The 115343-nt window shown below is 50.9% G+C and carries 95 protein-coding genes and 4 tRNA genes (2 of these 99 only partly in view); 69 read left to right on the top strand and 30 right to left on the bottom strand.

The features are described from left to right. The 5 genes from wrbA to purB all read right to left on the bottom strand — a co-directional run. A protein-coding gene (gene wrbA, locus INP77_RS01855; RefSeq protein WP_194746994.1) for an NAD(P)H:quinone oxidoreductase crosses the window boundary here: on the bottom strand, positions 1-514 show its 5' portion. Its footprint begins 77 nt before the window's first position; the window shows 514 of its 591 coding nt (coding positions 1-514); its start codon is at positions 512-514; its stop codon lies beyond the left edge, outside the window. Then, the gene (locus tag INP77_RS01850) at positions 511-1329 is read right to left on the bottom strand and encodes an NYN domain-containing protein (RefSeq protein WP_194746993.1); all 819 of its coding nucleotides are present in this window, start codon (positions 1327-1329) and stop codon (positions 511-513) included. Before INP77_RS01850 ends, wrbA begins: the two co-directional genes overlap by 4 nt. 15 nt (positions 1330-1344) lie before the next feature. Continuing rightward, positions 1345-4734 carry a translocation/assembly module TamB domain-containing protein gene (locus tag INP77_RS01845; protein ID WP_194746992.1) on the bottom strand — a complete coding sequence of 1130 codons (3390 nt, stop codon included), beginning with the start codon at positions 4732-4734 and terminating at the stop codon, positions 1345-1347. Beyond that, positions 4734-6578 (bottom strand): autotransporter assembly complex family protein, encoded by a 1845-nt coding sequence (locus INP77_RS01840; RefSeq protein WP_228518644.1) that lies wholly within the window; start codon positions 6576-6578, stop codon positions 4734-4736. The genes INP77_RS01845 and INP77_RS01840 overlap by 1 nt, the downstream gene beginning before the upstream one ends. A 102-nt stretch (positions 6579-6680) precedes the next feature. Beyond that, positions 6681-8054, bottom strand: a complete 1374-nt coding sequence (purB, locus tag INP77_RS01835) for an adenylosuccinate lyase (protein WP_194746991.1) — start codon at positions 8052-8054, stop codon at positions 6681-6683. Between the two features lie 194 nt (positions 8055-8248). Here purB and INP77_RS01830 point away from each other — a divergent pair, with 194 nt between their 5' ends. From INP77_RS01830 to INP77_RS01800, 7 genes are all read left to right on the top strand, one after another. After that, complete coding sequence (locus INP77_RS01830) at positions 8249-8920, top strand: transglutaminase-like cysteine peptidase (protein WP_194746990.1); 672 nt, start codon at positions 8249-8251, stop codon at positions 8918-8920. A 118-nt stretch (positions 8921-9038) separates the two neighbouring features. After that, positions 9039-10967: an EAL domain-containing protein gene (locus tag INP77_RS01825; RefSeq protein ID WP_194746989.1), complete on the top strand. Its 1929-nt coding sequence runs from the start codon at positions 9039-9041 to the stop codon at positions 10965-10967. A gap of 135 nt (positions 10968-11102) precedes the next feature. Further along, positions 11103-13247 carry a type I secretion system permease/ATPase gene (locus INP77_RS01820; protein WP_194746988.1) on the top strand — a complete coding sequence of 715 codons (2145 nt, stop codon included), beginning with the start codon at positions 11103-11105 and terminating at the stop codon, positions 13245-13247. Positions 13248-13249: 2 nt separating this feature from the next. Continuing rightward, entirely contained in the window at positions 13250-14662 is a 1413-nt protein-coding gene (locus tag INP77_RS01815) for an HlyD family type I secretion periplasmic adaptor subunit (protein ID WP_194746987.1), read from the top strand. A gap of 5 nt (positions 14663-14667) precedes the next feature. Beyond that, positions 14668-15342, top strand: a complete 675-nt coding sequence (locus INP77_RS01810) for a response regulator transcription factor (protein ID WP_194746986.1) — start codon at positions 14668-14670, stop codon at positions 15340-15342. Positions 15343-15562: 220 nt separating this feature from the next. Next, complete coding sequence (locus tag INP77_RS01805) at positions 15563-17371, top strand: TolC family outer membrane protein (protein WP_194746985.1); 1809 nt, start codon at positions 15563-15565, stop codon at positions 17369-17371. Positions 17372-17576: 205 nt separating this feature from the next. Continuing rightward, the gene (locus INP77_RS01800; protein ID WP_194746984.1) at positions 17577-24176 is read left to right on the top strand and encodes a retention module-containing protein; all 6600 of its coding nucleotides are present in this window, start codon (positions 17577-17579) and stop codon (positions 24174-24176) included. A gap of 132 nt (positions 24177-24308) precedes the next feature. Here the strand turns inward: INP77_RS01800 and INP77_RS01795 are convergent, their stop codons facing one another. The 6 genes from INP77_RS01795 to INP77_RS01770 all read right to left on the bottom strand — a co-directional run bounded on the left by INP77_RS01795 (position 24309) and on the right by INP77_RS01770 (position 31018). Then, positions 24309-25769 (bottom strand): bifunctional 2-methylcitrate dehydratase/aconitate hydratase, encoded by a 1461-nt coding sequence (locus INP77_RS01795; RefSeq protein WP_194746983.1) that lies wholly within the window; start codon positions 25767-25769, stop codon positions 24309-24311. Positions 25770-25864: 95 nt separating this feature from the next. Beyond that, a complete protein-coding gene (gene prpC, locus INP77_RS01790) occupies positions 25865-27040 on the bottom strand; it encodes a 2-methylcitrate synthase (protein WP_194746982.1) in 1176 nt (391 codons plus the stop codon). 32 nt (positions 27041-27072) lie between these two features. Beyond that, complete coding sequence (gene prpB, locus INP77_RS01785) at positions 27073-27951, bottom strand: methylisocitrate lyase (RefSeq protein WP_194746981.1); 879 nt, start codon at positions 27949-27951, stop codon at positions 27073-27075. Positions 27952-28067: 116 nt separating this feature from the next. After that, entirely contained in the window at positions 28068-29066 is a 999-nt protein-coding gene (locus INP77_RS01780) for a CoA ester lyase (protein ID WP_194746980.1), read from the bottom strand. Between the two features lie 2 nt (positions 29067-29068). Next, on the bottom strand, positions 29069-30127 hold the full coding sequence (locus tag INP77_RS01775) for a MaoC family dehydratase (protein ID WP_194746979.1): 1059 nt from the start codon (positions 30125-30127) through the stop codon (positions 29069-29071). 9 nt (positions 30128-30136) lie between these two features. Then, complete coding sequence (locus tag INP77_RS01770; protein ID WP_194746978.1) at positions 30137-31018, bottom strand: CoA ester lyase; 882 nt, start codon at positions 31016-31018, stop codon at positions 30137-30139. Between the two features lie 181 nt (positions 31019-31199). Between INP77_RS01770 and INP77_RS01765 the strand changes: the two genes are divergently transcribed. The 8 genes from INP77_RS01765 (at position 31200) to INP77_RS01730 (ending at position 38059) form a co-directional block, all read left to right on the top strand. Further along, the gene (locus INP77_RS01765) at positions 31200-31934 is read left to right on the top strand and encodes a GntR family transcriptional regulator (RefSeq protein ID WP_194746977.1); all 735 of its coding nucleotides are present in this window, start codon (positions 31200-31202) and stop codon (positions 31932-31934) included. Between the two features lie 192 nt (positions 31935-32126). Beyond that, positions 32127-33329: a malic enzyme-like NAD(P)-binding protein gene (locus tag INP77_RS01760; protein WP_194746976.1), complete on the top strand. Its 1203-nt coding sequence runs from the start codon at positions 32127-32129 to the stop codon at positions 33327-33329. A gap of 4 nt (positions 33330-33333) precedes the next feature. Next, positions 33334-33726, top strand: a complete 393-nt coding sequence (sdhC, locus tag INP77_RS01755; protein ID WP_194746975.1) for a succinate dehydrogenase, cytochrome b556 subunit — start codon at positions 33334-33336, stop codon at positions 33724-33726. Positions 33727-33732: 6 nt separating this feature from the next. Continuing rightward, positions 33733-34086, top strand: a complete 354-nt coding sequence (gene sdhD / locus INP77_RS01750) for a succinate dehydrogenase, hydrophobic membrane anchor protein (protein WP_194746974.1) — start codon at positions 33733-33735, stop codon at positions 34084-34086. Positions 34087-34096: 10 nt separating this feature from the next. Continuing rightward, the gene (gene sdhA / locus INP77_RS01745; RefSeq protein WP_194746973.1) at positions 34097-35884 is read left to right on the top strand and encodes a succinate dehydrogenase flavoprotein subunit; all 1788 of its coding nucleotides are present in this window, start codon (positions 34097-34099) and stop codon (positions 35882-35884) included. A 1-nt stretch (position 35885) separates the two neighbouring features. Further along, a complete protein-coding gene (locus tag INP77_RS01740; RefSeq protein ID WP_228518643.1) occupies positions 35886-36632 on the top strand; it encodes a succinate dehydrogenase iron-sulfur subunit in 747 nt (248 codons plus the stop codon). A 9-nt stretch (positions 36633-36641) separates the two neighbouring features. Next, positions 36642-36932 carry a succinate dehydrogenase assembly factor 2 gene (locus INP77_RS01735; protein ID WP_194746972.1) on the top strand — a complete coding sequence of 97 codons (291 nt, stop codon included), beginning with the start codon at positions 36642-36644 and terminating at the stop codon, positions 36930-36932. Further along, complete coding sequence (locus INP77_RS01730) at positions 36929-38059, top strand: CoA ester lyase (RefSeq protein ID WP_194746971.1); 1131 nt, start codon at positions 36929-36931, stop codon at positions 38057-38059. The genes INP77_RS01735 and INP77_RS01730 overlap by 4 nt, the downstream gene beginning before the upstream one ends. A gap of 59 nt (positions 38060-38118) precedes the next feature. On the opposite strand, the gene INP77_RS01725 is transcribed toward INP77_RS01730, so the two are convergent. Next, on the bottom strand, positions 38119-38286 hold the full coding sequence (locus tag INP77_RS01725) for a hypothetical protein (protein WP_194746970.1): 168 nt from the start codon (positions 38284-38286) through the stop codon (positions 38119-38121). Between INP77_RS01725 and INP77_RS01720 the strand changes: the two genes are divergently transcribed. The 5 genes from INP77_RS01720 (at position 38285) to INP77_RS01700 (ending at position 45886) form a co-directional block, all read left to right on the top strand. Next, entirely contained in the window at positions 38285-39934 is a 1650-nt protein-coding gene (locus tag INP77_RS01720) for an acyl-CoA synthetase (RefSeq protein WP_194746969.1), read from the top strand. The genes INP77_RS01725 and INP77_RS01720 overlap by 2 nt on opposite strands. Before the next feature lie 25 nt (positions 39935-39959). Then, on the top strand, positions 39960-41465 hold the full coding sequence (locus INP77_RS01715) for a fumarate hydratase (RefSeq protein WP_194746968.1): 1506 nt from the start codon (positions 39960-39962) through the stop codon (positions 41463-41465). Positions 41466-41579: 114 nt separating this feature from the next. Continuing rightward, a complete protein-coding gene (locus INP77_RS01710) occupies positions 41580-41876 on the top strand; it encodes a hypothetical protein (protein ID WP_194747507.1) in 297 nt (98 codons plus the stop codon). A gap of 205 nt (positions 41877-42081) precedes the next feature. Beyond that, a complete protein-coding gene (gene acnB / locus INP77_RS01705; RefSeq protein ID WP_194746967.1) occupies positions 42082-44661 on the top strand; it encodes a bifunctional aconitate hydratase 2/2-methylisocitrate dehydratase in 2580 nt (859 codons plus the stop codon). Between the two features lie 241 nt (positions 44662-44902). Then, on the top strand, positions 44903-45886 hold the full coding sequence (locus INP77_RS01700; RefSeq protein ID WP_194746966.1) for a crotonase/enoyl-CoA hydratase family protein: 984 nt from the start codon (positions 44903-44905) through the stop codon (positions 45884-45886). A gap of 41 nt (positions 45887-45927) precedes the next feature. Here the strand turns inward: INP77_RS01700 and INP77_RS01695 are convergent, their stop codons facing one another. Then, the gene (locus tag INP77_RS01695) at positions 45928-48120 is read right to left on the bottom strand and encodes an ATP-binding protein (protein WP_194746965.1); all 2193 of its coding nucleotides are present in this window, start codon (positions 48118-48120) and stop codon (positions 45928-45930) included. A 233-nt stretch (positions 48121-48353) separates the two neighbouring features. On the opposite strand from INP77_RS01695, the gene INP77_RS01690 reads away from it, so the two are divergent. Then, complete coding sequence (locus INP77_RS01690) at positions 48354-49469, top strand: DUF2914 domain-containing protein (protein ID WP_228518642.1); 1116 nt, start codon at positions 48354-48356, stop codon at positions 49467-49469. A gap of 90 nt (positions 49470-49559) precedes the next feature. On the opposite strand, the gene INP77_RS01685 is transcribed toward INP77_RS01690, so the two are convergent. Next, positions 49560-50396, bottom strand: a complete 837-nt coding sequence (locus INP77_RS01685) for a 23S rRNA (adenine(2030)-N(6))-methyltransferase RlmJ (protein ID WP_194746964.1) — start codon at positions 50394-50396, stop codon at positions 49560-49562. Between the two features lie 106 nt (positions 50397-50502). Here INP77_RS01685 and INP77_RS01680 point away from each other — a divergent pair, with 106 nt between their 5' ends. The 10 genes from INP77_RS01680 (at position 50503) to INP77_RS01635 (ending at position 55887) form a co-directional block, all read left to right on the top strand. Continuing rightward, entirely contained in the window at positions 50503-51234 is a 732-nt protein-coding gene (locus tag INP77_RS01680; RefSeq protein WP_194746963.1) for a cation diffusion facilitator family transporter, read from the top strand. 39 nt (positions 51235-51273) lie between these two features. Continuing rightward, entirely contained in the window at positions 51274-51453 is a 180-nt protein-coding gene (locus tag INP77_RS01675) for a 4-oxalocrotonate tautomerase family protein (RefSeq protein ID WP_018985002.1), read from the top strand. A gap of 186 nt (positions 51454-51639) precedes the next feature. Continuing rightward, a complete protein-coding gene (locus tag INP77_RS01670) occupies positions 51640-52050 on the top strand; it encodes a hypothetical protein (RefSeq protein ID WP_194746962.1) in 411 nt (136 codons plus the stop codon). Between the two features lie 77 nt (positions 52051-52127). Beyond that, on the top strand, positions 52128-52640 hold the full coding sequence (locus INP77_RS01665; protein ID WP_194746961.1) for a hypothetical protein: 513 nt from the start codon (positions 52128-52130) through the stop codon (positions 52638-52640). Positions 52641-52899: 259 nt separating this feature from the next. Further along, complete coding sequence (gene uvrC, locus INP77_RS01660) at positions 52900-54699, top strand: excinuclease ABC subunit UvrC (RefSeq protein ID WP_194746960.1); 1800 nt, start codon at positions 52900-52902, stop codon at positions 54697-54699. Between the two features lie 30 nt (positions 54700-54729). Beyond that, positions 54730-55311 (top strand): CDP-diacylglycerol--glycerol-3-phosphate 3-phosphatidyltransferase, encoded by a 582-nt coding sequence (pgsA, locus tag INP77_RS01655; RefSeq protein ID WP_194746959.1) that lies wholly within the window; start codon positions 54730-54732, stop codon positions 55309-55311. 106 nt (positions 55312-55417) lie between these two features. Continuing rightward, positions 55418-55493, top strand: a tRNA-Gly gene (locus INP77_RS01650). 61 nt (positions 55494-55554) lie between these two features. Then, a tRNA-Cys gene (locus INP77_RS01645) sits at positions 55555-55628 on the top strand. Positions 55629-55646: 18 nt separating this feature from the next. Beyond that, positions 55647-55722 (top strand) — tRNA-Gly (locus INP77_RS01640). A 78-nt stretch (positions 55723-55800) separates the two neighbouring features. Beyond that, a tRNA-Leu gene (locus INP77_RS01635) sits at positions 55801-55887 on the top strand. Positions 55888-56175: 288 nt separating this feature from the next. Here INP77_RS01635 and INP77_RS01630 read toward each other — a convergent pair. Together INP77_RS01630 and INP77_RS01625 are read right to left on the bottom strand one after the other, a co-directional pair. Beyond that, the gene (locus tag INP77_RS01630) at positions 56176-56634 is read right to left on the bottom strand and encodes a GNAT family N-acetyltransferase (protein ID WP_194746958.1); all 459 of its coding nucleotides are present in this window, start codon (positions 56632-56634) and stop codon (positions 56176-56178) included. Then, the gene (locus INP77_RS01625) at positions 56619-57272 is read right to left on the bottom strand and encodes an XRE family transcriptional regulator (RefSeq protein ID WP_194746957.1); all 654 of its coding nucleotides are present in this window, start codon (positions 57270-57272) and stop codon (positions 56619-56621) included. Before INP77_RS01625 ends, INP77_RS01630 begins: the two co-directional genes overlap by 16 nt. 349 nt (positions 57273-57621) lie before the next feature. Here INP77_RS01625 and INP77_RS01620 point away from each other — a divergent pair, with 349 nt between their 5' ends. From INP77_RS01620 to INP77_RS01550, 15 genes are all read left to right on the top strand, one after another. Further along, positions 57622-58863 (top strand): FAD-dependent oxidoreductase, encoded by a 1242-nt coding sequence (locus INP77_RS01620; protein WP_194746956.1) that lies wholly within the window; start codon positions 57622-57624, stop codon positions 58861-58863. 18 nt (positions 58864-58881) lie between these two features. After that, positions 58882-59142, top strand: a complete 261-nt coding sequence (locus INP77_RS01615; RefSeq protein WP_018987286.1) for a sarcosine oxidase subunit delta — start codon at positions 58882-58884, stop codon at positions 59140-59142. Between the two features lie 2 nt (positions 59143-59144). After that, positions 59145-62033, top strand: a complete 2889-nt coding sequence (locus tag INP77_RS15000) for a 2Fe-2S iron-sulfur cluster-binding protein (RefSeq protein ID WP_305076185.1) — start codon at positions 59145-59147, stop codon at positions 62031-62033. Between the two features lie 2 nt (positions 62034-62035). After that, complete coding sequence (locus INP77_RS01605; RefSeq protein ID WP_194746954.1) at positions 62036-62710, top strand: sarcosine oxidase subunit gamma; 675 nt, start codon at positions 62036-62038, stop codon at positions 62708-62710. 42 nt (positions 62711-62752) lie between these two features. Beyond that, positions 62753-64087, top strand: a complete 1335-nt coding sequence (gene glnT / locus INP77_RS01600) for a type III glutamate--ammonia ligase (protein WP_194746953.1) — start codon at positions 62753-62755, stop codon at positions 64085-64087. Positions 64088-64145: 58 nt separating this feature from the next. Next, a complete protein-coding gene (locus INP77_RS01595; RefSeq protein ID WP_194746952.1) occupies positions 64146-65042 on the top strand; it encodes a glutamine amidotransferase family protein in 897 nt (298 codons plus the stop codon). Continuing rightward, a complete protein-coding gene (locus tag INP77_RS01590; protein WP_194746951.1) occupies positions 65030-65722 on the top strand; it encodes a protein glxC in 693 nt (230 codons plus the stop codon). Before INP77_RS01595 ends, INP77_RS01590 begins: the two co-directional genes overlap by 13 nt. A gap of 2 nt (positions 65723-65724) precedes the next feature. Then, positions 65725-67062 (top strand): FMN-binding glutamate synthase family protein, encoded by a 1338-nt coding sequence (locus INP77_RS01585; RefSeq protein ID WP_194746950.1) that lies wholly within the window; start codon positions 65725-65727, stop codon positions 67060-67062. A gap of 259 nt (positions 67063-67321) precedes the next feature. Beyond that, positions 67322-67510, top strand: a complete 189-nt coding sequence (locus tag INP77_RS01580) for a hypothetical protein (RefSeq protein ID WP_194746949.1) — start codon at positions 67322-67324, stop codon at positions 67508-67510. A 2-nt stretch (positions 67511-67512) separates the two neighbouring features. After that, positions 67513-68292: a hypothetical protein gene (locus INP77_RS01575; RefSeq protein WP_194746948.1), complete on the top strand. Its 780-nt coding sequence runs from the start codon at positions 67513-67515 to the stop codon at positions 68290-68292. Positions 68293-68553: 261 nt separating this feature from the next. Beyond that, a complete protein-coding gene (locus INP77_RS01570; RefSeq protein WP_194746947.1) occupies positions 68554-69408 on the top strand; it encodes a YihY/virulence factor BrkB family protein in 855 nt (284 codons plus the stop codon). Positions 69409-69609: 201 nt separating this feature from the next. Further along, the gene (locus tag INP77_RS01565) at positions 69610-69858 is read left to right on the top strand and encodes a helix-turn-helix transcriptional regulator (protein ID WP_194746946.1); all 249 of its coding nucleotides are present in this window, start codon (positions 69610-69612) and stop codon (positions 69856-69858) included. Between the two features lie 351 nt (positions 69859-70209). Beyond that, complete coding sequence (locus INP77_RS01560) at positions 70210-79185, top strand: tetratricopeptide repeat protein (protein WP_194746945.1); 8976 nt, start codon at positions 70210-70212, stop codon at positions 79183-79185. A 9-nt stretch (positions 79186-79194) separates the two neighbouring features. After that, positions 79195-80406, top strand: coding sequence for a formyltransferase family protein (locus tag INP77_RS01555; RefSeq protein ID WP_194746944.1), 1212 nt, complete (start codon positions 79195-79197; stop codon positions 80404-80406). Positions 80407-80425: 19 nt separating this feature from the next. Beyond that, entirely contained in the window at positions 80426-80836 is a 411-nt protein-coding gene (locus INP77_RS01550) for an FdtA/QdtA family cupin domain-containing protein (protein ID WP_194746943.1), read from the top strand. Positions 80837-80968: 132 nt separating this feature from the next. Here the strand turns inward: INP77_RS01550 and INP77_RS01545 are convergent, their stop codons facing one another. Next, positions 80969-81820 (bottom strand): 2OG-Fe(II) oxygenase, encoded by an 852-nt coding sequence (locus tag INP77_RS01545; RefSeq protein WP_194746942.1) that lies wholly within the window; start codon positions 81818-81820, stop codon positions 80969-80971. Between the two features lie 413 nt (positions 81821-82233). Between INP77_RS01545 and INP77_RS01540 the strand changes: the two genes are divergently transcribed. From INP77_RS01540 to INP77_RS01495, 10 genes are all read left to right on the top strand, one after another. Further along, positions 82234-83037 (top strand): flagellin, encoded by an 804-nt coding sequence (locus INP77_RS01540; RefSeq protein WP_194746941.1) that lies wholly within the window; start codon positions 82234-82236, stop codon positions 83035-83037. Between the two features lie 245 nt (positions 83038-83282). Beyond that, on the top strand, positions 83283-84386 hold the full coding sequence (locus INP77_RS01535) for a DegT/DnrJ/EryC1/StrS aminotransferase family protein (RefSeq protein ID WP_194746940.1): 1104 nt from the start codon (positions 83283-83285) through the stop codon (positions 84384-84386). Between the two features lie 235 nt (positions 84387-84621). After that, positions 84622-85425, top strand: a complete 804-nt coding sequence (locus tag INP77_RS01530; protein WP_194746939.1) for a flagellin — start codon at positions 84622-84624, stop codon at positions 85423-85425. Positions 85426-86243: 818 nt separating this feature from the next. Continuing rightward, complete coding sequence (locus INP77_RS01525; RefSeq protein WP_194746938.1) at positions 86244-87044, top strand: flagellin; 801 nt, start codon at positions 86244-86246, stop codon at positions 87042-87044. 70 nt (positions 87045-87114) lie between these two features. Next, complete coding sequence (locus tag INP77_RS01520) at positions 87115-87465, top strand: flagellar protein FlaG (protein ID WP_313989278.1); 351 nt, start codon at positions 87115-87117, stop codon at positions 87463-87465. A 30-nt stretch (positions 87466-87495) separates the two neighbouring features. After that, positions 87496-89184: a flagellar filament capping protein FliD gene (fliD, locus tag INP77_RS01515; protein ID WP_194746936.1), complete on the top strand. Its 1689-nt coding sequence runs from the start codon at positions 87496-87498 to the stop codon at positions 89182-89184. Between the two features lie 24 nt (positions 89185-89208). Further along, the gene (gene fliS / locus INP77_RS01510) at positions 89209-89697 is read left to right on the top strand and encodes a flagellar export chaperone FliS (RefSeq protein ID WP_228518641.1); all 489 of its coding nucleotides are present in this window, start codon (positions 89209-89211) and stop codon (positions 89695-89697) included. 1 nt (position 89698) lies between these two features. Next, complete coding sequence (locus INP77_RS01505; RefSeq protein ID WP_194746935.1) at positions 89699-90031, top strand: flagellar protein FliT; 333 nt, start codon at positions 89699-89701, stop codon at positions 90029-90031. Then, complete coding sequence (locus tag INP77_RS01500) at positions 90032-91168, top strand: flagellar hook-length control protein FliK (protein WP_194746934.1); 1137 nt, start codon at positions 90032-90034, stop codon at positions 91166-91168. Then, on the top strand, positions 91155-91433 hold the full coding sequence (locus INP77_RS01495) for an EscU/YscU/HrcU family type III secretion system export apparatus switch protein (RefSeq protein WP_194746933.1): 279 nt from the start codon (positions 91155-91157) through the stop codon (positions 91431-91433). Before INP77_RS01500 ends, INP77_RS01495 begins: the two co-directional genes overlap by 14 nt. Before the next feature lie 73 nt (positions 91434-91506). Here INP77_RS01495 and INP77_RS01490 read toward each other — a convergent pair whose 3' ends face one another. After that, a complete protein-coding gene (locus INP77_RS01490) occupies positions 91507-93102 on the bottom strand; it encodes a tetratricopeptide repeat protein (RefSeq protein WP_194746932.1) in 1596 nt (531 codons plus the stop codon). Between the two features lie 64 nt (positions 93103-93166). Then, positions 93167-93532 carry a flagellar hook-basal body complex protein FliE gene (fliE, locus tag INP77_RS01485; RefSeq protein WP_194746931.1) on the bottom strand — a complete coding sequence of 122 codons (366 nt, stop codon included), beginning with the start codon at positions 93530-93532 and terminating at the stop codon, positions 93167-93169. A gap of 276 nt (positions 93533-93808) precedes the next feature. On the opposite strand from fliE, the gene fliF reads away from it, so the two are divergent. From fliF to fliR, 13 genes are all read left to right on the top strand, one after another. Next, complete coding sequence (gene fliF / locus INP77_RS01480; RefSeq protein ID WP_194746930.1) at positions 93809-95530, top strand: flagellar basal-body MS-ring/collar protein FliF; 1722 nt, start codon at positions 93809-93811, stop codon at positions 95528-95530. 3 nt (positions 95531-95533) lie between these two features. Further along, a complete protein-coding gene (gene fliG, locus INP77_RS01475) occupies positions 95534-96529 on the top strand; it encodes a flagellar motor switch protein FliG (protein ID WP_194746929.1) in 996 nt (331 codons plus the stop codon). 24 nt (positions 96530-96553) lie between these two features. Beyond that, positions 96554-97222, top strand: coding sequence for a flagellar assembly protein FliH (locus INP77_RS01470; protein ID WP_194746928.1), 669 nt, complete (start codon positions 96554-96556; stop codon positions 97220-97222). Between the two features lie 30 nt (positions 97223-97252). Then, positions 97253-98734 carry a flagellar protein export ATPase FliI gene (gene fliI / locus INP77_RS01465; RefSeq protein WP_228518640.1) on the top strand — a complete coding sequence of 494 codons (1482 nt, stop codon included), beginning with the start codon at positions 97253-97255 and terminating at the stop codon, positions 98732-98734. Between the two features lie 18 nt (positions 98735-98752). Further along, on the top strand, positions 98753-99199 hold the full coding sequence (gene fliJ, locus INP77_RS01460) for a flagellar export protein FliJ (protein ID WP_194746927.1): 447 nt from the start codon (positions 98753-98755) through the stop codon (positions 99197-99199). A gap of 18 nt (positions 99200-99217) precedes the next feature. After that, positions 99218-100612, top strand: a complete 1395-nt coding sequence (locus INP77_RS01455; RefSeq protein ID WP_194746926.1) for a flagellar hook-length control protein FliK — start codon at positions 99218-99220, stop codon at positions 100610-100612. Positions 100613-100762: 150 nt separating this feature from the next. After that, positions 100763-101377: a flagellar basal body-associated FliL family protein gene (locus tag INP77_RS01450; protein WP_194746925.1), complete on the top strand. Its 615-nt coding sequence runs from the start codon at positions 100763-100765 to the stop codon at positions 101375-101377. Positions 101378-101392: 15 nt separating this feature from the next. Further along, a complete protein-coding gene (fliM, locus tag INP77_RS01445; protein ID WP_194746924.1) occupies positions 101393-102397 on the top strand; it encodes a flagellar motor switch protein FliM in 1005 nt (334 codons plus the stop codon). Continuing rightward, positions 102397-102882 carry a flagellar motor switch protein FliN gene (gene fliN / locus INP77_RS01440; protein WP_228518639.1) on the top strand — a complete coding sequence of 162 codons (486 nt, stop codon included), beginning with the start codon at positions 102397-102399 and terminating at the stop codon, positions 102880-102882. The genes fliM and fliN overlap by 1 nt, the downstream gene beginning before the upstream one ends. A 21-nt stretch (positions 102883-102903) precedes the next feature. Continuing rightward, the gene (fliO, locus tag INP77_RS01435; RefSeq protein ID WP_228518638.1) at positions 102904-103425 is read left to right on the top strand and encodes a flagellar biosynthetic protein FliO; all 522 of its coding nucleotides are present in this window, start codon (positions 102904-102906) and stop codon (positions 103423-103425) included. Between the two features lie 111 nt (positions 103426-103536). After that, complete coding sequence (gene fliP, locus INP77_RS01430) at positions 103537-104301, top strand: flagellar type III secretion system pore protein FliP (RefSeq protein ID WP_255521171.1); 765 nt, start codon at positions 103537-103539, stop codon at positions 104299-104301. A gap of 23 nt (positions 104302-104324) precedes the next feature. Beyond that, positions 104325-104594: a flagellar biosynthesis protein FliQ gene (gene fliQ, locus INP77_RS01425; protein WP_194746923.1), complete on the top strand. Its 270-nt coding sequence runs from the start codon at positions 104325-104327 to the stop codon at positions 104592-104594. 18 nt (positions 104595-104612) lie between these two features. Next, positions 104613-105380: a flagellar biosynthetic protein FliR gene (gene fliR / locus INP77_RS01420; RefSeq protein ID WP_194746922.1), complete on the top strand. Its 768-nt coding sequence runs from the start codon at positions 104613-104615 to the stop codon at positions 105378-105380. 108 nt (positions 105381-105488) lie between these two features. On the opposite strand, the gene flgL is transcribed toward fliR, so the two are convergent. From flgL to flgB, 11 genes are all read right to left on the bottom strand, one after another. Beyond that, a complete protein-coding gene (gene flgL / locus INP77_RS01415) occupies positions 105489-106394 on the bottom strand; it encodes a flagellar hook-associated protein FlgL (RefSeq protein WP_194746921.1) in 906 nt (301 codons plus the stop codon). Between the two features lie 40 nt (positions 106395-106434). Continuing rightward, a complete protein-coding gene (flgK, locus tag INP77_RS01410; protein ID WP_194746920.1) occupies positions 106435-108078 on the bottom strand; it encodes a flagellar hook-associated protein FlgK in 1644 nt (547 codons plus the stop codon). Between the two features lie 102 nt (positions 108079-108180). Further along, positions 108181-109257 carry a flagellar assembly peptidoglycan hydrolase FlgJ gene (gene flgJ / locus INP77_RS01405; RefSeq protein WP_194746919.1) on the bottom strand — a complete coding sequence of 359 codons (1077 nt, stop codon included), beginning with the start codon at positions 109255-109257 and terminating at the stop codon, positions 108181-108183. 13 nt (positions 109258-109270) lie between these two features. Further along, complete coding sequence (locus INP77_RS01400; protein ID WP_194747497.1) at positions 109271-110356, bottom strand: flagellar basal body P-ring protein FlgI; 1086 nt, start codon at positions 110354-110356, stop codon at positions 109271-109273. Between the two features lie 87 nt (positions 110357-110443). Then, on the bottom strand, positions 110444-111094 hold the full coding sequence (locus INP77_RS01395; protein WP_194746918.1) for a flagellar basal body L-ring protein FlgH: 651 nt from the start codon (positions 111092-111094) through the stop codon (positions 110444-110446). 40 nt (positions 111095-111134) lie between these two features. After that, positions 111135-111917 carry a flagellar basal-body rod protein FlgG gene (gene flgG, locus INP77_RS01390; protein WP_194746917.1) on the bottom strand — a complete coding sequence of 261 codons (783 nt, stop codon included), beginning with the start codon at positions 111915-111917 and terminating at the stop codon, positions 111135-111137. A 53-nt stretch (positions 111918-111970) separates the two neighbouring features. Further along, the gene (flgF, locus tag INP77_RS01385; protein ID WP_194746916.1) at positions 111971-112714 is read right to left on the bottom strand and encodes a flagellar basal-body rod protein FlgF; all 744 of its coding nucleotides are present in this window, start codon (positions 112712-112714) and stop codon (positions 111971-111973) included. A 44-nt stretch (positions 112715-112758) separates the two neighbouring features. Beyond that, positions 112759-113997, bottom strand: coding sequence for a flagellar hook protein FlgE (gene flgE, locus INP77_RS01380; protein WP_194746915.1), 1239 nt, complete (start codon positions 113995-113997; stop codon positions 112759-112761). Positions 113998-114035: 38 nt separating this feature from the next. Beyond that, the gene (locus INP77_RS01375; protein ID WP_194746914.1) at positions 114036-114707 is read right to left on the bottom strand and encodes a flagellar hook assembly protein FlgD; all 672 of its coding nucleotides are present in this window, start codon (positions 114705-114707) and stop codon (positions 114036-114038) included. A 20-nt stretch (positions 114708-114727) separates the two neighbouring features. Further along, positions 114728-115135 carry a flagellar basal body rod protein FlgC gene (gene flgC, locus INP77_RS01370; protein ID WP_194746913.1) on the bottom strand — a complete coding sequence of 136 codons (408 nt, stop codon included), beginning with the start codon at positions 115133-115135 and terminating at the stop codon, positions 114728-114730. Positions 115136-115154: 19 nt separating this feature from the next. Further along, on the bottom strand, positions 115155-115343 hold the 3' end of the coding sequence (flgB, locus tag INP77_RS01365) for a flagellar basal body rod protein FlgB (protein ID WP_194746912.1). It continues 234 nt past the right edge of the window; the window shows 189 of its 423 coding nt (coding positions 235-423); its start codon lies beyond the right edge, outside the window; the stop codon is at positions 115155-115157.

Genomic DNA, 115343 nt, shown 5'->3' with positions numbered 1-115343 from the left:
GCTGATCATCCATCGCGCCGCCGATATGACTGGCACCATACGGGGTGCCACCGGTTTTAGTCGTCCCCAATTGCGGCTCGGAATATGGCAAGCCCATCAATAGCATGCCATGGTGCAGCAGCGGGATCATCATGGTCATCAAAGTCATTTCATTGCCGCCGTGCATGGAGCCACTGGAGGTGAACACGGCCGCCGGTTTGCCAATCAGCGCGCCTTTGAGCCAGAGCCCGGAGGTGCCATCGAGAAAATATTTCATTGGGGCAGCCATGTTGCCAAACCGTGTTGGGCTGCCGAGTGCCAGTCCGGCACATTCTTCGAGATCTTGCAGTGTGGCATAGGGCGCCCCACTGCTTGGGATCTCGGGCTCGGTGGCCTCACAGGTGGCCGAGATTTTGGGCACTGTGCGCAGCCGTGCCTTGGCACCGGGTACGCTCTCTACGCCGCGGGCAATCTGTTGTGCCAGCTCGCGCACGGCACCGCCTTGAGAGTAATAAAGAATCAGAATTTCTGTCATTTTTTTCGTTTGTCTTTAACGTGCTGCTTTTTGTGATCCAGCTCAAACAGCCCGATGGATTGAATCAACTCGCTAAATTTAGCATATCCATAGTTTCTGGAGTCAAACGCAGAATAGTTTTTAATCATATGTTTTTTGACCTCACTGAGGTTGGCAAAGCCATCATCTTCCGAAAGCGCTTCTATGGCGGATCGCGTCAGGGACACCAGCTTGGCATCCATGGCCAGTTGTTGTGAGGTTTTCTTGACGGTCGGGCTTAGCAACAACGGTTCAGCGGTTGCCGTTGCTTGCTTGCTCAGCGTATCTGCTTTGTCCGCAGTGCTCTTGTCCATGATCGCGGCTGATTCATCGGTATCGGCTTTTTTGTCTTGGGAAAGAATCTCGATAAACACAAAGCGGTTACAGGCGGCTCGCAATGATTCGGGCGTTTTGGCCTCACCAAAGCCATATACCGATTTGCCTGACTCACGGAAGCGGATCGCCAGCCTGGTAAAGTCACTGTCACTCGACACGATGCAGACGCCATCCAGCGGTGCGGTATACAGTAAATCCATCGCATCAATAATGAGGGCGCTGTCTGTGGCGTTTTTACCCTTGGTGTTGGCATATTGCTGCATGGGCTGGGCATGCTTGGGCAGCACTTCTTTCCAGCGGCTCAGTTGGTGTTGCGTCCAGTCACCATAAATGCGGCGGATGCTGGCATCACCAAATTTGGAAATTTCTTCAAACAGCGCATCAATGATGGGGATGACGTTAAACGTGTTGTCCGCATCAATCAGCACCGCTAATCTCGGGTTGGGTTTATCTGTATGCATGCGTCAGTCAGCCGTCTAGTCAAAACTAAAACCATAAAACACATCCAGTGCATTCTCTGAACCTGTCCTGGTTTCAATGGAAATGCGCTTGGTGAGTTGGTAGGTCAGTTTACCAACATTTAACAGGCCGACAATGCTTTTTTCATAGCCGACCACCAGATTGCGGTTAATGCGTTTGCCGACGCTGACGGCATAATTGGTCGGGCCACTGCCACGGACATCGATGCTGTCCAGCCCCACGGCTTGCGCCAACCGGGTTTGTAACGAGACCGAATCGCCTTGCGACAGCAGGGCGCCCGCCGCGACAGACAGCAGGGCGAGGTCGCTGCTGCCGACTTGTGACATGGGTTGGCCCAGCACCAGTAGCGCGACTTTGTTTTCATTGCTGGTTTCCGGTGTGGAGACCAGTTTCAGGCGCGGCGTTTGCAGGCTGCCATTAATCTGAATGCCAACCTTGGTAGTGTCCACTTGCCGGGTCGCCAGCACATCGAGACCGATATTGGGCAGTTTGCCACTAAAAATCAGCCGTCCAGTTTCAATATTCAGCGATTGGCCGTAGGCGAGATAGGTGCCGGTGAGGTCCAGTGTGCCTGTGGCGCTGAGTGCATCCAGCAGGCCGTTGAGTTGCAACTTGCCACTCAAGGCGGCATTCAGGCCCTGACCCCTGAGCATGAACTGTTCTGATTCCTTAAACGGAAGCACGGTAGGTTTATCGCCAAAATCCAGCGCAAATGATTGAAGCAATAGTTTGGAGGCCGTCTCCGTCCGAGCTTGCGGGGATTCAATCACGACATCCTCATCCAGCGTGGGTTTGTCCGCCTTGGGCAACTCAAACAAGCCTTTATGAATTTTGAGATTACCGCTGACCGTTGTTTGCTGGCTGTTCATACTGAGCTTGGTCTGGCCGCTTAATTGCACCCAGCGGTCTACCCGTGACAGCGCCTGTAGCTTGTCTAGCTGCAAGGCGGCATTGAGCTGCCAGTCTTCCTGATTAAACTGAAACACGCCAGTGCCATTCAGTTCACCGCTTTTGCCGGCAAAGTGCAATTGCTGGAGGTGTATCTGGTCTGTGGCAAGCGTGGCATTGAGCGAGCCTTGCTCCAGCCACAGGCCTTGAGATGGCACTTGTAACGATAATGCGCTGCCCTGCATGCTGCCTTGCAGGTTAGGTTGTGCAATGGTGCCATGGGCTGCCGCTTGAATGTTGAGTTGCCCGCCCATTTGTGTGTCTGGCAGCAGTTTATTGAGCCAGTTTAATTGCGGCAGATGCGCTTTGAGCATGGCCTGCAACGGCGCGGTTTTCTTGATCACCAGCCCGTCGGCGGTGGGGGTGACTTCTGTCGCCGCAGAAAATTGCAGGTCGATCACCCGTTGCGCGTCACCGTTGGATTGCAGCGTAGCTTGTAGCTGCATGCGGTCATTGCTGGCTTGCCAGTCTGCCTGCAATATTTGTATGCCTAGCGCTTGCCAGGCGTTGGCGGTGGTATCGAATATCTGCCAGTCACCGTCAGACCGCTCCAGATGCAAGGATCCGTTCAGGTGCTGGTCCAGGGCCAGTGACCATTGACCTGATAACCGCAGTGCGTCGGCGGGCAGTTCCTCCGCAGAGCCCTGGCCAAGCCAGCCAAGCAGCGCTTGCACTGGAAAGTGGTCTAGCGCGCCTTGTGTATGCAATGCAACGGCTTGTGCTGGCGCCTGCGTGCGCGCATTGGCCGCCTGGGGCGGGCGATAGTGCAGTGCTGTTACCTGCAATTGCCCGCCGGATTTGGCCTTTAGGATAAAGTCTCTGAGTTGAAAGCCCTGCTCAGGCTGCCAGGCCAGGGCTGCCGGTTTTTCAAGTTGAAACACTTTACCCGCCTGATCCTGTAATTGGGTGAGGGAGGCTTGCCAGCCCGGGTCTTGCAAACCGCTGTCCTGCCAATGGCCATTGAGCGCCAGCAGCAAGTTTCTTTGTCGTTGCGCATCGCTGTCAGTGACAGTGAGGGTGAGTTGGTGTTGGTCCAGATTGCCCTTCAGCTTGAGTTCGGCATCAATAGGTGGACTGTCCATGCCACGCGCATCTTGCTGCGACAGGCCTTGTAACTGAATCTGGTTGTCCAGCGTGGCCTGCGATTGATTGGAAAAGTGCCCGTCGACTTGCAGACCAGCCAGGGATAAACCTTTTGGCAGCTGCAATTTCGCGCCAGACAGATGATACGAGGTCGAAAAACTGCCCTCGCCTTGGGTAATGTCGCCTTGGCCTTGCAGCTTGCCGCTAAAGCCCGGCATCAACTGTGCCAGCGAGGCCAGATTGGCTTGCCAGATCAAGCGAGTTTGTTGCGTTGACCATGGATTGGCCTGGCTGAGTGGCTGGGTTTGGATGCTGAATGTATTCTGGTCCAGCTGCGCTTTTAGGTCCAGCAGGCTTAATACACTGCCACGCAATTGCGCTTGCCCTTTGAGGATGAGCGGCTGTTGTTGCAAACGGCTATTGCCTGCATCCACGGTGATATTGACCAGCCCTTGTTCGGTTAGGCTGCCATCGGCAACGATATTCAAATCCATGGCTCCGCCTAGCTGGGGATGCAGGTGTTTGGCTTGAAACTGTTGCAAGTGAAACGCGAGATGGCTTTGGCGCTGGTCGTCCAGGCCGATGGAGGCCTGCAACTGCACTGTATCCAGTATTTTCTGGTGCTTATTGATAGGATTTTTATTAATAGGATCTTTGGTCGTTGGCTCTGGGCTGGAGATATCAACCGGAATCAGCGCGAATGGCCGTGCCTCCGGTTGGTAATGATGATTAGCCGTCATTTCCAGTCGCGTCAAATTACCAGCCAGCGCCATGCGCAAATGATAGGGCAGGTCGCCTTGCGGTTGCTGAAGGTCCATCCAGCCGCTTAAATTGAATGGCGCTGCATTCTGCATCTTAAAATGGCTGCTGAGGTTGCCCCAGGGGCTGTGTGCCTGGCTGATATTAAATTGCAGGGCAGTATTGTCTGCATCCAGATCAAACTGGAGATGCGAAACCTGCGTGATGCTCTGGCCTTGAATAATGGTCAATTGTTCAATCTGTCCCAGATGCAGATAGAACGGCAAGGGGATGTGAATATGGGCAGGCAGGGGCGGCTGGGGCTGCGAGGTTGTCGGTGCTTGTTCGTTTGCCGGTTTGTAACGCAATGTGACCTGCTTGGCAGAAAACCGTGAGACGGTGAGTTTGCCCTGGGGCGTGACCGTCAGTTGCATATGCGAGTCTATGCCGGTCACGCTCAGTGTCGCATTCCCCAAATCGGTTTCAAACGAGGTCAGACTGGTGAGCACCAGAATATTGGCCGCCCACACGATTTGCGGCGTGATGATGATCGACAGGCAAAGCAGCAGCGCTATAAATTGTTTGAATAGTGACGACAGGTAGCGCAGGCGTGACATTAGAAATTCACTCCCAGGTTAAAATGCAGGCGGTATTCACCGGTCTCCTGACCACGGGCAATATCCACCCCGACCGGGCCAATCGGGCTACGCCAGCGGGCCCCCAGGCCATAGCCCAGTACAGGTTCGTAGTCTTTCCAGCTGTTGGCCGCATTGCCGAAATCGACAAACACGGCCGCGCCCCAAGAGGTGGTGAGCCATTGCACGATTTCACTGCTGCCCGTGAGCAGCACGCGGCCGCCTACAATGGCGTCTGCCTCTTTCACGCCTAAAGACTGAAAGGCATAGCCGCGCACCGACTGGTCGCCACCGGCGCGGAATAAATAAGTCGCTGGCACCCTGCCAGAGCCAGTAATACTGCCCACTTCAATGCGGCCCAGCCACTGGGTAGACTCCGTCAACGGGTAAAACGCCTGTAACCTGGCCTGCGATTGCAAAAAACGACCATCTGACAGTTTGTCTAATGGGGCCAGCTGGAATTGTGTATTGAAAATCCAGCCTTTAGTGGGTGCCAGCGCATTGTTGAGTCTGCGCATATTAAAGCCATAGGCGACGGTTGCGGCTTTATTAAACTGGGAATTTTCGCCATCTACGGTTAAAAATTCATAGAGCAGGTTGGCGCCGACAAATTGTTCTATGCTTGTCGGCTGGCCCCAATAGCGACGCACCCCATTTTGAATGGCGGTGGTGACCTGGCCTTCTACAGCGGTACGGATCAGGTTGTTTTGAATGCTGTCGCGATAGCCCTGCTCATCCGTCAGAAAGGTAATGTTGGAAGTCACGGCCTGTAAGCGTTGTTCAAGCCGTACGCTACTGTCCCACAATAGTCCGCGGTCAAACAGGTTGCGGTTGGTGTAATTGAATACTACTCTGGCCCCGGTATTGGTACTGGCGCCGGTGCCGATACGCATGGAATATTGCTCGAGTTCGGAGACCGTCACCGTGATGTCGGCAGACCGGTCCGGGTTGAGTTGATCGGTTTTGGCAATGACATCGACCGCTCTAAATTTGCCCGTGCTCATAAAACTGTTCTGTAAAGTGAGCAGATCCTCCTGGCGGTAGGGCGCCCCGCTTTTGAGTGTAATCAGCGGTCTGAGCAGGGATTCCGGGTAATGTTGCAAGCCCTGGATGAGCACGTGCCCCACCTTAACTGCCGGGCCAGAATCTACCGCGATTTCAATCACGACAGCCTGGGTTGCCGGATCGACCAGGGCTTGTGAGCGCGTCAGTTTTGCGTTGGGAAATTGATCCCTTAGCAAAGCGGCAAGGATATCGCGCTTGGCGCTGGTCCAGGCCGCTTGCGTAAAGATGCTGTTCACCGGTAAGGGCCAGCTTTTTTGCGCGGCCTCGAGTGTAGCCTGGTAGGCAGGCCGTTGCACTTCCCCAGAGATGCTGACGTTGACCTGCTTGACGGTGGCTGGTGGCGGCAACATGAGGTGGAATTCGGCTTGTGTCGCGTCTGGCCGGCGTAGGGTGGTTTGGGTCTTAAAGTAGCCTTCAGTGGCGAGCAAGTCGCTTATTTCCTGCGGGGTTTTCTGGATCAGCCGCTGCCACTCGCTCGCATTCATGCGCGGGTTGGACATCGCCTCATGAATGCTCAAGTGTTTTTGCAGCAACTCACGCAGCTTGGACTGCTGCGCCGGTAATGGATTGCCGCTGATAAAAAAACGCGTGCGGTAGCGATTGTCGGTTTGCACCTCAAACCATAAAGGCTCTTCGGCAATCGCTGGTAAAGCCGATAACAGCGGGATAAGAAGAAAAACGTATTTGATCAAGCCGCGCAAGCGTTTTTTCAGCAGGCACAGAGGGGTAATGAAGCAGAGCTGTATGAAACGGTGAAACAAGGAAATCTGCCCAGGCCGCCAGAGCGGCTGCGGGGCAGATGTCCTGAATGAAAATGGTTGAATGAAGTACGCTAAGAGTTCCCTGGTCAAATCAACGGCGATTTAAATATGTTTAACCAGTTGACTGGCCTTGCCGGTATAAGTTGCAGGGGTCATTGCCAGCAACGCCTGCTTGGCTTCGGCCGGGATAGGCAGCGTCTCGATAAAAGCATGCAGCGATTGTTTGTTAATGCCGCCTTTACCGCGTGTCAGCTCTTTGAGTTGCTCATAAGGATTTTCAATGCCATAACGGCGCATTACAGTTTGAATCGGCTCGGCCAGCACTTCCCAGCTATTGTCCAGGTCTTCCAGCAGGCGCTGCGGATTGATTTCCAGCTTATTCAGGCCGCGCAGGCAAGAGTCATACCCCAGTAGCGTATAACCAAAGGCCACGCCCATATTACGCAACACGGTAGAGTCGGTCAGGTCACGCTGCCAGCGTGAGATAGGCAGTTTCTCGGCCAGGTGACGCAAAATCGCGTTCGCAAGGCCCAGGTTGCCTTCAGAGTTTTCAAAGTCAATCGGGTTGACCTTGTGTGGCATGGTCGAGGAGCCGATTTCGCCCGCTTTGACTTTTTGCTTGAAATAGCCGACCGAGATATAGCCCCAGATGTCGCGGTTCAAGTCAATCAGGATGGTATTGATCCGTGCCAGCGTGTCGTAAATCTCAGCCATGTAATCATGCGGCTCGATCTGGATGGTCAGCGGGTTGTACGTCAGGCCCAGAGACTCGACAAAGCGTTTGGCAAAGCTTTCCCAGTCAAAATCAGGGTAGGCAGACAAATGTGCATTGAAGTTACCCACGGCGCCGTTGATCTTGCCCAAAATTTCGTTCGCTTGCAGTTGTTTCAACTGGCGTTGCAGGCGATAAACCACATTCGCCAGCTCTTTGCCCATGGTGGTAGGGCTGGCCGTTTGACCATGCGTACGGGACAACATCGGTTGCTCAGCCAGCGCTTGCGCCAACTCAGTCAGGCGGGCAATGACTGCCTGCAGGTTAGGCTGCATGACGGCTTCACGCGCAGATTTCAGCATCAGGGCGTGAGACAGGTTGTTGATGTCTTCTGAGGTACAGGCAAAATGGATAAATTCACTGGCTTTCTTGATTTCAGGATTGCCGTCAAACTTCTCTTTCAGCCAGTATTCCAGCGCTTTCACATCGTGATTGGTACGTACTTCGATGGCTTTGACCTGCATGGCATCCGCTTCGCTGAATGCGTCAATCGCAGCATCCAGTTCGTCTATGGTCGTCGGGCTGAATGGCGCGATTTCAGCCAGCTCAGGGGCGGCACTTAGCGCTTTTAACCAGGCGACTTCTACCATCGCGCGATATTTAATCAGGGCATACTCGCTGAAATAAGGCCGCAAGGGGTCAAGTTTTGATTGGTAGCGGCCATCTAGCGGCGAGAGTGCGTTGAGCGTGGTGAGTGACGTCATGGTTAAACAATTTAATAGATGCGAAAAACCAGCATTTTACCCAATCCGTCCATACTTGTCTTTGTTGTCTCTGTCATGTTTGAGTGATTGGGTGTATGAGACCGCGCGGAAGTTGTCGATGAAAACCATTTTGTTTGTTAAATTGTGTCTCTTTTCATCGTGACATAATCGTTGCCTGTAAAACCTTAACTGACATGAAATTGACGCCATCCACCTTTGCCAGAGTATTGACAGGCCTATGCCTGGCAATCAGCCTGCTATGGTCGCAGATCCAGGCGGATGATTATGTGCTGGCGATGCTGGAGAAAGTCCGCCAGCGTTACGGCGAAGAGGCTTATCAGAATGTCATGCGTCTGAATGAGCTGTTTGCGCAGATTGCCGGCTCCGGCGAAATGACCAAGGTCGGCATGGTCAATGATTTTACCAATCAGCACGTGCTGTTTGTGGACGACTATACGTTGTGGGGCATGGAGGATTACTGGGCCAGCCCGCTCGAAACCTTGGGCAAGGGGGCGGGGGACTGCGAGGACTTCAGTATTGTCAAATATATTTTGCTCAAGAAACTGGGTATTTCACAGGATAAATTACGTCTCACGTATGTTCGGGCACGCATGCCTAGCGGCTCAATCCGCCCGCACATGGTGCTGGCTTACTATGCCACGCCTAACAGCGACCCACTGATTCTGGATAACCTCAATTTTGAATTGCTACCGGCTTCGCGCCGGGGCGACCTGGCGCCTGTCTTCAGTTTTAACGACAAGGGTTTGTTTGTGGCGAATAACCCGACGGTACGTGCGGGCTCGCCAACCAACATCTCAAAATGGCGAGATGTGTTGACGCGGATGCGACAGGACGGATTGGAATGATGGAAAAATGGTTAGAGCTATGGTTATTATGGGGTGAGGATGCTAGGCTTGCACATAGAGTCTGCACAAGGACCGGGCAGTTGCCAATCTCCCCCCAGGAAAGTAAGAGGGCTTTCTGATGTCATTAATCAAACAAATACGTATTGCAATTTCGGCCATCATTTTGATGGTGGCCGCCGGATGTCTGTTTCTGGGGGTCTATAATGACCACCGTTATATGGCGGAGCAGCTACAGAAAAAAAATAACGATAATGCCAACGGGCTGGCCATTACACTTTCCAATATTCAAAAAGACAATGTCACGGTTGAGCTGATCGTCAGCGCCCAGTTTGACATGGGGCACTATCGCCGCATTGCGATTGTGTCGCCTGACAACAAGACCATGATAGAACGCGTGAATCGTGCGCCCCATTCAGAGGCCCCAAGCTGGTTCCAGTCTTTATTGTCAATTGAGATCCAACCCGGCGTTGCCAATATTCAGTCCGGTTGGCAGCAATATGGCACCCTGATCATGGAAAGCGAGCCGTCGCTGGCGTATGACCAGCTGTGGGAAACGTCTCGTCATGCCTTGCTGTGGACACTGCTGGTTGCCTTGTTGAGTTATGCAATTTCTGGCGTATGGCTCAAGAAAATCTTGCGGCCACTGGATGAAGTCATTGGACAGGCAGAAGCCTTGGGTGAGCGTAAATACATTACGATTGCCGAGCCGGAGACGGAAGAGTTCAAGAAGCTGGTGCGCACCATGAACACCTTGTCCGAGCGCGTCAAGTCTATGGTGACGGCAGAGTCCGAGCGCTTGAATACTTTTAACCAGCAAATCAACTATGACGAAGTGACCGGTCTCATGAACCAGTCACACTTTACCAACACGGCATCGGTGGCACTCAAGAATGACAGTTTTGTCGAGGGCATGCTGATTTTGGTACAAATGCGTAACCTGTCCGACATCGACCGGCAAATGGGCTACAGTGTGACCAACCAGCTGATCAAAAAAATCGGCGATGCGCTGTTGCAGCAGATGGCACATTATCCTGATGTGGTTTGTGGCCGACTGGCAGGGGGCGTTTTCGGGATTTTCAGTCGCCAGCCTGTCGATGATTTCGCCGTGGCGACCGAGCTCAAACTGGTGCTGGAAAAACTCAATGCCGCGCAGCAGATGCTGCAATTCCAGTTTGTCGTGACGCATACCAAAACCAAAAAAGGCGACGACTTTGCCGATATCTACCGCGTCATGCAATTTATTCTTGACCTGGCTGAGGATCAGGCCGCCTTGCCGATGCGCGTCATGAATGCCAATAGCATCGTCACCTCAAGAAAAAATTATCTGAACCAGTGGAAGCAGCAGTTCCTGCAGGCAATTGAGCAAAAGCAAATCAAGCTCGCCTGCTATCCGGTGATGCAGCGGCATCAACAATTGTTCCACTACGAATGCCCCTTGCGCTTGCATATTGATGAAGGCGATCAATGGCTGGCAGCGGGGGCCTTTATTGATTGGGCCAGCCAGCTCGATATGATCAAAACGCTGGATGGTCTTGCGTTGGAGTATGCCGTCGATATGCTGGCCAAGAGCAACGCCAATTTAAGTGTGAATGTCTCGGCAGCGGCAATGCGTAGTGATGATTACCGTGACAAGCTGCAGGCCTTGATCCTGTCCGTGAATCAACCTGCCAGGTTGAGTTTTGAGGTAGCAGAAGAAGCGGCGTTTAGTGACTTTATTAAGTTCAGGGAGTTTGTGCATCTGGTCAAGTCGCTGGGTTGCATGGTCGGGATGGAACATGTCGCCACCCGCTTGGCGCAGTTAGGTGACTTACACGAACTGGGACTGGACTATATCAAGTTTGACGCATCTCTAATCCGCGATATTCATTTGCGGCCACAACAGCAATCACTGATGCGCGGCCTCTGCATGATGGTGCGCACCATGGGCATCGTGCCGATTGCCGAGGGGGTGCAGGATCAGCAGGAGCTGGATAGTTTGAATGCGGTGGGGATAGAGGCAGTGACCGGCCCCTACGTACAGGAAAGCCTCTCGTTTGGCGAGCTCTGATACGGTCAATTTTTGTAATTCAACGGGGTTATGCCATATACTCCCCTTTTTGATATCAATTAAAACACCATACAATCAATCTTGCTAATCAGTCGCTGATATCACTCGGACAAGGATAATAATAAGTCATCTGCCATGGAAACGACGCCATACTTCAATAAAACCGAGAAAGACGCTCTGCTGGAGTGCCTCCTTTATATTTGCCGCCATAACCGGTTGGCCACTACACGCGACGCCCTGATTTCAGGCTTGCCGTTGCAGAATGGTAAATTAAACCCCGAATTATTCAAACGTTCTGCGGAGCGTTTGCAACTGGATGTGACGGTCAAGCAAGCGGCCATTCCAACATTGCTGCAACCGCAGGTGGATGTCACGTTGCTGTTGAACAATGACCGGGCCTGCCAGTTGATTCAGGTTGATCAGTCGCAGCATTTTGCCCAGGTTATTTTCCCTGAGCTGTCTTCTGAACCGGTCACCATCAGTCTGGCGGATTTGGCTGCGCAATATACCGGCTATGCCTTGATTACCCGGCAAAACTTCATTTTTGATGCACGTACGCCTGAGGTGGGCCGTATCAAAGTCCGGCACTGGTTCTGGGGCACGCTGGCCGAAAACCGCGCGATTTACCGCGATGTAATGATTGCGGCATTGCTGATTAATCTATTTGCGCTGGCCATGCCGTTGTTCACCATGAACGTCTATGACCGCGTGGTGCCCAACAAGGCTGTTGAGACCTTGTGGGTGCTCGGCTTAGGTGTGGCGCTGATAGTGCTGGGGGATTTGCTGTTACGTTCAATGCGTACCTATTTTCTGGATTGGGCCAGTGCGCGTATTGATGTGAAACTCAGTGCACAGATCATGGAAAAGGTCTTGGGCACGCGGTATGAAGCCAGACCCAATTCCGTTGGCTCGTTTGCTTCCAATCTGCGTTCGTTTGAAAGTGTGCGCGACTTTATTACCTCAGCCACGGTGGTGACGTTGATTGACCTGCCGTTCGGGATTATTTTTCTGGTGGTGATTGCCTGGATCAGTCCGTTGATGGTGCTACCTGCTGTGATTGGCGGTGCCATTGTGCTGATCTACTCACTGAGCGTGCAAACCAAACTGCATGACCTGTCTGAAACCATGTATCGTGCCAGCGCGCAGCGCAATGCCACACTGATTGAAAGCCTGGTTGGGCTGGAGACGGTAAAATCCATGGGCGTGGAAGGGCAGATGCAAGGCAAGTGGGAGAAGAGTGCGCTGTTTCTGTCAGAAGTCGGCAGCAAGATCAAACTGCTGTCTTCATCGATTACCAATGGCACTTATGCTTTACAGCAGATCATTAGTGTCGCCATCATTATTCTGGGCGTTTACCTGATCTCAAATGGTGATTTGACCATGGGTGGCTTGATTGCTTGCTCGCAGTTGACCAGCCGTGCCCTGGCGCCGATTTCACAAATTGCCAATCTGTTTACCCAGTACCACACTGCGGCGACTTCCCTGAAATCGCTGGATGACATTATGGGCAAGCCGGTTGAGCGTAGTAAAGGCATGAATTTCCTCTCGCGCCCCGCGTTCAAAGGCGAAATCGAGTTTAAGAATGTCTCCTTTAAATATCCTGGTTCGGATGAGTTTGCCTTGCAGCGGGTGTCTTTCAGGATTCAAGCGGGTGAGCATGTTGGGCTGATCGGACGGATGGGCTCTGGCAAGACGACAATCAACAAGCTGATTCTGGGCTTGTACCAGCCAACCGAGGGCGCGATTCTGATTGATGGCATTGACGCGCGTCAAATCGATCCGGCCGAATTACGTCGCAGCATTGGCTATGTGCAGCAGGATAATCACCTGTTTTTTGGATCGTTGCGTGACAACATCACGTTGCGTGACCCGCATGCCGATGATCAATCAGTCTTGCAAGCGGCTCAGGTGGGGGGGATTGCCGAGTTTGTCAATGCGCACCCCAAAGGCTTTGATCTTGAAATCGGTGAGCGTGGCGATACGCTGTCTGGAGGTCAGCGCCAGGGGGTGGGGATTGCACGTGCGTTTGTGACTCATCCGCAAATTGTGTTGCTCGATGAGCCGACCAGTGCCATGGATCACTCAGGCGAAGAAAGCGTTAAGCGCAGAATTGGCGAAGCCATTGCCGGAAAAACGCTGGTCGTGATTAGTCACCGCAACGCGATGCTGGAGCTGGCGGATCGGTTGATCGTCATTGACTCTGGCCAAGTGGTTGCAGATGGCAGTAAAGAAGACGTGACTGCAGCATTGCGTGCGGGCAAAGTGGGTAAGGCAAGATAATCATGGCAAAAAAAATATACGATCAAATTGGTCAGATTACCAAACCAGACAGTATTTGGGTGCGCCTGGGTAAGCCTGTACACGCGCTGGTGGATAGAATTGTCAAAACCGAGACAGCGGAATCGCGCACCTGGGTGGAGCAGGCGCATGATGTGATGGTTGAAGACACCATGCTGCATGCCAAGCTGATCATGTATTCTATCCTCGGGATCTTGGTAGTTTTGCTGGTTTGGGCCGGCATTGCCAAGGTTGATGAGGTGACCCGTGGCGAGGGGCGTGTGATTCCGTCGCGTCAGGTGCAGGTTGTGCAATCGCTGGATGGTGGGATTGTGACTGACATCATGGTACAGCTGGGGGATACGGTTAAACGCGGTCAACCCTTGATCAAGATTGATGAAACGCGGGCGATCTCCTCCCTCAAGGAAAACGAGAGTCAGTACCTTTCTTTGACGGCCAAAGAGGCGCGACTGAAGGCATTGGCGAATGGTGGTAGCTTTAACCCGCCCAGTGAGGTGCAAGAAAAAGCGCCTGATACCTATTTGCAAGAGCTGCAGCTATTTAACGCTGCCAGAGATGAGTTGAATTCGCAAATCAATATTGCACGTGACCAACTATCGCAACGTGAACGTGAACTATCGGAAGTGCAGTTTAAGAAAGAAGTGGCGATCAAGACGTATGAGTCTACCAGTAAAGAGCTCGCTGCCAATCGCCCTTTACTCAGTAGTGGAGCGGTTTCGGAGATTGAGATTTTGCGCTTGGAGCGTGATGCAAACCGTGCCAAAGGGGATATTGATCAGGCATCGGCACAGATGTCACGATTGACCGCCGCGATTTCAGAAGCGCGCCGCAAGGTTTCTGAAGCACAACAATCCTTCATGAGCAAAGTCCGCACAGATTTGAATGAGACGACTGCCAAAATCAACAGTCTGACACAATCCAGTGTAGCGCTTTCAGATAAAGTAAAACAGTCGACACTGACTTCGCCGGTGAACGGCAAAATCAGCAAGCTTTACTACAATACGGTAGGCGGCGTCATTCAGCCTGGTAAAGAAGTGATGGAGATTGTGCCAGGCGATGATGCACTGGTGATTGAAACCAAAGTACAAACCAAGGATATCGCCTTTATCCGGCCGCAACAGCCGGCAGTGGTCAAACTCACGGCCTACGATTACACTATCTATGGTAGTTTGGATGGTGTTGTGGAAGATATTGCTGCAGATTCCACGATAGACGATAAAGGTAATGCATATTATGTCGTTAAAGTGAGGACAACCAAGAATAATCTTGGCGACCATCTGCCGATTATTCCGGGGATGGTGGCACAGGTAGATATCCTCACAGGTAAAAAAACGGTGCTGTCTTATTTATTAAAACCAGTGTTAAAAGCTAAATCGTACGCATTGACAGAGCGCTAAAAACTATGAAGCATATATTTATCACGACCCTCAAAAACGCAATCGAGTCCTGGCAAAAGGCCTTTCCTCAATCAACCCTCATTTCTGATGTGATTTCTGCAGATATTGTAGGGGCACCCATCATTTGGGTGCATGCGCAACTAGAGCAGGGCAGCCTTTGGCGTCAATCTGTGCAACACATTCTTCGCGTGTTGCCTGCCGCCAAAGTCATCGTCCTCTCCAATAACCCCGAGCAAGTTGAAGCCATGCAGGCACTGGAGTCAGGGGCGGTTGGCTATTTGCATGCGTATGCACATCCAAATGTGCTCAAAGAGGTTTCTAGTGTGGTTTCGCAAGGCGGGGTATGGCTGGGACGTGATGTACTCAAGCATCTGATCAGCCTCACAACCGGTGGCAAAGCCACGTCAGCTCTGCCAGAGGATATTCTGGAGAATTTGACCAAGCGTGAGCGAGAGGTGGCGTTAGAGGCCGCTAAAGGAAGTAGTAATAAAGAGATTGCCCGCTTACTGGCCATCTCCGAGCGTACGGTTAAGGCACATCTTACTTCTGTCTTTGATACGCTTAAGGTGCGCGACCGGTTGCATTTGGCTTTGGTTCTGCAGGGGCAGTCCACGCCGGGACATTTTGCCGGTAATGTGGGCATTAAAAATCCCAGCTTAAATAAATCTCAACTAAATTAACGTGTAATAAATAAGTTAACTCATATATTTATCGTGTAAATATATGAATATATGAAGGTTTTTTTGAGTTTTTATATTGCATCAATTCCATTTTTTTGACTAATTACACTAAATTTATCAAAAAGTTTGTGGTTTATTGCGGTGACCACTCTTGTGCAGGCTTAGTTCCGTGGTTATACTGATTTTGGATGAATCTTTATAACTTGTTAAGAGTCTGCAAATGAAACTAAAAAAAATTGCCTCAGCGCTCCTCGTGGGCGTGTTCTCTTATTCTTCGTTGGCATGGGCGGCGAGTCCTGAAAGTCTCGAAAAAATTATCGAGAAAGCAGTATCAGAGAACCCAGAAGTTCAAGCGAGCTTTCATGCATTTAAGTCAGCAGAACTGGATGAGTCTGCGGCCAAAGGCAAATATCTGCCGAACGTGACTGTAGATCAGGTGTTCAGAAATCAGGAGCGCCTGACCCCTAATGTAAGCAATACCTACTCTCCAAACCAGCAATCCACCCTGACTCTGCGTCAAATGATTTTTGATGGCCTGGCGACGCCATCAGAAGTCGGTCGTCTGGACCATGTGGCTAAGTCACGTTTCTACGAGTTGCAAGGGCAGATGCAGGCAGTAGCGTTAGATACCGCCACGGCTTACTACGATTTGATCCGTTACCGCCGCTTGGTTTCTTATGCTCAGGATAACTTTGTTGTGCACAAGCAAGTCTTCGATAAGATCAAGTCTCGTGTAGATGCAGGCGTAGGTAAGAAGGTTGACCTTGAGCAAGCAACAGGGCGTCTTGCTTTGGCCGAGGCTAATCTGGTGACGGAAACAAATAATTTGTATGATGTTTCTGCGCGCTTTCAGCGTCTGGTAGGTGAGTTGCCGCCGGAGAATCTGAATGAAGTGATGATGACGGGCGATGGTCTTGCTCCTTCAGCTGATCAGGTGTTAGATGCTGCTTACAAGCAAAACCCGAACGTTCTGGCTGCGATCGAAAATATTATTGCGGTTGAAAAATCTGTTTCCGGTCGTAAAGCTGCCTTTATGCCGCGTGTTGATTTGCAAGGCCGTAAAATTATTGACGTCAACGATAAAAGTAGACTCAGTACTTTAGCTGCCGATACGCTGGAAGTAACTGCGAGCTGGAATATTTTCAACGGCTTTACGGATAAATCCAATCTGGACTCCGCGGTTGAAACCCTGAACCGCTCACACGACTTGCGAGACAAAGCGTGTATTGATACCCGCCAACTGGTTGCAATTTCTTACAACAGCATTAAGCAACTGACTGAGCAAGTGGCTTACCGCAAACAGCATCAGGATTCGATTGAAAATGCGCGCTTGGCTTATCGCAAGCAATACGAAATCGGCCAGCGTACCTTGCTTGACTTGCTGGATACTGAAAACGAATACTTCCAGTCACGTCGTAACTTCACTATTGCGGAAATGGATTTGAATACGGCCTATGCAAAAACGTATGCAGGTCAAGGCTTGTTGCTGAGCAAACTCGGCGTTACACGCACAGATGTGGGTGATTATCCTCGTGAAGAATACATGGATCGCGAGAATGTGTGTAAAGCAGTAGTGCCTGAGCAAATCGTGCCCGATAAAGCAGCATTGCTGGCAAATGCCAAACCATGGGAAGGTAGTGGTGAAGCCTTTAAGCCTAAAGCGCAAGAAAAGGCGACCATGAAATTTACGCCACGCATTCTGTTCCAGGCTAATAGTGCGATTATCTTGCCAGAGTCCTATGCCGACCTGGATATTGTGAATGATATTGTCAAAGAGTGGGGCAACGACAAGGTTGAGATTGCTGGCCACACGGACAAGCGTAGTACTTCCAAAGAAAAGTACAATCTGCTGTTGTCTGAAAAACGTGCAAAAGCTGTTGCCGACTATCTGATCAAAAAAGGCACTGATGCTAAGCGTCTGGTTGTTAAGGGCTATGGTTTCTCACAGCCGATTGCTGAAAACGATCCAGTTGAAGGTAACGATGCCAACCGTCGTGTAGAAATTATTCGTTTCCAGGCTGTTGAGTAACTATTCCAAGACGATTAAGTTGTTTAAATGAAAGCGGAGTCATTTGACTCCGCTTTTTTTATATCTCTACGCGTTATGACTTTTAAATTACTTAAGCGTTTTATATCCCGAGTTTCATACTGTACTTTAGTACAATAGATTTTCATTGTTTACTCGCGTTTAATACGAGACTATCAAAATTGTCTCAACTTAAAGTGAGGAAAAAATGGCTACTGTGATCGGTACAGTTACAAACGTTCAAGGTATGGCAATTGTTGTGGATGCAAATGGCAGTCGCCATATGTTGAAACAGGGCGAAACGCTGCATGCAGGAGATAAAGTAATTACTGCCTCTGGCTCGGCGGTTACTGTGAAACTTGCAAATGGTGAAACTGTTAATTTTGCAGAAGCGCAAACCGTCAAAATTACGGATAACCTTGCGCAAGTTGATGTATCCGATGTCACAGAAAATGCTGTTAACCAAGCCGTATTTGATGCCGTTTTAACTGCCTTGAATGAAGGCCGCGATGTTACTGAGGTGCTTGATAACCCGGCTGCTGGTGAAGCAGGTAGTGATGGTAATGCCTCATTCGTTAACCTGGATCGCATCCAAACGCAAGATGGTTCTGGTGCAAACTATACAGGGGGCAATGCTGCTGGCGGTGGGGCCGGAGATGGTGGCCGAGGGTTTAGTCCTAACTTTGTTTATTTAACGCCATCTGGTGCCGCTCCTTCGGTGACTCTTGAAGATGATGTTGATAACAACAACTTCATTAACCAAAGCGAATTAAATGGTAAGCAATTTGTAACTGTCTTGATCGGATTGCCTGTTGGTGTTGAGCCTGGTGATGTTTTAAATGTCACCGATAACAATGGTACACGTGCAATTGTTATTTCTGCACTGGATATTTCTCGAGGAGGGATTACACTAGAAGTAAGTCCGTTGCCTCCTCAAGGCTCAACAATAACCGTAACAGCATCGATTACAAATCAGTCTGGTCAGACCTCGCCGTCAGCGAGTGACTCTGCTGTACTCGATACGACTCCCCCATCAGCACCTAATGAGTACCAAGTTATTGACGATGTCGCTCCTGTGGTAGGGCAAATCTCCAATGGGGGCGTAACGAATGATAACGTTCCCGAGTTTAAAGGCGAGAATCAAACGCCTGGTGATATTGTTACTGTCACAATTAAGGGCTCGGATGGTACGACAGTTACAATTACCGCTAGTGTGAAGGCTGATGGGACCTGGAGTGGCCTTCCTTCTGTCCCATTGAAGGATCAAACTTATACAGCCACGATCACTGCGACAGACCCGGCAGGTAATGTAAGTGTGCCAACTGCCCCTTTTGTATTTACTGTTGATACGGTAAACCCAGACGCTACAGCTATTAGCGGTCAACTGCCGGAAACTCTCATTGACGATACAGGGTTTAGTCAAACAGATAACCTTACCAAGAACCGCGCTCCAACCTTAACGGGTACGACAGAAAAGCTGACAGACACTGTGATTGTTACCATCAATGGTGGAACATACAAGGCTGTTGTTACTACCGATGCTTCGGGTAAGGTTGTGTGGAGCGTGACGTTAAAAGACGCGAATTTACCTGATGGTACCTATACACCACAAATCAAAGTGACTGATTTGGCAGGTAATGTCACCATTAAAGCCAGTGAAACATTTACTGTTGATGGAACACCGCCAGTTGCGCCAGGCGCTTTTGTAGCATACGACGACTTTGCGCCTGTGGTTGGAAATATTATTGATAAATCTACCACGAATGACAATATTCCTGATTTTTCTGGTTCTGGCGCAACCCCAGGTGATTTGATCAAAGTATATGATGGTGTAAATGTTATTGCGACTGCTATAGTCAAACAAGACGGTACGTGGGCGGCGACACCATCTAAAGCGCTTAATGACGGGCAGCATGTAATTACAACTACAGCTACCGACCCGGCAGGTAACGAAAGTGATAAATCTTCAACACTTACATTCACAGTTGACACACAAGCGCCGAACAAGCCGACGATAGACAGTGTCTTTGATGATGTAGGTGCGGTGACGGGTAATGTATCGAATGGTGGCTTTACCGATGATGCTAAGCCTACGATCAGTGGTAAAGGTGAGCCTGGCTCCACTATTACTGTATATGACGGCAAGAATGCGATTGGTACAACCGTTGTAAAAGCGGATGGTACATGGAGTCTTGAGCCCTCTAGCCCATTGCTGAACGGTACAAGAGAGTTGACGGCTGTTTCTACGGATGCTGCTGGTAACAACAGTGTGCCTAGTGACAAGTACGTGATCAATGTCGACACGAATGCGCCACAAGACCCATCAATTGTTCGGATTGACGACGACTTTGGTGCAAAACAAGGACCGATTCAGAAGAACAGCACAACAGACGATACGACGCCGACTGTGGTAGGTACAGCGGGAGCTAATCTGAAAATCAATGTTTATGACAATGGTGTACTGATTGGCACAACGACTTCTGATGCGAAGGGAGACTGGGTATTTACACCGACTAAGCCATTGAGCGAAGGCAATCACAATATTACTGCGACCGCAGTAAGTGCAGCTGGGGTTGAAAGTGGCAAGACAGGTGGGTTCCCATTTGTAGTAGACACCACGCCACCTGCGGTGAACGTGAACCAAATCACCGATGACGTTGCCCCGAAAGTTGGAGCGATCAACACTGGGGATACGACAGACGACAACACCCCAACGGTAAGTGGTACAGGCGAGCCTGGAGCTACGATCACTGTGTACGATAACAATCAGCCGATTGGTACGACCACAGTGCAGCCAGACGGTACTTGGAGCTTCACACCGACGACCCCATTGGTAGATGGGCCGCACAGTATCAATGTCACGGCGACAGATGCTGCTGGCAATACCAGTGGCAAGACCCCAGCGACTAACTTCACAATTGATACAAGTACAGTAGGCGTGCCGACGATCACGGCGATTAACGATGACGTTGCGCCGATTACAGGGACAGTTGCACAAGGTGGGGACACCAATGACACGACGCCTACTGTTGTTGGTACAGCACCAGCGGGTGCGGTCAGTGTAGAAGTGTTCTTGAATGGTGTTTCACAAGGTACGGTTGCTGTGAATAACGGTAGCTGGAGCTTTACGCCGAAAACGCCGTTGGCTGATGGAGCTTATGGCTTCAAGGCAATTGCGATCAACGCAGCAGGCAAGCCAAGTGATGCGACCCCAGAGTACAAGATCAATGTAGATACGAAAGCGCCGGTAGCGCCTACGATAGACGACGTACAAGATGATGTTGGTAGCAAGCAAGGCACGGTTGTGAATACTGGTGTGACAGATGACACCACGCCGACGATTTCTGGTAAAGGTGAAGCTGGTTCACAGATCACTGTGTACGATGGCAATACCGTATTAGGCACAACGACCGTGAAGGCGGATGGTACTTGGAGCTTTACGCCAACAACGACGTTGGTAGATGGGTTACATACGTTTACAGCGAAGTCTACGGACAAGGCTGGCAATGAGTCGCCAACCTCTAACAGCTATGCAGTGACGATAGACACACAAGCGCCGAACAAGCCGACGATAGACAGTGTCTTTGATGATGTAGGTGCGGTGACGGGTAATGTATCGAATGGTGGCGTAGCAGATGACCCAACCCCAACTTTGAGTGGTAAGGCTGAAGCAGGTAGCACTGTGACTGTTTATGACGGCAAAAATGCGATTGGTACAGCTATCGCCGACAAAAACGGTAACTGGACATTCACACCATCGACTGATATTGCTAAAGGCTTGCATAACTACACGGTGACTGCAACAGACAACGCTGGCAACACCAGTGTGCCAAGCGATAACTATGCTTACACTTTGAACCAGTCACCAGTTTTTGTGACTTTAGATGGCAGTGCCTCTGTGTCTGAAGATGGATTACCAAGTGGTATTCTGGATCCAGGTGAGCCTTCAAACATTATTGCTTCTGGTGATTTAGGTATCTCAGATCCAAATGGTGATTTGCAGAGTGTGACATTGACTGCACCAACTCAAACCTATACGTCTGGTGGCGTTGCAATTACCTGGGCTGGAAGCAACACCGGGACGCTGATCGGTTCTGCTAATGGTCAGGAAATCTTGCGCATATCCATTGATAACTCAGGCAAGTACGCTGTCAAGCTGTCTGGTCCGCTGGATCACCCTGCTCAAGGTGAGGATACGCTTGCCCTGAAGTTTGGTGTAAATGCTAAAGACTCTGATACCACAACTACTGGTTCTATCACTGTTAATGTGGTTGATGATGCGCCGATTGCTACCAATCAGACGGTCACTGCTCAGGGCGACAAAGGCACAAACATCATGTTTACCATTGATGTCTCTGGCAGTATGGCGACATTGGATGGTATCAATGGTACCTCACGTCTTGCTAGTGAAGTGAAGTCCATCAATACCTTGTTGGATCAATATGCTTCATTGGGCGGTGATGTCCGCGTCATGATCGTGACTTTCTCTGATGGCTATTATCAGAAAACACCAACTTGGGTGACCATCTCAGAGGCAAAACAAGTGCTTGCTTCACTGCAAACGTTATCTGGCACCAATTATGATGCGGCGCTGGATGGAAGCAAAACAGCCTTTAACTCTGTCGGTAAGATCTCAGGCGGACAGAACATTGGTTACTTCTTCTCTGATGGCGAGCCAAATAGTGGCCGTGAAGTAGGGGATAGCGATAGACAGGCATGGGAGGCCTTCCTGAAAGCCAATAACATCAATGAATATGCAATTGGTGTGGGTAGCAGTGTTTCTGCAACGCAGGTGGCAAACAGCATGAACCAGGTTGCGTACAATGGCTCAACTGGCACGGATACAAATGCAATTCAGGTATCTAACTTTGCGCAATTGGATGCTGTACTGAGCCAAACTGTACCAACCCCTGTTGTTGGCAGCTTGACCAGTGGTGGTGGCTTCGGCGCTGATGGTGGCTATGTCAAGTCAGTGGCGATTGAGGGGACCACTTATACCTTTGATGCTAAAACAGGTTCAATTGCCGTCGCTGGGACGAATAATAGCTCTTACAATGCGACCACTCATCAGCTGACAGTGGTCACTAAAGCTGGCACATTTGTTGTAGACATGGACGATGGTAAATATGCCTTCACCCCAGGACAGACAAAAGTAACCCTCATCAACACCACTTTTGATGCCAATGGCAGTAGTCAGCAAACGCCAGTGCCTTTAGGCTGGTACACAGACAACAAGAGTGGCACGATTGAGATTATGCCAAGCACTATTTATGGCTTGTCTGCAAGTTACGGCAATGTGCTTGAGATTGAAAACTATAACGGTGATGGAAATCTATACACTTATATCAATCCAAGCAAAGATGCAGTGGTGACATTAAGTTTTGATTATGCGGCACGTGCTGGTCATACATCAGGGGTTGACTCTGCAATTCAAGTAATTGTGAATGGTAAAGTCATTGATACGGTCAATACTGGAAGCTTGAACATGAGTACATTCTCATACAGCTTCACAGGGACTGGTAGCCAGATGCGCGTGGAGTTTAAATCAGTGGATACGAACAGTACCGGTGGTTTGCTTGATAACATTAAAATCACGACTTCAAGCACCACCCAGCCTGCAGACAGCACTAAGGTCACTTATACATTAAGTGACAAAGATGGCGATACCAGCACTGCTGATTTGACGGTGAATGTGGCGAAAAATAATACCTATACACCTACACCGCAGGTGGCGCCTGATGTCTCTACGGCTGTCGGTGCGGCTGGCTTGATTACCTTGCCTGGTCTGTTGAATGTTGATTTGCTTGACTTCTCAAGTCGTCAGAATTTCACAGCAAGTGATGCCAATAACAACATTACTAACGTCAATATTGCGTTCAATGCTGGGATTGGTGTGATCATCGGCTCTACACTAATGAGTTACTCGCAAGCGGTAGCGAATGAGTTAGGCTTAAAAGTAAGCTATACAGAAAGTAGCGGCTTCCTTGGCTTAATCGGTGCAAATGGCAAACTGGTGGTTACAGCTGCTGACGGTGGCACGATCGACAACCTTGCTCTGAATGAATTCCTGTCAACGGTGAAGGTGAATCCGCAGCTTCTTGGCGTCAATGTGTTGGAAAACTTTACGATCACTGCAACTGACAGTACTGGCCTGCAAGATAGCGCAAGTGCAAGCAATCTGCTCAATCTCAGCTTGTTGAGTAGCAATAACACTACGCCAATTCTGGGTGGTGGTGCAGGTGACGACATTGTTAACGGTACCTCCGGCAATGACATTATCTACGGCTATGCTGGCAAAGATACCTTGAATGGTGGCGATGGTAACGACATCCTGCGTGGCGGAGCAGGTGATGACAAGCTGAATGGCGGTAATGGCAACGATATCCTGATCGGTGGTAAAGGCAACGATACCCTGACCGGCGGCGCGGGTGTGGATGTGTTCAAGTGGGATCAAGGCGATGATGGTGCTGCTGGATCTCCTGCACTTGACACAATCAAAGACTTTAATAAAGCCGCGGTCAGCCAAGGTGGGGATGTATTGGATATCCGTGATTTGTTGCAAGGTGAAAATCCAACCAACCTGGTCAACTACATGCACTTTGAAAAATCAGGTAGCGATACCATCATTCATATCAGCTCGAATGGTGGTTTCGCGAATGATGCACACAATGTTTCAGGCGCGTTTAGCAGTGGCCAGGAAACCCAGACCATTGTGGTGGCCGGTGTCGATTTAACTAACGGTCAAACCAGCGATGCAGCAGTGATCGCAAACCTGCTGACACAGCAAAATATTGTTGTGGATCACTAATCGCAGCAGTATTGCTAATAGCAGTTCAAGAGCGACCTTTGTGGTCGCTCTTTTTTATTCAGCGTTTGGGTTTGATTAGGGCAATAAAAAAGAGCGCTGCGAGCGCTCTTTTTAGAGACTGAGTTTGCGTTTTTAGAGCGCCAGCATATCTACAAACGCATTCACTGCGGTGGCTTCGAGTTTTGCCTGGTCTTGGCACAAGGCCAAAATCTCACTTTGTTTGGCTGCGTCAAAGCGGCGGGCCAAATTCACCTTGAATTTTTTCACCAGTTCCGGGATGCCTTCGCCGCGGCGGCGGCGATGGCCAATCGGGTATTCAACGGCGATGTTGCTAGATTGCGTGCCATCCTTGAAGAAAACTTGGATCGCGTTGGCAATGGAACGTTTTTCAGGATCCAAATAATCACGGGTGTATTCTGCTTTTTCCACACAGATCATTTTCTCACGCAACGCATCAATCCTAGGGTCGGCGGCCGCTTCATCCTCATAATCTAATGCGGTGAGGTTGCCTTTGAGCAAGCCAACGGCAGACATATATTGAATACAGTGGTCACGGTCTGCCGGATTGTTCATCGGGCCGGTTTTATCAATGATACGGATCGCAGATTCATGCGTGGTGATAATAATCTTGTCGATGTTGGCAATGTCTTCCAGGGTTTGCAGACGGCTGCCCACTTCCTTGTTGAGCTGGAAAGCGCACTCCACCGCTGTTTGCGCATGAAATTCGGCCGGAAACGAGATTTTGAACAATACCTGTTCCATCACATAGCTGCCGTAAGGGCGCTGGAACTTGAAGGCATTACCTTTGAACAAGACGTCATAAAAGCCCCAGGTTTTGGCTGTGAGTGCACTTGGGTAGCCCATTTCACCTTGCAAGGTCATCCAGGCCAGACGCACCGCTCGCGAGGTGGCATCGCCTGCCGCCCAGGATTTACGTGAACCGGTGTTTGGACTATGACGGTAGGTACGCAAGCTTTGACCATCAACAAAGGCATTAGACACAGCATTGATAATATCTTGTTTGTTACCCCCCAGTAATTTGGTCACAACAGCGGTAGAGGCAATTTTAACCAGAATGACGTGGTCCAGACCCACTCTGTTAAAGCTGTTTTCCAGCGCCAGTACGCCCTGAATTTCATGCGCCTTGATCATGGCGGTGAGTACGTCTTTCATAGTCAATGGCGCTTTGCCTTCGGCCACATTTTTGCGCGACATGTAATCCGCTGAAGCCAGAATCCCGCCCAGGTTGTCAGACGGATGTCCCCATTCTGCGGCCAGCCAGGTGTCATTAAAATCCAGCCAGCGGATCATGGCGCCAATATTAAAAGCGGCCAGGATAGGGTCCAGCTGATAAGGGGTGCCGGGAACTTTGGCGCCATTCGGCACAACCGTACCGGCAATCACGGGGCCTAGTAATTTGGTACAGGCGGGATAATCCAGTGCCTCGAAACCACAGCCCAGCGTATCCATCAGGCAGTTGCGGGCGGTATCGTAAGCTTCATGAGAGTTGATTTCAAAATCTGCCACGTAGTTGGCGATATCTACAATGACTTGATCGGGATCGGGACGTACATTAGAAATATGGGCGGACATAAGAGATTCTTTCAAGTAAAAATTTAAGCAACAGAGGCTACAGCAGATTTTTCTCTGTGCTCTCTGAATCCTCTGTGGCTAAAAAATGGGTAAGCCTAACGTTTGTCTAAAGGCACAAACGCTCTGTTATCCGGGCCGTTATACTCTGCATTCGGGCGAATAATCTTGTTATCGATACGCTGCTCAATCGCATGCGCGACCCAGCCGGTGGTGCGTGAGATCACAAAAATTGGCGTGAACATGCCAGTCGGAATTCCCATCATGTGGTAGCTGGAAGCGCTATACCAGTCCAGGTTGGGGAACATCTTTTTCTCGTTCCACATGATTTCTTCAATGCGGGCAGAGATGTCAAACAGCTGCATATTGCCGGCATCCTCACACAGTGACTTGCTGACGGCTTTGATCGACTCATTGCGTGGATCGGCAATGGTATACACGGGATGGCCAAAGCCAATAATGATTTCTTTGCGCGCCATACGAGCCTTGATATCTGCTTCAGCTTCATCTGGTGTTTGGTAACGCTCAATAATCTCCATGGCGGCTTCATTGGCGCCGCCATGTTTGGGCCCCCGTAGTGCACCAATGGCACCGGTGACGCAAGAATACAAGTCGGAGAGGGTGCCAGCAATCACGCGTGAGGTGAAGGTGGATGCGTTAAATTCATGTTCGGCATAGAGCACCAGTGAGGTATTCATGGCCTTGATATGCAGCTCGGATGGTTTTTTGCCATGCAGGAGATGCAGGAAGTGCGCGGCGATAGAGTCGTCATCGGTCTCCACCTCAATGCGTACGCCACGGTGGCTAAAGTGGTACCAGTAAATGAGGATGGAGCCGAAGCAAGCAATCAGCCGCTCACCCAATGCTTGAGCCCCTGCAGTATTACGGTCAGTTGCTTCCGGTTCGAGGGTTCCCAACATGGAGCAACCTGTGCGCATCACATCCATCGGATGCGCATTGGCTGGAATCTGTTCCAGTACGGCTTTGAGTGCACTGGGCAGGCCGCGTAGCTTTTTGAGCTTTTGATGATAAGCGGTGAGTTGGTGTTGGGTGGGAAGCTCACCGTGAATCAGCAAATAAGCGACTTCTTCAAACGTGGCATGTTTAGCCAGTTCGATGATATCGTAACCGCGGTAATGTAAGTCATTACCGCTATGGCCCACGGTACAAATGGCCGTGGTGCCAGCAGCCACGCCCGCCAGCGCGACGCCCTTTTTACGCTTGGGCGCTTCGCTAGCGGGAGCTGTGTTGATAGGATCAGTGGTGGTGTTCATAACTAACCTCCTTTATCTCTGGTCGCGTGCGCTTATTTTTTATACAGCGCGTCTAGTTTCTGTTCAAAAGCGTGATAGCCAAGATGCTCGTACAAGTCCGCACGTGTCTGCATCAAATCCAACACGTGTTTCTGTGTGCCATCTTTGCGTACGCGCTGGTACACCTGAAGCGCCGCCTGGTTCATCGCGCGGAAGGCTGACAGAGGGTACAAGACCATGCCAACACCTGCCGTAGCCAGTTCCTCTACCGTGAATAAAGGGGTAGAGCCAAATTCGGTGATATTGGCCAGTACCGGCACCTTGACGGCTTCGACAAACTGCTGATACATGCCCAGCTCCGTCATCGCTTCCGGAAAAATCATGTCGGCACCTGCTTCCACGCATGCACAAGCGCGGTCTATGGCAGATTGCAATCCTTCCACCGCCAGCGCATCCGTGCGCGCCATGACCACGAAGTCATCATAGGGCTTGGCATCGACGGCAGCTTTTACCCGGTCTACCATTTCCTCCAGGCTCACAATCGCCTTGTTGGGGCGGTGCCCGCAACGCTTGGCGCTGACCTGATCTTCAATATGCACCGCTGCAGCCCCTGCTTTGGCAACGCTTTTAATGGTACGGGCAATGTTAAATGCCCCGCCAAAACCGGTATCAATATCGACCAGCAAAGGCGTGTCGACCGCGTCGGTAATGCGGCGCACATCGACCAGTACATCTTCCAGACCAGAAATCCCCAAGTCAGGCAGGCCTAAAGAGCCAGCGGCCACACCACCGCCAGACAGGTAGATGGCCTTAAACCCGGATTGTGTGGCGAGCATGGCGTGGTAGGCATTGATGGCACCTATGATTTGTAGTGGCTTTTCGGCGACCAGCGCCGCGCGGAAACGTGCACCTGCTGTATTGATTTGTTGCATATTAAACCTTTATCTTTAAGCCACAGAGAACACAGAGGTCACAGAGAGATACATCAAACCGAATAAAAAATGTCTCAGATTTTCTCTGTGTGCTCAGTCAGCGCTGTGGCTAAGTATTAAAAGAACGCGTGTTCAGCATCTTCTGGCATGGCCACACCCGTTTGCTTGGCTTTTTGCAAGACCTCCCAGAAGTAGCGATAGGTCGCGCGGTCATGCAATTCACCTGCATATTGGATCGGCCCCCAGTCAGCGGCCTGTGCTGCCAGCAAAATGTTGGCGGCATCCGTCACTTCGTCATAATTCGGTTTCATGGCATCAACGATGGCCTGAATTTGTGTCGGGTAGATACTCCACATGCGCATAAAGCCAAACTCATTGCGCGCGCGTGCGGCGTCGCTAAAGGTCACTTCCACATTCTTGAGATCCAGCGTCACGTTATGGGCAGGCACGACACCATTTGCCAGTGCTGCGGAGACCACTTCCGTTTTAGCACGCGCCAGCAGGCGGTGATCAAACTGGCCAGGGCTGCGCATTGAGGCCGCAGGGATGGCGCCGTGGTGGGCGCTGACAAAGTCCATCAGGCCAAAGTCCAGCACTTGCAACCAGGGCAGTTGTGCAATCTCGTGCACTTGGCGCAGGGCGCCATGGGTTTCAATCAGGATATGCACAGGGATTGCGCGGCGTATGCCATGTTGTTTTGCAACTTCTTGAATATAGCCGATCATTTCACGGGCTTGCGCGATGTCGGTACATTTAGGGATCGTCAGGTAACTCAAGACTTCACCGGCCCCCCCCACCAAAATATCGATATCTTTTTTCCAGTGCGGATGCGTATAGTCGTGAATGCGTGCCCCCGCCATATTGTATTGGTTGGCAGCAGAATTCAGCACACGCACGATCATTTCCGCATGCGCCTGCTCCTGGCCGCTGGCAGCGCCGTCTTCACAGTCGCAGGTGATGTCAAACACAGGACCGACCGCATTGGGGTTGGCCGGGTCTTGCAAGGACAAGGCTTTCAAAATCAGCTTTTCGCTGCCTGCAAAATGCTCACAAGCCGGGATCACCGGAAAGGGTTTTTCGCCACCAAAGAGCGCCTGGTTAGGATGAACGGCCATGGTTAGTTTCCTTTTCGTGGAATTAAAACGGTGTAATCAAGGTCGAGTACCACATTGGGGTGGTAGCCCTGTGAGGTCTTGATGTTCTCAACATGATCTGGCGGAATATTCTTGAGGCCGATCATGCGTAGTCTGAGAGCGCCGAGCTGCGGGTGGGGCAGCGTCCATTGATCCAGCACTTCCGTCATGCAGTAAATCGTGTCGCCGGCGTAGCTGGGATTGGCATGTGTGCCGCCATTAATCGCCGCAATCGACAGCGCGTTTTCCAGGCCTTCAAAGCTCAATGCACGGCAGGCGGAAATCACTACGCCGCCATAGACCAGACGCAGGCCTTGTGGCGTGGATTGCATCAGATGAGCATCAAAATGCAGTCTGGCATTGTTTTGGTACAAATGGGTAGCCAGCGTATGATCGCTATCGTTAATGGTGAGGCCAGCGGGATGGCGCAAACGTTCGCCTACGGTGTAGTCTTCCCAGAAGTAACGGCCACCGGTAGCCACCGCGATTTCTTGATGCACATTAAACGGGGCGGGCAGGCGTAGATCCTTGGCAGCGACAAAGGCAGGCAAGTCAGGGATCACCGTGTCCGGCGCTGGGGCAGCCAGATTTTTCTTGTGCACCATTACCCAGCGCACCCAGCTTAAAACCGGTTGCTGGTCTTGATTGACAGAGGTCGAGCGTACCCAGACCACGCCATTTTTGCCACTTGAGTTTTGCTTGAGGCCGATCACTTCGCTGGAAGTGGTCAAGGTGTCACCGACATATACCGGCTGGATAAACCGTACATCGGCATATCCCAGGTTTGCCACGGCATTGACCGAGATATCCGGTACCGTTTTGCCAAACGCGATATGAAAAGCCAGCAAGTCATCAATGGGCATCTGCGCATAGCCCAACGACAAGGCAAACGGCGCGCTGCAATGCAATGGATTGCGTGCGCCTGTCAGCGCGATATATAGCGCTGTGTCGCCGCTGGTGATGGTGCGAGGCGTCGCATGCGGGATGACTTCGCCCAGCTTGAAGTCTTCAAAAAAACGCCCGGCGTTGATTTTGCCTGTCATGTTGATTCCTTAAATGAATTCTTCTTCTAGCTCTGCAATCGCTTCTGATAATTTGATGAGTCGTTGTGCAGCTTTAATATGGTGGTGTTCCACCAGTTTGTCGTTGACCACGACCGTTCCTTTACCGCCTTCGTTTGCCTCTTTCAGGGCTTTAATAATCAACCTTGCATGTTCGACCTCAGACCTTTGCGGGGTATACGCATCATTGCAATAAGCAATTTGCGCTGGATGCACCAGTGACTTGCCATCCATGCCTATGTCGCGCCCCAGGCGGCAGGCATATTCAAACGAATGCATGTTCTTAAAATCAGACGTAATGCCATCAATCACGCCTTTGCCATACGCACGCGCCGCCAGAATGACCAGCGATAAGGAGGTGAGGATGGCAGAGCGTTCATGCGTTACACGTGCATGCAGTTGCGAAATGAGGTCAGAGGTGGCCATCACCATACAGATCACGCGCTCAGAGGCGGCCGCAATTTCCTTAGCGTTTAATACTGCCAGCGGGCTCTCTATCATCACCATCATCGGCACATCCTTGCCACCGGCATCATCCAGCAGCTGTTGTGCCTGCAACACGTCTTCGCGAGACTCGATATTGGGGAACAGAATGGCATCTGCGCCAATATTGGCCACTGCCTTGATGTCGTCATGGCCCCAAATCGAGTGCAGATCATTGACACGCACCACCACTTCACGTTTGCCATAGCCACCTTGCTTGACGGCATTAACAACGTTTTCCCGTGATTGCACTTTGACATCCACCAGAATCGGGTCGCCCAGATCCAGAATGACGGAGTCTGCCGCTAATGTGCGCGCGCGCTCCAAATAGTGCTGATTACAGCCAGGGACATATAGCATCGAGCGTCGTGGTCTGAGTGCATATGACATGGGTTTTCCTTTGTTGCAGCGAGAATTGAATTCATTATTCATGAATAAAAAAACTCTGTCAACAAATATCTTATGTCTTATATAAGATATAAAATAGTAGACAACAAAAAAGCGCTGTGATATAAATTGAATAACTAATTTTTTGGCGTCTTTTGATGCCTGCAAGTGTGGAGTCAAGGATATGGATAAACAAGTCGGATCAGCCAGTTACAGGCCGTTATATGACCAGATTAAGGTGTTGATCACCCAGAGCCTGATTGGTGGGGAGTGGCGCCCGGGTGACATGATCCCGAGTGAGATTGATCTGGCTCAGCGTTACAAGGTCAGTCAGGGCACGGTGCGCAAGGCAATAGATAGTCTGGCTACTGAAAATATTCTGATTCGTCGTCAGGGCAAGGGTACGTTTGTCGCGACCCACAATCAGGATGATGTGAAGTTACGCTTTTTGCGTCTGACTGCTGAAACCGGCCAAAAAGAATTGTTACAGAATGAGTTTATCTCCTGTGTCAAAAGCAAAGCCAGTGTGCATATCGGCAAGGTGCTGGAAATGAAGGCGGGCGCGACCACCATAGAGGTTAAGCGCTTGCTGACTTTTTCCGGACGGCCTCTAATTTATGACCACATTATTGTGCCCGCTGCGCCATTCAAAGGCTTGAATCGCGCCAAGGTGGAAGAAAGCAATGGCTCTATGTACAGCATGTATGAGTCGCAGTTTGGCATACGCATGATCCGTGCTGAAGAGCGGATCAAAGCGGTGGCCGCAGATGCTGAAGTGGCGAAAGCCCTGGGGCTGAAAGAGGGGTATCCGCTGCTGAGCATAGAGCGCGTGTCGTTCACCTATGGCGACAAGCCAATGGAATGGCGGTTAGGTTTGTGTCTGACCGATGACCACCACTACATGAGTGAATTGGAATGATTGAAAAATCTTCATCAGCGGCGTTGAGCTGCGCATGTCCGTCTGGCTGCTGAAGTTTTTGAATTATTCGCGCTAAAAGAAATGACTTTTGGAAACACATTTTCGCGTTGTTGGGCTCCACTTGCCTAGCCAACATGTATTTTGAAAAGTCTTGGTCGACGCAAAGACTGGTGAATAGAAAGAGGTTAATGAATGGATGACTTGAAAAAACGCGCGCTGGACTACCACCAGTTTCCCAAGCCGGGCAAGCTGAGCGTGGAGTCGTCCAAGCCATGCGCAACGCAACAGGATTTATCCCTGGCCTACACGCCAGGGGTGGCCGCGCCAGTACTCGAAATTGAGGCTGATCCTGCTAATGCCTACAAATATACCAACAAGGGAAATTTGGTGGCGGTGATCACTGATGGCACAGCCGTGCTCGGACTGGGCAACGTCGGTGCTTTGGCCGGCAAGCCGGTGATGGAAGGCAAGGGCGTGCTGTTTAAACGCTTTGCAGATATTGATGTGTTTGATATTGAAGTCAATGCCGCCACGCCTGACGAGTTTATCCAGACCGTCGTCAATATTGCGCCGACTTTTGGCGGGATCAATCTGGAAGATATCGCTGCCCCGCACTGTTTTTATATTGAATCCGAACTGAAAAAACGCCTGGATATTCCGGTGTTTCATGATGACCAGCATGGTACGGCCGTGATTGTGGCAGCAGCCTTGTTAAATGCGCTTGAACTCCAAGACAAAACCTTGCCCCGCGCCAAAATTGTGTTTTTAGGTGCGGGTGCGGCGGGTTGCTCGTGTGCCAAGTTGCTTAAGCTGATGGGCGCCACTGATATCACCATGGTGGATCGCAAAGGCGTGCTCGATTTGGCGAGAGATGACTTGCATGACAATAACCGTGCGTTGGCCATTACGGCTGGCAAGGTGAGCTCCCTGGCAGAGGCCATGCAGGGCGCAGATGTATTTATCGGGGTGTCGGCCAAAAATGGCTTGCCAGCAGAGCTGGTGGCCAGTATGGCGGCCAAACCGGTGATTTTTGCACTGGCCAATCCAGATCCTGAAATTTTACCCAGCCAGGTTTTCGCCGTGCGTGATGACGTGATTATGGCCACCGGCCGCAGTGATTTCCCGAATCAGGTTAATAATGCCTTGTGCTTCCCCTATTTGTTCCGTGGTGCGCTGGATGCCAAGGCCAAACAGATTACCGAGCAGATGAAAGTGGCGGCAGCAAAAGCGCTCAGTCAACTTGCGCGCGAGCCTGTGCCGCAGCAAGTACTGGAGGCTTATCAGTTAACGTCTTTGTCGTTTGGCAAGGAATACATTATTCCCAAGCCGTTTGATCCACGCTTGATGGAATACGTGGCTGGTGCAGTGGCACGTGCAGCGCAGGCAGACGAGTAGCCGCATGATTGTTAAAAAGCAGAAAAAACAGCGGCCCAAGAATCTGGATTTATTCACGATCCGGCTGCCGGTCAATGCCGTGGTGTCTATCATGCACCGGGCCAGTGGCGTCGCACTGTTTTTGATCCAGCCATTGCTTTTATGGACCTTGTATCTGTCATTGTCTAGCGCTGCGGGTTATCAAAGCGTGGCCGGCCAATTGCAAACATGGCCAGTCAAGTGTCTGGTCACGGCCTTGGCCTGGGCGTTTTTTCATCATTTTTATGCAGGTATTCGTCATCTGGCAATGGATGTGCACTGGATGACCACCCTGCAAAAGGCAAGATTCTCCAGCCGCGTTGTGCTGGGGTTGGTGGCATTCACCATGTTGTGGATGTTATGGGCGATTTGGGGCTGAGTCAGCATGCTATTTGAACTGCTTACGGCGAAATATCCTGGCATGCGTCGCTGGCTGACGCAGCGGCTGTGTGCCTTGTCCATGGCCTTGGGGCTGTTGTTATTCTGCATGCGGCTGCTGTGGTTGTCGCCAGCAAGTTATCACGACTGGGTGGCCTTGTTTGCGCCCTGGTGGTGGCGCCTGCTGACACTGTGGTTTTTTATCTGCATGTTATTGCATGCGTGGCTGGGCGTGCGTGATGTGTTGCGGGATTATGTGCCGCATCTGGGCGTACGGTCGGTGCTGCAACGATTGGTAGATATTGCGGTGTGGGGAAATGCACTCGCAGTATTGTGGATTTTATTTGGAATGAAGATTTAAGGTGAATGGCATGACCAAGACAGCGCAGGGGACAGGTGCAAGCAAACTACAGCATCATCAGGTAGATGCCGTCATCGTCGGCGGTGGTGGGGCTGGCTTGCGTGCGGCTTTGCAGCTGGCGGAATCCGGCGCCGATGTCGCTGTGCTGTCCAAAGTGTTCCCCACCCGTTCACATACCGTGGCGGCACAAGGCGGCATTGCCGCCGCGCTCGGTAATGTGTCTGATGACAACTGGTTGTGGCATATGTATGACACCATTAAGGGTTCGGACTACCTGGGCGACCAGGATGCAATTGAGTTTATGTGCCGCAATGCGGCCAAGGCCATTATTGAACTGGAGCACTTTGGCATGCCGTTCGACCGCCTCGAAAATGGCCGCATCTTTCAGCGTCCGTTTGGCGGCATGACCCGCAATTTTGGCGAGCAAGCCATTTCGCGGACCTGTGCTGTGGCGGACCGCACCGGCCATGCCATGCTGCATACGCTGTATCAGCGCAACGTCAAGGCCAACACTCAATTCCTGATTGAGTGGTTTGCTCTGGACCTGATTCGGGATGCCGATGGGGATATCTTGGGCGTGATTGCGCTCGAAATCGAAACCGGCGACATTCATGTGATTCATGCCAAAGCCACCATGCTGGCCACGGGTGGCGGTGGCCGCATCTTCCAGGCCAGTACCAATGCTTATATCAATACGGGGGATGGCTTGGGCATGGCCGCGCGCGCAGGCCTGCCGTTGCAGGATATGGAGTTCTGGCAGTTTCACCCCACCGGGGTATTGAATGCCGGCGTATTGATTACCGAAGGCGTGCGTGGCGAGGGCGGTTATCTGGTGAATAGCGAGGGCGAGCGTTTTATGGAGCGCTATGCGCCCAATGCCAAAGACCTGGCCAGCCGCGATGTGGTGTCACGTGCCATGGCGACCGAGATTAAAGAAGGCCGCGGCGTTGGCAAGCATAAAGACGCGGTGTACCTCAAGCTAGATCATTTAGGGGAAGACATCATCAGCAAACGCTTGCCTGGCATCCGCGAGATTGCCAAAACCTTTGCCGGTGTAGACCCAACCCAGGCGCCTATCCCGGTGGTGCCGACCGCGCATTACATGATGGGTGGCGTGCCCACCAATCTGGATGGTCAGGTTGTGGTACATGACGGCCAGTCTGAGCGTGTCGTCAATGGTTTGTATGCGGTGGGCGAATGTGCCTGCGTCTCTGTGCATGGCGCCAATCGTCTGGGCTCTAACTCTTTACTGGATCTGGTGGTGTTTGGCAAAGCGGCAGGTGACAAAATGGCGGCGGAGATTGCTGCCAACCGTGTGCACAAGCCGCTGCCAGCGAATGTCGCGGATGCAACGCTGGCACGCGTTAACCGCCTTGAAAATGGTGGGGGCGAGAAAGTGGCTGAGGTGGGCTTGGCGATGCGCCAGACCATGCAAAAACATTGCGGGGTATTCCGTTTTCCTGATTTGCTGGCCGACGGCGTAGACGCCATCAAGCAGGTGGCCCAGCGTGCCGGGCAGTTAAGAATTGCTGATACGAGCAAGGTGTTTAACACGGCCAGGGTCGAAGCACTGGAGCTGGATAACCTGATGGAGGTGGCGCTGGCAACCATGCAAGCGGCCCATGCGCGTCAGGAAAGCCGCGGCGCCCATGCCCGTGAGGATTATCCCGAGCGTGACGATACGCATTGGCTCAGTCATTCGCTGTATTTTGCCCGCGAGCAAAAGCTGGTGTACAAGCCGGTGCGCCTCAAACCATTGACCGTAGAACCATTCGAGTTGAAGAAAAGGGTGTATTGATATGCGTTTCTCTATTTACCGGTTTAATCCAGACGTAGACAAAAAGCCCTATATGCAGGACTACGAGGTCACGCTGGAAGACAGTGACCAGATGTTATTGGACGCGCTGATGCGGATTAAAGAACTGGATGAAACGCTCAGTATGCGCAAGTCCTGCCGTGAAGGCGTGTGTGGCAGTGATGCCATGAATATCAATGGTAAAAATGGCCTGGCCTGTATTACCAAACTCAGCGATCTGCAAGAACCTGTGGTATTGCGTCCCATGCCTGGCTTGCCTGTGATTCGCGATCTGGTCGTGGATATGACGCAATTCTTTGATAACTATCATTCGGTGATGCCTTATTTGCAAAACCACGACACGCCGCCGGAAACCGAGCGTCTGCAAAGCCCGGAAGACCGTGCCAAGCTGGATGGCTTGTATGAGTGCATTTTGTGTGGGGCTTGTACAACCTCTTGCCCCAGCTTCTGGTGGAATCCGGACAAATTTGTCGGTCCGGCAGGGTTGATGCAGGCTTACCGCTTTATTGCCGACAGCCGTGATCAGGAACAGGATGCGCGGTTGGAGAATCTGGAAGACCCTTACCGTTTGTATCGTTGCCACAACATCATGAACTGTACCGATGTCTGCCCGAAAAAGCTGAATCCAAACGCTGCCATTGCAGCGATTAAAGACCTCAAGATCGAAAAAGCCAAGGCCCATCAAGACAGCAAGCCGGGTAAGAAGATCTTTGGTATCAAAGTGTTATAGGGGGAAGCCATGCTGAATGCTGAAATTTTACGTGACGCCGAGCAGCGGCGACTGACCTGGCGCTGCCGCCGCGGCATGCTGGAACTCGATATCGTATTGCAACGCTTTGTCAGTGAGCAATTTGGCAGCCTGACACTGGCAGAAATGGAGCAATTGGATGCCTTGCTGGAACTGCCAGATAACGTGTTTTGGGATTTGATTCAGGGCGTAAAAGCCCCGACCGGAGACCTCAAGCCTATGGCAGCCCTTCTTCAAAAATTGAGTGCGAGCCGGCCTACGGCAGAACAGGAGACCAGATGATTCAGCATATGGGAGAAGAGCCGATTGCACTGGATGCCAGTGCCTTGGGGGATTACTGGCCAGGCATACAGTTGTATTACCCGCCAGTGAAATATGCGCCCAGCCTGGGCATTTATGAAGACATGGAGCAGGCGGCCAATCGCATGGTCAAGCATGCGCACTTTACCAATGCGCATACGCTGATTTTTGACCTGGAAGATGGCTGTCGGCAGAAAGAAATGAGCCGCACTTTGCTGCGGCAGGAGCTGCCCAAACTGCGCAAGGTCAATGAGCGCGTCACCATTGCCATCCGCGCCAACTCCTTCCGTACCGATGAGTACGAAGAAGACATGAAGCTGGTACGCGACATGGGCGAATTTATTGATGTCGTCATGCTGGCCAAGGCGGGTGAATCCTACGGTGCCGCCGAGGTGCGTGATCTGTCTAGCTTTTTGTTGAGTATCAACCCGCAAATCACCATACAGCCGATTATCGAACACCCGAAATCGCTCAAGATTGCGCCAGAACTGATGCAATACGACACTGTAAAACATGTGGTGTTTGGTATTCATGACTTCTCCAAAGCACTGGGGATTCATATCACCCCCGAGCATTGGATAGAAGAGCTGTTCTATTTTATCAACCAGCTGATTTTTGAAGCCAGGATCGCCGGTAAAGGTGTGATTGGCGGTGTGGAAACGCTGATTGGCAGCAATATCATGCCAGATAAGTTTGTCGAGCCGCACGACGTGCGTCGCTGGCTGGATTTGCATGGCGATAACGAGTCGCGCGTGGTGTACAAACACGCTTGCCAGGAAGCGGCCATGGGCCTGACCGGCAAGCAGGTGATCCATCCCGGGCATATTCATTTGTGTAAAACCGCTTACACGCCATCGCCTACCGAGATCAACCAGAAGGTGGCGATTTTGAAAGCGGCGATTGAAGCCGATGCCTTGTTGGGTGGGGCGATCAAGTTTGAAGGCGAGATGTTGGATCCACCCATGTTTGGTAAGGCCTTGCAAACTTTGCTGAGAGCGCATGCCTTGCGCGCGCTCAAGGTCAGCGATATGGAGTTTGCCTTGCATGTGCTGCAGTTGATGCCGGCGCAGGTAGTACGCCAAAACTGGCCCTACGGCATTCTGCTTTAAATCAATGGCTGCGCGGGCGAATCACGGCGTTGCGCGGTACTCGAAATCCTCATGTACTTTTAGTACATTCCGGTTTCTGTGTTCCGTGCGCCTTGTGCTTCATCCCGCTCGCTCATTGATGAGCGTTTAAGCGTCATTGAAGATTTAAAAAGCATTTTCAAAAGAAATGCATATAACAGCATCGCATCAACCATGCGTGCATAGAGTGATTGGAAAGGTTTGAACATGACACAGTTAGCCCCTTATCCACAATGGCAATGGGACATCCCTGAGTTTTTCAATATCGGGGTGGCTTGTAGTGACCGCCATTTAGGCACCGCCAAGGCGGATGAAATTGCCATGATTGTGGAGGATGACAGTTTTGGTACCAGCATCATCACCTTTGCCGAGTTGGCGGCCAGGACAGACCGTTTTGCGCAGGTGTTGCGTGGATTGGCTGTCAAGCCAGGGGACAGGGTACTGATTCGCCTGCCGAACAGCCTGGATTACCCGACGGCCTTTCTCGGCACCATGAAAACCGGGGCGATTTCCGTGCCGACCTCTACATTGTTGACGGCCGAGGAAGTGGCGTATCTGGCTAAGGATTCCGGCGCGGTCGTGCTGGTGACCGACGCGGCTGCCTGGCAGGCGATGTCTGCCAAAATGCAGCAGAATATCGCGCAAACACCCCATCTGAAACATGTGCTGCTGACACAGTTATCCGGGGAGGTCTCGCCCGTGGATGGGTTTAATGTCGTGTCACTGGAGGCAGCCCTGGCGAATGTGACTGACGCAGCGCCCGCCTATGCCACGCGGGCAGAAGATCCGGCTTATTTGGTCTATACCTCAGGTACGACTGGTTATCCTAAAGGTGTGCTGCATGCGCATCGTGCCTTGTTGGGGCGCCAGCCAGCCGCCAAATACTGGTTTAACTACAGCGACACGGTGCAAGACCGCATCATGCACTCCGGTAAGTTTAACTGGACCTATGTGCTGGGCACTGGGCTGATGGACCCGTTATACCTGGGTAAAACCGTGATTGTGCATGAAGGCAAAAATGATGCGCAAAAGTGGCTGGATTTGATTGCCAAACACAAAGCCACCATCTTTATTGGTGTCCCGACCATTTACCGCCAGTTATTGCAAAAAACCACCGCTATACAGATAGATATCCCCAGTGTGCGTCACTATATGAGTGCGGGCGAGCATTTGTCGGACGAAGTGTTAACGCAATGGCGTGAGCGTTTTGGGTTGGATATTTATGAAGCGGTAGGCATGAGTGAGTTTTCCTACTATCTGTCGCAAAGTGTGTATCGGCCGATTCGCGCGGGCTCTGCCGGTTTTCCGCAACCTGGGCACCAGATTGTATTGCTCAATCCCGACACCCGTGAGCCGGTGGCCGAAGGCGAGGAGGGCATGATCAGCGTGCCGGATAATGATCCTGGGTTGTTCCTGAATTACTGGAACCTGCCGGAAGAGACCACCAAATACAAGCATGACGGCTATTTCTTTACCGGCGACTACGCCAAATATGATGCCGATGGCTATCTCTGGTTTTTGGGCCGTAAGGATGACATTATCAAAAGCTTTGGCTACCGCGTTTCGCCGTATGAAATTGAGCGCGTCTATAAAGGCCATCCGGCCGTGGCCGATTGCGCAGCCGTTGGCGAAGAGATTGAAAAAGACAAACTGCTGGTGGTGATTTATGTGATCCCCAAACCGGATGCCGAGATTGCGCCAGAAGACCTGATGGTGTTTGGCAAGCAGCATCTGGCGGCGTATAAAGCACCGAAAACAGTCTACCTGGCCAAGGAGTTTCCACGCACCAAAAATGGTAAAATCTTGCGTAAAGATGTGAGTCCTGCCATTGCTTATCAGAAAAGCAATGCGCGCTAAAACGCCCGCCTGAAAGACCTAGAACATGGCCCTGATTAAAACCCAAGACTTTATCGAGAGTATTGCCGACGCCTTGCAATATATCTCGTACTATCATCCGGAAGACTACATCCGGGCACTGGCGGCGGCTTATGAACGCGAGGAATCGGTGGCAGCCAAGGATGCGATTGCCCAGATTTTGACCAATTCACGCATGTGCGCCGAAGGCAAGCGTCCGTTATGCCAGGATACCGGCATCGTGGTGGCCTTTATCAAGGTTGGCATGCATGCCAGATTTGAAGGCGACATGACGCTGGAAGCCATGGTCAATGAAGGCGTACGCCGCGCCTATCTGCATCCTGACAATACGCTGCGCGCTTCCATCGTCAACGATCCGGCCGGGACACGCAAAAACACCAAAGACAATACGCCAGCGATTACTCACGTGGAAATGGTCGCAGGGGATAAGGTCGAAGTGCAAGTGGCAGCCAAGGGTGGTGGCTCCGAGAACAAGTCCAAACTGGCGATGCTGAACCCGAATGAAAGCATTGTCGATTGGGTGCTCGAAGTGGTCCCGGAAATGGGCGCAGGTTGGTGTCCGCCAGGCATGCTGGGCATAGGCATAGGCGGCAGCGCCGAAAAAGCCATGTTGTTGGCCAAAGAATCATTGATGGCACCGATCGATATTCAGGCGTTGCAGGCACGAGGTGCGCAAAATCGTATTGAAGAACTGCGTTTGGAGCTCTACGAGAAGGTCAATCACTTAGGCATAGGCGCACAGGGTCTGGGTGGCTTAACCACGGTACTCGATGTGAAAATTCTCGATTACCCCACCCATGCAGCCAGTTTGCCGGTGGCGATTATCCCCAACTGTGCCGCCACCAGACATGTGCACTTCACGCTGGATGGCTCAGGGGTGGCGGTGCTGACCCCGCCCAGCCCTGAGGTTTACCCTGATGTGCATTGGGCACCCAGTCCGCAAGCCAAGCGCGTGAATCTGGAGACGGTGACGCGCGAAGAAACCCAGCGCTGGAAAACCGGCGACACGCTGTTGCTGACCGGCAAGATTCTGACCGGTCGTGATGCCGCGCATAAACGGATTCAAACCATGCTGGCCAAGGGCGAGTCCTTGCCGGTGGATTTCACCAACAAGTTTATCTACTACGTTGGCCCGGTCGATGCCGTGCGCGATGAGGCGGTAGGCCCCGCTGGCCCGACCACCGCCACTCGGATGGATAGCTATACCGACATGATGCTGAACACCGGATTGCTTGGCTCCATCGGTAAAGCTGAACGCGGTGACGAAGCGCTGACTGAGATTGCCAGACACAAGTCGGTCTACCTGATGGCGGTTGGTGGTGCGGCTTACCTGGTCAGCAAGGCCATCAAACATGCGCGCGTGTTGGCATTTGAAGATTTAGGCATGGAGGCCATCTATGAGTTTGAAGTGGAAAACATGCCGGTGACGGTGGCAGTGAGTGCCGATGGCGATTCTGCGCACAAGAGCGGCCCAGCCCTCTGGCGCAAGAAGATTGCGCTCAAAGCGGTTTAATGTGCTTTCAATCACAGAACATGCGCACGATTTGCTAAACACTACGTCATACTACTAAGCGTCAGAATGGGGGTAAGTATGATAAAAGGATTAAAAGCAAATACAGGTGTCAGCATGTGTTGCGCCGTTGCGCTGATGATGTTGACTGTGCAAGCGCACGCAGAGTCTGCCCTGGAGTATTTTACGGATAGCACTGGCAAATATGCCGGACCGAGTCTGGAAGACCAGTTGGCGTTAATGGACACCGACCATAATGGTTTTGCCGATGTGTTTGAGGTACGTGCCTACCTGGAAAAGCAACATGGCAAGGGCTATCAGAAAGAGCTGCTCGATAAATGGGAGTCCTCTGCTGCTGGCAAAAGCTGCAGTACCCCGTTTGCCAAGCAACTTTACGGAGACAGTACACGCTGACAGCGTTCGCAGTGTTGTTTTGATGCTGACAACGGCTGTCATTTTGATCAATTGCCAGAATGTTACAAGCAGTTAACATTCTGGCGGAGGGAGTGCATTATAATCAAATCAAAAGAATGCCTCGCGGCCAGTGGTTAATACCGGCCCATTCCCCGATTTTCGTTTTATTGCCCAAATTTGATTTATTAAATAGAGCCTACACATCATGTTAGAAGCATACGACACCCACGTAAAAGAGCGCGCTGCGCAAAACCTTCCTCCCTTACCCCTGAACGCTGAGCAAGTGGCCGCCCTGGTTGAGTTACTCAAGTCTCCTCCAGCCGGGCAGGAAGCCTTGCTGGTGCATCTGCTTGAAAACCGCATTCCGGCCGGTGTAGACCAGGCGGCGTACGTCAAAGCGGCCTTTTTGGCCGATATTGCCAATGGCAAGGCCAGCTCCCCCTTGGTCAGCGCTGAAAAAGCCGTTGAACTGCTGGGAACCATGCTGGGTGGCTATAACGTGCAGGCACTGGTGGCTTTACTGGATACGTCCATGGCGGCGCATGCCGTGAAGGCCTTGTCTACGACCATCCTCATGTTTGATGCCTTCCATGATGTGGATGCCAAAATGAAGGCCGGTAACACGCATGCCAAAACATTGATGCAAGCCTGGGCAGAGGCACAATGGTTTACCAGCAAACCAGCGCTCAAAGATGAGATCAAAGTGGTGGTGTTCAAGCTGGATGGTGAAACCAACACTGATGACTTAAGCCCGGCGCAAGATGCCTGGAGCCGTCCCGATATCCCGTTACACGCCAAGGCGATGCTGGTCAACCGTATGTCTGATGGCCTCAAGGTGATTGAGGACCTGAAGCAAAAAGGCCTGCCATTGGCTTATGTAGGCGATGTGGTCGGGACAGGTTCTTCACGCAAATCTGCCATCAACTCAGTGCAATGGTGGATGGGCGACGATATTCCGTTTATCCCCAACAAGCGCACCGGTGGCGTGGTCATTGGCAGCAAGATTGCGCCTATCTTCTTTAACACGGCTGAAGACTCTGGTGCCTTGCCGATTCAATGTGATGTCTCCAAACTGAATACGGGTGATGTGATTGTGATTAAGCCGTTTGAAGGCAAAGTGTTGTCTGAAGCGGGCGAGGTTCTGGCCACATTTGAAATGAACCCGGTTACCCTGGCGGATGAAGTGCGCGCCGGTGGCCGCATTCCGCTGATTATTGGCCGCGGCCTGACTTCAAATGCCCGCAAAGCGCTGGGCTTGGGTGAGACCGATCTCTTTATTAAAGCGGTGCCTGCCAAAGATACTGGCAAAGGCTATACGCTGGCGCAAAAAATGGTGGGACGTGCGTGTGGCCTGCCTGAAGGCATGGGCGTGCGACCAGGCACCTATTGCGAACCTAAAGCCACCACCGTCGGCTCTCAGGATACCACTGGCGGCATGACGCGTGACGAGCTCAAAGAGCTAGCCTGTCTGGGCTTTAGCGCCGATCTGGTCATGCAGAGCTTCTGCCATACGGCGGCCTATCCAAAGCCGGTTGATATCAAGTTGCAGCACGAGCTACCAGAGTTTATGTCCAGCCGTGGCGGTGTCAGTCTGCGCGCTGGCGATGGCGTGATCCACTCCTGGCTCAACCGCATGATTCTGCCGGATACCGTGGGTACGGGCGGTGATTCGCATACCCGTTTCCCGATTGGCATCAGCTTCCCGGCCGGGTCTGGTCTGGTGGCGTTTGCCGCAGCAACCGGGGCCATGCCACTTGATATGCCTGAGTCGGTCTTGGTGCGCTTTAAAGGTGAAATGCAACCAGGCATCACCTTGCGTGACCTGGTGAACGCGATTCCGTATGCGGCCATTCAGGAAGGAACCTTGACCGTCGGCAAGCAGGGCAAGAAAAACGTGTTTAACGGCCGCGTGCTTGAAATTGAAGGCTTGCCTGACCTCAAGGTCGAGCAAGCGTTTGAATTGGCTGATGCCTCGGCAGAGCGTTCCGCCAACGGTTGCACGGTGCTGCTGAACAAAGAGCCGGTGATCGAATTCCTCAATTCCAATATCGTGTTGATGCAGAACATGATCGAAAACGGGTATGCAGATGCACGCACGCTGGAGCGCCGGATTGCCAGCATGAAGGCCTGGCTGGAAAAACCGGAGCTGTTGCAGCCTGACAGTGATGCCGAATACGCCCACGTAATCGAAATTGATCTTAACGAAATCAAAGAGCCATTGGTGGCCTGCCCGAATGACCCGGATGACATCAAACCGTTGTCAGCCGTGGTGGGGGACAAGATTGATGAAGTGTTTATCGGTAGCTGCATGACCAATATCGGCCATTACCGTGCTGCGGGCAAGGTGCTTGAAGGCGCAGGTGGCATCCCAACACGCTTGTGGATTGCCCCACCGACCCGCATGGACGAAGCACAACTGCGTGCCGAGGGGGTTTATTCCACCTTTGGGGTGGCAGGAGCCCGTACCGAAGTGCCAGGCTGCTCGCTTTGCATGGGTAACCAGGCACGCGTGGCGGACAAGGCCACCGTGTTCTCGACCTCTACCCGTAATTTTGATAACCGTATGGGCAAGGATGCTCGCGTCTATCTGGGCTCTGCCGAGCTGGCGGCGGTGTGCGCCAAGCTGGGGCGCATGCCGACCATGCAGGAATATATGGACACCTTGGGCAGCAAGCTGACCAATACTGCCGAGATATACAAATATCTTAACTTCAACCAGATGACGCAGTATGCCGCCTCACTGGAAAACAGTAAAAAGATTATTCCGATCAAAGAAACGGCATAAGGGCTTAATCTTCAAGTACAACAAGGGGGCGCAAGCCCCCTTTGTTTTTTTTCAGCGTCGTTCTTTTGTTTTCTGCTGTTGTTTTTCCAGCCGCACATTTGCTTGCAACTGTAAAAGCGGTAACGGCGATATTCGCAGGTGATCTGTTTTGATTATGATGTATTGGCTGTAAGCAATGATGGCTGCGGCTAGCACAGCCATTCATTGGTTTAACAGGTTGCCAATATCCAAGGAGAAACCCATGAAATCGTGCGAACAAACACTGCCTTACCTCCCTCAACAACGCTTGCTTGCTCATGATTACGGCCAGGTGTATTGCCGTTATGATGAAAAATCGCAGGCATTGTGGACTTATCTTTCGCAGCCGCAACGGATTCCGTGCATCAATCACGCCTTGTTGCTGGACTTGCATGCGCACCACCATGATATCGAACGCAGTGGCGGTTATGTTGAAGCCGCGAACGGGGCGTCATTGCCAATCCGCTATTCGGTATTCGCTTCTGCCACGCCCGGCTATTTTAATATGGGTGGCGATCTGCAAAAGATGGCTGCTGCCATCCGCCAACAGGACCGGGCGCAACTGGAGGCCTATGCCAGACTCAGTATAGACGTGGTGGCACAACGCGCTTTCCGCTTTCAACTGGCCAATGTCACCAAAATTTCACTGCTGCAAGGTGAGGTGTTGGGGGCAGGCATAGAAGCGGCCTTAACCAGTGATGTGTTGATCGCAGAGCGGCAAGCTGTGTTTTGCTTTCCAGAGCTGTTTTTTAATATGATTCCAGGCATGGGGGCGTACAGCCTGATTGCACGCAAAGCAGGCATGGCAGTGGCTGACAAGATGATTTTGGGGTGCGAGCGCTATAGCGCGGAAGAGTGCCTGCAAATGGGGTTGATCGATATGGTGGTCGAGCAAGGGGAAGGCGAGCAGGCCGTACGCACCTTTATCGATAAAAACAATAAACATGCCGCAGGGTTTTTATCCGCACAAAAAGCCAAGGAAAAAATTCATCCGCTAAGCTATGATGAATTGATGGCGATTGTGCAGCTTTGGGTTGAAAATGCCTTGCAACTCAGTGAGCGCGACTTGAAAGTGATGGACCGTTTTTATCGTGCGCAGTCACGCTTGTTTCAGCCAGTGCCTGCAGATCAGCAGAGAGAAGCTGTGCTGACACCGTCCACTGAAAGTGAGGCGTTCTTCGTGCATGATCGCGTGGTGAACCAGTAAGCGTGTGCTTGATATTTGGGGATGCCTGGCGCTTGCACTAGCTATTTTTTTGACCGCTTGGATGAAAGCTTGTCTCGCTGTTGCATGAGCTGGCCACGGGTTTCTTCGTAGCAGTCTGCAACTGCCTGATATAGCAGGGAAATGGTCGAGGCATCCTTCATGTTTAAGCCCAGCAGGCGACGACTGTGCTTGCTCAATGGAATCAGGCCCATGTTGGCGGATTCCCCAGCCAGGCTGTGCGCCAGTGTATGAACTTGTGCAAAGTTGAGGTCCATGCATTGCTTGCCTAAGTCGCGGACCAGGTCATCTGTTGTCTCGATAAATTCGCGGATAAGTTTGTTTAAAAACGCCTCGCTGCCACCGAGCTTGAGCAAGTGCGCCATACGGTCCTGATCCAGCAGCGGCTCGGTCATCGGTGCAATGGTCGGGATACTTTCTGCGGTTGCCGAGGGATGGGCATCTGCTGGCGATTGCAGTTTGCCACGTTTTCTATTGGTGGATGTGGTGGCGGCAAGCGCCTCGGCGCCAGCTTGCGTGTCCAGTGTGCTTGTAATCGCTTCCACCAGGGTTTGTATCTGACGCGATACCACAGGCTTGGTCAATACCTGATAAACACCGGCACGCAAACAGCGATCTTGTGTGGCTTTGGTGGCATCGGCGGTGAGGATCACGGTACGGGTAGGCTGACTGCCCGGCAAGGCATGATAAATCCTGAACACCTCCAGGCCATTCATCTCAGGCATGTTGTAATCCAGGATCATCAGGTCAAACTGATGCCGCTCCAGCGTATCAAGCGCGGCATCACCGTTGTCCACGGATTTCACCACACAGTGCATTCTTTGCAGGGTCTCATTCAGGATCATCCGGTTGACTACATTATCATCTGCAATCAGCACACGGATTTTTTTGCGGAATCGGGTGTGGCTACTTAATGGCACCACATTGGAGGCGTTATCCAGGTTGATTTCGGTGCTCCTGTCAACACTGGGCGCGATTGCGTGCGTCAGGGGCAAGCTGACCTCAAAGACTGTGCCTACATTTTCCTTGCTGCTCACGCTAATGCTGCCACCCATGACCTCAACCAGTTGTTTGGCAATCGTCGTACCCAAGCCCGTGCCGCCATAACGCCGGGTGATGCTGCTATCGGCCTGGGTGAAGCTGTCAAAAATAAAAGGCAAGGCCTCTGCCTTGATGCCGATGCCGCTATCTTGGATGCGGAAACATAACAGGCTGCGGTTGGCATACTGTTCCTGGACACTGACCGTGATCTCGACGCCACCGTGCTGCGTGAATTTAATCGCGTTGGCGATCAAATTGGTCAATATCTGCTCCAGATGATGCATGCTGCCAGAAAAGTGCCGTTCCGCTTCATTGGCGAGATTGAACTTCAACCAGAGTTGCTTGCGCTCCACTTCAAGTTGAAACACGAGGTGCAAGCGGTTGATCAAGTCGGGCAGGTAAAAAGCAATCTCTTCGAGATCGACTTTACCTTTTTCAATCTTGCTGATATCGAGCACGTCATTGATGAGTTTTTTCAGGCTGCTGGCTGAGGCGCCAACCATATTCAAGAATTCGGCTTGTTTGCGGTCAAGCTTGGTCTGGGCCAGCAGTTCACTGGCGCCAATAATGCCATTGAGCGGTGTGCGCATCTCATGGCTGATATTCGACAGAAAGTTTGTCTTTGCCTCGCTGGCCTGGTCAGCCTCTTTGGTGGCTTTTTCCAGGCTCACCAGCAACCGTAGGGCATGCGGTGGAATCAGTAACAGCGTCAGCAAAAAGCCATAAGCCAGATGCTGGTGTTCTATCCAATAAGGGTTTAAATACAAGGTTAGACTAAAGCCCACCAGGCTTAGCATATAGCAGCCTTTGAAAAACTTGGTGCCATAACGCAAGCCATAGCCAATAATCAGCCACAGATAAATGCCGATAAATACGCCGGCCATCGCCCCCGAGATCATTTGCTCTAGCGAGGTGGCGGTGATATCCATCACCATGGCGGTCCATTGCCGTTTTTCGTTTTTGGCCGGGTTGCGCAAGATGTTATACAACATCAGAAAACCAAAGCCCAGATAAATCAGACACAACAATACGGGTTCATAGCTGCTGCGGTTAATCAGCAAGTAAAGCGTAATCATGCTGACAAAAAGCACGCGGATCAGTGCCTGCTCAGTTTCATAACTGACAGATTTGATCTCGCTTACTTTGTACACCAACTGCTTTACTAGGGTTCGCATGTTTGATGGGATATCAGGGTATTAGCCAATGATTAGTGAGAGAAAAACTTAACTTTATTGATAGTTAACGGCTTTTTCTTAAGATAACTTAAAGTTTAACAGGCAAGGTTTGATTATCAAAGTAAGTTTACTTTTCAAACGCGCAAAATAAGATTGTGTTTCGTGCATCGCATGCGCAAAATACCGCCCTGATACAAAACGCTGCCTGATAAGAGATGTGGAAAGTGTAATGAATGATGACTGATCAAGCGCCAGCCCTTTCAAGATGGTCACGTTGGCTCGCCCGTAGCCGCATGGCGCTGCCGATAGTGTTTTTTATCGGCGGCTTTGTCTGGGACGCGATTACCATAGGCAAAAAAGTCGCGATGTCCGACATGATCATTTTTGCCTTGTATTTGCTGGTGGCCGCTATTCTCATGTACCAGTTGGCCGAACCTTCTTCTTCCATCCGGCGGCTAGGCGAGCGGCTGTTGAGCTTCCAATGGGTACAGCACAAAGTCACGCGCTGGCCAGTGCACGATTGGCCATACTGGGTATTACAATTTTTGTTTGGCAGCCTGTTAAGCGCTCTGTTTATTCTGTACTTCAAAAGCTCCAGCGAGGGCGTGGCCTGGATTATTACCATGGTGTTGGGCGCGTTGCTGGTCGCCAACGAGTTTCTTGAGAGTGAGTACCGGCGCCTGAGCTTATGCTGGAGTATGTTCGGCCTGTGCTCCATCCTCTGGTGTAACTTTGCCTTTCCCTTTTTGTTTGGCAGCGTGCATGCGGCTTGGTTTTACCTGAGTACCTTGCTCGGGGCGACCATCACTTATGTGCTTTACCAGCGCGCGCCGCATCATAGAGGCCGAATCTGGCCGGTGTGGGCAATCGCCGGGTTACTCATGCTGGCTTATCGGCAAGACATGATTCCGCCTGTGCCGTTGGTCAAGCAAGCCGTAGTGGTGGCCTACGATCTGGAAAAGTCACCACAAGGCTATTGGATGACGGTGGAAAAGTCGCCCTGGTGGCAGTTTTGGCGGGTGGATACCGACCATTTTTATTTGCAGCCCGGTCAACGGCTAGTATGCTTTTCTGCCATCTTTGCGCCACAAGGCCTCAAAACCCATCTGCTGCATGATTGGCAGAAAAAACAGGGTGACCAGTGGGTGAGTGTCTCTACCCCGGGGTTTTCATTGACAGGCGGACGTGACAGCGGTTATCGCGGCTATACCTATAAAACCAATCTCACGCCAGGCGAGTGGCGGGTGCGTATCCAGACTGGCAACCGGCAAACCATCGCCAGCCATCAATTCACCGTCACGCTTGGGCAGGGCAGGGATACGCATAAACGCATCCGTATCCGCTATTAGTGGCGTGGCTGTTTGCCCATTCCAGCTCGCCTAATCAAGCCCAGTTGAATCAAGCCCAGTTGAATCAAGCCCAGTTGAATCAAAGCCAGTCTAGCGCTGTTTGCCTTCGCAACTGGCTTGCGCACCTGCATCTTGCGCTAACACTTGTGCCAGCCACTGCAGGTGTGGCTCTACCGATTGCCGCAAGGTCCACGGCGGGTTAATCACCCACATGCCACTGCCATACATGCCAAAGCCGTCGGCTGAAGGTTGTTCTACATCCAGCGTCACATGCAAAAAGTCGGTGTCCAGACGGCGCAGCTTGTCTATCATTTGCTGCGGTTCTGGGCGTTGCAAGCGGGGGTACCAGATTAAATAAGTGCCTGTGGCAAAGCGTTTCAGGCTGTCTTTAATGCAATCCACCACGCGCGCATAATCGTCTTTGACTTCATAAGGCGGATCAATCAGCACGATCCCGCGTTTGGTCGGTGGCGGCAGGCAAGCCTTGATGCCCTCAAAGCCGTCTTTTTGCTGAATCGCGATTTGCCGTTTTTGTGATGCAAATTGCTGTTCCAGCAAAGCCGCATCGGCCGGGTGTAGCTCAAACAAGCGTAATTTATCCACCGGGTTGATTAAGTGGCTGGCCAGCCAAGGTGAGCCCGGGTAAAGCATCTGCTGATCTTTATTTGCTGCGGCAACAGCCTCCAGATAGATTTGAAACGGCTCAGGCGCCTGGCTTTGCTGCAAACGCAAAATGCCATCCACGTATTCCGCTGTTTTATTCGCTACGCTACTGTCCAGGCGATACAGTCCGGCCCCGGCATGGGTATCAACCACCCAATAAGGCTTATCCTTCTGGTTAAAATAATCCAGCACCAGGCTGAACATCCAGTGTTTTAAAACGTCGGCATGATTGCCAGCATGAAAGGCGTGTCTGTAACTTAACATGATGATTTTCTCTACAAGCCAGCATTATCCCAGATTTTTCATTAGAGACTGTTTTATGTCAGTCAGGCTATTGTGAAAAGCAGCTAATTTGCATTAGCATGCCATCATGAAACCTAGCCATACACCTCACGAACATTCTCACTCTTCTGGCCGCTGCCCTTATGGTCACGATCACGCAGATAATCACGGGCATGATCATAGCCACGAACATGCGCATAGCCATGATGATCACGAGCACGGTAACCCGTTTTGGCTGCCATTTCTCGCCATTTCCGTCTTTACCGTGGTTGAGTTTGTCGGCGGCTGGTGGACCCAATCCCTCGCCTTGCTCAGCGACGCCTGGCACATGCTGTTTGATGTGCTGGCACTCGGCCTTGCGATGTGGGCAGCACAGCAGGCACGCAGCGGGCACCCAGCCTCCAAGCAAACCGAACGTCTCGTCTCCATGATCAACGCCGTCTCCATGCTTCTAGTCACCGGCTGGATTGTCTACGAAGCCATCGAGCGCTTGCAAAATCCGCGGCCAGTCGCAGGCGGCTATGTCAGCATCATTGCTCTGGTAGGCTTACTGGTTAACGTTGTTGTTGCCAAACACATGCACCATCAACATGAACATCATGGTGGCGATGCTAACTTAAACCACCGTGCCGCATTCCTGCATGTGCTAGGCGACTTACTCGGCTCTGTTACCGCCGTGGTCGCAGGCGTAGTCATCTACTTTACCGGCTGGATGAGCATAGACCCCATCCTCTCTATCCTGATTTCAGTACTGCTGCTGGTGATCACGCTCAACCTCATCCGCGATATTCTCCGCGGTGGTGCAGGCCATCATCACTAGTTTAAAGATCATTTAACCAACCACAGAAGGAGCGTCAATATGCCTTATGTCAATGTGAAACTAGCAGGCTCTGTCACCAAAGAGCAGAAAAAACAAATCGCCAAAGAGATTACCGAAACATTGCAAAAGCACGCGCACAAACCAGCGAATTACACCTATATCGTGTTTGAAGAGGTCGAGTATGAGGATTGGGCGATAGGTGGGGAGCTTTTAGGGTAGCTAGTGTTATTGCCCAGGTGTGCTTTGTTATTGGTTTAATAAAATTTTGTTACTTATGATTATTTAATTTATAAATATAAGCAAAGGGTTATTGAAATGATGGTTGATGGTAACAATAGCTCTGCCTCAGGATATACACCGATTTCGGTGTCTACATTACGTTGGGCCTAACAAAAGGGAGACCACATGCCACATCTTTTCGCATTGCAGGGGCCGGGGAATTGCGGCAAGTCCGACACCCTGATTCGCCTGTTTCATGCACTTCAAACCAAATACCCCTCTGCCACGATCCAGGCACTCCACAACGGCACAAAAGACATTGCCGTCATCATGCGTGGCGTAAACGGGTTGGTAGTCGGCATTGAAAGTCAGGGTGACCCCAATTCGCGGCTCCAGCAAAGTCTTCCTGCCTTTGCTGCGGCCAAGTGCGACATCATCTTTTGTGCTTGCCGCACGAGCGGAATGACTGTTGGCTGGGTGAGTGCTCTATCTGCCGCGTACAACATTCACTTTGTTGCACAAACTGTTGTCGCAAATAATCACGGAGCTACAAATGCAGCTAGTGCCGCGTCGCTTATGCAGCGGGCGGGCATTTAGGCCGAACCCGGCAGTCAACCGGACCTGCGCAAAAAGCCGCGCAGGCCGGTTACTTCTACGTTAGGCTATTAAGAAATATGCACGACTTCAATGAACTTGTTCAGCGTAGTACGGCTTTCAGTCTCAGTGCACTGAATGAAGCGCAGAAACGTACTGTTGATCAACTACAAATAAGTGCCGCCACCACATTGGTGAAGACTCTTCAAATGGTGCAGCTACAAAAAGCCATTACTGCTGTTGGTATGTTCTCGATGTTTGATGCCATCCTTCAAAATCAGTTGGAATGTAGAGATGGATTCAAAAAAGCTGGAAAAATCTTAGAAAGCCAAGGCAAGAGGGTGCTGAAAGAAAAGTTTTCAGACCTTCAACTCGCAGTCAATGTTCTCAAGCATGGTAAGGGGCGTAGTTATGAGGATTTAGTAAAAAAGGCCGCCACACTACCTTTTAGAGTCAAGCTTCCAGATGAGGATTTTTTTGATGAAGGTGATGTGTCTGAAATTTCAACGCTAGTGGAGGTTGATGATAAGTTTGTTTTACTTTGTGCTGAAGTTATTCATGAAGTTTCCGTAGAGGTTCAGCGCAATGTCTAGCCTAACCCATCATTCAACAGGGACGCTGGACTTGCCTTAGAAAAGTAGACATATGTACTTAACTTTTAGAAGATGTTAATTGACTAAAACAATCAAACGAGCACACGCTTGATATAGTGAGTTATTTAAAGCAGAGATCTTGCGATTGGTCTCGCAAACCGGGGCACGAGTATTTACTTTGAATTTTGTTGTAAGTAAGAGATTTAATGGCTGCATGCATATTGAACCCACACAAATCTCATGATGCTAAAATGCCGTCATGTTTGACCCCAAACCCATCCTGAAAAACCTTCCAAACCTGCCAGGCGTTTACCGCATGCTCAATGCGGAAAATACCGTGATCTATGTCGGTAAAGCCAAAGATTTAAAAAAACGGGTTTCGAGTTACTTTAATAAAAACCTCGCCAGTCCGCGTACCAAAATGATGGTGTCGCAGATTACCAATATCGAGACGACCGTGACGCGCTCTGAGGCAGAGGCGTTGTTGCTTGAGAATAACCTTATCAAGAGCATCATGCCGCGTTATAACGTGTTGTTTCGCGACGATAAGTCTTATCCCTATATTAGTCTGACAGGCGATGCTTTTCCGCGGCTGGCGTTCCATCGTGGCACGCAGCGCAAAGGGCATCAGTATTTTGGGCCGTTCCCCAGCTCGCCAGCGGTGCGTGAGAGCATACAGTTGCTGCAAAAGGTGTTTAAGCTGCGCACCTGTGAAAACACGGTGTTTGCTAACCGGTCACGGCCTTGTCTCCAGTATCAGATTGCACGGTGTACTGCACCGTGTGTGAATCTGATTTCCCAAGAAGACTATGCGAGTGATGTTCGTCACGCAGCGCTGTTTTTGCTCGGCAAAACCAGTGAAGTGATGGATTCTTTGGCTGATGGGATGAATGCCGCAGCTGAGGCCATGGAGTATGAGCAGGCGGCGGTGTTGCGTGACCGCATTCAGGCCTTGCGTCAGGTGCAGGCCAAGCAGTTTGTCAGTGACTTTAGCGTGAGTGATGCGGATGTGATTGCCTGCGCCGAGATTGAGGGCCAGCACTGCATTAATCTGGTGATGATCCGTGGCGGGCGCCATTTGGGTGACAAGAGCTTTTTCCCCAAGAACGCGCAGGATGCCGAGCTGGTAGAAACGGTAGAGGCGTTTATTACCCAGTATTATGTGGCGCAAAACACGCCACCGTTGCTGGTGTGTGGGGCGGAGATCGACAAAACTGAATTTGAAACCATGCTCAGCGAGCAGGCTGAACGCAAAATCCGCGTGCTGACTAATGCGATTGGCGATAAAAAGGTCTGGCTCAAGATGGCGCAGACCAATGCAGAACTGGCGTTGCAACAACGGCAGGCGACTTCGGCCAACCAACAGGCACGCTTGCTCTCGTTGCGTGAGGCGCTTAACCTTGCCGAGAACACCGAGCGCATTGAGTGCTTTGATATCAGCCATACCATGGGTGAAGCCACTGTGGGCAGTTGCGTGGTGTTTGACCGTGGCGATATGCAAAACAGTGAATACCGCCGCTATAACGTCACCGGCATCACGCCAGGCGATGATTATGCGGCGATGCGGGATGTGCTGACCCGGCGCTATAAAAAAGTCGCTGCGGGCGAGGGCAAGCGCCCTGACCTGATTTTTATTGATGGTGGCAAGGGCCAGTTGGGCGTGGCGATGGAGGTCATGCAGGAAGTTGGTTTGGATGATATTTTGCTGATTGGCATTGCCAAGGGCGAGGAGCGCAAGCCTGGCCTGGAAACGATGATTTTCTCCGACACCGGCGAAATGCTTAATCTGCCCGTGGATAACCCCGGCTTGCACTTACTGCAACAAATACGCGACGAGGCGCACCGGTTTGCCATTACTGGCCATCGCGCCAAGCGCGCCAAAGCACGGATCACCTCCAGCCTGGAAGACATTGAAGGGGTAGGGGCCAAGCGCCGCAAAGCCTTGTTGACGCGATTTGGTGGCCTGGATGCAATAAAAAGTGCTAGCATAGACGAGATTGCACAAGTCGAAGGCATTAGCCTGGCACTGGCGCAAACCATATACGAACGATTGCATTAAGCCATTGCAACAGCCCTGAGCAAAATAACCATGTGGAATGTCCCCAATATACTCACCCTGCTACGCATCGCGATGATCCCGGTGTTTGTTGGTATCTTCTTTTTGCCCGCGAATGCCGTCGCTAGCGACGGGCTACCAGCACACTGGGTAAACCTCACCGCGGCCAGTGTATTTATTCTGGCTTCATTTACCGATTGGCTGGATGGTTACTGGGCGCGTAAATATCATCAAATGTCCAAGTTTGGCGCCTTTCTAGACCCGGTCGCTGACAAACTGATGGTGGCCGCCGCCTTGATTGTGCTGGTGGAGTTGCACCGCGTCGGCGCTGTCGTTGCACTGATTATCATCGGCCGTGAAATTGCCATCAGTGCCTTGCGCGAGTGGATGGCCAGCATAGGCAAAAGTGCCAATGTCGCCGTTGCCATGGTCGGTAAAATCAAAACCGCCGCACAAATGGTCGCCATCATTCTGCTGCTGTGGTTCGATCCATTGTTTGGCATCAACATCCAGTGGCTGGGTGAATGGCTCATTGTGATCGCCGCATTGCTAACCCTGATCTCTATGGGTTACTACCTGCGTGCAGCGTGGCCGGCGATACGCGAAACCATCTAAAAAAGCAAGGCGAAAAAAGAAATATTATTTTCAAAATCTTCCTTGACACCGGTCTCAAAATCATTAAAATGCCAGCTTCTTTACGACACATGACGTAAGGAAATACGCGGGAATAGCTCAGTTGGTAGAGCGCAACCTTGCCAAGGTTGAGGTCGCGAGTTCGAGACTCGTTTCCCGCTCCAAATTCTGGGGAAAGCGCGGCTTTCCCTTTTTAACATAAGTTGTTTTTATGTTGTTGGTTCTGGCGCGATAGCAAAGCGGTTATGCCGCGGCCTGCAAAGCCGTTTAGGCCGGTTCGACTCCGGCTCGCGCCTCCAGTCTCATGTTGTAAATATGCGGGAATAGCTCAGTTGGTAGAGCGCAACCTTGCCAAGGTTGAGGTCGCGAGTTCGAGACTCGTTTCCCGCTCCAAATCTTTCTCAAGCACACATTCTCACCGCTATGCAAAATAGATCACGGTGTTAGAATGCAAAGCTTGCTAGACCTACCGCCCGGATGGTGAAACTGGTAGACACAAGGGACTTAAAATCCCTCGGCTTAACGGCTGTGCCGGTTCGATTCCGGCTCCGGGCACCAATACTTCCCTTGTATACTGGCTAATTAGGCTGGTTTTCATTTTCAAATTTTTCTACACCTGTCTGTGAATGACTGTATTTTTTATTCATGCTGTGGGATTAGTGTGGGAGTCATGTATTCGGTTGTCTAGCAGCGCGGGTGAAGTCCAGATCTCCATTTATGAGAGCCAAGCTCCGTTTTCATTTCTACGAAGTGACAAAATTAGCCACTTAGAAAAAGGTAGTTTGTGAATGAGCATTCTTTCCTACCTTAGCCGGTGAGATGTGACTAGTTAAAAATGTACAACAATTATAAAAATAATCTTCTCGCATTTAACTGAGTGCTTTCCCAACCCAGGTGCCGGTAATATCCTATCGCGGGTTCATTTTCAATATCGACCAATAGCTGGGCACGAGTCGCTCCTTTTTCTTTTGCCCAATCCAATGCTGACTGCAGTAGTTTTTTACCAATTCCTTGCTGTCTAAATTCTGCATGAACGACCATGTCTTCTACCCAAGCAGAGCGTGCTCCTTGTGCCGTGGAAATGACTAGTTGCGCGCTAACCATCCCAATCAGTTTCCCGTCTTCTGTAAATGCCGCCTTGATTACCCCATGTTCTGGTTGTGATATCAGCATACTTAAACCGGCTTTTTGTTTCTCCATGTCTGGTTTGAAATCGGCTTCTATACTAAATAGCGCATGTAGAAGGTTGGCTAGTTGAGCGGCATCTTTTTCTTGTGCATCTCGAATACTTATGACTGTGTCCACTCACTGCCTCCTGAATGATCAACTGGGTCGTGATGAATAATAGCCAGGAAACGGATTGGGACCTCTATGAGCTTGGCTGGCTGATGCGGCTGGTCTCCTCTAAAGGTCAGTGAGTCGCCTGGCTCAAGTAAGAAAGTCTCCAAGCCTACCTTGTACTCTAATACCCCCTCCAGCATATGAATAAATTCAGTCCCGCCATGTTCAAAAGGGGGGAATTCTTCCGCCTGATCTTCCAGCGTGATTAAGAACGGCTCAAAAGTTTTTTGAGGCCCTTGGTCATAGGCTAATAAATGATATGTGTGGCCGAGCTTTGTACCGCGACGTACCACTTCCATACCATGCCCTTTTTTAACGAATTGTGCATTTCCTGAGGGAGCGTTGTAGTCGCGGAACAGTCTTGAAAGCGTTACTCCAAGCGCGTTGGCTACTTGTTCCAATGTTTCAAGACTGGTCGATACATGACCATTCTCAATTTTACTGAACATTCCAACACTAATATTCGCTCTCTCAGCGACATCAGCAATCGTCAGGCCATGTTGTTTTCTGACCTCTTTGATGACATTCCCCAAGTGTTTACCCAAAGGTTTGGATTCTGTTTCGGTAATAGGGACAACATTTTTTTTCAAATCAGAGGTCATTGGCGGCTAAAACTCCCATATCCATTCTTCTCGTTCAATTATCACAGGCCCAATAAATCAAGTGACGGTAAATCAAGTTCCTGCTGGAGAATTAATTGACTAACTCTTTCTTAGTCATTAATCCACCCTCAGCCACTTTTTAACAATATTCACATGCTCTAAATGTGTTCATCAGACCAAATTATGCACCAAATCATTGCAAAATAGGTGAATTTATTCCTGACAGGAAAAAAATATTCATAAAGCCGTTGACAGCGGTTTTTGCAATGCGTATAAATGGAATTGTTGTTTCCTGGTGGGAATAAAATTTTCATGTCGAGATTGATGTTGGATCGTTGCGGAGCGTTGAATGCCTCTAAGATTGCTTAAATATGCGTTGAGTAAAGAGTACAAAGAGACTCGGTTTTTTAGGGAGAATGTGACCCCTAAGAAAAGTTACGACGCAGTCATTATTGGCGGAGGCGGACACGGTTTGGCTGCTGCCTACTATCTGGCTAAAGACCATGGCATGACTAATATTGCCGTGCTTGAAAAGGGTTATTTGGGTGGCGGCAACACCGGCCGCAATACCACCATTGTCAGGTCTAATTACCTGACCCCAGAGGGCGTGAACTTCTATGATGCCAGCGTCAAAATATACGAAGGTTTGTCCGAAGAGTTAGATATCAATCTATTCTATTCAACGCGCGGCCATTTCACATTGGCACATACAGAATCAGCGATGCGGACAATGCGTTGGCGCGCTGAGGTCAATAAACATGTGGGCGTGGATAGTTATGTCGTTGGTCCGGATGAGATTTCAAAAGCCTGCCCCCAGCTAGACATCAGCTGCAGTGGCCATGCGCCCATTTTAGGGGCTTTGTATCATGGGCCAGGTTCTGTGGCGCGGCATGACGCTGTTGCTTGGGGTTACGCCCGCGGCGCCGATAGATTAGGTGTCGATATATTTCAGAGTACAGAGGTGACTGGCATCGATATCAAGGGCGGTAAGGTTCAAGGGGTACAAACGAGCCGAGGTTATATCTCTACCCCCCGAGTGCTTTCAGCGGTGGCAGGGTTCACTCCCCGCATTTGCAAAATGGCTGGCATTGATACGCCTATTGTCATTCATCCCTTGCAAGCCTGTGTGACTGAGCCAATGAAGCCCTGGCTGGATTCAATCCTGGTTTCCGGTAGCTTGCATGTCTACGTCAGTCAATCTTCCCGTGGCGAATTGGTCATGGGGTCTTCGTTGGATCCCTATGAGGTTCATTCGACCAGGTCTTCTTTAGACTTTGTGGAGGGACTGACGTCTCACATGTTAGACATGTTCCCATTCCTCTCCAATGTGAAGATCGTCAGGCAGTGGGGCGGCATGGCAGACATGACCCCTGACTTCTCTCCCATTATGGGCAAGACACCCGTGGAAGGATTTTACCTCGATGCCGGGTGGGGGACATGGGGATTCAAGGCCACACCGATCAGTGGGAAAACGATGGCTGCCACGATTGCTAACGATATGGCGCCAGATCTCATCAAGCCTTTCAGGCTTTCAAGATTTGAAGAGTACGAATTGACTGGCGAAAAAGGTGCGGCTTCGGTCGGTCACTAAGCATCAGGAATATTAGAAATGAAATTACTTACTTGCCCGATTAATGGCGTGAGACCACTAAGCGAATTTGTCTTTGGTGGTGAGCTACGTGATATGCCCGAAGCTGAATGCAGCGACAAAGAGTGGGCTGACTATGTTTATAACCGCAATGGCGCGCCAGGGCTAAAAAAAGAATGGTGGTATCACTCTCCTAGCGGAACCTGGTTTGTTGCAGAAAGAGACACCTTAACAGACAACGTAGCACGTACCTACTTATACGAACAGGAAGCTGCTAAATGAGCATGAGGTTGCAAAATACTTCCGGTGAGTGGATCAATCGGAACAACAAAATTAAATTCTCATTTGAAGGTAAAGAATATGAGGGTTTTGAAGGGGATACGATTAGCAGCGCCTTGTGGGCGGCAGGCGAGAAAGTGCTAGGCCGTAGTTTTAAATACCACCGGCCAAGAGGCATTTTTACCCTGGCAAATCATGACGTCAACATCATGGTTACAGATGGTGTCGATACCAATATCCGAGCCGATGTTGTTCAGCTTAAAGCGGGGATGAAACTCCAAGTAGTGAATGTTGACGGCGGGGTGATGGCGGATAACAAGCGCTTTCTTGATTCGATATCGGCGCTCTTACCAGTCGGCTTTTATTACAAAGCATTTCATACCCCACGTGGTTTGTTTCCATTTTGGGAGCGCATCATTCGCAACGCAGCTGGTTTGGGCGTAGTGAACTTTAACTATCCGCGGCTCTTAAAAAAGAAACAGCATTCGCATTACGATCTCCTGGTGGTTGGCGCAGGCCCTTCAGGGTTGTCTGCAGCTTTGACTGCGGCCCGTGAAGGCTTAGAGGTGCTTTTGGTGGATGAAAATGCCAACCCCGGCGGAAGTTTTGCTTACGACAATGCAGGCAATTCAGAGCATCACCAACAGTTAGTCAAAATGTTGAGTGAAGCACAAAGCCTGCCTAATTTAAAAGTGAAAACTAACGCTTATGCAGCCGGATATTATGCTGATCATCTGATCCCGATCGTAGACGAATCTGGAATCACAAAAGTACGTGCTAAAGCAGTGATTGTTGCCAGTGGCGCCTTTGAGCAACCTCCCGTGTTCAGAAACAATGATCTACCGGGTGTCATGCTTGGTTCGGCCGCGCAACGTCTCATCGCACGATACGCCGTTAAGCCATTCTTGAAGGGCGTAGTCGTCACCGCTAATAACCATGGTTACCGGGTGGCGCTTGATCTGATTGCCTCTGGGGTAGAGGTCGCTGCGATTGTTGATATGCGGGCGGGTGGCGAGACGGATGCCATTGCCAGTGTGGTCGCAAATAAAGGCATCCCAATCCATAACGGTGCCTGCATCTATGAAGCTGTGCCGGTATCCGGCAAGTTAGGCGTCAAAGGCGCGATTGTTGCGGATTACGATGAAGCCTCTGCGCAGGCCGATACTCGTAAATCCACACAGATTGACTGTGACGGTATCGTCATGTGTGCAGGCTGGGCGCCTGCTGCTGCATTGCTCTATCAGGCTGGCACCGGCATGCGTTATGACGATCAAATACACCAATTCGTACCGTCAAGACTGCCCAATGGCATTTTCGCTGCAGGTAAGGTAAACGGTGTTTTTGGCTTGAATCAACGCCTCCAGGATGGCGCCCGTGCTGCCTCTGATGCCCTCAAGTATTTGGGCTATGTTGGAAACGACGCCACCGTAGACAGTTTTGCCGGCTCATCGCCTAGCCATCCTTATCCGATTGTGATGCATCCCAAAGGTAAAAACTTTGTGGATTTCGATGAGGATATCAGCGTCAAAGATTTCATTCATGCGGCTCAGGAAGGCTTCGATAACATCGAATTAATGAAGCGTTTCACGACCGTTGGCATGGGGCCTAGCCAGGGCAAGCATTCAAATATGAATGCGATTCGTATTCTGGCGCGTATCAGAAGTCTTCCAGTCAATAAAATTGGCACGACGACTGCACGGCCCTTCTTTCATCCAACACCAATAGGTCATTTGGCAGGCAGGGGGTTGCACCCTCATCGAGATACCCCGCTGCATCAGTGGCACGCAGAACACGATGCAGTGTTCACGGATGTTGGCGCATGGAAACGTCCAGCTTACTACAAAGTGGATGGACAAACCAAAGAGCAGTCTATCCAGAATGAAGCAAAAGCCGTCAGAAGTGCAGCCGGCATCATTGATGTCAGTACCTTGGGCAAGATAGAGATCCATGGCGCCAATGCCGCTGAATTTTTAGAACGTTTCTACACGGGTAATTTTAAAGATCAAAGGGTTGGGCGCTCCCGATATGCCTTAATGCTGGACGAATCAGGGGTGATGGTAGATGACGGTGTCGCGTGCCGGATCGCAGAAAATTTCTTCTATGTGACCGCAAGTACCAGCAATGCCGCCGCGGTTTACCGTGAGATGCAGCGGTGGAATCAGATTTGGGGCCTGAACGTGACCTTCATTAATGTCACGGGCGCATATGGCGCGGTGAATATTGCCGGGCCATTGGCCAGAAAGGTGCTTCAGAAAATCACCCTGTTGGATCTCTCTGAAGACCAGTTTTTATTAGGTGCAGTAGCCGATACATCCATAGGAGAAATAAAGGCACGTGTGATTCGCGTTGGATTTGTCTCTAACCAGGCCTATGAGATTCATGTGCCTGCCTCATCTGTGCTTAAGTTGTGGAATTTGCTGCTAGACAGTGGAAGTGTTGATGAACGTGTTAAACCATTTGGCACAGAGGCACAAAGATTGCTTCGATTGGAAATGGGCCACCCATTAGTGGGGCATGATACCGATGGTCTTACAAACCCCTTTGAGCTTGGTGCTGACTGGGCCATCAACCTCAATAAACCTTTCTTTATCGGTAAACGCAGTTTGCAAATTATCCGCAAACGTCCTCTGCTAAAAAAACTGGTGGCTTTTTCGTTTAAGCCAGATTTCCAGGGCCCTGTGCCATGTGAATGTAATTTAGTGATCAGCAAGAGTGGCCAGATTGAGGGCAGGGTCACCAGTCTATCGTTGAGTCCTACGCTGCAAAGATTCATCGGGTTTGCATATGTATCCCCAGCGAATACAACGTTGGGTGACGTCTTGAGTATTAGAACCGACAGCGGCCAGATGGTGGAGGCCTATGTTGTCCAGTCACCATTTATTGAAGGGGATTAAATATGGAAATGGTATTTGATCGACTCTCCCCCGTCAGTTTTGCGCAGTCAGGGTTAACGATGAAGAAAGCAATCTTGAACGGGATGGAAATCGTTCTAAGTTATGAAAATACGGATATCGAGATGCAACGGATGAAGAAGCTCGGTATTTGTGATGTGAGCGCATTTTCCAGAGCAGGCATTAAAGGAGCAAAGGCCGTTGAGTGGCTTGAATCCCAAGGATTTACCGTACCAAAAGCACCCAATACATGGCGTAAAGATAACGCTGGAGGATTGGTGTTAAGACTTGGGCGGAGTGAATTTTTATTGGAAGGTTTCCACCAGGGGCAGATTGCAATCAATGCAAATGATGCACCAGAGAATCTTTATGAAGTGGCGCGTTATGACGCTTCGTTCATCCTGAGCGGCGTGCATTTTCTCAGTGCATTCAGTGAAATTTGTGCACTAGACCTGAGTGAAAGCGCGTTTGCTGCGGATGCTGTGTTGCTGACCAGTGTGGCTGGCGTGTCTGTGACTTTAATCCGCCAATTGCTGAATGGGGAACTGGTCTACCGCTTATGGTGCGATGGTAGCTATGGTAACTACATGTGGAGCACGCTCACTGAAATCGCCGGGGAGTTTGGCGGAGGCGCTGTTGGCCTGGATGTTCACTTCAAACAGATGATAACTAGTTCTTGATCGTTTCGAATTTTAATTAATAAATTTTAGGTGAGGCACTCAATGAAGTCTTTGCAGGAAGCACAAAAGTTTTTGCAGGAAAACAAGGTCAAGTACGTCCTTGCTCAATTCGTCGATATTCATGGGGTAGCCAAGGTCAAGTCCGTGCCGGCTGAGCATCTCAAAGATATCCTGACGAAAGGCGCAGGTTTTGCTGGTGGTGCAATTTGGGGGACAGGCATTGCACCCAATGGCCCTGATTACATGGCGGTTGGTGAGCTGAGCACCATCGGCTTGGTCCCTTGGCAACCTGGTTATGCGCGAGTGGTGTGCGATGGGCATGTTAACAATAAACCGCATGAATATGATGCACGCGTCGTTCTTAAGAAGCAGATTGCCCGGTTATCCGAACGTGGATGGACCTTCTACACAGGATTAGAGCCAGAGTTTTCATTACTGCGTCGTGACGAACAGGGTCAGATTCTGCCGTTTGATGAAACTGATACGTTGCAAAAACCATGTTACGACTATAAAGGGATCACAAGACACTCTGAGTATCTTGGTAAGTTAACTGAGTCGCTGATTGCGGCAGGGATGGATGTTTATCAAATTGATCATGAGGATGCGAATGGTCAGTTTGAAATTAACTACACCTACTCCGAATGCCTCAAAAGTGCAGACGATTACATTTTATTCAAGATGGCTGCGAGTGAAATCGCCAATGAGATGGGCATGATCTGCTCGTTCATGCCTAAGCCATTTAGCAATCGGCCAGGCAATGGTATGCACATGCATATGTCCATAGGGGATGGAGAAAAAAGCCTGTTCCAAGACGACAATGATCCCTCTGGCCTAGGGTTGTCTAGCCTGGCCTATCATTTCCTGGGCGGGATCCTCGCGCATGCCCCGGCACTGACCGCCTTATGTAATCCGACCGTAAATTCGTACAAAAGACTGGTCGTAGGGCGCTCATTAACTGGGTCAACGTGGGCGCCAGCGTATATCAGTTACGGTAACAATAACCGATCGACATTGGTGCGTATTCCTTATGGCCGCTTAGAACTGCGGCTCCCTGACGGCAGCTGTAATCCATATCTTGCAACTGCAGCCGTGATCGCAGCGGGCTTGGATGGCGTTGCCCGTCAGTTAAACCCAGGCAAGGGGCATGATGAGAATCTCTACGATTACAGCCCCGAGCAACTTCAAGCGTTGAAGATTGGCATCCTTCCCCAGAATCTGGGTGAGGCATTGGATGCGCTTGAGAGTGATGCGGTCATCATGGATGCGCTGGGGGCAAATCTTGCCCAAGAGTTTTTAAAGATCAAACGCATGGAGTGGATAGATTATCAACGGCATGTCTCCCAGTGGGAAATTGATAGGTATGTTGAGTTCTTTTAATTGTTTGATGTGCGTGACGCATTGGTCATCGAACATGAAGTATTGATAGGAGAAAATGATGTGTGGGATTGTAGGATTATTGGTTAAAAACCAGAGTATGCGTGCAAATATCGGCCAATTGATGATGCCGATGCTGATTGGGATGACAGAGCGTGGACCGGACTCTGCTGGCATGGCTGTGTTTACGTCGCCAGTGGATGCAAATGCGTTGAAATATAGCCTGTATGCACCGACGGCAGATTTTAGCTGGAAGGCATTGGAGCGAGACTTTAATTCTGAGCACTCAGATCAGGTCACTCTCGCGGTGAAGGGGAATCATGCGATTCTCACCTCCGCAGTGGACACCGTGAAAGTAAAAAGCTGGATCAAGCAAGCCTATCCGCAGATTCATATCCTTTCTGTGGGTCAATCGATCGACGTGTACAAAGATACCGGCCTGCCTGCCGATGTGGCTGCGCGTTATGATTTGCCAGCGTTGAGTGGCACGCATTTGGTTGGGCATACACGGATGGCGACTGAGTCTGCCATTACGCCAGCGCATGCGCATCCATTCACAGCAGGCACAGACTGGTGCCTGGTGCACAATGGATCTCTTTCTAACCCCAACAGCCTCCGTCGCAAGCTGCAACATGAAGGGATCAATTTTGAAACCGACAATGACACTGAAGCAGCCTGCCGCTTCCTTGAGTGGCGTATGCGTGAGGGTGACGATTTGAAAACCGCTCTTGAACATGGTTTCGACGAGCTGGATGGTTTCTATACATTGCTGATGGGTACCAAAGATCAATTGGCCTTGGTGAGGGATCCATTTGCGTGTAAGCCTGCAGTGGTCGCGGAGCATGATGATTATGTCGCGATCGCTTCAGAGTTTCGCTCTTTAGCCCACCTTCCTGATGTGAAGAATGCGCACGTTTTTGAACCTTCACCAAAGGAGATGTACGTATGGAAAGTCTAAAATTTGACTTGGAAAATACCGAGTTGAGAACAGTGAATCAATATCTGCATCGTCCTGCAGCAGAGTTGAGTGGTAAAAATGTGGTCATTAGCAACCCCAATGGGGCTCACAACATCGCAGTTGGCCTGAATGCTGAGGTGAATGTCACGATCGATGGTCACGCCGGATATTACGCCGCAGGCATGAACCAACTGGCGACAGTCACTGTGACCGGCAGTGCATCTACTGGTGTGGCGGAGAATATGATGTCCGGCGTGGTACATGTGAAAGGCTTCGCTTCTAATGCTGCTGGCGCAACGGCGCAAGGTGGTTTGTTAATCATTGACGGTGACGCCGGGCTTCGCTGCGGCATCTCGCTCAAAGGGGCTGATATTGTGGTTGGAGGTTCTGTGGGCAGCTTTTCCGCGTTCATGGCACAAGCAGGCAACTTGGTAGTGCTTGGAGACGCAGGTGAGGCATTAGGTGACTCATTATACGAGGCTAGACTCTTTGTGCGCGGTAACGTCAAGAGCTTGGGTGCCGATTGTGAAGAGAAGGAGATGGATCAGGAGTCACGCAATATTTTAGTGGATCTTCTGGCCAAATCCGGGCACTCAGAGGTGGATCCGGATAGCTTCAAATTATTTGGCTCTGCACGCACTCTCTATAACTTCCATGTTGATAACGCAGGAGCATATTAATCATGAGCGATACCTCTAAAAAAACTCCGCAAACAGAACCGCGTTTTTCTGCGACGTTCGATCCGGGAACGATGTCAGAAATTCGCCGTGCAGCAGCCACCGGTATTTATGATATTCGTGGCGCGGGGGCTAAACGAAAATTGCCACATTTCGATGACCTATTATTCTTGGGGGCTTCTGTCAGTCGATATCCACTGGAAGGTTATCGTGAGAAATGTGGCACAGATGTGGTCCTCGGAACACGTTATGCCAAAAAACCTATACATCTCAAGACCCCAGTAACGATTGCGGGCATGAGCTTTGGTGCGCTGTCCGGGCCAGCAAAAGAGGCGCTGGGCCGTGGGGCAAGTGCTGTCGGTACCAGTACAACCACTGGGGATGGCGGTATGACGCCTGAGGAGCGTGGTCAGTCTTCGATTCTGGTCTATCAATACTTGCCTTCCCGGTATGGCATGAATCCAGATGATCTGCGGAAAGCGGATGCCATTGAAGTGGTGATTGGCCAAGGCGCGAAGCCTGGTGGCGGAGGGATGTTGCTGGGCCAGAAAATTAGTGACCGTGTCGCGAAAATGCGTTGCTTGCCTAAAGGTGTCGATCAACGTTCTGCATGTCGCCATCCAGACTGGACTGGTCCAGATGACTTGGAAATTAAGATTGCTGAACTGCGTGAGATCACAGATTGGGAAAAACCAATTTATGTGAAGGTGGGGGCGACGCGTCCATATTTTGATGTCACTCTCGCTGTTAAATCGGGTGCCGATGTTGTGGTACTCGATGGTATGCAAGGTGGGACCGCTGCCACACAAGAGGTGTTTATTGAACATGTGGGTATCCCGATTCTAGCGGCAATTCGACCAGCTGTTCAGGCGCTGCAAGATATGGGTATGCACCGTAAAGTTCAGCTGATTGTTTCGGGTGGTATCAGAAATGGTGCTGATGTCGCTAAAGCTTTGGCGTTGGGCGCAGATGCTGTTGCTATCGGCACCGCTGCATTAATTGCGTTGGGTGATAACGATCCACATCTGGAAGAGGAATACCAAAAACTTGGGACCACTGCCGGCGCTTATGATGATTGGCATGAAGGTAAGGACCCAGCAGGGATTACTACACAAGATCCAGAGTTGATGAAGCGTTTAGATCCGGTGAAAGCTGGCCGTCGTCTTGCAAACTATCTCTCTGTGCTGACGATGGAGGCTCAGGTGATTGCTAGAGCATGCGGTAAATCTCATTTGCATAATTTGGAGCCTGAGGATTTGGTGGCACTCACGATTGAATCCGCTGCGATGGCCAAGGTTCCGCTCGCAGGCACTAACTGGATTCCAGGCGCGTCTTCGTTCTGACATAAAGCGACTAATCAATACTGCAAGAAGGGGCAAGGCTAAGAGGTCTTGTCCCTTGACGTTTGGTAGATGATCGTAGGGTTATCCTTTGGTCTTTACTCGATCCAATGTGGCAGTAGGGGAGAGCTGTTCGCTTTTGAACGTTACTATTACTCCATTCAAGGTTTAATATTTCAGACTGCTGCAAAAATAGCCTTAGCCATCCTCATAGTTGACAAGGCTGCGAGATTGCGACATTCTTAGCCCAACGGAGGTCGAAATGCTATTCCTAAAGATGAGTGCCAATAGTAAGTTGCTGGCAGAGCAGGTCAAAAATGCCAAGAAAAAATACCCGACATTAAAAGTGGTCGGTCGTGGCACGGTGACAATTAACCCAGCCAGCATTGTCAATTCAGCCAGTTTTCAGGCAGATGCTTCAAAGATTGCGAATCTTCCCCTGCAAAAATAGCCATGGGGGTGTTATTTGTTCTGCTGATTCTGGTTTCAGGGTTTCTTGTTTGTCATTACCATCCCCAGTACTTCTTTAAGCTGCATCGCTACGAAGGCCAGTATCTTTACCTGCAAGCGGCCTATCTCGGTATTCTCTGCCTGATCTCGGCGGCCATTTTTCATGTTTTGTTGATCAATCTGTCAGCGATCCCGGTGTTTGAGGGCGTGCGTACTCTTGGTATCGATTATGTCGATTTGCTGGCCCGTTATCTGCCGGATAGCCTGGGGCTTACCGAGGGGGATAAAAAGCGCTATGCGCTGTTAGGTGTGATCGCCCTGACGACATTGTTGATGCCGTTATTGATTTCAAAGTGGGTGTATTGGCGGCTTAAACATTATTTGCAGCTCGATAGCGATGAAGAAGTGGATATTGTCATTATGTCTGAGTTGTTTTCTGACAGTCCTTTGGACCAGTTGCTATTTTCGGCGATGATTAACGACCGCAACCTGATGCTGGTGCTGGATGACCGCAAGGTGTATGTGGGGCGGGTGGCCACCATGGGCGAGCCCAACGAGAATGAGGGTGCGGATCAGGAAATCAGTTTTCTGCCTTTTGTGAGCGGGTATCGCGACAAAGATACGTTGCAAGTGATGTTTACTACCGATTACAAAAAAGTCGGCGACAATTTGCCGCTGGTGATCCGGCAAGAGTCGATTGTCAGTGCGCGTGAGTTTGATTTTTCTGTGTATGATACCTTTCAGGAGACTGGTAGACCTTCAGCAGGTCTAGCCACTACCTAATCTGCAAGCGGATCCCAAACGGTTGGGTGATGCCTTACAAATCTTTGAATACCAATCCCGCATGCTTCGGCGTAACCTTGTTGCGGTCAGCCGTCGCTCAGTCCGTCGGCCATTTCTGACAGCGAGATACCCCTTTGACCGATAGGGCGTGGCCGTGCCCTTAGGTATGCTGGAGTCTGATTTTTGCTGCGTTTACCGTTGGCAAAGCTACCCCTTGCTGCTAAACGGCAAGTCTTTATAGTCTACGCATGGATAATCTGGATGAAACAAGTCTGGCTACTGGTGAAAACGGCCTTTGTCGGTTGGCGGGATGATTACGCACAAAGCATGGGTGCCGCCCTGGCTTACTACACGTTGTTCTCGATTGCACCGCTTTTATTGATAGTGATTTCAATTGCGGGGCTGGTATTTGGGCAGGAGGCTGCGCGCGGTGAAATTATTGGCCAGTTGAATAGCTTGATGGGGCAACGTGGCGCGGTGGCAATACAAACTCTGCTAGAAAGCGTGAGCCGACCGTCCGAAGGCATTGCTGCCACTGCCATTGGGGTGGTGCTATTGCTGGTAGGGGCGACTTCTGTGTTTGGTGAGTTGCAGGATTCGCTGGACCGTATCTGGAAAGCGCCGGTGCGGGAAGGCAGCGGCTTGTGGCACCTGTTGCGCGTGCGTTTGTTATCGTTTGGCATGATTCTGGGCATTGGCTTTTTGCTCATGGTCTCACTGGTGTTTAGCGCCGGGTTGGCGGCGATCAGCAAATGGTGGTCGCCGGTGTTTTCTGGCTGGATACTGATTGCGGGGATTCTGAATACCGTGTTCAGTTTTGCATTGACGACTGGTATGTTCGCCATGATTTACAAGACCATGCCACGTGCACAAATTCAATGGGATGAGGTCTGGATAGGCGCCGTCATCACGGCAGTCTTATTCACCATCGGCAAGTGGCTGATTGGCATTTATATCGGTAATAGTGCGTTTTCTAGTGCCTATGGGGCGGCCGGGTCCATTCTGGTGTTGTTGATCTGGGTTTATTACTCCGCGCAGATATTCCTGATGGGCGCCGAATTGACGCGTGCCTATTCGCATGTGATGGGCACGGCAAAGCGTATTGACGTTGATTGAACCAAGTCAGCCTAGCATGCGTCTTTTCACGTATCGCAAACACTTTATAAAATTGTATAATGTTTTGTGTCCTCAGGCAGTCGCGTAGTTGAGGAGGATTGATATCGATCAAGCCCAGGCATTCATGTGCAGACTACACTTTATCCAAGTGTGGCATCGCGCTTGAAACACGCGAACAATCAAAAGTTGTCAGGAAGTTGTGTGATTTACGTAGAGTTAAAGACCGTTATTTTAAAAAAACAATTAGAGTGGGGCAGAACCATCACCATCACCGAAATTGCAGATGCAAGCGGGATTAGCCGCATGACCTTGCACAGAATGCTCAAAGACCGGACCTATAATGCCAGTACCGAGCACTTGAACAAGCTGTGTGCTTACCTGCAGTGCGATTTATTTACCCTGATCCGTTGGGAGCCTGATCTGCCAGTCGCGCAGGTGCATGTTGCCTGAACATCGCCTTGTACTTGATCACATGTCGTCATCGCCAGGCTTCTTTCCTGGCCAGACTGTCCTTTCCGCTATATTTGTTATCCCACCTGGTTTTCTTGCCGGTCATGTCTCATGAGCGGGGCATGTTTACGGCAGCCCTGATTTTTTCTTTAATGGTTGCGCGTGTTGGTATGCTTCTGACATAAAACGATATTTTCTCCTTAATCCAGAGCTGGTGCGGCTTGGCCGGCATTTCATCTGGTCTGTCATGACGCTGAACACATAAGCTGGCTGGTGTTTTCCGCTTTTTTTAAGCGATGCCTTTGCACAGGAGTTTTCAATAATAAGAGAAAATTTTTGGAACTCTCTGTTATGAACAAGCTTGCTGTCACCCCGTTTGCCCAGGATAGCCAAACACATGGCAGCGCACCTGGCCGCCAGCAACTGTTGCAGCAGCTGGCACAGCTTTGGCAGCAAGGGGCCACTGAAGCCTGCTTTAGCATTGCCCAGCAGTTAACCAGTGAGTTTCCAAGAGAGGGGATTGCCTGGAAAATTTTGGGCGGTTTACTGCAACAGCGCGGTGACCTGCAAGGCGCCGGCGAGGCCCTTGCACAAGCCGTCAAGCTGCTTAAAAAGGATGCAGAGGTATTCTTGAATGCCGCGAACGTGGCTGCGCAACTGGGGGATGTGACCCTGGCCACCAAGCATTATCGTCAGGCGATCCGTTTGAATCCATCCATGACCCGCGCTTATGCCAATCTGGCCAGCTTGCTCAAAGAAGCCGGGCAGCAGAAAGAAGCCGAGAAACTGTTGCGTACCGCTTTGCAGCTCAACAAGCGCGATGCACTGGTATTGTTTGACCTGGCAGCGTTGCTGCATGAATCCGGCAAGTCACTTGAGGCTGTGCAATATTATCGTCAGGCGCTAGAGATTGAGCCTGACAATGCCGTGCTGGCCTACAACATGGCACAAGTCTTGTTTGTGCTGGGTAACCTGGATGAGGCGCTGGTACATTTTCAGCGCGCCATTGATCTGAACCCGACCTATTTTGACGCACTGCACCAGTACGGGCATTGTCTGCGGCAAAAAAACCGTTTTAAGGAAGCCGAGCAAGTGTGGTTGCAAGCCAGGGTGCTCAATCCTGAGAGCTGGCAGTTGCTCAATGACCTGGCTCAACTGTATAAACAGTTACAACAACCGTTGGAATATGAGGCCTGCGCCAAGGCCATCATGCAGGTCAAAGCGCCAGAGATCGAAGAGCTGAATAACTTTACCTCTACCCTGATTAACCAGCAGTTGCTCACTGAAGCAGAACGTTATTGCAAGCAAGCGATGAGCCTGGGGATCGAAGATCCGTTTACCTATTGCAATATGGCTTTGCTGCTGTATTACAAACAAGAGTATGCACAATCTCTGGAATATTATGAAAAAGCGTTGCAACTTAAGCCGGACTGCGCCGCTTTTTGGAGTAACTACAGTGTTTCGCTGCGTTTGGTTGGCGAGGTGGAGCGTGCGCGGCAGGCTCTGGAAAAGGCGATTGCGCTGGATCCTGAGTATCTGGACTCTTACATCAATCTGGGCAGTGCCTATCTGGAGCAGGGCGATGTCAAGCTGGCGGTGGAGACTTATGTCAAGCTCATCGCACGCGCACCCCATTTGGATAAAGCTTACCGTAACCTGTTATATACCAACAGTTTTGCCAATGAGCTGAGCCCGAAAGAGCATTTAAAGTATGCACGTGCCTGTGGTGAGCAGTTTATGGCCAAGGCTGCACCTTTCAAAAACTGGTTGGTCAACGCGCAAGACCAGCGTTTGCGCATTGGTCTGGTCTCTGCAGATTTGCGCAGTCATCCGGTAGGCTATTTTCTTGAGCATTGGTTAAAACATATCGATGCCGGTAAAACAGAAATCTATGCTTACTCAGCCGATGGGCGTGAGGACAATTACAGCCAGGTCTTGAAAAAGCACTGCACGCAATGGCGTTCATTAGCAGGCATGAATGATGCCCGTGCTGCCAGCCTGATCCGTGAAGATGGTATTCATATTTTGCTTGACCTCTCTGGTTATACGGCAGATAGCCGCGTGTCATTATTTGCCTGGCGTCCGGCGCCCGTGCAGGCCTCCTGGCTGGGCTACTGGGATACCACAGGCTTGCCTACCATGGATGCGGTGATTGCTGACCCGGTCAGCGTGCCTGCGGGTAGTGAAGGGCAATTTACCGAAAGCGTTGTCAAACTGCCGCATACCCGTTTGTGTTTCTCTGCCCCTGAGTCCGAAGAGCAGGTGAATGCGCTGCCAGCCTTGCAAAATGGCTATGTGACCTTTGGCTGCTTTCAAAAATACAGCAAGGTCAGCGACGAGGTATTGGCGGTTTGGGCACAAGTGTTTCTTGCGCTGCCTGCGGCCAAACTTTACTGGCAGTGCAAGGCCTTTCAAGATGATCAGATACAAGCTGAAGCCCTGACCAGACTGCAACAAGCCGGTATCCAGCCTGAACAATGTGTCTTGATGCGTCCCACAGCGCGAGATGCCTATTTCAAAAACTATCATGCTGTAGACATGATTCTGGACAGTTTCCCCTTTAACGGCGGGACAACGACTTGCGAAGCCTTGTGGATGGGCGTGCCTACGCTGACCATGCCGGGCGAGACCATGATCTCCCGCCAAGGCGCCAGCATGATGACCAGCGCTGGCTTGCCAGAGTGGGTTGCCGAAGATAAGACAGCTTTTGTACAAAAAACAATTCAATTCGCTGCGGATTTACCTGCCCTTGCCAACCTGCGGGCAGGCCTACGTGCGCAAGTGATGCGCTCCCCATTGATGGATGGAGAGCGTTTTGCACGCGATATGGAACAGTTGCTGTGGAATGTCTGGAGCGAGCGGGTGACGGGTATTGCCGACGCGCTGTTGGCTAAAACACGCATTCAGGACGCTTATGCCGGTGAGGATCCAGTCTGGATCATTAGTGCCACCCGGGCCAGTGAAGAGGCCTTCTGGGCTTCATCTGCACTCGGTGTATCGCTCAAGCGGCATATGCAGCAAGATGCCAGAATCGTTCCGTATGTGTATTACGAAAATACACGCGGTCTATCCGAAGTTTTTAATGAGGCCGTTGCCATCGCGCCTGACAATGCGCTGGTCATTTTTGCCCATGACGATATCTGGCTGGACCAGAACCCTTTTGTGCAAACTGTGATGGATGGTCTCGCGGCCTATGATGTGATTGGCGTCGCCGGCACCGCGCGCATGTTGCCCAAGCAACCGGCATGGTTATTTACCGACCTTGCCTTTACCTGGGAGCAGTCTGCGTTCTTGCGTGGCAAGGTTGCGCACAGCGAACACCCGTTTGGGCACAACACCTATTTTGGTGCTGAAAAAGGCGATTGTGTCTTGATGGATGGTGTCTTCATGGCCGCCTACAAACGCACGCTGACGCAAGCCAATGTGCGCCATGACCCGCAATTTGATTTTGAATTTTATGACCTGGATTTTTGCCGTACAGCGACCCAGGCTGGGCTTAAGCTTGGCATTTGGCCGATCAGCCTGACGCACCAGAGCATGGGCAATTTTGGCAAGCAGCGCTGGCGTGACAAATATCAGATGTATCTGCGTAAATGGGGCGAGGGGGAGGCCGCAGTAGGCACGCCGATGACGGCAGAACTTGGCGCGGCGCTTGAAGAAGTGTTTACACTGGCTCTGCAGCATCAGCAAGCGGGTGATCTGCAAACCGCGACACAGTTATATCAAGAGATTCTGGCGGTTGCCCCGCAATCCGCCCCTGCCTGGTTTAATCTGGGACTCATCGCCTGGGCGCAAGGGCATCAGCAAGAGGCCGTGGCCTGTTTTGCGCAAGCCCATGCTGCACAGCCGGCTGAATGGGAGTATCTGCAACATTATTTGGTGGCCATGCATGCCACGGCGAGTGCGGATATTTTGGCTGCCACCTTTGAGCAAGCCATGGCATTGCCGCAGCATGCGGAGGCGGTGCACCAGCTTGCCGAAGCGTTAAAGATGCCTGGGTTCACTCGCCAATCCGTGCAACATGCACAAGCTTCGTCGCAAGACGCAGCCATGCAACCGGATGCCTCCCAGCAACAAGCCTTGCTAACAGCGTTTGAGCAGCAACAATATGGACAAATGGAACAGGCCCTGCACACCTATTTGGGGCAATATCCGCAGTGGCTGGCGGGCTGGAAAATGCTGGCGGATGTCTTGATGCTGCAAAAAAAGGATGCCAGCGCTGCGGCCAAACAGGCCCTGACATTGAATGCGCAAGATCCACAAGAACATTGCTATTACGGCATCGTCCTCAAGGCCAAGGGAGATCTGCCTGGAGCGGCAACAGCCTTTCAACAAGCGATTGCCCTCAAGTCGGACTACGCTGCGGCTTACAACAATCTGGGGACAGTCCTCAAAGATCTGGGGCAGGTCGAAACGGCTATCGAGCACTTTAAATGCGCATTGGCCTTGCAACCCAACTATGCCGATTGCTTCAGCAACTTGCTGTTTTGCATGACCCACGCAGAACACATAGACAATGCCGCACTCATGCAAGCACATCAAGCCTATGCCGACTTGTACGAAGCACCACTCAAAGCAGCCTGGCTACCACATCAGAATACACGTGACGTGCACAGACCACTCAATATCGGCTGGGTCTCTGCAGATTTCAGGGCCCATTCGGTCGCGCACTTTATGCTGCCTTTACTTAGTGAGCTGGCAAAAGAAACCTCTCTGCGCTTGGTTGCCTATGCCAATCAACCGCTGGTGGATAATGTCACCACCCAGATGCAGGGCTATTTTTCAACATGGTATGAAGTTTCATCCTGGTCAGACCAGGCACTGGCCGAGCAAATCCGGGCTGACGGCATTGACATCCTGATTGATTTATCCGGCCATACGGCAGGCAACCGCTTGCTGGCATTTGCGCGCAAGCCTGCGCCTGTTCAGGTGAGCTGGCTGGGCTACCTCAATACCACCGGATTGAGCAGCATGGATTATTACCTGGCAGACTCTTATCTGTTGCCAGCCGGCCAGTTTGATGACCAGTTTACTGAAAAGCTGGTGCAGCTGCCGGTGAATGCTACCTTTATCCCATATGAGCAAGCGCCAGAGGTGAATGCCTTGCCTGCACTGAACAACGGCTATGTCACGTTTGGTTGCTTTAACCGGATTCTTAAAATCACCCAGGCTACCGTGCAACAATGGGCCGCGTTGATGCAAGCCTTGCCTGACAGCCGCCTGGTGATTGGTGGGGTGGGAGAGGGCGAAAGCACGCAGCATTTGCAAACCTGGTTTGCCGAAGCTGGCATTGCCGCTGACCGCATCCGGTATTACGCACGTACTGACATGGCAAGCTATTTAGGTTATTACCACGAGGTCGATATTTGCCTGGATACCTTCCCCTCCAACGGCGTCACCACTACGGCACATGCGCTGTGGATGGGCGTGCCCACGTTATGTGTTGCTGGTGACCGCTTAGCAAGCCGTGGCGCCATGGCATTGATGCAGCATCTGGGGTTGATGCAATTTATTGCAAAAGACAATGACAGCTTGGTCAAACAGGCCATGGCCGTGTGTGCCGATCTGGCTGGCTTGGCAAATTGTCGCGCAAACATGCGTCAACATTTCTCTGAAAGCTTGCTGGCCAAGCCAGATTTGCAAGCGGAGGCATTTAGCAAAGTATTGCGCTTGATGTGGCAGCATTGGTGCATATATCAGCAGATCACACCAACTCAATCCAGACAGGTAGATGCCAGCTTGTCTAACCCAACTTTATATGTGGAGTCAGAAATGCACATTGAAGAACTCGAAGTTGCAGAAACAGTGAATACAATTTCCCCGCTGACAGTAAGCCAAAAGATGCTTGCTGACGCCAAGCAATTAGAAGCTGCAGGGGAAACTACACAAGCTAAGGCACTTTACCTTAAATTACTTGAGGCTGAGCCTAACGATGCTGAAGCCAATTTTCAGCTTGGTTGGATTGAAACACATACACGTGGTGCTGCATTTGCCTTGCCAAGGTTTGAAACGGCTGTTTTGAGCAGGCCGGATATAGAGCAATATTGGGTCAGTTTGATAGATGCGTATATTTTATCTGGAGATTTTTCTGCAGCGCATCAAGCTATAGAGGCTGGTCAAGCCAGTGCGTTGTCGTCCGCAATGGCTCAGACGCTATTACAAGAGTTAAATGAAACCTTTTTAAATCCTGCATTGAGCCACCAAAATTCAGATAGGCAAACATTTCAAGTTCTCCAATATGAGCGCACCGATAGCAGGTCTTTAATCCATTCTACAGATGCACAGTCTAATACAGCAAATGAAATGATGAATGCGGCAAAAACCTTGCAGGCTGAGGGTGAGTTTGAAAAAGCGGCGGTGCTTTATCATAAAGTAATGAAGCTTGAGCCAAAACATGCAGAAGCTAACCACCAGCTTGGGTTTATCATGGCTCATCTGGATTGCGTTGAGACAGCGCTTCCCTTATTTGAAAATGCAGTGATGTTTGCACCTATGCAAGAGCAATACTGGGTCAGTTACATTGATGCACTCATCATGCTGAAAGACTTCACAACCAGCAGCCAAGCGATCGAACAAGGCGTGAATTTTGGTTTGTCTCTTGCTTACGCAGAAACTTTGCAAAATGAAATGAAACAAGCGATTTTAGACACTGCCACTCCACAGACTGTGGGATCAAGCGCAACTCTTGTGTTGCCTATCGCCACGGTTGAACAGACTGCTGCAAAGTTTGATGCTGCTTGTCTGTTAACCGAGGTCAGTATTGACATTCCACCTATACCTATCTTTGGCAGCGCTTGCCCTAATCCATATGTATCACAGGCTTACACAATAACTCACCCGCCGGTTTATGAGGCTGAAGTTTCTGATTATGCATTTATCGGCGGAGCAGCATTTCCGATGATTGACCATAGTTGCGTCCTGCATCAATATTTTGACCTCAACATCTGGGAAACTCGCGAACAATCTCTGGGATTTTGTCAGATTTATCCAAACATCCAGCTGATTGTTTACAAGAACATACAGATTGAACAGCCACAAGAAGATTGTGTAATCCCTTTGATGGGTAACGGTTCAGACAATTATGCCCATTGGCTGACAGAGTACTTGCCGCAGATTGTGCTGCTAAAAAATGCCGGGGTCGATTTAAGTAAATACAAAGTTTTGATTGATGATCAATCTTACCCTGCCATGGAAGAGGGACTCAACCTCTTGGGGATAGATTCTATAAATATTCATCGTACTACACGTGAGGTACTCAGTCGCTATACTTCTGCACGCTGGGTAAGCCCCGTAGCAAATGTTGCTTTTCAACGCCCTAAAGCCTTGCAAGGGAATACTGACCAGTTCTTATCAGAAGTCCATCACTCTGTATTCCATCCTGAAGCTTTGCGTGCCGTGCGAACAGCCTTTTCTGAAAAGGTGGATGCGAATTTGTTTGCGCATTTACCTGAAAAAATATTTATTAAAAGAGTGCCAGGCAGAGACTTTAATGCGAGAGTCGTTGTTAACGAGGCTGCACTGGAGGCTTTATTGATAGCAAACGGTTTTACCGTGGTAGAGCCTGGGGCATGGAGCTTTTTAGAGCAGGTCACGTTATTTAGTCAGGCTAAGTATATTGTGTCTGCTTCTGGCGCGGCATTGTTGAATATGATGTGGGCGCCTGAAGGGGCCAATATTGTGGTATTGATGAACGATACACCATACGCAAACTATTGGTATTTTGCGAATATCGCCACGGCGTTTGGACATAAGTTATCCTATGTGCTTGGTGATGCGTTAAAGTCAGACAGATGTACAGACTTGCATCACTCCGATTTTGAGATAGACAGCCATGCCTTGTTGCAGGCATTGGCTAGTATGGGCATGCAGGACATCATAGACCCTACCCAGCAGCCGACCAAAGTGGCGGAACGCTTAATGGCATTTGTCTCTACAGAAGGGCAGGCTAATTTCAAACAGACCGTCCGTTTGCTTAAGGAGCTGATCAAGCTACAGCCGGATAACGCACAAGCACATTATCAGCTGGCGAGTACGCTAGTCAAACTGACCGACCGTGCGACTGCGGCGTTACATTTTGAACAGGCCGCCAAGCTTTCATCTACACAGCAAGATTACTGGCTGAGTTGGATTGACTGTTTGATACATATGCACGCGTATACTGAGGCTGAAGCAGCATTAGAAGCTAGTCTTGCGGCAGGCGTCCCAGCAGATAGCATTGAAAACTTTCGCCATAAAGTCACTATGCATTCAAAAACTGCTGTTCTCAAGACTGAGCCTTCGCTCAAGATTGTCACCCTCGACCAGCATTGTGATGAGAGGACGACAGCATTACCGGTCAAAACGATTGTTACTTTAATTCCGGCATATAAGTCGACCTATATTGAGCAATTGCTTTTCGCACTGCGGACGCAAACTTATAAAGATTTTAAAGTGGTGATTTCAGATGACAGTCCTGATGGATCTGTCAGTCAAAAAGTGAACCAGCTCAGGAAACATCCTCAATACCATCACTTGAATATCGAGCTGGTGGATGGACCAAAGCAAGGCGGATTTGTGAATATTTACCACCTGGTCAGAACTTATGCGGCCCAGGCAGACTTATTTCATATCCTTATGGATGATGATGTTATTTTCCCCACCTTCTATGAGACCCATATCCGTGCGCATCAAAAACAATTTTCAAATCTGTCTATCAGTGGCCGCTGGTATGCCAACGAACAGGGCCAGCCTTGTTTGCAGGCCATGGATTTCCAGACTAGCCAGGTGTTCACGCAAGACTTTTCAGCTCGTCAAATCGCCAAGCAATTAATTCCTAGCTGCAATAACAAGTTGGGTGAGTGGAGCCATGCAGTTTTCCGTGCCTCTGCAGCAGAGATTATCCTTCAGCCGGAAATGGCTGGCATCAGTTACTTCGGACTTGACGATATCGGGAGTTTTATCAAGGCGGCAATCACCGTACCGGCGATTTGGATTCCTGAGTCCTTGGGTATTTTCAGACTCAGTGCCGAGCAGAACACTGGAAAACACAATAACGCCACCATTAAATGTGCGCATTACAGTTGGATATCACTGGCACTAGCTGGCTTGAAAAATGAGTGGCTTACCGCTGATGAAGCATGGGGAGCGATTCATATCATTACTAATACCATACGTAAAAGGTATGCTACTGATCCATTAGGGATGCAGTACCTTAAGGAGACTAACCGCATGACTCATGAGTACCATCCTGAGTTTGAGGCTAAGTTTCTAGCTTTTTGGCAGACACAATTGCAGTCTATGCAACTGGATAAAATCTTGAACGGTGCACTAGATATTAAATTACTTTAGGAAAAGTTTATGAATCATCCGCAAGCGCTTCCCTTACTATGTGTGGCTGGGCAGAACGATGTCGCTGTGCAGGCGCTAGAATATTTGCATACACATTACCCCAATTATCCCCTTTGTGCGCTGCCTTGCCCGCATGATGGTGGGGAAGATGGTTGGCAACCGTCGCTTAAGCGTAAGGCATTGCAACTAGGCGTCAAGCTGACCTCTCTTGAGGAGCTATATCCAAACCAGAAACTGATTTTCTTGTCGCTGCAATATAGCCAGATTATTCATCCTGGGCGTTTTGCCAGCAAGCAGCTGTTTAATCTGCACTTCTCCAAGCTGCCGCAATACAAAGGTGTGTACCCTGCAATTCATCCGATCTTGCGGGGTGAAAAAAGTCATGGGGTTACGTTGCATAAGATTGATGATGGCATTGATACTGGCAATATCATTGCCCAGACCACCTTTAATATTAAGCTGGAGGACACGGCCAGGGATCTTTACCTCAAGCTATCGCAGCAGGCTTGCAAGCTGTTTAAGAAGCATGTCGATCAACTGATAAAAAACACTTATTCAAGCTATGAACAACCGGCTGAGTGTGCCTCTTACTATTCCAAGGCTTCCATTGATTTTAATAATATCAAGCTTGATTTGAATAAAACGGCCTACGAAATTCACAATCAGTTCCGTGCGTTCACATTTCGTGAATACCAGATGCCCGTTTACCGCAGTTGGTCTATCCTCAAAAGCTATATTACTTTTGAAAAAAGTAGCCATAAACCAGGCACAGAGATTGAAGAGACGGACGAGCATTTCACGATCGCTGGGGTCGATTTTAATGTACGTTTACTGAAAGACTATTATCCAAGTTTATGGATAAGCTGTGAGTCTGGCGATAGGGTTTTGTTCGACAAGGCCTTGGCGCGCATAGATGGTATTGACTTGCGAAATCAGCAAGGCTGGACGGCGTTGATTATTGCTAGCTATCATGGCCATCTGGAATTGGTTAGGGCGTTAGTCGCGCGCGGCGCCAATATTAATTTGCCGAATTATAAGGGAACCACCCCCCTTATGTATGCATTAAGTTGTTATGAGATGACTCAAAATGATGATGTGTTCCGCTACTTGATCTCATGCGGTGCCAACTTAGAAAGCCGTGATCAACATGGAAAATCGGTTGAAGACTACCTGGTCGAAAAAGGATGTCAGGATTTACTGAAACCGATTAAATCTTCATAAAAAGAATGTAGGTGTTAGCATGCCATTAGATGATTGCAGGATTATAGAATTACCCAAAATTCACAATCCCCAGGGTAACCTGACTTTTATCGAAAATAATACGCATATCCCTTTTGATATCAGCCGAGTTTACTATGTCTATGATGTGCCAGGTGGCGCGGAACGTGGTGGTCACGCACATAAAAACCTACACCAGTTCATTGTGGCTATGTCCGGGAGCTTTGACATTACTTTAGACGATGGCAAAGACAAGAAGACGTTTCACTTGGCCCGCTCTTATTACGGCTTGTATGTTTGCCCGATGATTTGGCGTGAAATCGATAATTTCTCTTCTGGTTCAGTACTGATGTGCTTAGCTTCAGAAAAATATGATGAAGGTGATTATTTCCGGCGTTACGATGAATTTATGCGGGCACGATGGGCCGCTTAAGCCGGGATGTATTCTCATTCCGTCTAATTTATTTCCCTATTGAGTTTTTTCTGGGAGCACGCAATTTAAAGGCTTAAATATCAAAAAAGCGCATCATTATTCTGATGCGCTTTTATTGTTTTAGTGCATAAATTATGTGCTCACGTGGTTGGCAATACCAGCCATTGGAATAGTTTCGACAGGTTTTTGGGCCGGTTTTTTGTTTTTGCGGTAAACCTCGCTTGAGGTGGATACATTGGCGCGCATACGGATCAGGTCAGCAATTTCTGCACTGTCTTTTTGATGCTCGCGCGGTGCAAACAAGGCTCTACCACGCGGATCTGCATCAACGGGAGGCTCGCACAAATAGTAGACGGCCAGGCTCTTGCGATAGACACCATAAGGCTGCGTCAGGGGGCGGCTCATGCCATGCCAGGAGTTCTGGGTGGTATCAAAAATCACGGCCCGGTTAAATTTGGGGCAGACTTCTTTGATCAGTTCACCTGGCTGGTTTTGTTCAGCGTCGTGACTCCACAAACCCAGATGGCCGCCATGGTAAGCCTTCAGTTGCTCGGAGACGTAGATAATGATGTTGATTTTGCGTTGCAAGCCCAGTTTGGGGTGAATGGAGTAATCCAGATGTGGGTTTAAATTGCCGCCAGTGCCATGAATATGCCAGCCACCACCGTGCAGCCCATTATCAGCATATAGCTGGGTGCCAACAATTTCCGATAGTTTGTCTATGACGGGGGGCGAGTTAAGTGTCTGGAACAGGGCGTAGGTCAGGGCAGGAAAGGCATTCCAGTCATTCAATGCTTTTTTATCCTCAATCTCGTTTTGGTAGCAAAACCAGCGGGAAGAGTCATACTCGGGGAATTCGCGTGCAATCTTTTTTACCAGATCAGTATTCAGAAAGTTATCGATGACCGCATGACGAAAAGGCTTTGCATCCTCAAAAAGTTGCATTCCTTTGGTCAGTTGATTCAAATCCAGAAACGATTGCATGAAAATACCCCTTCGCATTCATTGAGCGTGTCATGAATTTATATCGGACGCACAAGCAATTTATTAAGGCGAATACGCATGTATTTATGCGCTAATTTTTGTAGATGCTGTACCGACCTCGGGTGGTGGCGTGGTGTGATAGGGGGCATGCGTTTTGGCACATGAATCAGCGAGCAGGGATATCTCTAGAAATAGTGGCAAAACCACGTTCTATTCAATGAAATCAAATATGCGGGGCTGCGATAAAGTGATTCTTAACTTGACGCAACGTTCTTACTATAACGGTCAGCATTTGCTTAACTTGAGTAATAACGTGCGAAATCAGATTAATTTAAAACAGATTTGAAGAGCTTGCGTGAGGCATGAATACTTAACATGAAGCTCGATATTTTTGTACATTAAGGAGGCTTAACATGGCTGCAGTCATTAATACCAATATTTCATCATTAAATGCCCAGCGCAATTTAAATGCATCTCAAGCTGGTTTGAATCAATCCATACAGCGTTTGTCTTCAGGGCTGCGTGTTAACAGTGCCAAAGATGATGCGGCCGGGTTGGCGATTGCAACACGCATGGACTCTCAAGTCCGTGGCAATGATGTGGCAATTCGCAACTCCAATGATGCAATTTCCTACCTGCAAGTGACCGAAGGTGGCTTGTCGAAAGCGACTGATGTGCTGCAGCGTATGCGTGAGTTGGCGGTGCAGGCAGCCAACGGCAGCTACGGCAGCGGTGATCGTGCCAATCTGGATACAGAGTTTACGCAGTTGACTCAAGAGTTGGGCCGTTTGAGCACAGCAACCCAGTTTAACGGTTTGAACGTATTTGGCGGGCCAGGCTACACCTTCCAGATAGGTTCAGGTTCTGCAGACACCTTGCAGGTAAGCTCTGTGACTGCAGCGACGATTAGTGGCAACAACGTTGCTACTGCGTCAGCTGCGACAGCAGCGATTACAGCAATTGATGCACAGCTTGATACTGTGAATACTTCTCGCGCAAGCTTGGGTGCATACCAAAACCGTTTTGAAGCAGTAATCAGCAGCTTGCAAGTGAATATCGAAAATGTGTCCGCAGCGAAATCACGAATTATGGATGCAGACTTTGCGGCAGAAACTGCGAAGATGACCCGTAACCAGATTCTGCAACAAGCAGGCACGGCGATGCTGGCCCAGGCCAACCAGTTGCCTAACAGCGTCATGTCACTGATTAAAGGGTAGTCTTTCAGCAGCTTTCTTGGTGTATATGTTTACAGGTCGTGGGCTTTTGTCTAGGCAAAAGCCCACGACCTCTTCATTTCTGGATCATCCCATCAACACGCCAGTTCTCTATCGTTGAGGATAGGCCGGTAAAACCGGTTTTATTTTTTTCAATTTAAAGTTTCCAGATGCGATATAGTTAATGCAATCTTTGCGGTAACACGCGCGATCCCTGTTGCTGGGATGTTGATAATTGGATGCCAAACATGATTCCTTTCCTTGATCTCAAAGCCGCTTATGACGAATTGTCGCCTGAGCTTGAGACTGCCCTGTTAAGGGCTACCCGTTCTGGCTGGTATATCGGTGGCGAAGAAGTGGAGGCCTTTGAAGCCCAGTTTGCCGCATATACTGGCGCACCGTATTGTATCGGCGTGGGCAATGGCCTCGATGCACTGACTTTGGCCTTGCGCGCCATGGATGTGGGGGTGGGGGATGAGGTGATTGTCCCCTCTAATACTTATATAGCGACCTGGTTGGCGGTGAGCGCGGTCGGCGCGACTGTGGTCCCTGTCGAGCCTGCTGAGGGGCAGTTCAATATTGATGTTGCTGCCATTCAGGCAAAAATCACAGCTAAAACCAAAGTCATTTTGCCGGTGCATTTATATGGTATCCCGGCAGACATGGAAGCTATTTGTGCATTAGCCAAGCAGCATGGCTTGCTGGTGTTGGAGGATGCTGCGCAAGCGCATGGCGCTGCCGTCAGGGGTAAACGGGTAGGTACGCATGGGGATGCGGTCGCATGGAGCTTTTACCCGGGCAAGAATTTGGGGGCTTTGGGCGATGGTGGGGCAGTCACCACAAGGCATGAGCATCTCGCCCAACGTATACGCGCGCTTGGCAATTATGGCTCAGCCGTCAAATATTACAATCTGGAGCTTGGCGTGAATAGTCGCCTGGATCCCTTGCAAGCCGCCGTGCTGTCAGTCAAGCTGGCTGCGCTGGATGAGTGGAATACACGCAGGCAGGCATTGGCGCATCGCTATCTTGAGGGTTTGCAAGGCCTGCCTTTGCAATTGCCGGTTTCTCCAGCCTGGGCCAATACTATCTGGCATTTGTTTGTGATCGCAACGCCACAACGCGATGCCTTGCAAACCTGGTTGCAGGCGCATGGGGTGCAAACCCTGATTCATTATCCCGTCCCGCCACATTTGCAACAGGCTTATCAGTCGCTCGGTTGGCAAGCAGGTGATTTTCCGTGTGCCGAGCGTTATGCCAATCAAGTGCTGAGTTTGCCCATGGGCCCGCAACTCTCAGTCACGGCTGTTGACCAGGTGATTGAGCTGGTACAGCAGTTTTTCAGAGCGCAGTGAGACTGTCTCACGCATCGCCACGTTTAAAGTTTTTCCGAGTAGGGTCGTAAAGAGTGTCAAGTGCATGATCTTCCCAACAGAAATTTAAAGTGCATGATTAAAGAAATTTCTGGCGAAGTCGATAAAAGTAATAACAACGCTGAATAGCAAACACGAAGTCAAAAAGTGGATCAACGTTGATATGACATGCCGATTTGACACTAACTACACATAGGACTCTGAAGGAGACTAAAACATGGCTTCTGTAATTAATACCAACATTGCATCCCTGAATGCACAGCGTAACCTGAATGCTTCACAAACTGGCTTGAATCAATCGATTCAGCGTTTATCTTCTGGCTTGCGTATCAATAGCGCCAAAGATGATGCAGCGGGCATGGCGATTGCCACCCGTATGGACTCTCAAATTCGTGGTAGTGATGTTGCGATTCGTAACTCAAACGACGCGATTTCTTACCTGCAAGTGACAGAAGGTGGTTTGTCCAAAGCGACAGACGCCCTGCAACGTATGCGTGAACTGGCCGTGCAGGCAGCCAACGGTAGCTACGGTTCTGGTGACCGTGTCAATCTGGATACAGAGTTTACGCAGTTGACTCAAGAATTGGGCCGTCTGAGTACATCTACCCAGTTTAACGGTTTGAATGTATTTGGCGGTTCAGGCTACACCTTCCAGATTGGTTCTGGTTCTGGAGATACCTTGCAGGTGAGTGCAGTGACTGCGGCGACGATTAGCGGCAACAACGTTGCTACAGCGTCTGCAGCGACTGCAGCGATTACCGCGATTGATGCGCAACTGGATGCGGTGAACACTTCACGTGCCAGCCTGGGTGCCTACCAAAACCGTTTTGACGCCGTTGTGAGCAGCCTGCAAGTGAACGTGGAAAACATTTCTGCAGCGAAATCCCGGATTACGGATGCAGACTTCGCGTCAGAAACTGCGAAGATGACCCGTAACCAGATTCTGCAACAGGCAGGCACAGCAATGCTGGCCCAAGCCAACCAGTTGCCTAACAGTGTCATGAGCTTGCTCAGAGGCTAAGTTTTCTCGAGGCTTTCAAACCATGGCGAGCATTTGTGTAGACAAGTGCTCGCTTTTCTTTTTTTAGTCGCCAGCATTGTCAGTCAGCACCTGGCTACGCATCCTGATCTGCCGGTCTAACACAACAGCATAAACCCTTGCACTGGCGTGTCACAACATGGGCATTGCAGGTTTGTCCTGCGGATGCAACATTGCGCCTGATCTACAGCCGAGTGGCTTTCATTTCCCTTCTTCGTTTCATGATCCACAATACGTCAAGCAATTCGATAAGTTTCTGAAAATAAAAAGAATACCTTTATTTTCACCTCTGATTTCAACGTACTCCATCTCTCAGTGAGCGTCTGTGCGACTTTGAAGATAAGCAGGTAAAAACGTCGTTGTTTAGCCAAATTATGCTGGCTTGGTTACGGTAAAGTAGGCATGTTGGTGTACCGCTAACTCACTTGAGTGCAGCGGGCACAAAATGAGTTCATGGAGACTGCAGGACTGAAGGAAATTACACGGGATTTTTCGCAAGAGTAGACCAAGTCGTGCTGACGCGATGACCATGCTGACACCGGCATGGTAGCCATGTTGCACGGCTTGAATTTGCCATGAATGATTTGATATTAAAGTTTTTCCGAGAGGAGTCGTAAATAGTTTCAAGTGCATGATCTACCCAACAGAAATTTAAAGTGCAGCATTAAAGAAATTTCTGGCGAGGTCGATAAAAGTAATAACAACGCTGAATAGCAAACACGTAGTCGCAAGTGAATCAACGTTGATATGACATGCCCATTTGACACTCATTGGATATACGACTCTAAAGGAGATTTAACATGGCTTCTGTAATTAATACCAATATTGCATCTCTGAATGCACAGCGTAACCTGAATGCTTCACAAACAGGCTTGAATCAATCGATTCAGCGTTTGTCTTCCGGCTTGCGTATCAATAGCGCCAAAGATGATGCAGCGGGCATGGCGATTGCCACTCGCATGGACTCCCAAATTCGTGGTAGTGATGTTGCGATTCGTAACTCAAACGACGCGATTTCTTACCTGCAAGTGACAGAAGGTGGTTTGTCCAAAGCGACAGACGCCCTGCAACGTATGCGTGAACTGGCCGTACAGGCAGCCAACGGCAGCTATGGTTCTGGTGACCGTGCCAACCTGAACACAGAGTTTACACAGCTGACTTCAGAATTATCCCGCTTGAGTACATCTACCCAGTTTAACGGTTTGAATGTATTTGGCGGTTCAGGCTACACCTTCCAGATTGGTTCTGGTTCAGCTGACACCTTGCAGGTGAGTGCAGTGACAGCAGCCTCAGTGAGTGGCAACGTTTCCACCGTGTCAGACGCGACTGCAGCGATTACCGCGATTGATGCACAACTGGATGCGGTGAACACTTCACGTGCCAGTCTGGGTGCCTACCAAAACCGTTTTGAAGCCGTTGTGAGCAGCCTGCAAGTGAACGTGGAAAACATTTCTGCAGCGAAATCCCGGATTACGGATGCAGACTTCGCGTCAGAAACTGCGAAGATGACCCGTAACCAGATTCTGCAACAGGCAGGCACAGCAATGCTGGCCCAAGCCAACCAGTTGCCTAACAGTGTCATGAGCTTGCTGAGAGGTTAATTGTTCAGACACTTGAATCATATCCACAGAGGCATCCCTCTGTGGATTTTAGGCTAAGCAGAGGAGCAGCATCATGACTCAATCTATGGATGGTGTTGGCGGTAACCGCACATTAACAGGTGTGCCTGCAGTAAATAGCTTGAAGCTGGTGAAGTATGCAGAAGCCAGCGGCGAGCAAAAACCTGTCGAAGCGATGGATAAAGCCACTTTGACCGGGGCGGTAAAAAAACTGAATGACTATGTGGCGCCTGCGCTGCAAACCATACAGTTTTCGATTGATGATGACACAGACCGTATCGTCGTGAAAGTGGTCGACACCGAGACACAGAAGGTGCTCAGGCAAATCCCAAATGAGGAGGTGCTGGCCATTAGCAAGACGCTGGACAAATTAAGAGGCCTAGTCATTCGTCAAACGGTGTGATGAATTGTGATTGTATTTGGAGACTAGATTATGGCATCAATTGTAAGCTCAACGGGCTCATCAGGGTTACCTATTGACTCTCTTGTCAGTGCCATGATGACGTCTGCCCAGCAGCCGATTACCCAGATCAAGACGCAAGTCTCTACTTACAATGCCAAACTCTCTGCGTACGGTACGTTGAAAAGTGGATTGAGTACCTTCCAAACAGCTTTGGATGGTCTGTCTAGTGCCGGCAAGTTTAATGCGCAATCCGTGACGCTCACCGATTCAAACAGTATCAGCGCGACTGCAAATGGTAGCGCTACCAATGGCAACCACAGCATTTCGGTGAGCCAGCTGGCGACTTCCCAACGTATTACCACGTCTGCCTATAGCGATGCCAGTACCACTTTTGGTACCGGGAGCCTGAAGATTTCCTTTGGTACTTATACCCCAGCCAACGGTAGTACGGCAGCTTCTTTTACTGCGAATAGCAGCAAAAATGCGATTACGGTCAATATCGACAGTAGCAACAATACCCTGTCCGGTATCCGTGATGCCATTAACGCACAAAATGCTTCTGTCACGGCGTCTATTGTCAATGACGGTACTGGTAACCGCCTGGTGATCACTTCCATGGACACTGGTGCAGCCAATAGTCTGAAGATTGATGTCACGGATAACGATGGCAACAATACCGACGGTAGCGGCTTGTCCACCTTTGCTTATGACCCGACCGCCTCCAGCGGTAGTGGTAAAAACTTAAGTGAGCTTCAGGCTGCACAAAATGCGTTATTGACTGTTGATGGGTTGAGCATCAGTAAGGCGAGTAACACCATTACTGATGTGATTGAGGGTGTGACCTTAAACCTGAAGGCGGTCACCAGCACACCTAATGCAATGACGATTGCGACGGACAATAGCGCGATTAAAAGTTCTGTACAGAGCTTTGTCGATGCCTACAACAAACTGAATACCAGTCTGCGTAGCCTGACAAAGTTCGTTGATGGCGGATCTTCTGCCAATGGCCCTTTGCTGGGTGACTCGGTGGCCCGTGACGTGTCAGTGAAACTCGGATTAATGATGTCCCGCATCTCTCCTACGGCCAGTACCTACCGTACCTTGAGTGATATTGGCGTCACCGTGGGCGATGGCGGAGTCATGACGCTGAATGATACCAAGTTTCAGAAAGCGATGGCGAATAGCCCTTCCGATGTGGCGAAAATCTTTTCGCCTTCGGCAAGCAGTACCGATCCATTGGTCAGCTTCGTCAGCAGTGGGGATAAAACAGTTTCTGGCACCTATGCCGTCAATATCTCACAAGCGGGGAGCAGCTCACAAGATGTGGCTGGTACCCTGAATGGTGTGAATGCGATTGGCAGTGGTAATACCCTGACCGGCGCATTTGGTCAGAATAGCGCAGGTTTGAAACTCAGTATTTTAGGCGCTGCGACTGGAGACCGTGGCACGGTGACTTTCAACCGCGGCCTAATCGGGGAGTTTAGTAGCATGCTTGATAGCTGGCTGGACTCCGATGCTGCGTTGGCCACCAGGACAGACGGTTTGCAGTCGTCTATTAAATCATTGAATAAAAAAGCCGATGACTTGAGCGCCAAGCTGCCAAGCCTTGAAGCAAGTTATCGTGCCCAGTACGCAAAACTGGACGCATTACTCAGCAGCATGCAAAACCAGAGCAGTGCGTTGACACAACAATTGAGTGCAATAAGCAAAAATAGCTAATCGCGGAATATTATCAGGAGAATCATGATGTTTGGATCGAAACAATCTGGCATTAATGCCTACGCCAAAGTAGGTTTGGAAACCGGCGTCGTGGATGCCAGTCCGCTCAAGCTGACGATCATGCTTTACGAAGGTGCTGTAACTGCCTGCATCCGCGCGCAGCAAGCGATTCAAAAGCAGGATATTCCGCAAAAAGGTGAATATATCTCCAAAGCCATTTCCATCATTGAAAGCGGTTTGCGTACCAGCTTGAACAAACGTGCAGGGGGCGAGGTTGCCCTCAATCTGGACCAGCTGTATGAATACATGATCCGTACACTCATGCAAGCGAGCCTGCGTCAGGATAGTACTAAAGTTTATGAAGTTCAGCAGTTGCTCATGGAGTTGAAAGGCGCCTGGGAAACGCTGGAAAAATCGGGGATGAGCCGCCTTGCACAACAGAATGCCTTGGAAAACTCGGCGATCGCAGAAAAAGCACAGGCGTATCAACATTTGGCCATGGCCGGGGCCTGATATGTCCAAGGCGCTGATTAATACTTATGAGTCTGCTGCCAAAATCATGGCGCAGATGCTGCTGGCCGCTCAGCAAAATGCCTGGGAAAAAGTGACAGAGCTGGAGCAGTCTTACATGCTCAAGATCGAAGTGATCAAAGCGCTGGAACAAACCTTGCGTTTACAATCCGAGCAACTGACACAGGCGCAGCATTTGCGCAAACAGGAGTTGGTGCAGAAAATTTTGGCCGATGATGGCGAGATCCGTAATTTGCTCTATCCCGTCATGCATCGCATTACCGATATGATTTTTGATGCGCAGCTACATGCACGCACCCCACCGGATGTGATTTAGATGATTCCTATCCCGCAAGTCCTCTCACAACGTTTCATTACCAGTGAAACTGAGAACTTGCGTGCGGTCACTTCCATCATGCCGGTGGAAGGTACCCAAGCCGAAGCCCCTTTATGGGAACGCATGCGTCCAGGCATGCAGTTTACCGGACTGATTTTGCAAAAAGACAACGCTCAAAAAGGCGCAGGCAATGCCGACCTGGCTGCTTTTAAAGTGCAAATCCAGTTACCCAACCAGCCACCCATGGTGGTGCAGATGCAATTACCCGCTTACTTGTCGCAACAGCAAACACTGAACATGCAGTTTATGGGGCTGGCACAAGGCCAGGGCAAAGACGCCGAGGGCTATCCGCAAGTGCGCTGGGGTGTGCAGTCTTCCGCGGCGGGCACGTCACGGCTGTCGACAGCTGGGTTGCTGGCAGAGACGCCACATGCAGACAACCCCGCTACTATGCAAAGTCTGGTACAGAATGCGGCCGGGCAATCGAGTCTGGTCGAGTTAAGCTCTCCCGCCAGAAACCTACAGCGCTGGCTGGATGCCAGCCCGTTTCAGTCGCAATCTGCCGTCTTGCAGGCACAAACCGTGGTCAGCAACAGCCCGCAAAAGCCGCAAGTGCTGGCGCAAGATCTCAAGCATGCGCTGGATAGCTCGGGCTTGTTCTATGAGTCTCACCTGAAAGAGGCGACGCTGGGCACCCGGCCCTGGCATCAACTACTGCAAGAGCCGCAAAACAAACCTCACTTTGTACCGCCGGAGATGGTGTCGCAACAGTTACAGGTGCTGGAACAGCAGCGTGTGATTTGGCATGGTGAAGTCTGGCCCGGCCAGATGATGGAGTGGCAGGTCAGTGAGCGCAAAAATTCCCAGCAGTCTAGCGAAGACCCGACCTTAAACAGTTTGTTTAGCAATTTGAAATTGCAGCTGCCAAGGCTGGGCGAGGTGGCTGTAAGAATCACGCTGGCTAACGGGCGCTTTAGTGTCCGTGTGCAGCCCACGGATGCAGCGAGCCTCAAGGAAATGCAATCTGGCCGCAGTACGCTGGCCATGAATTTGCAAGCTTCTGGCGTGAAGCTGGATTCCTTGCAAATCGTGCGTGAAGAAATCGCGCAGCACAGGCCGCAATATGCAGCAGGATAAGCCTTATACCCAATCTGCCGTGGCCCTGGCTTACGAAGCCGGGGATTTGGCGCCACGTGTGGTGGCCAAAGGCAATGGTCTGCTCGCACAACGCATCATTGCCCTGGCGCAAGAACACGAAGTCTATGTGCATGAGTCACAAGCCATGCTCAACCTGCTCATGCAGGTCGAACTCGATGCCCATATTCCCCCACAGTTGTACCAGGCGATTGCTGAAATTCTGGCTTGGTTATACAAGCTGGAACAAGGGCAGGCCGACCATTAAACTGGCCAGTCTCAGATAGAGACTTTGTCGCAGTAACATTGCCGCCTCCTGTTTTGCCAGAGAGTTACTGGGTCTACGATTTTTCTGCAATCACTTCTGCCAGCGCCTGTTTGACGTCTGTAATGACACTTGTCCAATCATGCTCATGGGCTCTGAACAGTCTGGCCGAGGGATACCACGGACTGTCTTCGCGTGCGAGCAGCCAACGAAAATCAGGTGGGTCAGCTAACAATATCCATACCGGTTTGTGCATGGCGCCAGCCAGATGTGCGACTGAAGTATCCACTGAAATAATCAGATCCATGTGTGCGATGAGCGCAGCTGTATCGCTAAAATCCTCTAGTTCGGCCTGGTGCTGCGTGAGTTGTGGTAGCCCGCTTAACGCAGCCTGGTCAGTATCGCGGACTTCTTTTTGCAGGCTATGAAAACTCGCATCCAGTGCCAGCAACGGCGCCAGCTGCGCTAGCGGAATGCTGCGGTAACGATCTTTCTGATGCGTGGTGGATCCTGACCAGACCAGGCCTACCCGTAATCTTTTCTGATCTCTCATCTGCAGACGGCTTACCTTGTCAGGCGCGGCAAACAGGTAAGGGGTGTGCTGAGGCAGATTGCCGAGTTCTGTCTTGAAGACATATGGCAAGCTCATGAGCGAACAATGGTAATCATAGTCCTGATAAGCGGTGCCCGCGGCAATCAGTAAATAGTCTGGCCCCAGTGAGCGCAACAAGGGAATCAGGCTCGCTTGCGCTTCAATAATGACCTGTGCACCCAAGGCGGCGACCAGTTTGGCGTAGCGTATAAACTGGATGGTATCGCCCAGACCCTGTTCGGTGTAAAGCAAGATACGCTTGCCTTGCAGGGATTGTTCGCCGGTCCACATCGGTTGCACACAGGCTGCACGGCGTCCCCTGGGCAGATGTGGCGCATGTTTGCCACTTTCGTACATGGCCCAGCCTTGCGCATAATCGCCGGTGAGCAACTGGAATAACGCCAGATTCCAGTGCAACGTCGGGTTGTGTGGCTCCAGTGCCAGCGCCTGACGATAACAGTCGCTGGCCATGTCAATGTCCAGCATATCCAGATACAGGTTGGCCAGATTAAGATAAAACAACGCGTTCTGCTGATCGGCTAGCGGGATTTGCTGGTAGCTGGCCAAGGCCTCATGATGGCGGCCAAGCACGTGTAAGATGCTGCCTCGGCACAATAAGGCCGGTGCCAGCGTGGGTGCATAGCCGACCAGGTGGTCTGCACTGAGCAAGGCTTCTTCATAGCGGCCGAGCCGACTCAGGATCAGGCTTTTGCTGTGTAAGGCGGCAACGCAAGCCGGGTTTAACTGTAAAGCAAATTCATGATGGGCGAGCGAAAACTCAAATTGCTCTAATTCAAACAGCAAGTTGCCGCATTCGATAAGTGTGGGTTCATGCTCAGGCGCAAGATGCAGGGCCTGGTTAAAACAGTGCAGGGCCTGCGGGGCGTTTTTTTGCTGCTTGAACAGCATTCCCTTTTGAAACCAGGCTTGAACATTCGCGGGGTTGCTGGCTAACACGGCGTCAGGTGACTCGTGGCTGGCGGTACTGCCTGATGGCCGCAATACTGGCGTGCCATTGAGTCGCATCAGCGGGGCAGAGGGGGTGTGTTGTATCAAGCCAGCCACGGGTTGAGCCTGCATTGTTCTTTTCTCACTGTTAAAACGGACTGATGGTCTGGCCCAGTCGCCAGCTGGCTAGTTAAGCCTAGACTTGCATATTCATCATGTCCTGATAGGCGGTGACCAGTTTGTTGCGGACTTGCACTGTGGCCTGAAAGGCGATATTCGCTTTTTGCCCGGAGATCATGACATCAGACAGGCTGACATTGTCATTTCCCATGGCAAAATCCTTGCCCATTTGTTCGGCCTGCAATTGCATATTGTTGACCTGGTCCAGAGAGGATTTCAGCGCATCACTAAAGCTCACTTGTGTCGTCGGGCTTGCCTGGGGCGGCTTGGCGACAGGATTGGCAATAGCACTGTTGCCCAGACCTTCTGGTTTTTGAGCCGCCGCCCGTAATTGCGCCAGCATGGAGGAGATGCGTTGTGCATCAATACCGCCTGCGTTCATAGGTGTCTCCTTTCATCCTGTACTCGTTTCGTGGGGGAGGCCATCACCTCTTATCTCATGGTGAGCACTGTAACATTGCGCCAGCTGGACTGCTTTGCAAAATAGGCAACATTAATCCGTCTTATTTGCTGATTTGAATAGGCAGGGTCAGCGCATAATGTGATCCATGTGAAAGTGTCCTGACAGGATATTGAAGTTCAAAAGAGGTGGCAGCATGACCGGCAATCAACAGGCCGGGAGGCAGGTCACTGCAAGTAGGTAATATTGGAGGTTCAGATGGCTGCTGATGCTGCCTTATTAACAACAAGCAATGAGTCTGGCGGAGCGTCCAACATGTTTGGGCAGCTCGGACAAAAGTTAATGCTGGTCGCCGGGATTGCTGCCGTGGTCGCGGTGATGGTGGTGTTCTGGCTGTGGAGTCAGAAGCCGGATTACCGGGTGTTGTTCTCCAACTTTGCTGACAAGGATGGCGGTGCCATCGTCGCCGAGTTGGATAAATTGAATATCCCTTATCAATTTGCCGATGGTGGGGGTGCCATTCTGGTGCCTGCTGACATGGTACATCAGGCACGTTTGAAACTGGCGGCACAAGGTCTGCCCAAAGGCGGCAACATCGGCTTTGAACTGCTGGAAAACCAGAAATTTGGCGTGTCGCAGTTTGTTGAGCAGGTAAACTTTCAACGCGGCCTTGAGGGCGAGCTGGAACGCAGTATCCAGTCTATCTCTGCCGTGCAGGCTGCTCGTATCCATCTGGCGATTCCCAAGCCCAGCGTGTTTGTGCGCGAGCAACAATACCCAACCGCTTCTGTGCTGCTCAATCTGCACAATGGCCGCCGGTTAGACGCGCAACAAGTGGGTGCCGTCGTGCATCTGGTGGCAAGCAGTGTGCCTAACCTGTCTGCCGATCACGTCACCGTGGTCGATCAAAACGGCAATTTGCTGTCTGACAACGCCAATAAGCTCAAGCAAAGTGGCCTAGACCCAGAGCAGATGGCCTACGTGGAGAATATGCAAAATAGCATTGCTCGCCGTGTGGAATCCATTATTACGCCTATCGTCGGTGCGAAAAATGTGCATGCCGAAACCAGCGCCGAGATTGACTTCTCGATGACAGAACAGGCCAACGAGTCCTATAAACCCAACACCAAGCCGGATGACATGGCAATTCGCAGTGCGCAAAGCCATGAGACGCAAAATACCGGCGCCAACAACGGCGCGGTACCTGGTGCTTTGTCTAACCAGCCGCCTGCAGATGCAACTGCTCCGATCAATGCCCCTGGTGCGCAGGGTCAAGGGGAAAATGCTGCGCCTGCTGCTGCCCCAACCCCGCCACAAAATACGCAAAAAGATACCACCACTAACTACGAGCTGGACAAGACTGTGAGCTATATCCAGCAGGCCAAGGGCGGCATCAAGCGCCTGCATGTGGCGGTGGTGGTCAATCACATCCCAGTCGTGGATAGCACCGGTAAAACGACTTACCGTGCACTGACCGCGGCCGAGAAGCAGCAGGTAAGCGACCTGGCAATGCAGGCCATGGGCTACAACAAAGAGCGTGGCGATACTATCTCTGTGGTGAATACCCCGTTCGTGGCCGAAGCACAGGAAAAACTGGTTGAGCCACCGCTGTGGAAGGACCCTGTCATGATTGAGTATGGTAAAGATGCCTTGCGCTTCCTGGCTGGCGTGGTGGTGTTGATGATGATTTATAAAAAATTGCTCAAGCCGATGGCCACCAAACTGACTGGCGCGGATAAAAAACAACTGGCTGTGACTGCGGCACAAAACGCGGCAGCAGGCGGTGAAGCGGTTGCCGGCGCGGCAGGCAGTGCAGCTGAAGGTGAAGATGCACTGGTCACCTTGAGTGGCGATCCTCCTGCGTTAACGGGCGATGATGGCCGGATGGATCAAACCTTGCTGGCCGTGAAGCAGGTGGCCAAAGAAAACCCACGCATGGTCGCGAATGTGGTTTCCAGCTGGGCGACTGCGGAGAAATAAACCATGACTGAAGGCTTGACTAAAAGCGCGATTTTGATGCTTGCCCTCGGTGAAGACGAAGCGGCGGAGGTGATGAAGTATTTGTCACCCAAAGAGGTACAGCGGCTGGGCATTGTCATGGCCTCAATGAAGCCGGTGCCACGTGAAGAGGTAACTGCAGTGCTGGAGTCCTTTATGGTCGACTTTGCCGGCAGCAGTGACTTCGGTCTGGATTCGGACGCCTATATCCGCTCGGTTCTGATCAAAGCTTTTGGCGATGACAAAGCCTCCAATCTGTTAAGCCGGATTCCGCAATCGCAAGATGCCGCGGGTATTGAAAGCCTGAAGTGGATGGATGCCTTCAGCGTGTCCGAGTTTATCAAGAATGAGCATCCACAGATTATCGCGACCATCTTGTCACATCTGGAGGCAGACCAGGCCGCAGAAATTCTGGGGCATTTTACTGACCGTTTACGTCAGGATGTGATTTTGCGGATTGCCACGCTCGACAGCATTAAACCGGCCGCGCTCAAAGAGCTCAATGAAGGCATGATGAAAATGCTGTCAGGCAATGAAAACCTGAAGCGTCAGCCGATAGGTGGCGTAAAAACCGCGGCTGAAATCATGAACTACCTGAGTGGCGACAACGAGGCCAAATTGATGGAAGGCCTCAAAAGCTATGATGACAATATGGCGCAGGAGATCATGGACCAGATGTTTGTGTTTGACAATATTCTGGAAATTGACGACAAAGGCATTCAAACGCTGCTGCGTGAGGTGCAATCTGATATGTTGATTGTGGCTTTGAAGGGAACCTCTGATGAAATGAAAGAGAAGTTCCTGCGCAATATGTCTTCGCGTGCAGCCGATATGATGCGTGAAGACATGGAAAGCCGTGGTCCGGTCAAGCTGTCTGAGGTTGAAGCACAGCAAAAACAAATTCTGCAAATTGTGCGCAGGCTGGCCGATGAAGGCCAGATCATGCTGGCTGCCAAAGGCGATGGCGAGCAATATGTTTAAATCCAGTCAGTGTAAGGAAGCATAATGGTGGCTGCAGCAATCCCAAAAGAACAAATGAGTGCCTATCAGCGCTGGGAGATGGCCAGTTTTGATGATGCTAATAGCAGTGAGAGCGTGCGTCGCAAACAGGCACAGGCCGATGAAGCCGCGCGCACGGTCACTGAAATTCTCAAGCAAGTCCGCCAGGAAGCCTATGAAGAAGGGTTCAAGATTGGTTATGGCGATGGCATGCAGCACGCGCAGGCACAACTGGAAAACGAACGTGGTCAGTTGTTGCAAATGGCGCAGAGTTTCCAGCAGGCGCTGGCGTTTCAGGATAGCCATGTTGCCGAGTCTGTTTTGAGCCTGGCGCTGGATCTGGCCAAAGCCATGATGAAAACCAAGTTGCAGGCCGATCCGCAGGCGGTGCTCCCGGTCGTGCTGGATGCCATGCACTATTTGCCCCAAGTCAGACAGCCCGCGCGCCTGATTGTGCATCCGGATGATGCGCAGGTGCTACGCAGTCATATCGGCGACACACTCAAAGAGCAAGGCTGGCAAATTGTCGAAGAGTTGCAAGTCGAACGTGGCGGTTGCCTGGTTGAAACGGCAGATAACCAGATTGATGCCAGTAATGAGGTCCGCTGGAAACGTCTGGTACAAGGGCTGTCACGCTATGATGACTGGCATAAACCTGCCTCCACCCACGAATAAGTTTTTCACTTTCTAGTTTAAGCCTACGTCATGACAATTTCAGATTCAGGGCTGCCGACGTTAGACGCGGTTGCTGACAATAGCCCCCAAGTCACCAATGAGCCTGCCAAACAGTCCAATGTGCATGAGCAACGCTGGCAAAGTTATTTGCGCGATTGCAGTGAACTGATCAATATGGTCGACCCGCTTGAAGTCGCAGGTCGTATCGTCAAGGTGACTGGCCTGGTGATGGTCGCTACCGGTATCAAAATGCCAATAGGCGGTGCCTGTTTTATCCCGTTACAGGATGGAGGCCGGGTAGAAGCCGAGGTGGTGGGATTCGATGGCGAGAATTTGCTGCTCATGCCGCAAACCGCGTTGGAGGGGGTGACCCCGGGCGCCAAGGTGTTCAGCATGGAAATTGCTGAAACCGTGCCAAAACCCCAAATTGGCCGCCCGCCACGTCGACGTGCACAGGATAGAGCGCGCCATTTTCCGGTAGGGGATGGCTTGCTCGGACGCGTGGTCGATGCAGCCGGTAATCCGCTGGATGGTCTGGGCCCAATTCCGGGGGATGTGACCGCGCCGCTTAATGGCCGCGTGATTAACCCTTTGCAACGGGCACCGATTGAAGACACGCTGGATGTAGGGGTGCGTGCGATCAACGCCATGCTTACCGTGGGCAGGGGGCAGCGCATGGGCCTGTTCGCCGGTTCTGGTGTGGGTAAGAGTGTGCTCTTGGGCATGATGGCCCGTTACACCACTGCGGATGTGATCGTGGTCGGCCTGATTGGTGAACGGGGCCGCGAGGTACAGGAATTTATCGAGCAGATTCTGGGGCCGGAAGGGCTGGCACGCTCTGTGGTGGTCGCTGCACCTGCCGACGTCTCGGCATTGATGCGCTTGCAAGGCGCGAGTTATGCCACGGCCATTGCCGAGCGTTTCCGCCAGCAAGGCAAAAATGTGTTGCTGATTATGGATTCACTCACCCGTTATGCCATGGCGCAACGCGAAATTGCCCTGGCCATTGGTGAGCCACCGGCAACCAAGGGCTATCCGCCTTCTGTGTTTGCCAAATTGCCGGCACTGGTCGAGCGTACCGGCAACGGCGCCAGGGGCGAGGGCTCGATTACAGCGTTTTATACCGTGTTGACCGAAGGCGATGACCAGCAGGATCCGATTGCGGACTCTGCGCGCGCGATTCTGGACGGACACATCGTGTTGAACCGCAGCCTGGCCGAGAGCGGACATTACCCCGCCATTGATATCGAGCAGTCGATCAGTCGCGCCATGCACAACATTACCAGCAAAGAACATCAACAGGCCGCCCGCATGCTCAAGCAGTGGTACTCACGCTATCTGCGCAATCAGGACTTGATCGCGGTAGGGGCTTATCAGCCAGGATCAGACCCCATGCTGGATATCGCGATTAGAAAACGTGACGACATCAATGCCTTTTTACAACAGGACATTGATGAGTGTGCGGATATGCAGCATAGCCTGCAGCAATTAGCCAACACGCTAACCTTATAGCCCCTTTAAAGCGAGCCCATGGCCAAACAATCCACCCAAACCCTGACCTTGCTTAACCAGTTGGCTGCCGACGAGGTGGAAGCGGCGATGCAGGCGCTGGCCCAGGCCATGCAACAGCTGGAACAGGCGCAACAGCAGCAAGTCATGCTGGCGCAATATCAGCAGGAATATGAGCAGCAATGGCAGCAGGTAGTGCAAAACGGCCTTAAAGCCGATTTATACCGTAATTTTCAGGGCTTTTTCTCGCAATTGGAATTGGCGGTACGCACGCAAAATGCTCAAATCGAACAATGTCAGGCGATTGTCCAGCAGCAGCGGTTGCGGTTGCAGGAAAAACAGCGCAAGCAAAAGTCTTATGAAGTTTTGATTACGCGGGCTCAAACCTCACAGGCCAAGGCTGAAAACAAGCGTGATCAGAAAATGATGGACGAATTTGCCAGCCGCGCCAGACGAGCACGTTGGTAAATAGCCGGGAGTAATGTGATGGCCTTGATTAATTCACCAGTACTGCCTACCCAGGCGTCAGAGGCGCTTAAAGCGCCCATGACGTCGTCAGGCGGCCAGGAGCCGGTGTCACCCGATGCGTTTTCACAAACCTTGCGCCAGCAAATGGCCCAAGCCCAACCTGCTGCGCCTAAAGACAAGCCGGCTGCGCCCAAAGCGGAGAGCAACACTGAGCAAGGTGCTGTGTCGAATAAGGCGAGTGAACCGACTGAACCGGCTGACAAAGCCACTGCCGCCACGGGGACAGAAGTCGCCCCAACCGAAAAAAATATTCCTCACCGCGCAGTCAAAACCACGGCCAAATCCAAAGCAGACGAGAACGCCAGTCAGGCAAACAATGTCGCCAAAGAGGCTTCTAGCGTGGTCTCTCCTGTTGTGGGGGTAATTGACCCTGCCAGTTTGACCGATGCCAAACCTGACCAGAAAAAAACCGGTGTTGGTACGACTGAGGATACCAGTGCTGCGGCTGCCGGCATCATGCCATGGATGCAGACCATGCTTGCGATGCGGGCCAATCAGCCCGCAGAGGCTGCAAAAGGTGGAGCCGAAGGGGGCGCATTGACCCTTAGTAACGGTCGCTTTGCAGCCGCTGGCTTCGATAAAGCCTCTAGCCAACACGGAATAACGAATGAGTTGCAGATCACGCCAGCCACCGACAAAGACACGCTGACAGCAGCGACCGCGGTTGTGCCAGACGGTAAGCAGCTCTCAAGCCTATCCACCAAATCAGAAAAGACGGCGGAAGGTTTTACAGCGCTGTTGAATAACGCCAAATCGACCAGCGCGGAGATTGCCTTGCCGAAAGTCATGGAGCAGGCCGTGCGTGTGCATGAAACGACGCAGGGCGCCAGTACATTGACCACGCCGCCCATGATAGAGGCCATGCCGCAGACGCCCTGGTTGCAATCGGCTGGCGTGACCGATTTGAGCCAGGTGGTCACCACCCAGATTACGACGCCGTTTACCGATGACCGTTGGCAAGCCGCAATTAACCAGCATGTGATGCAGATGGCTAGCCAGAGCGACGAAGTGGCCAGCCTGACATTGTCGCCCCCGGATTTGGGGCCCATCCAGGTGGTGTTAAAGGTCGATAACCAGTCAGTGAATCCCAGTTTTATCACGGATAACCCTCTGGTGCGCCAGGCGCTGGAAGATGGCATGCAGGATCTGCGTGATCGCATGCAGTCCCAGGGCTTGCAACTGGGCCAGACCTTTGTTGGCAACGGGCAGCAGGCACAACAGCATTTTGAACAGCAATCCAGCCGTGATTCTGCAAGGACTGCAGCCCCTGGGGCTGAGTCAGACACGGCGATCGCACCGCAAACGGCAGTCCAGCCACGTGTGGTACGTGGCTTGGTGGATACGTTTGTATAAGCATTGCTCCAGGCTGGCTAGCATGCCTCACCCAGCATAAAGGTCGATTTAACGCTGATTTTCCCCTTTTATCCGGCAATGTTTTGCTGGGCGCTCTCCGCATAATGACACCATATATCGTCAAGGTTTTACAGTAAGAAAGGTAGTGTCATGGCTCAAGAACCAGCAAAAGCAGACGGTGCAGCAGAGGCCGCCCCCAAATCCAAGAAAAAACTGATTGTGATCCTGGCCGTGGTGCTGGCGTTAGCCGCTGGCGGCGGCGCAGCAGCCTTCTTCCTGATGAAAAAACCTGAAGCGCATCAGGCCAAAGGTAAGCATGGTAGCAAGGCCGAGAAAGAAGATGGCCACGAAGAAAGTGCTGCTGAGGGCGAAGAGGAAGAGGCCGCAGCCGATGAAGAAGAGGAAGAGCATGAAAGCGGTGGTGGCGGTGGCCATGGTGAAGCGGGTGCGGGCCCGGCCTACTTGCAGTTTGAAACGTTTACCGTAAACTTGCTGCCTGATCCCGATGAAAAGTTTTTGCAACTGGACCTGACCATTGAAGCCAAAGACACCGCACTGGCCGACAAAATGAAGGCACAAATGCCGCTCATGCGTAACCGTGTATTGATGTTGCTCACCAGTAAAAAAGCATCGGATATTGCGACGCCTGAGGGCAAAGCTCAGCTCAGCGAAGAACTGCTGGCAGAACTGAAAAAACCTTTGAAAAAGGGGGGTAAACAACTCAAGATCAAACAGGTGTTGTTTACTTCATTTGTGATTCAGTAATGCCTGAGAATAACCATGTCTGCAGATAAATTCTTATCACAAGACGAAATCGACGCCTTACTTAAAGGGGTCGAGGGCGACGATGACAGTGATGCATCCAGCAAGGATGAGTCTGGTGTTCGCAACTATAACCTGGCCACGCAAGAGCGCATTGTGCGTGGGCGCATGGCCACGCTTGAGATCATTAATGAGCGTTTTGCCCGGCTGCTGCGTATTGAGTTGTTCAATTTTCTGCGGCGTACGGTCGAAATCTCGGTTGGGCCGGTCAGGATCATCAAATACACGGACTTTATCCGTAATCTGGTGGTCCCCACCAATCTCAATTTGATCCACATGAATCCCTTGCGCGGCACGGGTGTGCTGGTACTGGATCCTACCTTGGTCTTTTTGCTGGTGGATAATATGTTTGGAGGCGATGGCCGCTTTCATACCCGGGTGGAGGGGCGTGATTTCACAGAAACCGAGCAGCGGATTATTCAACGCGTGCTGAATATCTTGTTTGATGCCTACCAGAAAGCCTGGGCGCCTATTTATCCGGTGCAGTTTGAGTATCTGCGCTCGGAGATGAATACCCAGTTTGCCAGCATTGCCACGCCGAATGAAGTGGTGGTGGCGATTACGTTTAATGTGGAGCTTGGACCTAACAGTGGTGAAATCCATTTCTGTGTGCCTTATGCCATGGTGGAGCCGATCAAGGACTTGTTGACCTCGTCCCTGCAAGGCGAGAACCTTGGCGGTGACAAACGCTGGGTAAAAATGATGACCCAGCAAATCCAGGCGGCAGAAGTCGAAATTGTGGCCAATCTGACCACACGCAAGATGATGGTGGCAGACCTGCTTGCGTTAAAAGTGGGGGATGTCATTCCTGTGAATATTCAGGATACGGTAGAAGGACAAATCGATAACGTGCCCATTATGGAGTGTCGTTATGGCGTGTTTAACGGGCAATATGCGCTCAAGGTGGAAAAAATGATACGTGCTGACGGTAGTAGTCAGGAACAATTGCAAGGAGAGTCATAATGGCAATGGATCCCGCGACAAGTAGTAATGAAGAGGAATTGGATGCCGCACTGGCCAGCATGGGGATGCCTGAGTCGGAGGGGGTGCAAACCATTGCCGAGGATGACTGGGGCGCGGCCCTGGCCGAGCAAACCAAAGCCGAGTCCTCTGCATTGCAAGAGCCGATAGGCAAGGCCGCCGTCTTCAACGAGTTTAGCAGCAGCAACAAGCTCGAAGGCACCCAGAACGATATTGATTTTATTCTGGATATTCCGGTACAGCTAACTGTAGAGCTGGGCCGTACCAAGATTTCGATCAAGAACCTGCTGCAATTGGCGCAAGGTTCTGTGGTTGAGCTGGATGGCATGGCGGGTGAACCCATGGACGTATTAGTGAATGGCTGCCTGATTGCACAAGGTGAGGTGGTGGTGGTGAACGACAAGTTTGGTATCCGCCTGACCGACATCATTACCCCCGCAGAACGTATCCGTAAACTGAACCGCTAACTTTCCGGGATACTGATGCGTATGATGCATGCATGCAAATGGCTGCTGGCCGCCGTGGCTAGCTGGAGTGTTTCGCCGCTCGCCCTGGCTGCCGCGACAACAACGGCTGCCACGGTAGCCCCTAGCACCGGCGATACCTTGGGCCGTATGGTGTGGGGCACGGTGATCGTCTTGCTGGCGATTGCGGCGGTTGCCTGGTTCTTGCGCCGCGTCCTGCCTGGGCAAGGCTATTCAAAAGCTGGTGTGATCAGGCAGGTTGGCGGCTTGCAATTGAGCCCACGCGAGCGGGTGGTGGTGCTTGAAGTGGGTGGCCGCTGGCTGGTGGTAGGGCTGCATGGTGGGCAAATGACCGCGTTGGGTGAGGTGAGTCCGACTGCCACTGAATCGGCTGCATCCGACAGCACGCAGGCGGCAGAGCCTTCTGCCCAGGCGATCTCTGCTCAAGCGATTGTTGATCCGCAAGCTTCTTTTGCCGTGCGTTTGCAACAGGCGATGCAGGCCACCTTGCAAGACAAAGTCAAATCTTTCAAAAACAAGCCTTGAGTGGCTTATTTCCAGCCTTTGATTGGGCTGTCCCCAGCGTAGACTATCCCTAACTTATTTTAGAGCTTGTGCTGTCCAAGGATGGCGCAAGTCAGTGACGGGTATTGTTGCATGCGTTTACATTCCATCCTCAAGTCTTTGCAAGTCATGCTGCCAATCGCACTGCTGCTATTGTGGTCATCAGGCAGTCTGGCGGCAGAGGGCTTGCCCATCGGCACGGTGACGCCGGCGCCAGGGGGTGGCCAGGACTATACACTGAGCCTGCAAACGCTCATTCTGCTGACTGCACTCACGTTTATTCCAGCCGCCTTGCTCATGATGACCGGTTTTACGCGCATTGTGATTGTGCTGTCGCTGTTACGTCAGGCGTTGGGGACACAGTCTGCACCGTCTAACCAGGTATTGATAGGCCTGGCCTTGTTTATTACCTTTTTTGTCATGGGGCCGGTATTTGACAAGATTTATACCGATGCCTACCAGCCGCTTTCCGAAAGTAAAATCACCATGCAGGAAGCGCTGCAACGCGGTGTCTTGCCGCTTAAAACCTTTATGCTCAAGCAAACGCGCGAGACCGACCTGGCCATGTTTGCCAATATGGCCCATAGTGAGTCCATCAATACGCCAGAAGAAGTCCCGCTCAGAATTCTGGTGCCTGCATTTATGACCAGTGAGCTGAAAACGGCGTTTCAGATTGGTTTTGCCATTTATATCCCGTTTCTGATTATTGATATGGTGGTGGCCAGTATCTTGATGGCCATGGGCATGATGATGATGTCACCGGCCGTGGTCTCTTTGCCTTTCAAGCTGATGCTGTTTGTGCTGGTAGACGGCTGGCAATTGATCCTGGGGTCTTTGGCGCAAAGCTTTGTCCTCTAACTCGTTTCTTTTTGGAGTATTGTATGAGTCCAGAACAAGTCCTGACCTTGGGCAGTGAAGCCATGCAGACCACCTTGCTGGTGGCAGCGCCGGTATTGGGCACTGCGCTGATCATTGGTCTGGTGGTCAGTATTTTTCAGGCGGCCACACAAATCAACGAGCAGACCTTGTCTTTTATCCCCAAGCTGGTAGGGGTGATGGCGATCTTGCTATTGGCCGGGCACTGGATGCTGATGACGCTGGTGGACTACATGCACCATATCTTTACCATGATTCCACAGCTGGTCAATTAACGAGGACTGCCTCACCACATGCTGACGATTCATGACTCAGACCTGCAGCAATGGGTGGTACAGTTTCTCTGGCCGCTGACACGTATCCTCGGCTGCATTGCCGTGGTGCCGTTGTTTAGTCATCCCTCCATTCCCAACCGCATTAAACTCACAATCGGCTTTATCATTACGCTGGCACTGGTGCCTGGCATCCAGGTGCCTAATATTGCTGTGCTGTCATGGCAAGGCTTGTTCTCATTACTGGCGCAGTTTTTGATCGGCATCAGCATGGGCTTTGTCATGCGGCTCATGTTCACTGCCGTTGAGCTGGCTGGCTTTATGATGGGGATGAGCATGGGGCTGGGCTTTGCCAGTTTTTATGACCCGCATACCGAAGGGCAAACCATCGCCGTCGCCCAGATGCTGACCATGCTGACCTTAATGGTGTTTATGAGCCTGGACGGGCACTTGATTGTCATTGCGGTGATGATGCAGAGTTTTGAAACCATGCCGATAGGCATGACGCACTGGCAACTGAATAGCCAGGCGATTGCAAGCATTGGAGGTCATATTTTCTCGCAAGGCTTGCTGATGTCTTTGCCCGTGATTGCCAGTCTGCTGATTACCAACATGGCGCTGGGCGTATTAACCAAAGCCGCCCCTCAACTCAACCTGTTTGCCATGGGTTTTCCAATCACCATCGCGGTCGGGTTTATCATGATTTTGCTCGGATTACCTTCCCTGATTCATCCGGTCGAGGACTGGATGATCGATGCGCAGCAATACATGCTGCAAGTGCTGCATTAGTCTCACTGATTTACCAATCGCGCTTTAGACGTATTGTTTGGATTGATCCATGAAAAAGCCGATCGCTGGTAAGCGATCGGCTAAAAATCAGTGCGATACCGGTCTGAATTAAATAAACTGGAACAGTGACAATTTAGAGGTCGAAACAAACGACTTCTGAGCGGCTTCCATAATGGTATTCTTTTTAGCCAGGTCAGACAGTGCTTGCGTGTAGTCCAGGTCTTGCAAGTCGGAAAGTACCTTAGAGTATTGCAGGGATATATCATCGCCTGTGTCATCCAGAATCTGGATTTCATTGAGTTGGCTACCAATTTGCGCTCTGGTATCAAGAATGCTGTCCAGGGATTTGTCTGTATTCTGCAGAGCAGTTGCCAGGCCATTGGTGAAGTTGGTGCGCGATGTTGCATCAGTAATCGGTGTATTGAGCAACGTAATTGCCTGTTGCATGTTGGCAAATAAATTATTGCCATTGGCATTGAACACGCTATCACCTGTAAACGTGGTCGGCATGGTCCGGTTATCGTCAATCTGCAAATTCATGCGCGAGGTCTCCCCCTGGAAAACACCCGCACTGGTAAATGCCGCCTTATCTGTAGTAAATCCTGAGTAGATAAAATTACCCATGGAGTCTTTGGCGTTGGCCAGACTGATCAGGCTATCCAGGCGGCCTTGCAACTCAGTCGCAATACTTTGGCGCTGTGAATCGTTATAGGTGGCGTTACCCGCGGCCGTCAGTGAACTCTTGATATTCAACACCAGGTCAGTCACGGACGATAAATTGGTTTCATAGTTTTCGAGCATGCTGCTGGCCGTTTTTCGCGTCTCAGCAAAAGTGTCCTTCATGCTCTTGTTATTGTTGATCTCGATAATCCTGGCAGAGGCAACCGGGTCATCCGCTGGCGAGCGGACTTTCTTGCCTGAAGAAATTTTTTCATTCAGATCATTCACGTCACTTTGTAGGCCCATGAGGCGGTTGGTGCCATTGGCATAGATCGTATTTGTACTTAATCTCATAGTGACATCCTTACTCGATGTGATTTACCCAGTTCTGAATTTATCTGCCCAGACTTAGCAGGGTATCGAACATATTACTGGCGATTTGCATCATTTTGCCTGCCGCTTGATACGCTTGCTGATAGCGTAGCAGGTTGGCAGCCTCTTCATCCAGGTTGACCCCTGATTGTGACTGCATGGCCGAGGTGGCATTATCCAGCGCAGTTTTGTCGGCCTGGTTAATGATGCTCATCTGGTTGGCTTTAATCCCCACCGCACTGGTGGTGAGGGCATAAGCCTGTGCAAAGGTTCTGTTGGTAGAGCTGGCATTTACCCTGACGAAGTTCTGATTCTGTAAATCAGCCAGTTTTAGCGCATTGGTGTTGTCGCTTTCCCCTTTAGAAGGGTTGTCGGCCAATGCCAGCTTTTCCACATCCGTTACCGCCAGGGTCAATCCGCTGGCAGCATACTGGGTAGGCTTAATCAGGTAAGAGTCGCCATTGGTCGGTGAACTGGTATTCGTGTTAATGGTGATGCCATCCTGATTGAATGGCAAGGTCACATTTGTCCAGACGTACTTATCATTTTGGCGCGTGATATTGTACTGACCATTCACATACTCCAGGGTGTAGTTACTGCTGGTCAGTTGTGAAGGGTCCGTGATCGCGACAGACGCCTGTTTGCTCTGGTCAGTATTATTACGGTTACTGATCGCGACCGGACCAGCAATATTAAACATATTCTGGCCAACGGTACCGGTCAGGTCTGTGCCCTGTTTGTGCTGGTTGTTAAACGCCGTGGCAAAGGTAATCGCCAGTTGTCCCAGCTGGTTTTGTACCGTGTCTAGCGTTTCATCCCTGAATTGCAATGCGCCGCCCAATGCGCCGCCCGTCAGAGAGCCGCTTATGGGTTTAGGCGAGCCAGAAGCACCATAACCGACTTCAAGTCGGGTGCTATCCGTGTCATTGGGTACCGCATACAGGTCTTGGGATTGATTGCCCAGTACAATCGGGATGCCATTGCCGATGGAAACGTTGTAAGTGTTATCTTGCTGTGGCAGGACTGTCGTTTTGATCTGTTCACTGATTTTTGCGACGAGCAAGTCACGCTGGTCCATCAGGTCATTGGGCGGATTACCAGTTGAACTAAACGCTTGCTTGATTTTTTCATTCAGATCCGCAATAGAGCTGGCATAGCTGTTAATGGTTGCCACACTGGTTGAAACTTGCGTATTGATATTGGAACGCATTTCATCCAGACGCGAATTGACTGCGGTAAAGCGGCTCACCAAGGATTGCGCATTGGAAATGACCGTTTGCCGGGTGGCAATATCCGAAGGGTTCGCAGCCGCTGCGCTGACAGATCTGAAAAAGTTGGTCATCACCGCGCTCACGCCGGCTTTGTCATCAGACAGCAGGCTATTGACTTCATTAATGCCTTGTAAATATACCGAGCTTGAACTTTGGTTACTGGTTGTATTAATCACTTGTTTGGCCAGCACGTCATCGTAGGAACGTACGATGGTCCCAACCTCGGCACCTTGACCAAGATAACCGTTACCAAAACTTTGTGCGGCTGCCGCCTTTTGAACAATGGACTGCCTGTTGTATCCAGGCGTGGATGCATTGGCAATGTTATGTCCCGTGGTTGCAATGCCTAGCTGAGCGACGGTCAGCGCACTTTTCCCAACGTTTAATACATTCATATGCTATAGACCTTTCGGGCAAGCGGATGGATGAACGCTTAAAAACGGTCATCAACATCACGATTAAGTTGCCTAACGGCAATGTTTTCAAATACTTTAATTTCAACTTCGCAAATGATTAATCACTTGCGTCAGTTTTTTGCCATATTGCGGATCAGTCGCATAGCCTGCACGCTGCAGCGCATGGGCATAAGCGCTGGCATCATGCGTGTTATTCATGGCTTGTTGATAGCGCGGATTTTGCGAAATCATTTTGGCGTAATCCTTGAATGCGTCACTGTAGCTGTCGTAGGCCCGAAATTTTTCCACTTTGGTTTGCTTGACGCCATTCACGTACTCGGTGGTGGTACTACTGACGACTTTGCCTTTCCAGCTGGCATCAGCCTTGATGCCGAACAGGTTATGGCTGTTGACGCCATTCTCTGTTTTAATTTCATGTTTACCCCAGCCGCTTTCCAGTGCAGCCTGGCCGATCATGAATTTGGCCGGAATGCCAGATGCGTTACTGGCTGCCTGCGCATGTGGCAGCATGCTTTGAATGAATTGCTGGGTTTTGCCAGCGACTTCACGCATCGCGGTCGCCAACGGCGCCTGGGGCAGGGTAAAGCCTTGCACATTGGCTTGTGTTTCTTCAATCAAAGGCGGCAATTCCGGGATGCCACGTGCCCAGGCGGTATCGCTGGCTGGCGCTGTGGACTGAGTATCAGCAGCTTCCCATTGTTGATACGCTTCACGGATTTTTTGTGTTGCTTGTGCCAGCACGGCTTGGGCATAGGTGGGGGCTGCGCTCTGCACCGTTGCACTGCTGACTTTGTCAGTGGCTTTATTTGCCTTGCCCGATTCGTTACCGCTTGCGGGTGTGTTGGTATCCACGGGATGTCCGTTGAGTTTACTCAATTGCCTGACCAACACATCAGTGAGCCCCAGGCCTTTCTGGCTCAAATGGGTACTCAATTGTTGATCAAGCATGCCGGTAAACATTTTGCTTTGTTCGTTATCGGCAAAGCCTTCTTGCGGGACGGTATCGCGCATGCTTTTGAGCATCATGTTCATCAAAATACCTTCAAACTGACGTGCCACTGCACGAATGGTTTCAGGCGAGTCATTTTTAGCTCGCTTGAGACTATTCAGCGCACTGCCGTCTATGGCCAGGCTATTTGGATCGACACGTGGTTGCATGAGCGCCTCCCGTTTAAATCACCTCAAGCTCGGCATTCAATGCACCGGCCGCTTTCATGGCCTGCAGAATTGCCAGCAAGTCCTGCGGCGTCGTGCCAATGGCGTTGAGTGCTTTGACCACATCTGCCAGGTTGGCCCCATTGTTGAGCTTGAGCACTTTGCCAGGCTCTTTGTTGATATTGATCTCAGACACTGCAGTAGACACCGTTTGGCCGTTAGAGAATGGGCCAGGCTGGCTGATGACCGGTGAGGTATTGATGACCACTGACAGGTTGCCATGCGAGACGGCGCAACTATCCAGTGTCACGGCCTTGTTCATGACCACGGAGCCGGTGCGTGCATTAAGAATAATTTTGGCAGGCGTTGCCGCCAGCGCGACATTAATGGTTTCGAGATTGGCCAAAAATGAGACACGGCTCATGCTTTCAGGTGGCCGAACCTGGATCACGCGGCCGCTCTCGGCTTGCGCAGTCATCGGGCCAAACTTTTTATTGATGGCTTCCACGACGTTATTGGCGGTTGAAAAGTCACTTTCTTTAAGCTCAAGCTTAACAATATCCTGACTGAGCAGGGTATTTGGCAACGCGCGTTCTACGGTCGCCCCTTCAGAAATCCGGCCCACGCTCAGATGGTTAATCTGGGCCTGGCTGCCATTGGCTGAAGCGCCGACCCCGCCGACCACCAGGTTACCCTGCGCCATGGCATAAATCTGGCCATCTGCACCTTTGAGCGGTGTCATCAGCAAGGTACCCCCCCGCAAGCTTTTGGCGTTGCCCATGGAGGAAACGGTCACATCCAGTGTTTGTCCTGGTTGCGCAAAAGGGGGCAGGGCACTGGTGACCATGACGGCGGCAATATTTTTCAGCATCAGGTTGGTCCCGGGTGGAATTGTCACACCGAGCTGGTTCATCATGCTGATGATACTTTGGACGGTAAACGGGGTTTGTACTGTCATGTCACCAGTGCCATCGAGACCGACGACCAGACCATAGCCAATTAACTGGTTGCTACGCACGCCCTGGATGTTGCTGATGTCTTTGATCCGTTCTGCGTGGGCATTATCGGTGTTGACGATGGTCACGCTGAGCAATAACAGCATGCATAACAGTTCTTTTCTGTAGTCATAAAAAGACCGTAACAGGGTGCGTGCGTTGCGGGGGCGTGTTTGTTTCATCATGTGTGCCCCTTACAACGGAATCATGCTAAGAAAGAAGCGGGAAAACATCGATAGCACTTCTGCCGCATCCATTTTGCTATTGGTGCGGTATTCGATACGCGCATCAGCCACCTTGGTAGAGACCACCTGGTTACCAATGGTAATCATGTCCGGGTTGACCACGCCAGAGAAGCGCACATACTCTGTGCCTTTGTCAAAGCCGATCTGTTTTTCGCCGCTGATCACGAGATAGCCATTGGGCAGAACATCGACCACGGTTGCCGTGACAGAGCCGCTAAAGGTGTTGCTGGCATCCGCAGTCGCCTTGTCTTTGAAGGAGAGGGCAGAGCTGGCATTGAATGAAGCTTTAGGCACGTTGTGACCAAATAAACCGGTGACGCCAGCCGTAGTTGCACCGTCTTTGGTTTGTTCATTGTCAGTGGCTTTGTTGGCGGTGGTGTTCTCTGTAATCAGCACGGTGACCATGTCGCCGACATAGCGTGGACGACGATCCTCAAACAGTGGACGGTAGGCGCCGCTGTTAAAAATAGCCCCTTCGCTGCGCGTATCCGGGCGGGCCGCTGCAACGCGCGGTGTTTCAGGCTTTTGAACAATCGTAGACGGCGTGATGGAACAGCCATTCAGTAATTGGGAGAATGCCAGACAAAGTAATAAGCTCATGATCGTTCTATTCATCATTTGAATGCCCCTCAACCAGGGATTAAAGCTGCGCTAGTTTTTGCAGCATCTGATCCGAGGTCGTGATTGCTTTGCTATTAATTTCATAGGCGCGCTGCGTCTGAATCATGCTAACCAGTTCTTCCACCACATTGACGTTGGACGTTTCAACATAGCCAGAATTCAACAGCCCCGCGCCATTAGTGCCCGGTGTGTTCACACCAGGGTTACCAGAGGCCGTGGTTTCGACATACAGGTTTTCGCCTTTGCCCTGCAAGCCAGCCGGGTTAATAAATGTTGCCAGCTGGATCTGTCCAATCTGTGTAGTGGCGGTAGAACCTGGAGTAGTGATCGAGACCACGCCATCACGGCCTATGGTCAGGCTTTGCGCGTTGGCCGGAATACTGATTGCCGGTTGTACAGGATAGCCGCTAGCGGTGACCAGCTGGCCCTGGCTGTCAACCTGGAAAGAGCCGTCACGGGTATAAGCGGTGGTGCCATCTGGCAGCAAAATCTGGAAGAAGCCTTGGCCCTGGATCGCGACATCCTTGTCGTTACCTGTTTGCTGCAAGTTGCCTTGGGTGAAAATACGCTCAGTCGCGACCGGTTTGACCCCGGTACCCAACTGCAAGCCGCTGGGTGACTGACTTTGCTGAGAAGTCTGGGCGCCGACCTGGCGCAGGTTTTGGTATAACAGGTCTTCAAATACGGCACGCGATTTTTTAAAGCCACTGGTACTGACGTTGGCCAGGTTGTTTGAAATCACGTCCATCTGCATTTGCTGTGCATCCAGACCGGTTTTGGAAATCCATAATGAGCGTATCATCGTTCACTCCTTGGGCATTGAGCCATGTTCATAGTGTCATCTTAGTCCTGGCCTTAGCCATTCAAACCAAAGAGTTGATCAGCTTTTCCGGCGTTGTTTTGGGCGTTATCAAGCATTTTCATTTGCATCTCAAACTGGCGCGCCAAGCTGATCATGTTGACCATGGTATCGACGACATTCACGTTACTACTTTCCAATGCACCACCGACCACCGTGACATTGGCATCTGCCGGTGCCGGTTGTCCATTCGAAGTCACAAACAAGCCATCTGCAGCCCGTTTCAGACTGGATTCTGGCGGGTTTGCCAGTTTGATACGGCCGATAATATTGGTTGCACCGGGCGCCGTCAGATTGTTCACGCTGGAGACCGTGCCGTCCTTGGCAATCGTCACCGAGACATCCGGTGGAATGCTGATCGGACCACCATCGCCCATCACATTCAAGCCGGATTCGGTTTGCAACTGCCCATTCTGGTTAATCTTGAGTGAACCGTTACGCGTATAGCCCTCAGAGCCATCGGCGCGCTGGACGGCAATCCAGCCTTCGCCTTGCACGGCAATGTCCAGATCACGTCCGGTTTGCTGAATGCTGCCTGCGGCATAATTGGTACCCATGGTGGCGTCAACCACAAAGGCGCGGGTTGGCAGGCCATCTCCTAAAATGGGCACCGCCCGGAAGCTGTCTATCTGCGCTTTGAAGCCTGTTGTCGTTGCGTTGGCCAGGTTGTGTGCAGTGGTAGCCTGTTGCTCCAGGATATGTTTGGCGCCGGTCATGGCGGTATAAATCAGACGGTCCATTGCGACTCCTTCAATCAGTCAACATTCAGCGTTTAACGACTCAATTAACGCATGTTCACCAGTGTTTGCAGCACCTGGTCTTGCGTTTTGATGGTTTGTGAGTTGGCCTGGTAAACACGCTGCGCCATAATCATGTTCACCAGTTCTGCAGTCAGGTCGACGTTGGAGTCTTCCACTGCAGAAGATTGCAATACCCCCAGCGTGCTGCTGCCTGGTGCGCCAATCAAGGCTTCGCCTGAATCGAACGAGGATTGCCACTGATTGCCGCCCAGCGAGCGCAAGCCGTTAGGGTTGACAAAGTTGGCCAAAACCACACGGCCCAGCGCCTGTGATTGACCATTACTGTAACGTCCCACAATAATGCCGTCGCTACCGATGCTGAAGTTGGCAATCCGGCCAGAGGTGTAGCCGTCCTGGGCTAACTTGTTCACACTGAAGCCAGAGCCATATTGCGTACTGGCGGTGTAATCCAGTTTGAGGTTGACGGCAGCTGCACCGCTTGAAGGTGTAAAGCTGACATTCAGGGCTGTAGAGTTGGCAGTATCATACGCGCCAGAGGTCGTGAATTTAATCGTGCCCGTTGCTGTATATGGATCTGAAGCATTCGCTTTCGGTGGGACCACACTGCCGTCAGCAGTGGTATATGTTTGCCAGGTGTTTGCAGCGGTTTTGACAAAGTAATTCTGCACCGTATGGCTATTGCCCAAGGCATCATACACGGTAATCGAAGTCGAGTTGGTGTAGGTAGTGGCATCAGAAGGGTTAAATGGTTTAACCGATTGATCGATGACTGGACTATCCGAGTTCAGATTGAGCTTGCCGGTGACCTGGGTGGATGTTTTTGGGGGCAGGTCGCTGGTGTTAATTTGAATATCTACTGGCGAGGAGCCTTCCAGGTTGTCAGCACTGTTGCCTCTCAGGCGTTTGCCTTCACTATTCACAATATAACCATCTTTATCCATCTCAAACTGGCCGTTACGCGTGTAGGTGACGACACCGTTCTGGCTCATAATGAAAAAGCCATTGCCATTGATAGCTACATCCAGTGTATTGTTGGTATTGGTGATGTTGCCTTGAGTGAACTCTTGCGAGACCTTGGCCAGCTTGGTACCAATCCCGATTTGTGTGGCACCCCCGCCGTTCAATGAGGCGGCATACACATCAGAAAATTTGGAGGTTGATTGCTTAAAACCCACAGTGTTGGCGTTGGCGACGTTGTTGCCAATCACAGACAATTGTTGAGAGGTGGCATTTAAACCGCTAAGACCTTGTTGAAAACTCATGCTATTTCTCCTTGCGTAAGATTACATTCTGTGGGGCTTTAGAATACTTCCAGAACATCGGCCAGTGCCACGTCCTTGCCTGTACTCAAATTCAGTCTGGACGAGCCGTTCATTTGTGAAACACTTTGCACCTGGGCCAGGCTTAATGCGGTGCTGGTTGTTTTTGCATCCCCCAGTGTTGCGGTCGTTTCAAAGGTATAAGTGCCAGTCGGTGCCGGTTGGCCGCTCGCGTCTTTTCCATCCCAGGACAGGGCATTGATGCCGGTGGCCTGCTTGCCTAGCGTCAGTGTTTGAATGACGGTGCCTGCGCCATTTTTAATGGTGACGGTCAGGTTGTCGGCTCCGTTCGGGATGTTGACACCGAACAGTGCGCCTTTTTCGCCCAGCTCCATGGTATTGCCGGCAGACAATATATTGCGGCCTATCATGCTGGTCGCCTGGTAGGACTGGCCCATCTGCACGTTGTTGATGAGGCTGGTCATGGAGTCATTCAGTTTGTTGATCCCGGTTACCGTGTTCAGTTGCGCCATCTGGCTAGTCACCTGAGCATTGTCCATCGGGTTGAGCGGGTCCTGGTTTTTCATTTGCGTCACCAGAAGCTTCATGAACCTATCTTGGGCATCATCGGTACTGGTTGTACTTGATGAGCGATTGTTCACTGTATTGAGCAAGTCTTGAGGGACCTGATTGTTAGTATTCACCGTGGTCATATGAGATTCCTTTCTGCAGGTTATTGACCAATATTGAGTGTTTTAAGCAACATGGTCTTGGCCGCATTCATGGTTTCCACGTTGTTTTGATAAGCTCGGGAGGCAGAGATCATATTCACCATCTCTTCAGTAACGTTGACGTTAGGCATGGTGATATAGCCTTCACTGTTGGCCATCGGGTGTTTGGGGTCGTAGACCACTTTGCCGGGGCGGTTATCTTCAATCACGCCGTCAACCGCAACCGTGCTGGCGTTTTGATTCGCCGCATCTTGCACGGCCTTGAACACGACCTGTTTGGCCTGATAGGGTTTGCCGTCAGAGCTGACCACGCTGTCCGCGTTGGCCAGGTTGCTGGCTACGGTATTCAGACGCATGGATTGTGCGCTCATCGCAGAGCCGGAAATCTTGAATACATTAAACAAAGACATGTCAGTACTCCTTACTCAATTACTGGCCATTGATTGCGGTCAGCATTTTTTTGATCTGTCCGGTGATCATGGTTAAGCTTGCTTCATAACGGATGCCGTTATCGACATAGGCATTACGTTCTGCATCCATGTCTACCGTATTGCCGTCTACAGAGGCTTGCGTCACCGTACGGAACAATGGATCACCCGGGCCTGCGTAGCCTTGATT

The sequence above is a fragment of the Methylophilus sp. 13 genome (genome assembly GCF_015354335.1).
GTDB classification, from domain to species: domain Bacteria; phylum Pseudomonadota; class Gammaproteobacteria; order Burkholderiales; family Methylophilaceae; genus Methylophilus; species Methylophilus glucosoxydans.
Note: the sequence above shows the minus strand (reverse complement) of the source record. Positions and strands in the feature narration are given on the sequence as shown.

Bases quoted from the DNA above. Each gene is read 5' to 3' on its own strand.
- fliJ (WP_194746927.1), top strand. From the start codon at position 98,753: ATGGCCAAACAATCCACCCAAACCCTGACCTTGCTTAACCAGTTGGCT.
- INP77_RS01695 (WP_194746965.1), bottom strand. From the start codon at position 48,120: ATGCGAACCCTAGTAAAGCAGTTGGTGTACAAAGTAAGCGAGATCAAA.
- fliF (WP_194746930.1), top strand. From the start codon at position 93,809: ATGGCTGCTGATGCTGCCTTATTAACAACAAGCAATGAGTCTGGCGGA.
- glnT (WP_194746953.1), top strand. From the start codon at position 62,753: ATGAAGTCTTTGCAGGAAGCACAAAAGTTTTTGCAGGAAAACAAGGTC.
- INP77_RS01810 (WP_194746986.1), top strand. From the start codon at position 14,668: ATGAAGCATATATTTATCACGACCCTCAAAAACGCAATCGAGTCCTGG.
- INP77_RS01795 (WP_194746983.1), bottom strand. From the start codon at position 25,769: ATGTCCGCCCATATTTCTAATGTACGTCCCGATCCCGATCAAGTCATT.
- INP77_RS01690 (WP_228518642.1), top strand. From the start codon at position 48,354: ATGATGACTGATCAAGCGCCAGCCCTTTCAAGATGGTCACGTTGGCTC.
- INP77_RS01780 (WP_194746980.1), bottom strand. From the start codon at position 29,066: ATGGCCGTTCATCCTAACCAGGCGCTCTTTGGTGGCGAAAAACCCTTT.
- fliQ (WP_194746923.1), top strand. From the start codon at position 104,325: ATGAGTCCAGAACAAGTCCTGACCTTGGGCAGTGAAGCCATGCAGACC.
- INP77_RS01500 (WP_194746934.1), top strand. From the start codon at position 90,032: ATGATTCCTATCCCGCAAGTCCTCTCACAACGTTTCATTACCAGTGAA.
- INP77_RS01455 (WP_194746926.1), top strand. From the start codon at position 99,218: ATGGCCTTGATTAATTCACCAGTACTGCCTACCCAGGCGTCAGAGGCG.
- INP77_RS01845 (WP_194746992.1), bottom strand. From the start codon at position 4,734: ATGTCACGCCTGCGCTACCTGTCGTCACTATTCAAACAATTTATAGCG.
- INP77_RS01730 (WP_194746971.1), top strand. From the start codon at position 36,929: ATGATTCAGCATATGGGAGAAGAGCCGATTGCACTGGATGCCAGTGCC.
- INP77_RS01620 (WP_194746956.1), top strand. From the start codon at position 57,622: ATGCCTCTAAGATTGCTTAAATATGCGTTGAGTAAAGAGTACAAAGAG.
- INP77_RS15000 (WP_305076185.1), top strand. From the start codon at position 59,145: ATGAGGTTGCAAAATACTTCCGGTGAGTGGATCAATCGGAACAACAAA.
- INP77_RS01615 (WP_018987286.1), top strand. From the start codon at position 58,882: ATGAAATTACTTACTTGCCCGATTAATGGCGTGAGACCACTAAGCGAA.
- INP77_RS01665 (WP_194746961.1), top strand. From the start codon at position 52,128: ATGCACGACTTCAATGAACTTGTTCAGCGTAGTACGGCTTTCAGTCTC.
- INP77_RS01545 (WP_194746942.1), bottom strand. From the start codon at position 81,820: ATGCAATCGTTTCTGGATTTGAATCAACTGACCAAAGGAATGCAACTT.
- INP77_RS01625 (WP_194746957.1), bottom strand. From the start codon at position 57,272: ATGACCTCTGATTTGAAAAAAAATGTTGTCCCTATTACCGAAACAGAA.
- flgE (WP_194746915.1), bottom strand. From the start codon at position 113,997: ATGAGTTTTCAACAAGGTCTTAGCGGTTTAAATGCCACCTCTCAACAA.
- purB (WP_194746991.1), bottom strand. From the start codon at position 8,054: ATGACGTCACTCACCACGCTCAACGCACTCTCGCCGCTAGATGGCCGC.
- INP77_RS01560 (WP_194746945.1), top strand. From the start codon at position 70,210: ATGAACAAGCTTGCTGTCACCCCGTTTGCCCAGGATAGCCAAACACAT.
- INP77_RS01820 (WP_194746988.1), top strand. From the start codon at position 11,103: ATGGAAACGACGCCATACTTCAATAAAACCGAGAAAGACGCTCTGCTG.
- INP77_RS01670 (WP_194746962.1), top strand. From the start codon at position 51,640: ATGCCACATCTTTTCGCATTGCAGGGGCCGGGGAATTGCGGCAAGTCC.
- INP77_RS01680 (WP_194746963.1), top strand. From the start codon at position 50,503: ATGAAACCTAGCCATACACCTCACGAACATTCTCACTCTTCTGGCCGC.
- fliM (WP_194746924.1), top strand. From the start codon at position 101,393: ATGTCTGCAGATAAATTCTTATCACAAGACGAAATCGACGCCTTACTT.
- pgsA (WP_194746959.1), top strand. From the start codon at position 54,730: ATGTGGAATGTCCCCAATATACTCACCCTGCTACGCATCGCGATGATC.
- flgK (WP_194746920.1), bottom strand. From the start codon at position 108,078: ATGAATGTATTAAACGTTGGGAAAAGTGCGCTGACCGTCGCTCAGCTA.
- flgF (WP_194746916.1), bottom strand. From the start codon at position 112,714: ATGGACCGTCTGATTTATACCGCCATGACCGGCGCCAAACATATCCTG.
- INP77_RS01555 (WP_194746944.1), top strand. From the start codon at position 79,195: ATGAATCATCCGCAAGCGCTTCCCTTACTATGTGTGGCTGGGCAGAAC.
- INP77_RS01850 (WP_194746993.1), bottom strand. From the start codon at position 1,329: ATGCATACAGATAAACCCAACCCGAGATTAGCGGTGCTGATTGATGCG.
- fliG (WP_194746929.1), top strand. From the start codon at position 95,534: ATGACTGAAGGCTTGACTAAAAGCGCGATTTTGATGCTTGCCCTCGGT.
- fliS (WP_228518641.1), top strand. From the start codon at position 89,209: ATGATGTTTGGATCGAAACAATCTGGCATTAATGCCTACGCCAAAGTA.
- INP77_RS01765 (WP_194746977.1), top strand. From the start codon at position 31,200: ATGGATAAACAAGTCGGATCAGCCAGTTACAGGCCGTTATATGACCAG.
- INP77_RS01585 (WP_194746950.1), top strand. From the start codon at position 65,725: ATGAGCGATACCTCTAAAAAAACTCCGCAAACAGAACCGCGTTTTTCT.
- INP77_RS01760 (WP_194746976.1), top strand. From the start codon at position 32,127: ATGGATGACTTGAAAAAACGCGCGCTGGACTACCACCAGTTTCCCAAG.
- fliP (WP_255521171.1), top strand. From the start codon at position 103,537: ATGCGTTTACATTCCATCCTCAAGTCTTTGCAAGTCATGCTGCCAATC.
- INP77_RS01725 (WP_194746970.1), bottom strand. From the start codon at position 38,286: ATGTTCAAACCTTTCCAATCACTCTATGCACGCATGGTTGATGCGATG.
- INP77_RS01740 (WP_228518643.1), top strand. From the start codon at position 35,886: ATGCGTTTCTCTATTTACCGGTTTAATCCAGACGTAGACAAAAAGCCC.
- INP77_RS01570 (WP_194746947.1), top strand. From the start codon at position 68,554: ATGAAACAAGTCTGGCTACTGGTGAAAACGGCCTTTGTCGGTTGGCGG.
- INP77_RS01700 (WP_194746966.1), top strand. From the start codon at position 44,903: ATGAAATCGTGCGAACAAACACTGCCTTACCTCCCTCAACAACGCTTG.
- acnB (WP_194746967.1), top strand. From the start codon at position 42,082: ATGTTAGAAGCATACGACACCCACGTAAAAGAGCGCGCTGCGCAAAAC.
- uvrC (WP_194746960.1), top strand. From the start codon at position 52,900: ATGTTTGACCCCAAACCCATCCTGAAAAACCTTCCAAACCTGCCAGGC.
- INP77_RS01770 (WP_194746978.1), bottom strand. From the start codon at position 31,018: ATGTCATATGCACTCAGACCACGACGCTCGATGCTATATGTCCCTGGC.
- flgG (WP_194746917.1), bottom strand. From the start codon at position 111,917: ATGATACGCTCATTATGGATTTCCAAAACCGGTCTGGATGCACAGCAA.
- INP77_RS01550 (WP_194746943.1), top strand. From the start codon at position 80,426: ATGCCATTAGATGATTGCAGGATTATAGAATTACCCAAAATTCACAAT.
- INP77_RS01720 (WP_194746969.1), top strand. From the start codon at position 38,285: ATGACACAGTTAGCCCCTTATCCACAATGGCAATGGGACATCCCTGAG.
- flgL (WP_194746921.1), bottom strand. From the start codon at position 106,394: ATGAGATTAAGTACAAATACGATCTATGCCAATGGCACCAACCGCCTC.
- INP77_RS01595 (WP_194746952.1), top strand. From the start codon at position 64,146: ATGTGTGGGATTGTAGGATTATTGGTTAAAAACCAGAGTATGCGTGCA.
- INP77_RS01805 (WP_194746985.1), top strand. From the start codon at position 15,563: ATGAAACTAAAAAAAATTGCCTCAGCGCTCCTCGTGGGCGTGTTCTCT.
- sdhC (WP_194746975.1), top strand. From the start codon at position 33,334: ATGATTGTTAAAAAGCAGAAAAAACAGCGGCCCAAGAATCTGGATTTA.
- INP77_RS01825 (WP_194746989.1), top strand. From the start codon at position 9,039: ATGTCATTAATCAAACAAATACGTATTGCAATTTCGGCCATCATTTTG.
- INP77_RS01715 (WP_194746968.1), top strand. From the start codon at position 39,960: ATGGCCCTGATTAAAACCCAAGACTTTATCGAGAGTATTGCCGACGCC.
- prpB (WP_194746981.1), bottom strand. From the start codon at position 27,951: ATGCAACAAATCAATACAGCAGGTGCACGTTTCCGCGCGGCGCTGGTC.
- INP77_RS01775 (WP_194746979.1), bottom strand. From the start codon at position 30,127: ATGACAGGCAAAATCAACGCCGGGCGTTTTTTTGAAGACTTCAAGCTG.
- sdhD (WP_194746974.1), top strand. From the start codon at position 33,733: ATGCTATTTGAACTGCTTACGGCGAAATATCCTGGCATGCGTCGCTGG.
- INP77_RS01495 (WP_194746933.1), top strand. From the start codon at position 91,155: ATGCAGCAGGATAAGCCTTATACCCAATCTGCCGTGGCCCTGGCTTAC.
- flgJ (WP_194746919.1), bottom strand. From the start codon at position 109,257: ATGCAACCACGTGTCGATCCAAATAGCCTGGCCATAGACGGCAGTGCG.
- INP77_RS01540 (WP_194746941.1), top strand. From the start codon at position 82,234: ATGGCTGCAGTCATTAATACCAATATTTCATCATTAAATGCCCAGCGC.
- INP77_RS01375 (WP_194746914.1), bottom strand. From the start codon at position 114,707: ATGACCACGGTGAATACTAACAATCAGGTCCCTCAAGACTTGCTCAAT.
- INP77_RS01450 (WP_194746925.1), top strand. From the start codon at position 100,763: ATGGCTCAAGAACCAGCAAAAGCAGACGGTGCAGCAGAGGCCGCCCCC.
- INP77_RS01735 (WP_194746972.1), top strand. From the start codon at position 36,642: ATGCTGAATGCTGAAATTTTACGTGACGCCGAGCAGCGGCGACTGACC.
- INP77_RS01685 (WP_194746964.1), bottom strand. From the start codon at position 50,396: ATGTTAAGTTACAGACACGCCTTTCATGCTGGCAATCATGCCGACGTT.
- INP77_RS01395 (WP_194746918.1), bottom strand. From the start codon at position 111,094: ATGAGCTTATTACTTTGTCTGGCATTCTCCCAATTACTGAATGGCTGT.
- INP77_RS01470 (WP_194746928.1), top strand. From the start codon at position 96,554: ATGGTGGCTGCAGCAATCCCAAAAGAACAAATGAGTGCCTATCAGCGC.
- INP77_RS01815 (WP_194746987.1), top strand. From the start codon at position 13,250: ATGGCAAAAAAAATATACGATCAAATTGGTCAGATTACCAAACCAGAC.
- flgC (WP_194746913.1), bottom strand. From the start codon at position 115,135: ATGTCTTTGTTTAATGTATTCAAGATTTCCGGCTCTGCGATGAGCGCA.
- INP77_RS01535 (WP_194746940.1), top strand. From the start codon at position 83,283: ATGATTCCTTTCCTTGATCTCAAAGCCGCTTATGACGAATTGTCGCCT.
- fliO (WP_228518638.1), top strand. From the start codon at position 102,904: ATGATGCATGCATGCAAATGGCTGCTGGCCGCCGTGGCTAGCTGGAGT.
- sdhA (WP_194746973.1), top strand. From the start codon at position 34,097: ATGACCAAGACAGCGCAGGGGACAGGTGCAAGCAAACTACAGCATCAT.
- INP77_RS01575 (WP_194746948.1), top strand. From the start codon at position 67,513: ATGGGGGTGTTATTTGTTCTGCTGATTCTGGTTTCAGGGTTTCTTGTT.
- INP77_RS01830 (WP_194746990.1), top strand. From the start codon at position 8,249: ATGAAATTGACGCCATCCACCTTTGCCAGAGTATTGACAGGCCTATGC.
- INP77_RS01530 (WP_194746939.1), top strand. From the start codon at position 84,622: ATGGCTTCTGTAATTAATACCAACATTGCATCCCTGAATGCACAGCGT.
- INP77_RS01505 (WP_194746935.1), top strand. From the start codon at position 89,699: ATGTCCAAGGCGCTGATTAATACTTATGAGTCTGCTGCCAAAATCATG.
- INP77_RS01400 (WP_194747497.1), bottom strand. From the start codon at position 110,356: ATGCTGTTATTGCTCAGCGTGACCATCGTCAACACCGATAATGCCCAC.
- INP77_RS01800 (WP_194746984.1), top strand. From the start codon at position 17,577: ATGGCTACTGTGATCGGTACAGTTACAAACGTTCAAGGTATGGCAATT.
- INP77_RS01710 (WP_194747507.1), top strand. From the start codon at position 41,580: ATGTGTTGCGCCGTTGCGCTGATGATGTTGACTGTGCAAGCGCACGCA.
- fliD (WP_194746936.1), top strand. From the start codon at position 87,496: ATGGCATCAATTGTAAGCTCAACGGGCTCATCAGGGTTACCTATTGAC.
- fliN (WP_228518639.1), top strand. From the start codon at position 102,397: ATGGCAATGGATCCCGCGACAAGTAGTAATGAAGAGGAATTGGATGCC.
- INP77_RS01605 (WP_194746954.1), top strand. From the start codon at position 62,036: ATGGAAATGGTATTTGATCGACTCTCCCCCGTCAGTTTTGCGCAGTCA.
- INP77_RS01675 (WP_018985002.1), top strand. From the start codon at position 51,274: ATGCCTTATGTCAATGTGAAACTAGCAGGCTCTGTCACCAAAGAGCAG.
- INP77_RS01525 (WP_194746938.1), top strand. From the start codon at position 86,244: ATGGCTTCTGTAATTAATACCAATATTGCATCTCTGAATGCACAGCGT.
- fliR (WP_194746922.1), top strand. From the start codon at position 104,613: ATGCTGACGATTCATGACTCAGACCTGCAGCAATGGGTGGTACAGTTT.
- fliI (WP_228518640.1), top strand. From the start codon at position 97,253: ATGACAATTTCAGATTCAGGGCTGCCGACGTTAGACGCGGTTGCTGAC.
- INP77_RS01490 (WP_194746932.1), bottom strand. From the start codon at position 93,102: ATGCAGGCTCAACCCGTGGCTGGCTTGATACAACACACCCCCTCTGCC.
- INP77_RS01580 (WP_194746949.1), top strand. From the start codon at position 67,322: ATGCTATTCCTAAAGATGAGTGCCAATAGTAAGTTGCTGGCAGAGCAG.
- prpC (WP_194746982.1), bottom strand. From the start codon at position 27,040: ATGAACACCACCACTGATCCTATCAACACAGCTCCCGCTAGCGAAGCG.
- INP77_RS01590 (WP_194746951.1), top strand. From the start codon at position 65,030: ATGGAAAGTCTAAAATTTGACTTGGAAAATACCGAGTTGAGAACAGTG.
- fliE (WP_194746931.1), bottom strand. From the start codon at position 93,532: ATGAACGCAGGCGGTATTGATGCACAACGCATCTCCTCCATGCTGGCG.